We start from the raw sequence: 113,100 nt of genomic DNA, 5'->3' as shown, positions 1-113,100 counted from the left end.
GATCGCCTTGCGCAGGCGGGCCTGCGCGATGCTCCACGACTGGAGCTGGGCCGCGGCGGCGTGGGCCGACTGCTGGTAGCGGATGCCCATGGCGTACTCGCGCACGGGGCAGGTGTCGTCGGTCGCGCTCGTCGCGGCCGACGACCCGGTCGGCGAGAGCAGCGTCAGCGAGACGACGGCCGCGCCGGCGAGCAGGGCGGTGGTCAGGGATGCGATTCTCAAGGTTTCCTCCTGGTGGGTGCTCCGAGATGCGTTCGGGTACGCGACGGCCCGGCCACCGGTCGGTGGCCGGGCCGTCGTCGGGTGTTCCTTCGTGCGGGCGGCGGTCAGTCCTTCAGCCAGGCGTCGACCTTGTCCTGGTTGTCGTCGACCCACTTCTTGGCGGCCTCGTCGGGGTCCATCTGGTCCTCGGCGATGTACTTCGCGACGAGGTTCTGGTCCTCGTTGGTCCAGGTGAAGTTCTTGACCAGGTCGACCGCCGGGCTCTTGGAGTCGGCGAACTCCTTCGAGACGACCTTGTTCAGGTCGTAGACCGGGTAGTCGCAGGCGACCTTGGCGGCGTCGGCGTCGCAGCCGTCTTTGTACTCGGGCAGGTCGACCTTGACCAGCGGCACCTCGCTGAGGAACCACTGCGGCTCGTAGAAGTAGCCGAGCATCGGCTTCTTGTTCTTCTCCGCATCGCGGAACGCCTCGATGAGGGCGGTCTCGCTGCCGGCGTAGACGACCTTGTAGTCGAGCTTCAGGTTGCTCACCAGCGCCTCGTCGTTGGTGACGAAGCCCGGGTCGCCGTCGTAGAGCGTCCCCTTGTCACCGGACTCGGTGGTCTTGAACAGGGAGGCGTACTTGTTGAGGTTCTTCCAGTCGGTGATGTCGGGGTACTTCTCCGCCATCCACGGCGGTACGTACCAGCCGATGACACCCTCGTTGCCGGTCGACCCGAAGTCGACGGCCGAGCCGTCACCACCCTGGTCGGCCATGTACTTCTTCTGCAGCTCCGGGTGACCCCAGTTCTCCACGACGACGTCGACCTCGCCGCTGCCGAAGCCCTTCCAGGAGACCTGCTCGTCGAGATCCTTGTAGTTGACCTTGCAGCCCAGCCGGTTCTCGGCCACGTACCCGAGCACGTGGGCGTCGGCCTCGTAGCCGACCCAGGGGTTGATCGCGACGTTGAGGTCGTCGTCGCACTTGGTGTCGCTCTCGGAGGTGGCGTTCTGGATCGACCCGCCGCCACACCCGGTCAGGGTGACGGCCAGGCCGAGTCCGGCCAGGGCAGCCGCGACGGTGCGCGGGCGCTTGAGTTCCATGCTGTTGCCTCTCGGGATGGGGATGTGGAACATCGCCGGGTCTCAGGCCCGCGAATCTGGGGATGTGGCGGAGGCGCGCTGGGCGCCGTACGTCGTGATGCGGTCGAGCATGATGCCGATGAGCACGATGGTGATGCCCGCGGCGAGGCCGCGGCCGACGGCGCTGGACTGGCGGAAGCCGGTCACCACGTCGAAGCCGAGCGCGCCGGCGCCCGCCATGCCGCCGATGACGACCATCGACAGCACGTAGAGCAGGCCCTGGTTGGTGGCCAGCAGCACGGAGCTGCGGGCCATCGGCAGCTGGACCTTGGTGATCATCTGCCAGGTCGAGGAGCCCGCCATCTCGGCAGCCTCGATCGTGTTGGGGGAGACGGCGCGGATGCCGTCGGCGACCAGCTTGATCGCGACCGGCGCGGCGTAGACGACACCGGCGAGCATCGCGGTGAAGCGGTTGGGGCCGAACAGGATCAGGATCGGGACGAGGTAGACGAACGGCGGCAGCGTCTGGCCCATGTCGAGGATCGGCCGCAGGCCCACGTCGACCCGGTTGCTGCGGCCCATGAGCACGCCGAGCACCACCGCGAGCACCACCACGGCGACGGTCGCCACGATGCAGGCGGTCAGCGTCTCCATGGCGTGGTTCCACAGGCCGAGGCCGAGGATCATGCCGAGGCAGAGGACCGTGGCGACAGCGGCGCGCCGGCCACCGACCACCGCGGCGATCGCCAGGATGGCCGCTGCCGTCACGAACCAGGGGGAGTCCGCGAAGAGGCTCTGGATCGGGTTGAGCCCGTAGTCGGTGAACCCGCGCTGGATGCCGTCGGTCAGGTGCGACAGGTCGGTACGCAGCCACTCGCCGAACCGGTCGACCGCGTTGCGCAGCGGCGTCCCGAGGTCGGGCTGGGCGGGGAACTCGTTGGCCCAGATGTAGTTGTGGGACAGGTAGAGCGCGACCAGTGTGCCGACCGTCGCGACCGCCAGGCCGACGCGGCGGAACGGGCCACCCCGCTCGCCGGCACGGGCCGCGAGCTCGGCACGGAAGCCGGCCGCGGTCATCGACCGATCGAGCATGACCGCCATGATCACGATCGCGATGCCGGCCACGAACGAGGTGCCGAGCTGACCGCGCTTGAGGCCGTCGAGGACCGGCTGGCCCAGGCCCGGGCTGTCGATGTACGCCGCGATGGTCGCCATCGACAGCGCCGCCATCATGGTCTGGTTGATGCCGGCGATGATCGTGCGCTTGGCCATCGGCAGCTCGACGTTCCAGAGCCGCTGGAGGCCGGTCTGCCCGAGCGAGTCGGTCGCCTCGATCACCGGACCGGAGACCGACCGGATGCCGTGCGCGGTGATCCGGATGACCGGCGGCGCGGCGTAGATCAGCGTCATCATCACCGCGGCCGCGGGGCCGATCCCGAACAGGATGCTCATCGGCAGCAGGTAGACGAACGGCGGCATCGTCTGCATCACGTCGAGGATCGGCGTGACGAAGGCGGACACGCGCCGGCTGTGCGCCATCAGGACACCGATCGCGATGCCGACGAGGCACGAGACCACGACCGCGAAGAACGTCACGATCAGCAGGTCGACGGCGTCGTTCCAGTAGCCGAGCACGCCGAAGGCGAGGAAGCAGGGCACCACCAGCGCGAGCGTGCGCCAGCCCGCCGCGGCGTACGCCACCAGGGCGGCCACCGCGATGGTGCCGAGCCAGCCGATCTGCGGCAGCGGGCGGGGGAAGTGGGCGACGGTGAAGAGGCTTTGGAGCCACCCGAACACGCTGTCGACGAGATCGGCGATCGCACCCGCGAGGTTGATGAACGGGTTGCTGCCGTTCGACGCGGCCTGCTCGACCCACGCGCTGCGGTCACCGAGCCAGTCGAAGACCGGTGTGCGGGCGGAGCCCCCGATCACCAGCGTGTACTGGTCCTTGAAGATCGCCCAGGCCACCACCCACACCACGAGCACGCCGAGCAGCGAGGCCGCGCGCCAGTGGCGGCGCAGGGTCGCGAGCGCCGGTGACCCGGACAGCTCCGGGTCCCGGTGGGTCCCGCCGCCGGCGGCGGGACGTTCGAGCGTCGATGTGGACATGCCACTCACTCCCCAGTCTCCGTGCCGGGCTCTTCCTCGGCGACCACGACGCGCAGGATCGCCTCGTCGTCGACGATGCCGATCAGCTCGCCGTTCTCGACCACGCGCACGGGATGGGCGGAGGCCAGGGCCGCGCGGGCGGCCTTCCACACGACCGTGTCGGGATCCATGGCGGGTCCCTCGAGGGAGTCGCTGGGACGTACGGGCTGCATGACGTACCGCAGCGTCAGCACGTGCCCCTTCGGGACCTCGCTGACGAAGTCGCGGACGTAGTCGTCGGCCGGGTGGGCGACGATCTCGGCGGCGGTGCCGCACTGCACCATCTCGCCGTCGCGCATGATGAGGATCCGGTCGCCGAGCTTGATGGCTTCCTGGAGGTCGTGGGTGATGAAGACCATGGTCTTGCCGACCTCGTGGTGCAGCCGCACGATCTCGTCCTGCATGTCGCGCCGGATCAGCGGGTCGAGGGCCGAGAACGGCTCGTCGAAGAAGAGCACCTGCGGGTCGACCGCGAGCGCCCGGGCCAGCCCGACGCGCTGCTGCATGCCGCCGGAGAGCTGGTCGGGGAAGGAGTTCTCGTAGCCCGAGAGGCCGACCAGGTCGACCATCTCCTGGGCCCGGCGACGGCGCTCGGCCTTGCTCTCGCCGCGGACCTCGAGCCCGTACGCCACGTTGTCGATCACCTTGCGGTGCGGAAGCAGGCCGAAGTGCTGGAAGACCATCGCCATGTGCCGGCGCCGCATGTCGCGCAGCTTGCCGGACGAGACGGAGGTGATCTCCTCGCCGTTGATGACCACGCTGCCGTCGGTGGGCTCGATGAGCCGGTTGAGCAGCCGGACCAGCGTGGACTTTCCCGACCCCGACAGGCCCATGATCACGAAGACCTCGCCCGGCTGGACCTCGAAGGAGATGTCCTTGACCGCGGCGACGCAGCCGGTCTTGGCCTGCAGGTCCGTGCGGGACAGCTCCGCGTCGCCGGAGCCGATGATCTTGTCGGCCTTGGCGCCGAAGATCTTCCACAGGCCCTCGACCTTGAGGGCGGGCTGACTGCCGGCAGCCGCGTCGGGAGCTCCGGGGATGTCGGGGCTCTGGGTGTCCGTGGTCCGAATGGTCATGCCGGCTCACCTGTCCTGACCGCCGGCTCGGGGTCGAGCGGGCTGCCCTCGCGGTAGTTGTAGAAGGGAACCTCGGACGGGGGCAGCGGGGTCTTGCCGAGGATCAGGTCGGCGGTCTTCTCGGCCACCATCATCACCGGGGCGTAGATGTTGCCGTTGGTGACGTAGGGGAAGACGCTGGCGTCGCAGACCCGCAGGCCGTCGGTGCCGTGCACCTTCATGGTGAGCGGGTCGGTCACGGCCATCTCGCCGGTGCCCATGGCCGCGGTGCACGACGGGTGCAGTGCGGTCTCGGCGTCCTTGCGGACCCACTCGAGGATCTCCTCGTCGGTCTCCACGGACGGTCCGGGCGAGATCTCCCCGTCGTTGTACTTCGCGAAGGCCGGCTGGTTGAGGATGTTGCGGGCCACCCGGATCGCCTCCACCCACTCCTTGCGGTCGGTGGGCGTCGAGAGGTAGTTGAACTGCATCGAGGGGTGCACGCGCGGGTCCTTGGACCTGATCCGGACCCAGCCGCGGGTGTCGGCGTACATCGGGCCGATGTGGACCTGGTAGCCGTGACCCTCGGTCGGGCTGCTGCCGTCGTAGCGGATCGCGATCGGCAGGAAGTGGAACATCAGGTTGGGGTAGTCGACGTCCTCGTTGGAGCGACAGAAGCCGCCACCCTCGAAGTGGTTGGTCGCACCGAGGCCCTTGCGCTGGAAGAGCCACTGGAAGGCGATCTTCGGGCGCTGGTGCCAGGCGAGGCCGGGGGCGATCGAGACCGGCTCCTTCGAGGCGTACTGGATGTAGACCTCGAGGTGGTCCTGGAGGTTGGCGCCGACGCCGGGCAGGTGGTGGACCAGCGGGATGTCGTGCTCGGCGAGGAGCTCGCGGTCGCCGATGCCGCTGAGCTGGAGCAGCTGCGGGGTGTTGATCGCGCCGCCGCAGAGGATCACCTCACCGGCGTGGACGGTGTGCCGGCGGGCGGCGCGGCCCACGCCGCGGGTGTATTCGACACCGGTCGCGCGCGGGGTCTCGCCGGTGGTGTCGAAGAGGATCTTCTCGACGAAGGCGAAGGTCTGCACGGTGAGGTTCGGGCGCTTCTTCGCCGGGTGCAGGTACGCACGGGCGGCCGACCAGCGGCGGCCGCGCTTGACGTTGCGGTCGAAGGGAGCGAAGCCCTCCTGGCGGTAGCCGTTGACGTCGTCGGTCAGCGGGTAGCCGGCCTCCTGGACGGCCTCGAAGAACGCCCCGAAGAGCGGGTTCTCGCACTTGCCGCGCTCGAGGTGGAGCGGGCCGTCGCCGCCGCGCCAGTCGTCGGCGCCGGAGCTGCCGTCGGCCAGGTGCCGTGACTCCATCCGCTTGAAGTAGGGCAGACAGTGGGCGTAGTCCCAGGTCTCCATGCCCGGGTCCGAGGCCCAGCGCTCGTAGTCGAGCGGGTTGCCGCGCTGGAAGATCATCCCGTTGATCGAGCTGGAGCCACCGAGGACCTTGCCGCGGGCGTGGTAGACCTTGCGGCCGCCCATGTGCGGCTCGGGGTCCGTCTCGTACTTCCAGTCGTAGAGCTTGCTGCCGATCGGGAAGGGGAGGGCCGCCGGCATGTGCACGAACGGGTCGATCTTGTAGTCGCTGTGCCCGGCCTCGAGCACCAGGACGCGGTGAGCGGGATCCTCGCTGAGGCGCGCGGCCAGGGCGCTGCCCGCGGAACCACCGCCGACGATCACGTAGTCGTACTGCTTGTCCATCGAAGTAGCTCCTGCTCTCACGCGCCGAACCAACGGCTGGGCTCGGGGGTGGTGTTGTGCCAGATGTGCTTCGTCTCGCGATATTCGTCCAGGCCGGCCATGCCGAGCTCGCGGCCGACGCCGGACTGCTTGAATCCGCCCCACTCGGCCTGCGGCACGTAGGGGTGGAAGTCATTGATCCAGACCGTGCCGGCGCGCAGGCCCGCGGCGATGCGGCGCGCTCGGTCGGGGTCGGAGGTCCACACCCCGCCGGCCAGACCGAAGATCGTGTCGTTGGCCAGCGCCAGCGCCTCCTCCTCGGTGCGGAAGGTCTCCACCGTCAGCACGGGCCCGAAGGACTCCTCGCGCAGGACGGTCATCCCGGCGGTGCAACCGTCGAGCACCGTGGGAGGGAAGAAGTAGCCGTCGGCGTGCTCGGGATCGGTGAGGCGGGTGCCACCGCAGCGCAGCACGGCGCCCTCGCTGATGCCTGCCTCGACGTACGCCGCCACCTTCTCCAGGTGGGGCAGCGAGATGAGCGGACCGGTCTCCGCCTTGTCGTCGAAGGGGCCGCCGAGGCGGATGGCCGAGGCCCGCTCGACGAGGGCGTCGACGAACTCGTCGTGGATCGACTCCTCGATGAGGAGGCGGGCGCCGGCGGAGCAGACCTGCCCGGAGTGGAGGAAGACCGCGGTCAGCGCGTTGTCCAGGGCCGTCTCGCGATCGGCGTCCGCGAAGACGATGTTGGGGTTCTTGCCGCCGAGCTCGAGGGCGACCTTCTTGACCGTCGCGGCGGCGGTGGCCATCAGGTGCTTGCCGGTCTCGAGGCCGCCGGTGAAGGAGAGCAGGTCGACCCGCGGGTCCTCCGCGAGCGGAGCCCCCGCGACCGGGCCGGCGCCGAGGACGAGGTTGCCCACGCCCGCCGGGAGCCCGGCCTCGTCGAGCAGCCGCATCAGGTGGATCGCGGTGTGCGGGGTCAGCTCGCTCGGCTTGAGGACGAAGGTGTTGCCCGCGGCGAGGGCCGGGGCGACCTTCCAGGCGGTCTGGAGGAGCGGGTAGTTCCACGGCGTGATGAGGGCGCAGACGCCGACGGGCTCGTGGACGATCACCGACTCGACCTCGGGCCGGTCGGTCACGACCGGGCGGCTGTGGTCCTCGACGGCGAGGCGCGCGTAGTGGTCGAAGACGGAGACGACGTCGTCGACGTCGATCTCGCTCTCGACGAAGCGCTTGCCGGTGTCGAGCGACTCGGCCCGGGCCACCAGCTGCTTGTCGCGCTCGAGCAGACGGGCGACCCGCTCCAGCAGGGCACCGCGCTCGGCCGCCGAGGAGCGGGGCCAGGGGCCCTCGTCGAAGGCGCGGCGTGCCGCTGCGATCGCGGCGTGGGTGTCCTCCGCGCCGGCCTCCGCAACGGTTCCGACGACCGCGCCGTCGGCAGGACAGCGGATCTCCCGCTGCTCGCCCGACTGCGCGGGCGTCCAGCGCCCGTCGATGTAGATCTCGCTCATGCAACCTCCGGCGTCGGGTTGCGCACAAGGCAACCGCGGGTGAATTGCAGAAGATCCTGCGCGGACCCGAAGGGCCAGGTCAAGGGCTACACGGACAAAATTGTTGCAGGCGGTACAAAATTGTTGCAGCTGATACAAATCACTCCATCGGTTGTTACAGTCGCCGCATGACGAGCGTGAGCACCGCCCCGGCCAAGGACCCGCAGCGCCGTGCTGCCTGGGCCGAGCTGGCGACCGACTACGTCCACGAGCACGGCCTGATCGGCCTGAGCCTGCGCCCGCTGGCGGCCAAGCTGGGCACGAGCAACCGGGTCCTGCTCTACCACTTCGGCACCAAGGACCAGCTGGTCGCAGATGTGCTCCGCACGTCCAACGAGCGGTCGGTCGCCGAGGTCGCCTCGCTCGAGCCCTCCGAGGACCTGCGGAGCGCCGTCCACGACCTGTGGTCGGTGATGGAGGGCGACCGGTGCAGCTGGATCTATGTGGAGGCGGCCGCGCTCGGCCTCTTCGGCCGGGAGCCGTACGCCTCGGCGGTCCGTGAGGCCAACGCGGTGTGGATCGCCGGCCTGATCGCGCACCTGGAGAAGTCCGGAGTGGGTTCAGCGGTCGCGGAACGGGCAGCCCATGTCATCGACGCCGCCTTCCAGGGTCTCCAGCTCAGCCTGGGCCTCGACGGCAGCCTCCCCGAGCGCGCCCGCTCCGTCGACGATCTCGCTGACGCGGTCGCCGCTCTGGCCTGATCCCTCGTGGTCGCTCTGGCCGACAACCCGGTCTCGGAGGACGATGGGGCCATGAGCGTGGACGTGATGGTGGAGACGACGATCCGGCGTTCGCCGGCCGAGGTGTCCGCCTACGCCGGCGACCCGGGCAACGCCCCGACCTGGTACGCCAACATCCGCTCCGTCGAGTGGCGTACGCAGCCGCCGATGCGGGTCGGGTCGCGGATGGACTTCGTGGCCCAGTTCCTCGGGCGCCGGCTGGCCTACACCTACGAGGTGGTCGAGTGGGTGCCGGGGGAGCGGCTGGTGATGCGTACGGCGGACGGACCGTTCCCGATGGAGACGTCCTACACGTGGGAGCCGGCCGACGGCGGCGGCACCCGGATGACGCTGCGCAACCGCGGCAACCCGTCCGGGTTCGCCCGGATCGCCGGACCGGCGATGGAGCTGGCGATGCGGCGCGCCACGACGAAGGACCTGGCCAGGCTCAAGGAGATCCTGGAGACCTGAGGTGAGATCCTGACGGTCACGAGTCCGTGACCGGTTCGCCGGTCTGACCCCGAGAGAGGTGCCGTCATGGGAGTCCCTGCTGCCGAGCAGACCCTCGCCATCCTGCGCCACCTCGCGAGCCAGGCGAGCCCGCTCCAGGCGTCCGCGATCGCGCGCTCTCTGGAGCTGCCGCGCTCCACGACGTACCACCTGCTGAACACGCTCATCGAGTTCGGCTTCGTGGTCCACTACCCCGAGCAGCGGGTCTACGGGCTGGGCGTGGGGGCCTACGAGCTCGGCAGCGGCTACGCCCGTCAGGAGCCGTTGCAGCGGCTGGCGCGCCGGCCCGTCGCCGCGCTCGCCGACCGCTGCGGCAACAGCGCCCATCTCTCGGTGCTCCTCGGCCGCGACGTCGTGTACGTGATCGAGGAACGGGCTGCGGGCCGGCCGCTCCTGATCACCGAGGTCGGGGTGCGGTTGCCCGCGGCGACCACGGCCTCGGGCCGGGCGATGCTCGCGTCCCTTCCGCATCCCCAGGTCAGGGCGCTCTACGCCGACCGCGAGGCGTTCTCGCTCGAAGGTCCCGGGGCGCCGTCATCGCTGTCCCAGCTGCGCCGGATGCTCGTCGACGTCCGTGCGAACGGTTTCGCCGCCGAGCACGGGGAGGTCACCGAAGGCCTGGCCTCGGTCGCCATGCCCGTGCTCGACGGCACGGGCTATCCGGTCGCCTCGGTGGCGGTGACCTATCCGCAGGCGGAGCAGTCGCCCGAGCTCGTCGAGCGGCTGGTCGGCGAGGTGCGTACGACGACGCGGATGCTGTCGCGTCGGCTGGGCGGCTGACCGCCTCGCCAGGGGTCTGGTATCCCAGACCACGATCGGGGGAACGCCCTTCCTCTCGTGCCGGGCCGGGAGTGCAATGGCAGTGGGCCATGTGCCCTCATGATCGACGTGCACAACCGAACGAGGAGAAGTCCATGGAAGGCGCCCGCCCCGTCCGCTCACCCCGCGGCACCGAGCTGACCGCGCGCAGCTGGTCGACCGAGGCCCCGCTGCGGATGCTCATGAACAACCTGGATCCGGAGAACGCCGAGCGTCCCGACGACCTGGTGGTCTATGGCGGAACCGGCAAGGCAGCCCGCAGCTGGGAGGCGTACGACGCGCTCGTCCGCACCCTGACGACCCTGGGTGAGGACGAGACCATGCTGGTGCAGTCCGGCAAGCCGGTCGGCGTCATGCGCACCCACGAATGGGCACCGCGTGTGCTGATCGCCAACTCCAACCTGGTCGGCGACTGGGCCAACTGGGAGGAGTTCCGGCGGCTGGAGGACCTCGGGCTCACGATGTACGGCCAGATGACCGCCGGCTCGTGGATCTACATCGGCACCCAGGGCATCCTGCAGGGCACGTTCGAGACGTTCGCGGCCGTCGCCGACAAGCGCTTCAAGGGAACGCTCGCCGGCACCATCACGCTCACCGCCGGCCTCGGCGGCATGGGTGGCGCCCAGCCGCTCGCCGTGACCATGAACGACGGCGTCGCGATCTGCGTCGACGTGGACCAGAGCCGCATCGCCCGCCGCATCGAGCACCGCTACCTCGACGTCCAGGCCGACAGCCTGGAGCACGCCCTCGAGCTCGCGGTCGCGGCACGTGACGAGAAGCGCGGCCTCTCCATCGGCCTGCTCGGCAACGCCGCCGAGGTCTTCCCGCGGCTGCTCGAGATGAAGGCGCCGATCGACATCGTCACGGACCAGACCTCGGCCCACGACCCGCTGTCCTACCTGCCGGTGGGCGTCGCCTTCGAGGACTGGCACGCCGCCGCCGAGCGTGACCCGGAGGGCTTCACCAAGGACGCCCAGGCCTCGATGGCCGCGCATGTACGCGCGATGGTCGAGTTCCAGGACGCCGGCGCCGAGGTCTTCGACTACGGCAACTCGATCCGCGACGAGGCGCGCAAGGGTGGCTACGAGCGGGCCTTCGAGTTCCCGGGCTTCGTGCCGGCCTACATCCGTCCGCTCTTCTGCGAGGGCAAGGGCCCCTTCCGGTGGGCGGCGCTGTCGGGCGACCCCGAGGACATCCGCAAGACCGACGAGGCGATCCTGAAGCTCTTCCCCGAGAACGAGCGCCTGCACAAGTGGATCACCATGGCGCAGGAGCGGGTGCACTTCCAGGGGCTCCCGGCCCGCATCTGCTGGCTGGGCTACGGCGAGCGTCATCTGGCCGGCCTGAAGTTCAACGAGATGGTGGCCAGCGGCGAGCTGTCCGCGCCGATCGTGATCGGTCGCGACCACCTCGACTGCGGCTCGGTCGCCTCACCGTACCGCGAGACCGAGGCGATGAAGGACGGCTCCGATGCGATCGCCGACTGGGCCCTGCTCAACGCGCTGGTCAACACCGCCTCGGGTGCCTCCTGGGTTTCGATCCACCATGGCGGCGGCGTCGGCATGGGCCGTTCGATCCACGCCGGTCAGGTCTGCGTCGCCGACGGCACGGAGCTGGCGGCGCAGAAGCTCGAGCGGGTCCTGACCAACGACCCGGGCATGGGCGTCATCCGCCACGTCGACGCCGGCTACGAGGAGGCCGTCGCCGTCGCCGACGAGCGCGGGGTGCGCATTCCCATGCGGGAGCAGGCGTGACCGCCTACCTCGCCGACCACGCCTGGCTCGGCGGGGACCGGGTCGACGTCGACGTCCTCATCGAGGTCGACGGCGATCGGATCCGCGCCGTCACCCCGGGCGTCACCGGCTCGGCGGCCCCCGCAGGCGCGACGCGCCTGCGGGGGCTCACCCTCCCCGGTCTGGCCAATGCGCACTCGCACGCCTTCCACCGCGCGCTGCGCGGCCGCACCCACCGGGGCGGCGGCACCTTCTGGACCTGGCGCGAGGACATGTACGCCGTCGCCGGACGACTCACCCCCGACTCCTACTTCGCGCTGGCCCGGGCGACGTACGCCGAGATGGCGCTGGCCGGGATCACCGCGGTGGGGGAGTTCCACTACCTCCACCACGACCCCGACGGCCGTCCGTACGCCGAGGCGAATGCCATGGGCGAGGCCCTGATCGCGGCGGCCGCCGATGCCGGCATTCGGATCACGTTGCTCGACGCCTGCTACCTGACCGGAGCTCCGGGTCAGCCCCTCGAGGGCGCCCAGCTGCGCTTCGGGGACGGGGATGCGGCGGCCTGGGCGGACCGCGTCTCGGCGCTGTCCGGCGCCGGCCATGCCCGGATCGGTGCGGCCATCCACTCTGTGCGCGCCGTGCCCGCCGACCAGCTCGCGACGGTGGCCGGCTGGGCGACCGAGCAGGGTGCGCCGCTCCATTTCCACCTCTCCGAGCAGCGCGCCGAGAACCAGGCCTGCCAGGAGCGCTACGGCTGTACGCCGACCGAGCTGCTCGCCCGCCACGGGGCGCTCGGCGAGCTCTCGTCGGCGGTGCACGCGACGCACCTGACGTTTGCGGACGTCGCCGCGCTCGGTGACTCCCACACGACGATCTGCATGACCCCGACCACCGAGCGCGACCTCGCGGACGGCATCGGACGCGCACGCGACCTCGCCGACGCCGGCTCGGCGATCTCGCTCGGAAGCGACAGCAACGCGGTCATCGACCTGCTGGAGGAGACCCGGGCGCTCGAGCTCGACGAGCGGCTGCGTACCGAGCGCCGCGGCCACTGGTCCGCGGCCGACCTCCTGCGCGCGGCGACCGTCGACGGGCACGCCTCGCTGGGCTGGTCGGAGGCCGGCCGGATCGCGCCGGAGGGACTGGCCGACCTGACGACGATCTCGCTCGACTCCGTGCGCCTCGCCGGATGGGAGGCCGAGACACTTCTCGAGTCGACGGTCTTCGCCGGCGCCGCCCAGGACGTCACCGACGTCATCGTCGGTGGCAACGAGGTCGTCCGCGACCGCCGGCACCTGGCGGTCGGCGACGTGGCCGGTGAGCTCCACCGCGCCATCACCGGGATCTGAGGACGATGTTCGACCTTCGTCGCGCGGAGGAGCACGTCCGGCGCCGGTGGCGCAACGGCGGGGGCATGACCGCCGAGGTCGCCGCGTGGCCGCCGGGCACGGACGCCGGCTCCGACCTCGCCTGGCGGATCAGCTTCGCCGAGGTCGCCGAGTCGGGTGAGTTCTCGACGTTCCCCGGCGTGGACCGGGTGATCACGCTGATCGACGGACCGCCGATGACGCTCGAGCTGCCGGGGGAGACGACCGTGCTGCGGCCGTTCGTGCCGTACTCCTTCGACGGTGACGTGCCGGTGCGGTGCTCGGTGACGGCGCCCACCCGCGACCTCAACGTGATGACCCGGCGCGGGCAGGCGAGCGCCACGGTCGAGATGCTGGACGTGGGCAGTTCTGAAGAGCCTCTGCGCCAGGGGTCGCCGTTGCTGGTGGTGGGCCTCACGGGTGCGGTGTGCGCCCGTGCGGGCGACGACTCGGCCAGGCTCGGCCCGGGCGACGTGCTCATCACCGACCGGCCCGTGACCGTCGAGGGTGCTGGAGCGGTGGCGATCGTCCGCATCGCCCCCGCCCCCGGCTCGGCGTCACCGTCTGGGATCCAAGACTGAATCCGCTTGACGACGAGTGCGCCGCGGGATGCCCGAAGCGTTGAATTGAGCCCACGAAACCCCAAGGAGCTCACCATGTCGCGCGGCACACCTCACGTACTCATCGACGGCACCTCACTCGGCCGTGACGAGATCCTCCTGGTCGCTCGCGGCGGCGCCTCGGTCCGGCTCGACCCGGCCGCCCGCGAACGGGCGCAGGAGTCGTGGGAGACCGCGGAGACCGTCGCCCGCCGGCGTCACGTCTACGGACGTACGACCGGGGTGGGCGCCAACCGGCAGGAGGAGGTCGGTGGCGATGCGGCGCTGGGCCACGGACTCCGGTTGCTCCGCAGCCATGCGGGCGGGGTCGGCTTCGAGCTGGCCCCCGACGTGGTCCGCGCCACCATGGTCATCCGGCTCAACCAGCTGGCCGCAGGCGGTTCCGGGGTCCACGTACGCGTCCTGGACGCTCTCGAGCAGGCTCTCGACCTCGGCGCGCTGCCGAGGGGGCACCGGCTCGGGGCGATCGGCACCGGCGACCTGACCGTCCTCGCGGAGATCGCGCTCACCCTGGCCGGCGAGCGCCCGTGGGCGGTCGGCGAGGCGCCGCCGGTCGCGCTCGACACCGGGGACGCGCTCGCGTTCATGAGCAGCAACGCCGCGACGCTGGCCGAGGCGGTCATCGCCTGCGCCGACCTGCAGACGCTCCTGCGCGCCAGCCACACCGTCGCCGCCCTCTCCTTCCTGGCGCTGGGTGGCTCCGCCGAGGCCTATGCCGAGGTCGTGCACGAGGCCAGACCGCACCCGGGCCAGCAGCACTGTGCCGCCGAGATGCGTCGCTTGCTCGGGATGACCGGTCCTCCGGTGCCGGGCCGCCGGATCCAGGATCCGTTCGGCCTGCGGGCCTTCCCGCAGGTGCAGGGACCCGCGCTGGACAGCCTCGCCCAGCTCGAGCAGGTCCTCTCCGTCGAGGTCAACGCGCGTGCCGAGAACCCCCTCATCTCCGTGGAGGCCGACGACGTGTTCCACCACGCGCACTTCCACACCGCGTACGTCGCGGTGGCGCTGGACCAGGCGCGCGCCTCCGTCCACCAGGTGGCCGAGCTGTCCGCCGCCCGCCTCGGCGACCTGGTCGAGCCGACCATGACGGGCCTGACACCGTTCCTCGCCTCGGGGCCGGCGGGCAGCTCCGGCGTGATGATCCTCGAGTACGTCGCCCACGACGCCCTCGCCCAGATGCGGCACGCCGCGCTGCCGGTGACAATGGGCACCGCAGTGGTCTCCCGCGGTCTCGAGGACCACGCGAGCTTCTCGACGCAGGCCGCACGCCAGGCGATCGTGGTGGTCGAGGCGTACCGCCACGTCCTCGCCTGCGAGCTCGTGGCCGCGGTGCGCGCGCTGCGCGTCCAGCAGCCGGACCTCGGCGACATCCCCGCACGGGCCGCGCTGGAGCGAACCGCCCAGGTCCTGGACCCCAGCCTCGAGGACCGGTCGCTCGGCGACGACCTCGATCGCGCCGCCGATCTGCTCGATGAACTGGCCGCGCTCTGAGCTGAACGGTCAAGTCTCGGATCCCAGACAGTACCGGGCTGTGGCCCGTATCCCCGGCGGACGCCCGGGAGGTCCACTGGGACCACACCACATTCGATGACCCCAGCAGTGGAGGTGAGTGCCGGATGATCCGGTTCGACTCAGTGAGCAAGGAATACCCCGACGGCACCGTCGCCGTGGGTGGCCTGGAGATGACCGCCCCGACCGGCAAGATCACGGTGCTCGTCGGGCCCTCGGGCTGCGGCAAGACGACGTCGCTGCGGATGATCAACCGGATGATCGAGCCGACGAGCGGACGGATCTGGATCGACGACCGCGACACCACCACGATGGACGCGGCCGAGCTGCGTCGAGGGATCGGCTACGTGATCCAGCAGGCGGGCCTGTTCCCGCACCGCACGGTCGCCGCGAACATCGCGACCGTCCCGATGCTGCTCGGCTGGGACCGGAAGAAGGCGCGCGCTCGTGCCCTGGAGCTGCTGGAGCGCGTCGGTCTGCCGACCTCCTTCGCCGACCGCTACCCGAGCCAGCTCTCCGGCGGTCAGCAGCAGCGCGTCGGGGTGGCCCGTGCCCTGGCCGCCGACCCGCCCGTCATGCTGATGGATGAGCCGTTCAGCGCGGTCGACCCCGTCGTACGCGACCAGCTGCAGGACGAGTTCCTCCGGCTCCAGGGCGACCTCGGCAAGACCATCGTGTTCGTCACCCACGACATCGACGAGGCGATCAAGCTGGGTGACCAGGTCGCGGTGCTCCGGGTCGGCGGCAAGCTCGCCCAGATCGCCGAGCCCGCGCGGCTCCTGGGGCACCCCGTCGACGACTTCGTCGCCGACTTCGTGGGGCGCGACCGGGGATACCGCGGGCTGGGCTTCCAGAGGGCCCCGAAGCTGCCGCTCGCGGCGGAGACGACGGCGCGCCTCGGGGACAGCGCGGAGCAGGTGCGGGCCGCCGCGGGCACCGAGCCGTGGACGCTGGTCGTCGACGAGGGTCGGCGTCCGCTGGGCTGGGTCAACACGGAACAGGTCGCCGGCACCGTCTCCTCCGAGGTGCTGCACCGCGGCGGCACCGTCGCCTCCACGAACGGGACGCTGCGCAACCTGCTCGACGCCGCGCTGTCCTCGCCGGCTCGGCGCGGCGTGGTCGTGGACGAGGACGGTACGTTCGCCGGCACCGTCCTCGCCCACCAGGTGCTCGACGCCATCGAGAGCGAGCGCGCCGCCGCGGCCGCCGCGCAGCCGGCTGGGAGCGCGGCCCGATGAGCTGGTCCATCGACCACCTGCCCGCGGTCCTCTCCCTCATCGGCAGGCACGTCTACCTCGCCGGGCTCCCGCTCCTGCTGGGGCTGCTCATCGCGGTTCCGCTGGGTTGGCTGGCGCGCCGCTACCGGGTCCTCTACCCGCTGCTGATCGCCGGGACCGGTCTCCTCTACACGATCCCGTCGCTCGCCCTGTTCATCCTGATGCCGATCTTCATCGGCACCCGGATCCTCGACCCCGTCAACGTGGTCGTCGCGATGACGATCTACACCGTGGCGCTGCTGGTGCGTACGGTGGCCGACGGTCTCGGTGCCGTCCCCGACTCGGTCAACCAGGCGGCGACGGCGATGGGCTTCGGGCGGGTGCGGCGACTGTTCATGGTCGAGCTCCCGCTGGCCGTCCCGGTCATCTCGGCCGGCCTCCGGGTCGCCGCGGTGAGCAACGTCAGCATCGTCAGCGTCGCGGCGATCATCGGCGTACCGCAGCTGGGTTCGCTCTTCACCGACGGCTTCCGCCGCAACTTCATGGAGCCGATCCTCGTGGGCGTCATCGCGTGCGTGCTGCTGGCGCTCGTCTTCGACCTCGCGATCATCGCCGGAACCCGGCTCATCACTCCGTGGCAGCGCACGAGGAGGGCCGCCTGATGAATCTCGTCCTCACCTGGTTGACCGACCCCGCCCACTGGGCCGGCGAGGACGGTGTCCCGCACCGCATCCTCGAGCACCTGACCTACTCGGCCGTCGCTCTCGTGATAGCTGCCATCATTGCGATCCCGCTCGGCCTGTACGTCGGCCACACCGGCCGCGGGAAGTTCCTGGTCGTGAACGTCGCCGGCGCCGCCCGCGCCATCCCGAGCCTGGGCCTGCTCTTCATCATGGTCCTGCTCCTCGGCCCCCGGCTCTCGGGCGACGCGGCCTTCGTGGTCCCGTGCCTCGTCGTGCTGGCCGTGCTCGCCGTCCCGCCGATCCTGGCCGGTGCGTACGCGGGTGTCGAAGAGGTCGACGCGAGCGCCCGGGACGCTGCGAAGGGCATGGGCATGAGAGGCCTCCAGGTGCTTCTCGAGGTCGAGCTGCCGTGCGCGCTGCCCCTCATCTTCTCGGGCCTGCGCTCGGCGACGCTCCAGGTCGTCGCGACCGCCACCATCGCCGCGACCGTCGGCCTGGGCGGACTCGGGCGACTCCTGATCGACGGCCTCGCGGTACGCGACTTCGGCCAGATGGCCGCGGGCGCCGTCCTCGTGGCAGCACTCGCCCTCGCCGTCGATCTCATCTTCGCGCTGGTCCAGCGCTACGCGGTGTCCGCAGGCCTGACGGGCCGTCGCACCGCCTCCCGACGATCGCGGCCGAAGGCGTCCGCTGATTCCACCCTGATCACCATCAGCTGACCCGAGAGGAAGCACACCCATGCACAGAATGAAGATCTACCTCGCCGTCGCGGCCTCGGCCGCACTGCTCGCCGGATGCGGCAGCGGCGACCCGTTGGCGACCGATGCCGCCGGAGGCGACGAGAAGGGCACCATCACCGTCGGTTCCGCCGACTTCCCGGAGAGCGCCCTGATCGCCGAGATCTACGCGGGCGCGCTGGAGGCCAAGGGCGTCGAGGTCAAGAAGAACCTGAACATCGGCAGTCGCGAGGCGTACGTCCCGGCCCTCCAGGACGGCTCCATCGACCTGATCCCGGAGTACACGGGTGCGCTCCTGCACTACTTCGACGAGGACGCCACCGCCACCGACTCCGAGTCGGTCTACAAGGCGCTGACGGCCGCGGCGCCCAAGGACCTCTCGGTGCTGACGATGTCGTCGGCGGAGGACAAGGACGTCGTCGCGGTCACCAAGGCGACGGCGGACAAGTACTCCCTGAAGTCCATCGGCGACCTCGCCGACGTCGCTGACGAGCTGACCCTCGGCGGCCCGCCGGAGTGGAAGACGCGGCGCCAGGGGGTCAAGGGTCTGGCCGACGTCTACGGCGTCGAGTTCGGCACTTTCCGCGCACTCGACGCCGGCGGTCCGTTGACCGTTCAGGCCCTCAAGAACGGGCAGGTGGACGCGGCGGACCTGTTCACCACCGACCCGTCGATCCAGGAGAACGGGTTCGTCATGCTTGAGGACCCGGAGAGCCTCTTCCCGGCGGAGAACGTCGTTCCGCTGATCGCCGAGGCGAAGGCCGACGACAAGGTCTCCCAGGCGCTCGACGCGGTCTCGGCCGAGCTCGACACGGAGACGCTGGCAACGCTGGTCGCGCAGGTCATCGTGGACAAGAAGGACGCCGAGGACGTGGCGACCGCGTTCTTGTCGGAGCAGGGTCTGGCCTAGTCTCCGGCACGTCTCACAGCAGCGGCATCGCGGGTCCTCGGGGCCCGCGATGCCGCTGTCCGCATAGGCCGCTCCGACGGGATGTCTGGGATACCGGACAGTTCACCCGGTCCGAGCCCTTGCCTCGCGACCCGGATCCCGATGGACTCGGGTCATGACGTTCGAGCGCATGTGGGCCGACATCGCCCCGGTGGGCAGATCCGCCTCGTCCCAGGGTTACTTCCGTCAGCCCTACACCTCCGCCGAGATGGAGCTGCGCTCCTGGTTCGCCGAGGAGTGCGCCCGGCGGGGACTCGAGCTCGAGCGTGACGGCAACGGCAACCTGGTCGCCTGGTGGGGGAGCGGCGACGACGCCGTGCTCACCGGGTCGCATCTGGACAGCGTTCTCGACGGCGGGGCGTACGACGGACCGCTCGGGGTGGTCTCCTCCCTCGCGGCCGTCGACGTGCTGACGGAGCGAGGGTTCCACCCGCGCCGCCCGATCGCGATCGGCGTCTTCGCCGACGAGGAGGGCTCCCGCTACGGGCTCGGCTGCCTCGGCTCCCAGCTCGCGACCGGTCTGACGACGCCCGACCAGGCGCGGGCCCTGCGCGATCGTGGCGGACGACCGCTCGAGGAGGTCATGGCCGATGCGGGCCTCGAGCCGGCGCTCGGCCGGTCCGCCTGGCTGGACCGCGTCGGCTGCTACGTCGAGCTCCACGTCGAGCAGGGCCGCAACCTCATCGACCGCGACGCCGCGGTCGGCGTCGCCAGCGGGATCTGGCCGCACGGTCGCTGGCGCTTCGACTTCGACGGCGAGGCCAACCACGCCGGCGCCACCCGCATGGAGGACCGGCGCGACCCGATGCTGACGTTCGCGATGACCGCGCTCGCCGCGGACGAGGAGGCCCGCCGCACCGGGCAGCGCGCCACCTTCGGCCGGATCGAGGCCACCCCCAACGGCACCAACGCGGTGCCCTCACGTGTCGCCGCCTGGCTCGACGCCCGCTGCGAGAACGACGCGATGCTCGGCGATCTGGTCGCGACCCTCGAGAAGCGCGCCGGCGAGCGGGCCGGTCTCGACCGGACCAGCGTCACCGTGACCGCCGAGTCGCTGTCGGCCGCGGTCGACTTCGACCCCGACCTGGCGGCTCGGATCGCCGCGCCCGGTGGCTGGCCGATCATCCCGACCCAGGCAGGACACGACGCCGGCATCCTGTCGACCGCGGGCATCCCGACCGCGATGCTCTTCGTCCGCAACCCCACCGGCATCTCGCACTCACCCGAGGAGCACGCCGAGATGGCCGACTGCCTCGCCGGTGTCGAGGCCCTCGCTGACACGCTCGCGGAGCTGGCTCGATGAGCACGTTGGTCACCGGCATCGGCGAGCTCTTCGTCGGTGACGCCGCCGGAACGGTGATGGAGCAGGCCGCGTTCGTCGTCGAGGACGGCCGGGTGGCGTGGGTGGGGCCCGCCGCCGAGGCACCCGCCGCCGACGCGGCGTACGACGTGGGCGGGCGTGCCGTCATCCCCGGGTTCGTCGACTCCCACAGCCACCTCGTCTTCGCCGGCGACCGCTCGGCCGAGTTCGCCGCGCGCATGGCGGGGGAGAGCTACGCCGCCGGCGGCATCCGTACGACGGTGCGCGCGACCCGCGAGGCCGGCGATGCGGAGCTCACCGCCCACGTCGCACGGCTCGTGGCCGAGATGCGTCGGCAGGGCACCACGACCCTGGAGATCAAGAGCGGCTACGGCCTGAGCGTCGCCGACGAGGCACGCTCCCTGGCGGTGGCGCGGCAGTTCACCGAGGAGACGACGTTCCTCGGCGCCCACGTCGTGCCGGAGGGGATCAGTGCGGAGGACTACGTCGCGCTGGTCACCGGCCCGATGCTCGAGGCCGCGCGGCCGTACGCCAGCTGGATCGACGCCTTCTGCGAACGCGGTGCCTTCGACGTCGACCAGGCCAGGGCGGTCCTGGCGGCCGGGGCGGCCGTCGGCCTGAAGGGCCGGCTGCACGCCAACCAGCTCACCTACGGCGGCGGCGTCCAGCTGGCCTGCGAGCTCGGCCTGGTGGCGGTCGACCACTGCACCTATCTCAGCGACGCCGACGTCGACGCGCTCGCCCAGTCGGGCACCGTCGCCACCCTGCTGCCCGGCGTGGAGTTCTCGACCCGCCATCCGTACGTCGATGCCCGTCGTCTGATCGACGCCGGTGTCCGGGTGGCGCTGGCGTCGGACTGCAACCCGGGCTCGTGCTTCACCAGCTCGCTGCCGTTCTGCATCGCCCTCGCCGTACGCGACATGGGCATGACGCCGAGCGAGGCCGTGTCGGCCGCGACCGCCGGTGGTGCCGCCGCCCTCGACCGGACCGACGTCGGACACCTGAGCGCCGGCGCGGCCGCCGACTTCGCCGTTCTCGACGCTCCGTCCCACGTGCACCTGGCCTACCGGCCCGGCGTGCCCCTGGTCGCCGAGACCTGGCGGGCCGGGCAGCGTATCGACGGGCGCTGACCGCTCAGCCGGACGCCGTGCGACCGATCTGGTTGGCGAACCGCTCGAGGTAGCCGACCAGGATCTCGATGCCGTCGTCGACGACCCTCTGGTCGGCGGTGTAGCCCTCGCGGAAGGCCCACTCCAGCACCCGGTCGCCGATCTCGACCGCGAGCAGCCCTCGGGCGAGATCGGCCTCCTCGGACAGCAGACCAGCCTCGGTCATCACCGCGAACAGGGCCTCGGCGATCCGGACGTTGTGCTCGCGGCAGAACTCGATGACGGCGGGGTTGGTGCGTCCGCGGAAGTAGATGGCGACGAACTCCTTGCGCCGCGCGTAGACGTCGAGGAAGGCTTGCATGGTCGTCGTGACGACGGATCGGATGCTCAGCGTCTCGAGCGCGGCGACGGTCTCCGCGACGTGTGCGTCCATCTCCTCGGTGTCGCGCTTCACCAGCTCGAGGATGATCTCCTCCTTGTCGGCGAAGTACTGATAGATCGAGGCCACCGGGACCCCGGCAGCGTCAGAGATCCGGCGGGTGCTGAGCGTCGACCCCCTCCGACACGACCAGCCCGGCCGCCGCGTCCAGGATCTTCGCGACCCGTTCCCGGCTGCGCCGCTGTGCCGGCGCTCTGCGATCCGTCCGGCTCCCGGTGCTGGGGGTTGTGCTCGCTGCGGACATGCCACATAGTGTAACGAAAATATGACTCATGTTCAGGTTTGAGAGAGGCGTGGCATGTCGCACCAGGTCCCCACCACCTCCCCGGTCGCCGTCATCGGCGCCGGGCCCGCTGGACTGGCCGCCGCTGCGGCACTGCGCGCGAAGGGCGTGGACGCCGTCGTGCTCGAGCGCGCCGACGACGTCGCCTCCAGCTGGCGGAACCACTACGACAGGCTCCACCTGCACACGGTCCGGTGGCTGTCCGGGCTGCCGGGGATGCCGATGCCGCGCTCGGAGGGCAGCTGGGTGTCGCGCGACGGCGTCGTCCGCTACCTCGAGGCGTACGCCGCGCACCACGGCCTCGACATCCGCACCGGCGTCACCGTCGAGCGGGTCGAGCGCGACGAGCGGGGCTGGCTGCTGCGCTCGCCGCAGGGCGACGTGCACGCCGACGCGGTGGTGGTCGCCACCGGCTACAACCACACCCCGGTCATGCCCGACGTGCCCGGGGTCGACGATTTCACCGGCGAGCTGCTGCACGCGAGCCGCTACCGCAACGGCAGGCCGTACGCGGGCAAGGACGTGCTGGTGGTCGGTCCGGGCAACACCGGAGCCGAGATCGCGGTCGACCTGACCGAGCACGGTGCGGAGCGGGTGCGGCTCGCCGTCCGTACGCCGCCGCACATCATGCGTCGGGCCGTCGGCCCGATCCCGACGCAGGCGACCAGCGTGCTGTTGCGCCGGGTGCCGACGGTGGTCGGCGACGCTCTGGCGGAGGTGACCCGCAAGCTGCAGGTGCCGGACCTGTCGGCGTACGGCCTGGCCGACCCGGGCAAGGGCGTGATCACCCGGGCGCGACGGGGCGAGATCCCGATCCTCGACGTCGGCCTGGTCGACGCGGTCCTGGCGGGGAAGGTCGAACCGGTCGCCGCCCTGGCCGGCTTCGAGGGGGACAAGGTGCTGCTCGCCGACGGCACCGAGATCGCGCCCGACGCGGTCATCGTCGCCGCGGGCTACCGGCGTGGCCTCGAGCCGCTCGTCGGCCACCTCGGTGTGCTCGACGCGCCCGGCAACCCCGTCGTGTCCGGCACCGCGACCCCGGCCGGCGCGCCGAACCTCCACTTCATCGGCTACTCCAACCCGATCAGCGGGATGTTCCGCGAGATCGCCATCGATGCCAAGCGCATCGCCAAGGTGTTGAGCAAGCAGCTGACCGCGACGGCCTGAGCGAGAAGGGACGAGCAGATGAGGTCGAGTCTGAGCCGCCGCGGACTGCTGGGTGGCATCGCGGCAACGGGTGCACTGACCGCCACCGGAGCGAGCGCTGCCCGCCTCCGCCGCGCCCAAGGGCCGAGCCGGTGAGCTGCCGTCGGCGGTCGACGTGGTGGTCGTCGGCGGAGGCATCTCGGGACTGGTCGCCGCACGGGAGGTGGCCGCGAAGGGCCGCTCGGTGGTGGTGCTCGAGGCACGCGACCGGGTCGGTGGCCGGGTCCTCAACCATGAGCTCGCGGACGGGTCGGTCATCGAGGCGGGTGGCGCCTTCGTCGGCCCGACCCAGGACCACGTCCTGGGGCTCTGCGACGAGCTGGGCATCCGGACGTTCAAGGAGCACACCGCCGGCGACAGCGTCTACGTCTCCCGGGGCATCCGGCAGACCTACCAGGGCACCGTCCCGCCCGACCCGCTGATCCTGCCCGACGCCGGCCGCCTGCAGCTGCAGCTGGACCAGATGTCCAAGGACGTGCCGGTCGACGCGCCGTGGCTGGCGGCGAAGGCGGCCGAGTGGGACTCGACGTCACTGCACGACTGGGTGGGGCAGAACACGGTCAACCCCGACACCGCCAAGCTGCTCGAGGTCTACCTGCAGCCGCTGCTCGGCGCGGATGCCCGCGACGTCTCGCTGCTGTTCATGCTCTGGTACCTCGCCACCGCCGGCAACGAGCAGAACCCCGGCACCTTCGAGCGGTCCTCCGGCACCGAGAACGGGGCCCAGGACTCGCGCATCGTCGGTGGGTCCCAGCTCATCCCGCTGCGGCTGGCCGAGCGGCTCGGCGACATCGTGGCGCTTTCGGCGCCGGTCCGGCGCATCGAGCAGCTCGCCGACCGGGCGGTCGTCACCACCGACCGCGGGCAGGTCAGCGCGGCCCGGGTCATCGTGGCGGCGCCGCCGCCGCTGATCACCCAGATCGACTGGGCCCCGCTGCTGCCGCCCAAGCGGCTGCAGCTGCTGCAGCGACACTTCATGGGTGCGCTGATGAAGTGCGATGCGGTGTACGAGAAGCCGTTCTGGCGGGAGAAGGGCCTCAACGGTTTCGGCATCTCCGACGTCGCGCCGGTGCGGGTGGCCTTCGACAACTGCCCCGCCGACGGGAGTCCCGGCGTGCTGCTGGCCTTCGTCGGCGGCGCGACCTGGGCGGACTGGGGAAACCGGCCGTTCGAGGAGCGCAGGCGGGGCGTGCTGGAGGGGTTCGCGCGGCTGTTCGGCCCGGAAGCGCTCGAGCCGATCGACTACACCGAGCACGACTGGACGCACGAACGCTGGTCATACGGCGGCCCGGTGGCCAATCCCGGGCTCGGGGCGACGTACCGGTTCGGGGACCAGATCCGCACGCCGTTCGGCCGCGTCCACTGGGCGGGAACCGAGACATCGACCTACTGGTCCGGCTACATGGACGGTGCGGTCCGTGCGGGCGAGCGCGCCGCGGCCGAGGTGACCGCGCCGTAGGCGCTTCGTGTCTGTGTCCCTCATCGGCCGCATTTGATGACAGGGTTCGAGCATGAGCGAAGAGGCGGTCGACGAGAAGGCCACGACGCTGCGGGCCACCGGCGTACGTGCTCGGCAGGGAGTCCGGGATCTGCTGCCGGCGACGTCGCTGACGTTGCGCGAGGGAGAGGTCGCGGTGGCGATCGGTCCGCCGGGAGGCGGCCACACGTCGCTGGCGCTCGCGCTGGCGGGCCGGCTGCGGCTGGATGCCGGCAGGGTCGCGCTGGACGGGGACGCCTCGCCGCGGGTCCTGCAGGGCGCGGTCGCGCTCGTCGACGTGCCGGGAGTCTCCGAGCCGGACGAGATGGTGTCGTTCCGTACGATCCTCGGTGAGGAGCTCGCCATGGCGAGGCAGAAGCCGAGCGGGTCGGTCATCGACCACTGGCTCGGGAGGTACGACCTCGCGACCGACATCACCACCGAGGCCGTCGCGCCCGGACCGCGCCTGGAGATCCTCGGTCGGATGGCGGCGATGCGTCCCGGAACCCGGTTCCTCGTCCTCACCTATCCCGAGCGGCTCGGCCTGCCGGTCGGGGATTGGCTCGCCATCGCGGAGGATCTCGCCGGGGCAGCGCCCAAGCCCGGGGTCCTGGTCACCGCCAGTCCCGCCGCGGTGATCCCGGCCGGAGTGCGTACGTTCACCATCGGCCCGACGGAGGAAGCATGAACTCGCTGCGTATCGCTCTGACCGAGCTGCGCCGGATCACGGCCGGCCGCCTGGCCAAGATCGTCATCGTGGCGCTGATCGTCGTGCCCACGCTCTACGCCGGCCTCTACCTCTACGCCAACCACGATCCGTACGCCCACTTCGACGAGCTCCCCGCGGCGCTGATCGTGGAGGACACCGGTGCCACCACCACCGACGGCACCGAGATCGACGCCGGGCGCCAGGTCGCCGACAAGCTCCTGAAGTCGGGCGACTTCGACTGGACGGAGACCACCACGGCCACGGCGGAGAAGGACATCCGCGAGGGTGACTACTACTTCGCCCTGCGCATCCCGGAGGGCTTCTCCCGGACGCTGACCGGCGCGGAGCGGCTCGACCCGAAGCAGGCGCAGATCCAGGTCATCACCAACGACGCCAACTCCTACCTGTCCACCACGATCGCTACCAACGTCACCGACAAGGTCCGCGACGCCATCGCCAGCGAGGTCTCCGAGCAGGCCGCGGCCAACTTCCTGCTCGGCATCTCCGACCTCCGCTCGGGCCTCGTCAAGGCCGCCGACGGTGCCGCGAAGCTGGAGAAGGGCGCGGTCTCGCTCCGCGACGGTGCCGGGAAGCTGGCCACCGGAGCGGGCGACCTCGAGGACGGCCTCGACACCATCGAGGGCAAGGTCACCGACCTGCCCGCCAAGACGCGTGACCTCGCCACCGGCGCCCGCAAGGTCGCCGACGCGAACGGGGAGATCGCGGCCACCGGGCAGCGGGCCGCGACCGCCGTCGACGACGCCGTCGCCGCCTACGACGCGAACCGCGCCGACCTGGACGCCCGGCTCGAGGCGCAAGGGCTGGACGAGCAGCAGCGCGCCGAGGTGCTGGCCATCTACGACCGCGGGGCCGCCCCGCTCGATCGGGTCGACCAGCGCGTCGGCGACGTCTCCGGCCAGCTGAACGACCTCGCCACCGGCGCCGACCATGTCGCCGACGGCAACGAGCAGCTGGCCGCGGCGATGCCCGCTCTGGTGGCCGGGATCTCCCAGGCGGCCGACGGTGCCGGTGAGCTCAGCACCGGCGCGACCACGCTGCGCGACGGTGCCGCGAAGCTCGCCACCGGTGCCGGCGACCTGAAGAAGGGGCTGCAGGACGGCGTCGCCCAGGCGCCGGCCACCGACGAGGAGCTGCGCGACCAGATCGCCTCGACGATCGCCGACCCGGTCGCGATCGACTCGATCTCCGAGGCGAAGGCCTCGTCCTACGGGGCCGGGCTCGCGCCGTTCTTCCTCGCCCTGGGCGCCTGGATCGGTGGGTACGTCCTCTTCCTGCTCGTCCGGCCGATCTCGACCCGCGCGCTGGCCGCCAACCAGACCCCGCTCCGGGTCGCCCTGGGCGGGTGGATCACCCCCGCACTCATCGGCGCCGCGCAGATGGTGCTCGTGCTCGTGGTCGTCGGTCTCGCCGTCGACATCGCCCCGGTCAACTGGATCGGCACGCTCGGGTTCCTGCTGCTCACCTCTGCGACCTTCATCGCGATCGTGCACATGCTCAACGCGCTCCTCGGGGCGCCGGGCCAGTTCCTCGGCCTGGTCCTGATGGTGGTCCAGCTCGTCACCGCCGGCGGCACGTTCCCCTGGCAGACGATTCCCGAGCCGTTGCACCCGCTCCACCACGTACTGCCGATGAGCTATGCCGTCGACGGGCTGCGTCAGCTGATGTACGGCGGGCTCTCCGGGCGGGTCCTCTCCGACGTCCTGGTCCTGGCCGCGTTCCTCGTCGGCGCGCTGCTGCTGACCAGCTACGGCGCCCGGAGGCAACGGGTCTGGACGCCCAAACGAGTCAGACCCGAGATCGCCCTCTGACCTCAGTACGTCTCACCCAGCCGCGCCTCGCCGGCACGGCGGGCCTGCGCGGGGGAGACGTGCGTGACCGAGATCAGCTCCTCGCGACCGCCGGCCCCCTTGTCGATCGTGAGGACGAGCCCGACGCCTCGGGCGTAGTACTTGTGCTCCAGCACGTCGGGCTCGAGCGGGGTGGTGTCGGCGGTCTTGACCAGGCCGTCGTACTCGCCGGCCGGGACGCGGGCGTGCCGGCCGAGCGCGAGGACCTCGCCGTTGTCCTCGGCCTCGCCCTGGGCGTACTCCTGCCGGTAGGTCATCCCGACCTCGGGCGAGGCGGGCATGATCACTCCCGCCTGCGCTTTGTCGACGCCGGCCTCGAAGGAGCCTTCGCGGGTCGCGATCTCGCCGTCCTCGAACTCGGCGGTGTCCTCGCCGAGATACCAGACCGTGCCGTCCTCGTCCTGGGCGTACCAGTCGAAGGTGTCCTCGACGACCTCGCCGTCGAGGGTCACGGTGTCGCGTACGACCCGGGCGGTGACGCCGTTGGCGATCTCGCGGGTCACCGGGGTGGCGGTGACGACGACGTCGGCGGTCTCGCCGTCCTCGGTGGTCTCGCGGTAGGTCCAGCGGGTCCCGGGCTCGAGCGGGAACCAGGGGTTCGTGATCTCCGTGGTGAACTCGGCCGGGTCGAGGTCGACCCGCTCGCCGGACCGCGGGAGCGCGTCGCTCCGGGAGCCGCAGCCGGTGGCGACCAGGAGGCAGGCGAGGACGAGGGCGAGTCGAGGCACCGTACGGCCCGGGTCAGTCGTCGGAACCGTCGGAGCCGTCGTCGCCGTCGGTGCCGACGACCTGGAAGTCCTCGTCGAGCTGGACGTCGACCTGGTGGCCGTCGTCGAGGGTCACCTCGACCTCGTACTTGCTCTCCTCGTCGTCGATCTCGGTCCCGGTGACGGTGCCGCCGCCGGTCTCCTCCAGCGCGGCCTGCTCGGCGCGGTCGCGTTCGGAGGCCGGGATGGGGTGCTCGCGGGCGTCGTCGTCGCCGGACAGGGCCCGGGCCGCGCCGACCGTCCCGGCGGAGACCACGGCCGCGGCCGCGAGGACCACGGCGATGCGCTTGCGGGTGGGTTTCGGGTTCATGCCATCGACGCTACGACTGCCGGATGAGGAGTCGATGAGTCTCTCATCCGGCACTCATCCGGGTGCCTAGCATGAGGTTGTGCGGGTGCTGCTGGTCGAGGACGAGGAGAAGCTCGCCGCGCTGGTCGCGCGTGGGCTGACCGAGCGTGGCGGGGTGGTCGACTCGGTCACCACCGGCACGCAGGCGCTCGCCTCGGCACGTGGCGGCGAGTACGACGTGATGCTGCTCGACGTGATGCTGCCCGACATCGACGGGTTCGAGGTCTGCCGCCGGCTGCGCGCGGCGCGGGTGTGGACCCCGATCCTGATGCTGACCGCACGCACCGCGGTGGTGGATCGCATCACCGGCCTGGACAGCGGTGCCGACGACTACCTCGCCAAGCCGTTCGCCTTCCAGGAGCTGCTGGCCCGCATGCGCGCGCTCGCCCGCCGTGGGCCCGTGCCCCGGCCGGTGATGCTGGAGGTCGGCGACCTGCGGATGGACCCGGCGGCCAGGCGGGTCTGGCGGGGCTCGACCGAGCTGTCCCTCTCGACGCGGGAGCTGACCCTCCTGGAGGCCCTCATGCGCCGCTGCGACCAGGTGCTCACCCGCGAGCAGCTGCTCGCGCTCGCCTGGGGCGATCCTCGGGAGGTCACCTCCAACATCGTCGACGTCTACGTGCGCTACCTGCGCGCGAAGATCGACCGGCCCTTCGGGACGAGCACCCTGCAGACCGTACGCGGCGTGGGCTACCGACTCACCGCGGAGAGGTCGTGAGGGGCTGGCCGCCGTCACGGTGGCCGCTGCGTACCCGGGTCGCGCTCGCCTTCCTGGCCGCCACGGCGATCGCCGTCACCGGCCTCGGGGTCCTGGTCCAGCTGCGGGTGGGCGATGCGCTGGAGGACCGGCTGCGTGACTCGGTCGGGGCCGAGGCCGACCGGCTCGAGGCGCTGCGAGGGCGCGATCTGCTGCGCGCCGTCTCGGCCCTCGACGGCGAGGTGCATGCCCAGGTCCTCAGCCCGGGAGGCGAGGTCGAGGCATCCTCCGGGCTCGTCGCCGACCCTCTTCTCGATGCCACCGAGATGCGGGCGTCCGGCCGGAGCGGCTGGCTCGAGAAGACCGCCACCGTCCTCGACGACGACGCCGCGGCTCGCGGGAAGCCCGAGCCGGAGCGGGAGCGGCTCCTCCTCCTCGTCGAGCCGGTCGACGAGGGCTTCCTGGTCGTCGGTACGTCGCGCGAGGACGCCGACGAGGCGCTCGCCACGCTGTGCAACCAGCTGCTGATCGCCGGCCCGCTCGCCCTGGCCGTCGCCGGCGGGCTCGGCTATCTCGTCGCCGGCGCCGGGCTGCGCCCGATCGAGCGGATGCGCTCGCGAGCGGCGACGATCTCCGCGCGCAGCGCCGGCGAGCGCCTCCCGGTCCCGGAGGCCGAGGACGAGCTGCGCCGGCTCGCACTCACCCTCAACGCCATGATCGGCCGCCTCGACGACGCCCTGCAGCGGGAACGCCGGTTCGTCGCCGACGCCAGCCACGACCTGCGTACGCCGCTCGCGCTGATGCGCACCGAGATCGACCTCGCGCTGGCGGGGAAGCGGACCCCCGAGGAGCTGAGGCTGGCACTGCGCTCGGTCGACGACGAGGTGCGCCGCCTCATCGCCCTGGCCGAGGAACTCCTCGCCCGAGCCGGCTCCGGCGACTCGTTGCCGATCGAGCCCCGGCCGGTCGACCTGGTGGATCTGGCCGCCCGCGTCGTGGATCGGTTCCGCCCTGCTGTCGAGGACCGGCACATCGGGCTGTCGGCGCCGCGCCCCGTCGAGGTCCACGGTGACGCCACCCGCCTCGACCGCGCGCTGTCGAACCTCGTCGACAACGCGATCCGGCACGGCGGCGGCGACATCGAGGTCGCGGTCGTCGGCGATCCGGACCGTGCTGTCGTCACGGTCACCGACGCCGGCGACGGCTTCCCCGACCACGTCTGGCCGCGAGACCCGGGCCTCGGGCTGACGATCGTCCGCGAGATCGCCCGCGCCCACGGCGGCTCGATCGATGTCGAGCGTGTCGACGGCCGCACCTGCGTACGTCTGGTGGTTGCGTCGCCGCGACGCCCTTAGACGGCGTCGCTCTCGGCTTGCGCATGCTGGATGAACCAGGTCGCCACGGCGGCGGTCACGGAGCCGACGAGGGCGATCCCGACCACCATCAGAGCGACTGCCACCAGGCGCCCGTTGGTGGTGACCGGGTAGTGATCGCCGTAGCCGACGGTCGTGACGGTCGTGCATGCCCACCACACGGCATCGCCGAGCGTCTTGATGTTCCCGTCGGCGGCAGCTCGCTCCGCGTCGAGCACGGCGAGCGCCCCGAGGAAGACGGCGATGATCGTGAGGCCGACCACGTAGAGCGTCGTCTGACCGACGATCGTCCGTGCGGCCGAGCGGCTCAGCAGACGCGCGAAGGCCAGGACGCGGAGGATGCGCAGCGGCCGCAGCACCGGCAGGCCGATGAGGGCGACGTCGTACCAATGGTGGAGCAGATAGTGACCGCGTCGGTCGGCCAGCAGGACGCGGATGAGGAAGTCGAGACAGAACGCGCCCCACACGGTCCAGAAGACGACCGTGAGGGTTTCCTCCAGGGTGCGGTTCAGCCGGGGGTCGACGATCGGCCAGGCGTACGCGACGAGGAAGGCGATGGCGAGGAGCAGGAGTGGGATCTCCGTCCGGCGCTCCCACATCTGAACACGGGTCATCCGGCGAACGTAGGCCGGCTGGGCGGGGACATCCCGGCTCTGCGATCGACGGTGCTCCGAATCCGGTATGAGATGGCGATAAGTTCGCCTTATGAGCCTGCTGGCCGCGTACCGCCGAGCGCGACATGACGAAGAAGTCGCGCGGCTTCGGCGTGGGCTCGCGCTCCGGGCGATGGTGGCCTCGGGGATGAGTCAGCGAGAGATCTCCGCCGGGCTCGGGGTGAGTCAGCCGGCGGTCAGCCAGCAGCTGAAGGCGGCGCACGATCTTGCCGGAATTCACCCCGAAGCATTGGTCGAGGCTGCTGGACCGGTCCTCAGGAGCGTAGCTGAGGACGCGGGCTACCGGAGGCTCGCCGTCTTCGGTTCGGTGGCTCGGGGCGAGGCGCGGTCCGACTCCGACATCGACCTGATCGTCGAGGCGCCGGAGGGCACGTCGTCGTTCGGGTTCCTCCGGTTCAAGAACGTGCTCGAGCAGGTGCTCGGTCGCGAGATCGACCTGGTCGATTACGGCGGGCTGAAGCCGCGACTGGACGATGATGTTCGACGCGATGCCGTGTTGCTCTGATGGACCTCGAGGCGTCGCGCGACCTACCTCCTCATGAAGGGATCGGCGAAAGCGATGAGCATCAACGAGTCGGGTGTCGAGCTGAGCATCGACGGGGCGGTGGCGACGGTGCTGCTGGACCGTCCTGACGTACGCAACGCGCAGCATCCGGCGATGTGGGCGGCGATCGCGGGGTTCCTCGAGTCGCTTCCGGAGGAGGTGCGGGTCGTGGTGGTGCGTGGGGCCGGTGGGACGTTCTCGGCGGGGCTGGATCTGTCGCTGGTCGACCCGGGTCAGACCGAGGTGGAGGGCAGCCTGGTCGCGACGCTGGCGCGCAGCGACCAGGAGGTGATCGACCTGATCGGGGAGTATCAGCGGCCGTTCGTGGCGTTGGCCGACCCGGGGTTCATCTCGATCGCCGTGATCGACGGGTATGCCATCGGGGCCGGGTTCCAGATGGCGTTGGCGTGCGACCTGCGGATCATGGCCGAGGACGCCTGGGTCTGCATGAAGGAGCCGGCGCTGGGGCTGGTTCCGGACCTGGCCGGGACCAAGCCGCTGGTCGAGGCCGTGGGCTACTCGCGGGCGCTGGAGATCTGTGCCACTGCGCGCAAGGTGGGCGCGCACGAGGCCGAGCGGATCGGGCTGGCGCAGAGCGTGGTGCCGGCCGCCGAGTTGGATGCCACGCTGACCGGCTTGGTCGCCTCGCTCGTCGCCCATGATGCGACCGCGGTGCGGCGTACGCAGGAGCTCCTGGCTGCTGCGTCCAGCCGGAGCCTCGACGAGCAGCGTCTCGCCGAGCGCACCGCCCAGGTGGAACGGCTCCGCGCCGTGCTCGGCCGCTGAGCCGATCGACCTGCGGGGCACGTCAGGCGGTGAAGGGCGTGGTGCCGAAGCGGCCGACGACGATGAAGGTGGCCAGGGCCAGGTAGACGACGTTGACCAGGACGAGCTTCGCCTGACCGAGGCGGCCGTGGGTGATCATCGCGCCGATCATCAGGGCGATCCAGCAGGCGGCGGTGACGGGCACCATGACGGGCGCGATGTCGAGCACGGCGGGAAGGATGAGTCCGATCGCCGCCAGGATCTCGAGGATCCCGAGGGTCCTGACGAAGGCCGGGTTGGCGCCGCGGGTCCATGCGGCGCCGTCGTGCTGGGCGAGCTTGTCCAGCGGCACGAAGGTCTTGGTGATGCCTCCTGCCAGGGCGACGAGGGCCAGCAGTCCGGCGGTGATCCAAAGGATGATGTTCATCGTTCTCTCCTGTTCTGCGGGTTCACAGCTGGAGACGAGACGACACGACGCTCTGTGACATGACCCGGCGGGCCACCCTCCCCGAACAGGCCGGTCAGCGCGCCTGCGAGGTCATGGCGGCGAGGGCCGTCGCGCCGGCGGCGATGTCGTGGCCCAGGCGGGCGGCGGGCTCGGGAGCGTGGCCCTGCTGCGCTCCGCCGACGGCGACGACGAGATCGGGGCGGTGGTCGTGCAGCGCCGTGATCACCGCGGCGGTGGCGGGGATGTCGGCGGTGGTGGGGATCGCCAGCACGACGGCGGCGAGAGCGGGGTCGCCGGCGACGCCGAGCCAGTCGTCGACCGGAAGATCGGCTCCCAGGTAGTCGGTGTCCAAACCGCGTCGCCGGGCGGCGACGGCAAAGGCGAGGAGGCCGATCTCGTGGCGGGTGCCGGGTGCCAGGCCGAGGACGACACGGGGTCCGTGGCCATGGGCGGCCGCCGCCTCGTAGGCGACGGCGAGGCGGCGCATCACCGCGTTCGAGGCCAGGTGCTCGCCGGCGACGCTGACCCTGCCGTCCGCCCAGGCGTCACCGAGCTCCTCCAGCGCGGGAAAGACATGTTCGGTCATGACCGTCTCGAAGCTGCTGAGGGCGAACACCTCGTCCAGGGTGGCCGCCAGGTCGCCGGTGTCGAGGGCGGCTGCGGCGGCGGTCATCCTCCGGGCGAGGTCAGGGGACGGCCCGCTTCCGCCGTCCGGCGCCTCCGCGGTCGTGTCGTGGGTGGGTTGTGCGCGATCGAGCCGGATCGCCTCAGCAGCGGCCAGGCCGACCGCCCAGCCCTGATCCACCAGGTGCTTCATCGAGCGCAGCACGGCGACGTCGTGCTCCCCGTAGAGGCGGTAGCCGCTCTCGGACCGATCTGGGGCGATCACGCCGTATCGGCGCTCCCAGGCACGGAGTGTCGCGGTCGTGATGCCGACCCGCTGTGCTGCGTGCTTGATGGTGTACATCTGCTCCGCTACCGGCCCAGTCGGTCCAGGGTCGTGCGCATCTGGGCGGAGGCGTCGTCGCCGAGACGGGTGAACGCGGGGGTCAGCAGTGGGGCCACCATCCTGGCCAGGCCTTTCAGGTCGAACTCGGCCACATAGCGTACGGATGTCCCGCCCGTGGCTGTCGGTACGAAGGTCATCGTGTCATGCGCCACGACCGACTTGTTCTCGCCGCGGAGCACGACACGGGTGCCGGGCTCGTAGACCTCCACCACATAGGTGAGGTCGGTGGTGCGTCCGAGGAACCGAGAGGTGTTCGCGTACGCCGTCCCGACCCCGCCGTCCCCGGAGATGCGTTCGGTGCGCACGGTGCCCGGATCCCACTGCTCGGTGGTGGTGAAGTCGGCCAGGAAGTCGAACACCTCGGAGGTCGGCGCGGAGGTCGCCACGGTTCGATCGATCTTCATCATCGTGCCCCTTTCAAACCTTTGACATACCTTGTACAAAGATTGTACGTTCGATCACCGGAACTAGCCAGCGGCAACGCCGTTGCCTGACGAGGGAGCACCCATGAGCCGAACGGCCCAGACCCAGCGGCCGAGCGTCGCCGTGATCGGTGGCGGGGTCTCCGGTCTGACCGCGGCCCATCTCCTCGGGCGTACGCATGACGTCACCCTCTTCGAGGCGGAGCGGCGGCTCGGTGGCCATGCGCACACGCACGACGTCCCGGCCGCTTCCGGCGCCGACCTCCGCGTGGACAGCGGCTTCATCGTGATGAACGAGCGCACCTACCCGAACCTGCTCCGCCTGTTCGCGGAGCTGGGCGTCGAGACCCGGCCGACCGAGATGAGCATGAGCATCGTCTGCGACGACTGCGGCCTGTCCTATGCCGGCGGCCGCGGGCCGAGCGGCATCCTGGCCGACCCGAGTCGTCTCGGCGACCCGCGCTTCGTCCGCATGCTGGCGCAGGTGCCCCGCTTCCACCGCCGGGCGCGCCGCCTGCTCGGCACCGACAGCGACCTGACGTGGGGGCAGTTCCTCGCCGAGGGTGGCTTCAGCGACTACTTCGTCCAGCACTTCGCGGTGCCGCTCGTCTCGTGCGTCTGGTCGTGCGGCGACGAGGACGCGACCGCCTACCCGGCGAGGCACCTCTTCGCCTTCCTCGACCACCACGGCATGCTCCAGATCACTGGATCACCCACGTGGCGCACCGTCGTGGGCGGTTCCCGCACCTACGTGGACAGGATCGCGGAACGGCTGGGCGAGATCCGTGTGGGCGAGCCGGTGACCGCCGTGGAGCGGCACGCCGACGGCGTCGAGGTACGCACCCAGGCCGGGTCCCGGCACTTCGACCGCGTGGTGGTGGCGACCCACGCGGACCAGGCTCTGCGGCTGCTGGCCGACGCCACCCCCGAGGAGAAGTCGGACCTCGCCGCCATCCGGTACTCGCGCAACGAGACCTGGTTGCACCGCGACGCCACCCTGCTGCCCGCCCGGCCCCGTGCCCGGGCGTCGTGGAACTACCGCCTCGCCTCCTGCGACGGTGGCGCCGACAAGGTGGTCGTCAGCTACTGGATGAACCGGCTCCAGGGCCTCGAGGACCGCGACGAGCACGTGGTGACGCTCAACGCGACCGAGCATGTCGATCCGGCCACGGTCACCGCGCGGATGAGCTACGAGCACCCGGTCTTCACCACCGAGGCGGTCGCGGCGACCGCTCGGCTGCGTACGGCCGGTGGACCTCGGCTGGCCTTCGCCGGCGCCCATCTCGGCTGGGGATTCCACGAGGACGGCTGTCGCTCGGGCGTGGAGGCAGCCGAGTCGTTCGGGGTGACCTGGTGATCCCGTCACCGGTGTTTCCCGAGGTGCCGGCGCTGGTCGTCGGCCACGTCAGCCACACCCGGGAGCTGCCGTTGCGGCACGCGTTCCGCCACCGCAGCTACCACTGGCTCATCGACGTCGACGATCTGCCTCGGCTCCCGTTCTGGCTACGTCCCCTGGCCGGGTTCCGGGTCGAGGACCATCTCGACGGCGGCTCGTCGGGTGGTGGCGTACGTGGCGATCTCGGTGTCTTCCTCGCCGGCCGCGGCGTCGACCTGGCGCCGACCGACCGGGTGCTGATGCTGGCGAACGCCCGTGTCCTCGGCCATGTCTTCGACCCCCTCACCGTCTTCTGGGTGCAGTCGGACGACGGTGTGCTGCGTGCGGTCGTCTTCGAGGTGCACAACACCTACGGCGAACGTCACGCCTATCTGATCGACGTCGATCGCTTCGGGCGAGCCCACGCCGACAAGACCTTCTACGTCTCGCCGTTCAACGACATGGCCGGGACCTATGACATCCGGCTGCAGGTCGATCCGGGACAGGTCGCCGTGGCCGTCGGCCTCGACCGCGACGGCGCCCGCGTGCTGACGGCGACCACGCGCGGAACCCCGGAGCCGGCGACGCACCGTGCGCTGCTCCGGGTGAGCCTCTCCCATCTCCTGATGCCTCATCGGGTCAGCGCACTCATCCGGTTCCACGGGATCCGGCTGTGGCTGCGCAGGTTACCCCTCGTCCCACGTCCGGCCGCTCCGAAGGAGACCACATCATGACCGCAGAGCCTGTGACGCTCGGGCTGCCGGCGCACCGTGCGCCCGCCGCCCCCAGAAGCCTGCGAGCAGGCATCGCCAAGCAGATCCTGCGCCTGGCCACCCGGCAGGTCCCGGTCGACGTCGTGCTCCCGGACGGGCGTCTGCTCAACCATCGATCGCGTACCGCGGGATGGCCGGGCATCGTGCTGCACCGTCCGGAGTCGCTCTTCGGCCGGATCGCGGAGAACCCGAAGATCGGCCTCGGCGAGGGCTACACGGCGGGCGACTGGCACGCGGCCGAGGACACCGATCTCGCCGATGCGCTGACCCCGTACGCCGAACGCCTCTCCACGCTGGTTCCGGGCTGGATGCTGCGGCTGCGCCGTCTGGTCGACCAGCCCATCCCCGCCGACCAGCGCGGCGCGGTGGAGGACTCCCAGGAGAACATCTCCGCCCACTACGACCTGGGCAACGACATGTTCGCCGCCTTCCTCGACCCCAGCCTCAGCTACAGCTCGGCCCTCTTCGACCACACCCGTCCGCTCGCCGAGCAGGACCTCGAGGAGGCCCAGCTGCGCAAGGTCGACGCCGCCCTCGACCTGGCCGGCGTCGGTGCCGGTGACGAGCTGCTGGAGATCGGCACGGGGTGGGGGACGCTCGCGATCGAGGCGGCACGCCGCGGAGCCCGGGTCACCACCGTCACCCTGTCGGTCGAGCAGGCGGCGCTGGCCAGGGAGCGGATCGAGGCCGCGGGCTACACCGACCGGGTCGAGGTGCTGGTCCAGGACTACCGGCACGTCGTCGGCACCTTCGACGCCGTGGTCAGCGTGGAGATGATCGAGGCGGTCGGCGAGCGGTACTGGCCCGACTACTTCGCCGCCCTGTCCCGGCTGGTCCGCCCCGGCGGTGCCATCGCCCTGCAGGCGATCCTGATGCCGCACCAGCGCTACCTGGCGACCCGCAACTCCTACGGCTGGATCCAGAAGCACATCTTCCCGGGCGGTCTCATCCCGTCCGAGACCGTCATCTCCGAGCAAGCCGCCGACGTCGGTCTGAGCGTCACCCGCACCGACAGGTTCGGCGCCGACTACGCCGAGACGCTCCGCCGCTGGCGCGCCGCCTTCCTGGCCTCGTGGCCGGGGATACGGTCGGAGGAGTTCGACGAGGAGTTCCGGCGCACCTGGGAGTTCTACCTCGCCTATTGCGAGGCGGGCTTCCGGGCCGGGGCGATCGACGTCGCCCAGATCCGCCTGGAAGCCCACGAACGGAACCGTCCATGACGACCTCACTGATGTGGTTCCGACGCGACCTCCGGCTGGGGGACCATCCCGCGCTGCAGGCCGCCGCGGCCGAGGGGCAGGTGGTGCCGCTGTTCGTGCTCGACCCGCGCCTGGCCGGCTCCGGACGGAGGTGGGAGCGGCTGCTGGCCTCGCTCGCCGCGCTGCGCGAGGAGACGGACGGTGCGCTGGTCATCCGTCAGGGCGACCCGGCCGAGGTGGTGGCCGAGGTCGCCGCCGAGGCCGGCGCGAGTCAGGTGCACGTCTCGACCGAGACGAATCCCTACGGCCGGCGACGCGACGCCGCCGTGGAGCGGCGTCTGGCGGCCGCGGGCATCGGGCTGGTCGGCACGGGCAGCCCGTACGCGGTCACGCCGGGCAGGGTCCGGAACGCATCCGGGGACCCCTATCGCGTCTTCACCCCCTTCCTGCGCGCGTGGCGGGAACACGGCTGGCGGGCGCCCGCCGGCGATCCGCAGGTCGAGTGGATGACGAAGCTCGAGTCGGACCCGCTCCCGGCCCACTCCGACCAGGAGGCGGGTGAGCGCGCGGCGCTCCACCGCTGGGAGGACTTCCGTGCCGAGGACCTGGCCGGCTATGCCACGGCCCGGGACCGACCCGACCTCGACCGGACCAGCCGCCTCTCGGTTGCGCTGAAGTTCGGCGAGATCCACCCGCGTACGCTGCTCGCCGATCTGGACGCGCACGGCACCGGTGCCTCCGGCGAGGACGTCGAGCGCTTCGTCGCCGAGCTGGCGTGGCGCGAGTTCTACGCCGACGTGCTCTGGCACGACCCCGGGTCGGCCTGGCGTGACCTGCGGGACGGCCTGGACGGGATGCGCTACGACGAGGACCCCGAGCTGCTGGAGGCATGGAAGTCGGGCACCACGGGCTATCCGTTCGTCGACGCCGGCATGCGCCAGCTGCTCGGCGAGGGCTGGATGCACAACCGCGTACGCATGGTCGTCGCGAGCTTCCTGGTCAAGGATCTGCACCTGTGGTGGCCGGCCGGCGCCCGGCACTTCATGGACCATCTCCTCGACGGCGACATGGCCTCCAACAGCCACGGCTGGCAGTGGGCGGCCGGGACCGGCACCGACGCCGCGCCCTACTTCCGCATCTTCAACCCGGTCACCCAGGGCCTCCGGTTCGACCCGCAGGGCGACTACGTCCGGCGCTGGGTGCCCGAGCTGCGTCACCTCCCGGGGGCCGCGGCCCACGAGCCGTGGCGCCACCGCGAGGGGCTGGCGCAGGGCTATCCGGAACGCGTCGTTGACCATGCCGAGGAGCGTCGTGAGGCGCTGGACCGGCTCGCAGAGCTGAAGGAGTCCAGGAGATGACCACGCCGCGGCACATCGGCCGGACCTCAGCACCTGATCGCGGTCTCGACCGCCTGCTCGACCGCACGGTCCTGCTCGGCTACTCACGCCTCGGCTACGCGATCCGCCGCCGCCACTGGCCCGCGGGCGACCCGCGCCCCGGAGCGCTGGCAGGACGCACCGCCCTGGTCACCGGTGGTGGCAGCGGTCTCGGGGAGGCCACCGTGCTCGGGCTGGCCCGACTCGGGGCGCGCGTCCACGTCCTCGTACGCTCACCCGAGCGCGCCGCACCAGCGATCGCCCGGATCGAGCGGCTGCTGCGCGCCGAGGGGCGGGTGGCCGACCTTCGGATCGAGCGCTGCGACGTCTCCGACCCGGCCATGATCGACGCGTTCGCCGAGGACTTCTGTGCGCGTGCGGGCGGCAGCATCGGGCTCGACGTGCTCGTGCACAACGCGGGGGTCATGCCGCCCGAGCGGACCGAGTCGGTCGAGGGTCATGAGCTGTCCGTCGCCACGCACGTGCTCGGGCCGATCCGGCTGACCGAGCGCCTGCTCCCGGCCCTGCGCCGCTCGGAGTGCGGCGCCCGGGTCGTCCTCGTCGCCTCGGGCGGGATGTACACCCAGCCGCTTCCCGTGGACGACCCGGAGTTCGAGCACGGCAGCTACCGGGGTGCGGTCGCCTACGCGCGGTCCAAGCGCATGCAGGTGGAGCTGGCACCGATCCTGGACCGACGCTGGTCGCCGGACCGGATCGCGACCTTCGTCATGCACCCCGGCTGGGCGGACACCCCGGGCCTCGCCCGCTCGCTCCCCGCCTTCCGTACGTTGACCCGACCGTTGCTCCGCCCGGCCGAGGCGGGTGCGGACACGGCGGTGTGGCTCGCGGCCACCGAGCCGACCCCGCCCTCCGGCACCTTCTGGCACGACCGTCGCCGGCGTCCGACGAGCTATCGGTCCGCGACCCGTCCGGGTCGCGGCGAGACCGACGAGCTGTGGACATGGGCGGCAGCCGCCGCCGGCCTGGAGCGGCCCTAGCTCCGATGTCACCCCACAAATCCTCGACTCCACGGAAAGGCCCGACCATGCGGTCCGCCCTCGCACGTCTCGCGCACCTCACCACGAACAAGGCCACGGCCTGGGTGGTCCTGGCCATCACGGTCGTCCTGACCGGTGCGGTGATGGTCGTCGGATCGTCGCTGGGCTCCGCCAGCTCGGCGCCCGACCCGCTGCCCGCCGACGCCGAGTCCGCCCGGGTGGCGGAGCTGCAGCAGCGCTTCCCTGGCGGGGACGTGCTGCCCGCGGTCGCCGTGGTCGAGCGTGCTGGCGGGCTGAGCGCGGAGGACCGGGCGTGGGCCGCGGAGGCGTCGCAGCGCTGGGCCGAGATCACCGGCAACGAGGTCTCGCCGCCGATCCCGGCGTCCGACGGTGAGGCCCTGATCGTCGCCATCGACGTCGATGCCGAGGTGACCGGGCTCGATCTCACCGAGCTGGTCGGCGACCTGCGCGAGACGGTCGATGCGGACCGGCCCGACGGTCTCACGGTCCAGCTCACCGGGGGCGCCGCCTTCGCCGCCGACATCTCCTCGGCGTTCGAGGGCGCCGACCTGCGGCTGCTCCTCGTCACGGCCGCGGTCGTCGCTCTCCTGCTGATCCTGACCTATCGCTCGCCGGTGCTGTGGCTCGTGCCCCTGATCGTGGTCGCGGTGGCCGACCGCACCGCCGCGGTGGTGACCCAGATCGTCGCCGACCAGACGGGCAGCGGGCTCGACGGCTCGACGTCGGGGATCACCAGCGTGCTCGTCTTCGGCGCCGGCACCAACTACGCGCTCCTGCTGGTCTCGCGCTACCGCGAGGAGCTCCGGCGGCACCCGCATCACCGCGATGCCCTCGCTGCCGCGGTGCGTGGTTCCGGCGAGGCGATCGTGGCCAGCAACCTGACCGTCGTGCTCGCGCTGCTGGTGCTGGTCCTCAGCGTCGCACCCAACAGCCGGTCGCTGGGGGTCTCGGCCGCCATCGGCCTGCTGGTGGCGCTGCTGTTCGCGCTCTTCGCCCTGCCGGCCGCGCTGTCGCTGTTCGGCCGGGGCCTCTTCTGGCCGTTCGTCCCTCGCGACGGCGACGACGAGAAGTCCCGCGACGGCGTCTGGTTCCGGATCGCCCGCGCCGTCGTGAGCCGCCCGGGCGTGGTGCTGGCCGTGGCCGCGGTGATCCTCGGCGTACTCGCCTCCGGTCTTCTCGGCGTCAAGGTCGGGCTGTCGCAGACCGACCAGTTCCGCGTCCAGGCCGAGTCCGTCGACGGTCTGGAGACGCTCTCGAAGCACTTCCCGCCCGGTTCCTCCGACCCGGTGACGATCCTGGTCCCGGCCGACGAGGCCGACGCCGTCCTCGCGCAGGTCAACCGGACCGACGGGGTCGACAGCGCGCGCCCGTCGGGCGAGAGCGGTGACCTGACGAAGATCACCGCGACCCTGGACGCCGCGCCGGCGACGCCGGAGAGCATCGAGACCATCGAGACGCTGCGCAGCGAGCTGGCCGGGTCCGGAGCCCTGGTCGGCGGCAGCGTGGCCAAGGACCTCGACAGCCGCAACGGCGCGGAGCGAGATCTCATGGTCATCGTGCCGCTGATCCTGCTGGTGGTGCTGCTGGTGCTCTTCGTGGTGCTGCGGTCGATCGTGACGCCGCTGGTGCTCGTCACCATCAGCGTGATCGCCACCCTGGCGGCGCTCGGCCTGGGCACCTGGATGAGCGCCCATGTCTTCGGGTTCCCCGCCCTCGACGTGAGCACACCGATCTATGCCTTCCTGTTCCTGGTGGCGCTCGGCATCGACTACACGGTGTTCCTCGTCCTGCGCGCCCGGGAGGAGGCCGCCGAGCACGACACCGTCGATGCGATGGTCATGGCGGTCGGGCTGACCGGTGGGGTCATCACCAGCGCCGGCATCGTGCTGGCCGCGGTGTTCGCGGTCCTCGGCGTGCTGCCGCTGATCACGCTGACCCAGGTGGGACTGATCGTGGGCCTGGGCATCCTGCTGGACACGTTCCTGGTCCGCACCGTCGTCGTGCCCGCGGTCTTCGCGCTGGTCGGCGACCGGATCTGGTGGCCGGCGGGGATCGCCCGCCGGCACACAAAGAGAGCCGAGGAAGCGGTCAGCGACCCGCGGTGAGCACCCGGGCCGCCTCGCGGCCGGCGGCGGCGTTGAGCACCCCGGCGCGAGAGCCCGCCAGCTTGGCGGCGATGTGCTCGTCGACGGTGACGTCGCGGTAGAGACGGGGGTGCTCGTCGTCGACGAACGCCGGCAGCGGGCCGACCGTCGCCTCGGCGTCGCCGTCGAAGAAGTACGCAGCCGACCGGCGTCGCTGGATGGTGCCCTCGACGATCGGCGGCTTGACCCGGTGCAGGGTCGAGAGCCACTGCTCGTTGGTGAGCCGGGTGGTGAGGTCGCCGAGGTTGATCAGCAGCGCCCCCTCGGCCGGGCTGACGTCGTGCCACTCGCCCCCGTGCAGGACCTGCAGGCCCTTGACGCGGTCGGCCCACAGGATCGTGACGATGCCGTAGTCGGTGTGCTCGCCCATCCCGATCATGTCCTCGTCGACCTCGACACGGGTGCCCTCGGGCAGGGCGTAGTTGTTCATCCGGAGGACCTCGATCGGGTGCGTCGCGAGGCGCGAGATCGCGCCGCGCTCCAGGCCGAGCGCGTCCTCGAAGACGGTGACCATGGTGCGCGCGACCCGGGCGGCCTCGGCGCGCCAGGCGTCGATGCGCGCCTGGAAGTCCGGCACCTCCGGCCAGGTGTTCGCCGCGTAGTGCGCCTCGACGAGCTCGGCACCGGGGTGGTCGGAGACCGACGAGCCGACGTTGAAGGCCTCGAAGAAGTCCTTCATCCGGGTCTCGGACTGCACGCCGGCGCTGAGCGCCAACGTCTCCGACTTGGGCGGGGTGTAGCCGCGGTTCTCGGCGGCCGGGCGGCGCCACCGGCTCTTCTCCGCGGTCGGGAGCGCGAAGAAGTCGTCCATGGCGGAGGCCAGGCCGTCGGCCAGCTCCGGCGCGACGCCGTGGCCGAGGATCTGGATGAAGCCCACCTCACGGCAGGCGGTGTCGATCGCGGCCGCGACGGCTGCCTTCTCCTCGGGCGTTCCGCCCTGGACGTACGCAGAGATGTCGACGGCAGGGACATGAAAGGTGCTCACGGGTGCTCTCCTTGCAAGGCGCAGACGGTTGGTCGTGCCCGGAGGTGTCCGCTTTCCCGGCCTGGAGGCCTTGCTGTCCGTTGAACTCGGGCACCACCACAGTAGAGCGCCGACGTTTCGGAGCTATTTCGGGCTATTTCGGGCCGAGGTGCTCGTCGAAGAAGGCGAAGATGCGTCGCCAGGCGTCCTCGGCCTCGGGCTCGGAGTAGTTGTAGCCGACCACCCGTTCCAGCGTGGGCACCGGGCGAGGGAAGCCCCAGTCGTTCATGAAGCTGTGGCCGACCTCGGGGTACTCCTTGACGTCGCGGGGAACGTCGCCCTCGGCGAGTGCTGCCTCGACCTTCTCCGCCGCGCCCGGGAGGAGGTGGTCCTTGGCGCCGAGGCTCGCCACCATCGGGCATGAGGAGCGGAGCGCAGACAGGTGCTGGGACGCGTTCCGAGGCAGTACGCCGTAGTTGGGTGCGGCCGCGTCGAAGATGCCCCGCGGGGCCAGCAGGAGCGTGAAGCCGCCACCCATGCAGAAGCCGACGATGCCGACCTTGCCGGTGCAGCGGGGGTCGGCGACGAGGTGGTCGCGGGCCGCGATGATGTCGTCGACCGCGGTGCCCTTGCCGGTCATCAGCGACCGCATCGTGGTGACCACGCACCCGACCTTCGGGCCCCGCCCGTAGAGCGCCGGGGTCAGCGCCAGGTAGCCGTTGGCCGCGAAGCGGTCGCTGATCCGCCTGATGTCGGTGGTCATGCCCATGATGTCCTGCACGACCACCACCCCGGGCCAGGGGCCGTCGCCTTCGGGCACCGACAGGTAGCCGGACGCGGGCCCCGCGGGCGCCGCATAGTCGATCATCGACATCTCATCACCTCGGGCGCCCATCCTTGCAGGTCGAGCGCCCGAGGTGGGGTCAGTCCACCTCGGACGGGTGTTTCGCCAGCGGGGTGACCTGGACGTCCATGTAGGGGAACAGCGGCAGGCCGGAGAGGATCTGGTGCAGCTCGTCGTGGGACTCGACGTCGAAGACCGAGAAATTCGCGTACTCCCCGGCGATCCGCCACAGGTGGGGCCACTTCCCGGCGCGCTGGAGCTCCTGGGCGTAGGCCTTCTCGCGGGCGATCGTGTCGTCGCGGACGTCCGGATCCAGGTCGTGCGGGATCCGGACGTCCATGCGTACGTGATAAAGCATCAGCCGCGAACCGGGTCCAGGACGAAGCCGTAGTCGACGTTGACGGAGCCGTCCTCGTTGGCGACGGGCGCGAGCACCAGCTCGGGCTTGACCGCCGAGGCGATGTCGTCGTCGTTGTGCTCGTCACCGGGGAAGTAGAGCTGGGCGGTGAGGAGCTCGTGGCCCGGGGCCGACACCTTGACGTGCAGGTGGGCCGGACGCCAGGCGTGCCAGCCGGCGGCGGCGATGAGCTTGCCGCAGGAGCCGTCGGTCGGGATCTGGTAGGGCGCCGGCTGGATCGTGTGGATCTCGAAGGCGCCGTCGGCCCCGAGGGTGAAGCTGCCGCGCAGGTTCCACTCCGGGATACCGGGAGCGAACTGTGAGTAGAAGCCGTCGGCGTCGGCGTGCCACAGCTCGATCTTGGCGCCGTCGAGCGGGGTGCCGTCGGTCGAGGTGACCGTGCCGGTCCAGGTCAGCGGGGTGCCGGCCTCGCCCTCGCGCATCGGGATGGTGCCGTTCGCACCCTGCTCCGGGGCGCCGGGGACGTAGTAGGGGCCCTCGATGGTGCCCTTGTTGCCCTCGCGGTGCTCGGTGGCGACCTTCTCGACCTCGTGCTCGACCCAGACGTCGAGGAAGAGCGGCCACTCGCCGTCCTTGCCGACCTGGATCAGCCACGCCTTGAGCGCGTTGTACTCGTCGTAGGTGACCTTCTCCTCGCGGATCGTGTCGTAGACGGCGTTGAGCACGCGCTTGGCGAGCCGGTCGACGCGCTCCGGCGGGGTGTCCTTGACGGCCTCGAAGGGCGACTTGTCGGCGGCGAACCGCTCGGTGGCGGAGGCGCCCGAAGCGGCCGCGGTGGCTGCTTCGGTGGACTCGAGGGTCTGGTCGGTGGTCATGGTGTGTCCTCTCGTGTTGCGGTGTGGGGTCTGGTGTTCAGTTGTCGGTGCGGTAGTGATCGAGCTTGTCGGCATCGATCTCGACCCCGAGGCCGGCACCAGGACGTACGGCGAGCTCGCCGTCGCGGATCTCGAGCGGCTCGGTGAGCAGGTCATCGGCCATGTCGAGGAAGTTGGAGAGCTCACCGGCGCGGCGGGAGGTGAGCCGGTGGGCCGCGCCGAAGGCGATCGAGCAGGCGCTGCCGAGCTGGCCGTCGATCTGGTTGCCCATCACGACCTCCAGCCCGAGGCCCTCGGCGAGGTGGAGCACCTGCTGCGAGCCGGTGAAGCCGGTGCGCGCGGTCTTGATGCTGATCGCGGTCGCGGAGCCACCGAGCACCTCGCGGGTGACGTCTGCCGCCGTCGGGACCGACTCGTCGGCGATGAACGGCACGTCCACCTGGCTGACCAGCCAGCGGCGCCCGAGCACGTCGTCGGCCGGGTTGAGCTCCTCGGCGAAGAGCAGGTCCAGGTCGGCCATCTGCTTCATCGCCCGGGCGGACTCGGCCGCGGTCCAGCCGCGGTTGCCGTCGACGTACAGCTCGATCTCGGCGCCGAACCGCTCGCGCAGCGCACGGACGACGGCGGTGTCGAGCTCGATGGGGGAGCGGCCGACCTTCACCTTGAACGTCGAGATCCCGTACGTCTCCCGCATCCGCTCCGCCTCGGCGACCATCGCCTCGGGCCCGTCGAAGCCGAGCATGTGCGAGACGCGCATCCGGTCGGTGAAGGCACCGAGCAGGTCGACGACCCGCAGGTCGAGGGTCTTGCCGAGGGCGTCCCACATCGCCATGTCGACGGCGGCCTTGGCGGTCGGGTTGCCGACGGTGCGCTCCATGAGGGCGCGGGCGGTCTCGCGCTCGAGCAGCGTGAGCCCGGCGAGCTGCGGGGCGAAGAGCTGGTCGATCACGGCGATGATCCCGGCCTGGGTCTCGCCGTAGGTGAACGGCCGCGGCGGTGCCTCGGCGATGCCCACGACACCGTCGTCGGTGTGGACCCGGACGAGCACGTGCTGGGCGGTGTGGACCTCGCCGGAGGCGAAGCGCAGTGGTTTGCGGTAGGGGATGGCGAACGGGATCGCCTCGATCTTGGTGATCTTCATGATCGGGGAGCTTCCAGACGGGGTGCGGTGAACAGGTCTGCTGCCTCGAGGATCTCGATGACGGCGTCGACGACGGGGTTGTCGTCGTCGGTGCGGTAGGCGAGGGCGAGCTCGACGCTGCCCGCGTCGAGCAGGTCGCGGAAGACCACGCCCTCCAGCGGCAGGGCCCGGACCGAGGCGGGGACGATCGCGACGCCGAGGCCGGCGGCGACCAGCGCCAGCAGGACCGCGGTGCTCGGCGCCTCGTGCTCGCGGCGCGGCACGAACCCGGCCTCGCGGCAGCTGCGCAGGACGGCCTCGTTGACCGCCGAGTCGCGGGCGCTGTAGGCGATGAACGGCTCGGTGCGCAGGTCGGCCAGCGCCACGACCGGCTCGACCGCGAGCCGGTGGTCGACGGGGATGGCGAGCGCGAGCGGCTCGACCTCGAGGGTGCGCAGGGTCAGTCCCTCGCCGGTGGCGGGCGGCCGCAGGACGCCGAGGTCGAGCGCCCCGCTCTCCAGCCGCTCGCACTGGGCCGGGGTGAGCAGGTCGGCGTGGATCTCCAGCGCCACCTCGGGCAGCTCGCGCTTGACCACGCGGGCGATGCCGGGAAGGTGCGAGAAGGAGGCGGTGCCGGTCAGTCCCAGGCGGACCAGGCCGTGGCGGCCGGCCCCGATGCGGCGTACGCCTCGGACGCTGTCGTCGATGGCGGCGAGCACCCGGGTGGCCTCGGTGCGCAGGAACTCGCCGGCCGGGGTGAGGGAGACCTGGCGGGTCGTGCGGGTGAAGAGGGTGACGTCGAGCTCGGACTCGAGCTGACGGATCGCCTGGGAGAGCGCGGGCTGGGCGATGTGCAGCTGCGCCGCGGCCTGGCCGAAGTGGCAGGTCTCGGCGACCGCGGCGAAGTACCGCAGGTGGCGTAGCTCCATGAAGCGCTCCTCAGAAGGTGGTGACGACCGCCACAGTAGGCCTGCGATAGATAAACAACAAGGACGAAACTGGCGCTGATTGATTGATTCGAATGATCAATGGATGTCTAGGTCGGGACTGGGCATTCGCCTGGTGTGACCGTCGCCACGTCTTGCGAAGGTGTGGTGACCGTCACCCGTTGGAGGCATCACCATGACCGCACCGCTCACCGAGAGCCTTGGCCACCTCGAGAACGTCCTGTCGGACGCCGTGGTCGAGGACCGCGAGGCCGGGATCTACCGCGCCAACCGCCGGATCTTCACCGACGAGGAGATCTTCGAGCTGGAGATGAAGCACATCTTCGAGGGCAACTGGATCTATCTCGCCCACGAGAGCCAGGTGCCGAACCCCGGCGACTACCTCACCACCTACATCGGTCGGCAGCCGGTCGTGATCACCCGCGACAAGGACGGCGAGCTGCACTGCATGATCAACGCCTGCGCCCACCGCGGCGCGATGCTGTGCCGGCGCAAGACCGACAACCGGATGACGCTGACCTGCCCGTTCCACGGCTGGACGTTCCGCAACGACGGCACCCTGCTCAAGGTCAAGGACCCCGACGACGCCGGCTACCCGGAGAGCTTCAACACCGAGGGCTCCCACAACCTGACGCACGTGGCTCGCTTCGACAGCTACCGCGGCTTCCTGTTCGGCTCGCTCAACGAGGACGTGCTCCCGCTGGACGAGCACCTCGGCGACACCGTGAAGGTCATCGACATGCTGGTCGACCAGTCGCCCGACGGCCTGGAGGTGCTGCGCGGGTCCTCGACCTACACCTACGACGGCAACTGGAAGGTCCAGGCGGAGAACGGTGCCGACGGCTACCACGTCACCGCCACCCACTGGAACTACGCCGCCACCACCTCGCGACGCAACACCGGCGAGTCGAAGAACACCACCAAGACCGTCGACGCCGGCAGCTGGGGCAAGGCCGGCGGTGGCTACTGGTCCTACCCGAACGGCCACCTGTGCCTGTGGACCTGGGCCGCCAACCCCGCCGACCGCCCGCTGTGGGACCAGATGGACACGCTCAAGGAGAAGTTCGGCGACGCCAAGGGCGAGTTCATGGTCAAGGGCTCGCGCAACCTGCTGCTCTACCCGAACGTGTATCTGATGGACCAGTTCTCGACCCAGATCCGGCACTTCCGGCCGATCTCGGTCGACAGGACCGAGGTCACCATCTACTGCATCGCCCCCATGGGCGAGAGCCCGGAGTCGCGGGCCTGGCGGATCCGGCAGTACGAGGACTTCTTCAACGCCTCCGGCATGGCCACGCCCGACGACCTGGAGGAGTTCCGCTCCTGCTACCTGACCTACCAGGCCTCCGCCGCGCCGTGGAACGACATGAGCCGCGGTGCCGAGCACTGGCTCACCGGGCCCGACGAGGTCGCCGAGGCGCTGGAGATGCCGGGCGTGATCTCGGCCGGCGCGAAGAACGAGGACGAGGGTCTCTACCCGGTCATGCACGCGCAGTGGGCCGAGCAGATGCGTACGGCCATCGCGAACGAGAAGGGGAAGTGACGATGACGCTCACGCAGAACGCTCCGGCCGGGGCGAAGCTGATCACGCAGAACGCGATCGAGCAGTTCCTCTACCGCGAGGCGCGATTCCTCGACGACCGTGAGTTCGAGAAGTGGCTCGAGTGCTATGCCGACGACGTCGTCTACTGGATGCCCTGCTGGGACGACGCCGACCTCCTCACCGAGGACCCGCAGACCGAGATGTCGCTCATCTACTACCCCAACAAGGGTGGCCTGGAGGACCGCGTCTTCCGGATCCGCACGGAGCGGTCCTCGGCCACCTCGCTGCCGGAGCCGCGTACGTCCCACAACATCAGCAACGTCGAGGTCATCGAGCGCCGCGGCGACCTGGTCGACGTGCGCTTCAACTGGCACACCATGTACTTCCGCTACAAGACCGTCGACCCCTACTACGGCACGTCGTTCTACACGATCGACTTCGCAGGCGAGCAGCCGCTGATCCGCCGCAAGACCGTGGTGCTGAAGAACGACTACATCCACCACGTCGTCGACATCTACCACGTCTGAGGCGCCCGCGATGACTGCAATCGAGACCGAGCCGACCACCGGGGTCGCGACCCACCAGGTCGCACTGTCCTTCGAGGACGGGGTGACCCGGTTCATCACCGTCCGCGAGGACCAGACCGTCGCCGACGCGTCCTACCGGCAGCGGATCAACATCCCCCTGGACTGCCGCGACGGCGCCTGCGGGACGTGCAAGGCGCTGTGCGAGTCGGGGGAGTACGACGGCGGAACCTACATCGAGGACGCGCTGTCGGCGGCGGAGGCCGCCGAGGGGTACGCCCTGCCGTGCTCGATGAAGCCGCGCTCGGACCTCGCGCTGCAGATCGCCACCACCTCCGAGGTCGCGAAGACCGGCGCCGCGAGCTACACCGGCACGGTCGTCGGCCTGGACCGGCTGAGCCCGACCACGGTCGAGCTCTCCCTCGACATCCCCAACCGCGGCGAGCTCGCCTTCCTGCCGGGCCAGTACGTCAACATCGCCGTGCCCGGCACCGAGGTGACCCGGTCGTACTCCTTCGCCAACGCCCCGCACGAGGAGCGGCTCGTCTTCCTGGTCAAGCTGACCGAGGGCGGCGCGATGTCGACCTGGCTGACCGAACGCGCCGCCGTCGGCGACGAGGTCACCTTCACCGGCCCGAACGGCTCCTTCTTCCTCCGCGAGGCGCGCCGGCCGGTGCTGATGCTGGCCGGCGGCACCGGGCTGGCGCCGGTGCTCTCGATGCTGCGCCAGCTCGAGGTCGACGGCTGCGACCGCGGCGGCCGGCTGGTCTACGGCGTCAGCACCGACGACGACCTGGTCAAGCTCGACGAGGTCGGCGAGCTGGTCTCGCGGATCCCCGGGTTCACCTGGGACCACTGCGTCTCCGACCCCGCCTCGACCGCCGCCAACAAGGGCTACGTGATGAGCCTGATCCGCGAGCAGGACCTGCACGACGGCGACGTCGCGATCTACCTGTGCGGCCCGCCGCCGATGGTCGAGGCGGTGCGTACCCACGTCGCCGACGCCGGTCTCGAGCCCACCGGGTTCTACTACGAGAAGTTCGCCCTCGCCGTCCCCGCCGGCTCGGCCGAGGCGTCAGCCCCGTCGGCCGACGCGTCAGCCTCGTCGGCCGAGACGTCACCCGTACGTATCGATCTGGAGACGCACCCTGAGGCACGCGCCGTCGCGGGGCAGCAGATGCTCCCGGCAGTCGACCTCGGTCCCGCGGGATACGCCGCCCCCGCGCGGAACGACGGAGATGTCGTACGCCGCATCGCCGGTCAGCTGGTCGCGCCGGCCGCGCTCGACGGAGTCAGCGGTGCGGTGGTCGAGGACGACAACCTGACCGTGACCGGTGACGCCCGCCGGATCGGTGGCCAGGAGGTCTTCCCGCTCCGGGGTGACCTCTCGGCCGACGTACCTGACGCTTCGGCCGACGCGGCTGACGTCTCGACCACCGAGGACGGCTACACGATCGGTGAGGAGCACCCGGACATCTCCGCGTCGGACGCGATCTTCGAGGCCCGGGCGGCGCTGGAGGTGGGGGCCCTCGACCTGACGATCGGGCGGCTGGACTCCCAGCAGCTGGCCGGCTACCGGCTGCTCGCCGAGTCGACCGTCCTGTACGTCGACGGCGACCGCTTCCTCGACGCCCACGGCTACACCGAGTCGAACGCCGCCTTCCACGACTACCTGTTCACCCTCACCGGCAACGGCCACCTGCTGGCGGCCTACCAGGCGCTGGGGGTGAAGGGCCGGATGGAGGACGTGCTGCGCAACGCCACCTGGTGCCACCCGCGGTGCACGCAGGACCACCTCGACATCGTCGAGGCCTTCGAGCGCGGCGACCGGATCGCCGCCCGCGACCTGATCAAGGCCCACAGCGAGCGGTCCCAGGAGACGATGCGGCGTGCGATGGCCGAGTCGGCGGCCGCGACCAAGCCGCGGTTCGTCACCCCGGGGCGGTTCGCCGGCCAGGTCGTGGTGGTCACCGGCGCGGCCCAGGGCATCGGCGCCCAGGTCGCCCGCCGGGTGGCCGCCGAGGGCGGCAAGGTCGTCCTCGCCGACCGCTCGCCGCTGGTCGCCGAGGTCACCGACGAGCTCACCGGCCAGGGCGCGAGCGCCAGCGCGGTCGAGTGCGACCTCGAGCGCTACGAGGGCGCGGCTGCCCTCGTGGAGCGGGCAGTCGCGACGTACGGCCGGATCGACGTGCTGATCAACAACGTCGGCGGAGCGATCAACTTCAAGCCGTTCACCGAGTTCACCGCCGAGCAGATCGACGCCGAGATCACCCGGTCGCTGATGACGACCCTCTACGCGTGCCGGGCCGCCCTCCCGGGCATGGTCGAGCGCGGCCGTGGCGTGATCGTCAACGTCTCCTCGGCGGCGACCCGGGGCATCCACCGGATCCCGTACTCGGCCGCGAAGGGCGGGATCAACGCGATCACCGCCTCCCTCGCGCTGGAGTACGCCGACGCCGGTATCCGGGTCACCGCGACGGCCCCGGGAGGCACGCAGGCTCCGCCACGCCGGATCTCCCGGGGCACACCGACGCCGCGGACGGAGACCGAGAAGGCCTGGTTCCAGGCCCACATCGACCAGACCCTCGAGACCTCCCTGATGCACCGCTACGGCACGCTCGACGAGCAGGCCGCCGCGATCTGCTTCCTCGCCTCCGAGGAGGCCTCCTACATCACCGGCACGGTCCTTCCCGTCGCCGGCGGTGACCTCGGCTGAGCCACCAGGTTCCTCTCTCGGGGCCGACCCTCCCTTCGCGAGCACGCTCGCGTCACCGATGGAGATCACCCATGTCCGAATACACCGATGAAATCGCTCGGGCGAAGAACGGGCGCCAGCTCGCCTGGGTCGTCGCGCTCTCCGCGCTGGCCCTGATGTTCGACGGCTACGACCTCGTGGTCTACGGCACGGTGCTGCCGACCCTGATGGCTGACCCCGGGCAGATCGGGCAGCTCTCCGCGGGCCAGGCGGGCACGCTGGGCAGCTATGCCCTCGTCGGCGTGCTCGTCGGCGCCCTGAGCGCCGGCGCGGTCAGCGACCGGATCGGCCGCCGGAAGGTGGTGCTCGCCAGCATCACCTGGTTCTCGCTCGGGATGGCGGCGACCGCGTTCGCGCAGTCGATCGCCGTCTTCGGCATCCTCCGCTTCCTCACCGGTATCGGGCTGGGCGCGATCCTGGCCACCGTCGGCGCCCTGGTCGCCGAGTTCGCGCCGCCGGAGCGGAAGAACCGGCTCAACGCGATCGTCTACAGCGGCATCCCCGCCGGTGGCGTGAGCGCCTCGGTCATGGCCCTGATCATCGACCCGAGCGGCTCGCACTGGCGGATCCTGATGATGATCGGGGCCAGCCCGCTGATCCTGCTGCTCCCGTTCGCCATCGCCAAGCTGCCCGAGTCGCAGCTGTGGCTCGACTCCCGCGGCCGGGTCGCCGCGACCAGCACCGCCCCGGAGGCGGTCGGCTTCGGCGCCCTGGTCCGCCGCCCGCTCCTCCTCCCGACCCTCGTGCTCGGCCTGATGAGCTTCTCCGGCCTGCTGCTGACCTACGGCCTCAACACCTGGCTGCCGAAGATCATGGAGGACAACGGCTACGGCAAGGCGTACGCCCTCACCTTCCTGCTCGTGCTCAACGGCGGAGCCATCCTCGGTGGACTCCTCGCCTCGTACGTCGCCGACCGGACCGGCGCCAAGCCGGTGGTCGCGACCACCTTCGTGCTCGCCAGCCTGATGCTCGTGCTGCTGCCGCTCGGGCTGCCGGTCGGCATCCTGTTCGCGGCGGTGGCGATCGCCGGTGTCGGCACGATCGGCACCCAGGTGCTCATCTACGGGCTGGTGGCCAACTACTACCCGACCCGGGCCCGCGGTGCGGGCGTCGCCTGGTGTGCCGGTTTCGGCCGGCTGGGCGGGATCGTCGGGCCGATCATCGGCGGGGCCCTGGTCGCCGCCGGGGTCGGCGGCGCGACCGCCTTCCAGATCTTCGCCGGTGTCGCGCTGCTGGGTGCCGTGGTGGCCGTGGCGGTGCCTCGGTCCCCGCAGGAGCCCGTGGTGGACCTCGCGCTCGACGACGGCCTGACGGTCTGAGAGGGGCCTAGGGTGTGACCGTGCTCATAGAACGAGCTGGGTGTGTCGGTCGCGAGGACGAGCTCGTCGAGCTCACCTCGCGGCTGGCCCGCACCCCCGCCTCCGGGTCGGCCGCCGTCCTGGTCCTCGGGGACCCGGGGCTGGGCAAGACCGCGCTGCTCCGCGGCCTGGCTGACCGGGTCGCGCCTCCGGCGCTGACGGCTGGCGCGGGTGCGTGGGAGCAGGACTGCCCCGGCTCGGTGCTGCGCCAGCTGCTCGGGGAAGATCCGCCGGACGACCCGGTCGCCGCGGCCGACGTCCTGGTCGCGCGGGCCGCCGGGGAAGGCTCGGCCGACGAGCCCCGCCTGGTCCTGGTCGACGACGCCGACCTCGCCGACACCTTCTCGCTGCAGGCGATCGCCTCCGCGCTGCGCCGGCACCGCGAGGCACCGGTGCTGGTGGTGCTGGCGGCCACCCGCAGCACCCCGTTCCTGGGCGAGATCGCCGCCGACACCGTACGCATCGAGGGGCTGGATGTGGCCGCCGTCGGCGAGCTCGCGGTGCTGCGCGGACGGGTCCTGCACCCGGCGATGGCCGAGGTGCTCACCCGGCACACGGCCGGCAGCCCGCGTGACGCGGTCGCGCTGCTCGACGAGCTCCCGCCGGCCCGCTGGGCCCGGCCGGACACCCAGCTGCCCGCCCCTGCCCATGTACGCGACGAGGTCCAGCTCGCGCTCGCCGGATGCGGCCCGGAGGACCGTGCGCTGGCCGAGGCCCTCGCCGTCCTCGGGGACCACGCGTCCCTGGGACAGGCCGCCGCCCTGGCCGGCCTGGAGGACCCGCTCTCCGCGGTCGACGCCCTGGCAGCTGCCGGGCTGGTGGAGATCACCCGCGACCACCGCCCCCGCTGGCGTACGCCGCTGGTCGGCGTCGCCGTGCTGGCGACGATGGGCGCGCGCCGGGCCGCCGATGCGCACCAGCGCGCCGCCGCGGTCGTCGACGACGAGGTCAGCCGGGCCCGCCATCTGGTCGCCGCGACCCCGCTGCCCGACGCCGAGCTCGCCGACGAGGTCGCCCGGCTGGCGCAGCGGCGCGGCGACGAGGGCGCCTGGGCGGAGGCGGCCGCCCTCTACCGCGACTCCAGCCGCCTCACCGAGGACCCCGTGCGCCGCGACGACCGGCTGATCCGCTCCGTCGACGCCCTGGTCGCCGCCGGCGACGGCATGGGTGCCGCGGCGCTGGTGCCGGTCGTCGAGAGTCTGCGGGAGACACCGCTGCGCGACGCGGTGCTCGCCTATCTGGCGATCCTGCGTGGTCGCGCGAGCGAGGCCGAGGTGCGGCTCGAGCGGGCCTGGGACATCGTCAACGCCGACCGTGAGCCGGAGACCGCCGCCCTCATCGCGACCCGGCACGTGCTGCACTCGCTGGCGCTGTGCCGCGGCGACGAGCTGGTCACCTGGGCCGACCGGGCGATCTCCCTGGCGGGCCGCGACTCGGCCGCCGGCGTCGAGGCCGCCGCGATCCGCGGGCTCGGGCTGGCGATGGCCGGCCGGTTCGAGGAGGCCCACGACGCGTACGCCCTGGCCGCCCGCCGCGTCGGGCACAGCGCCCAGACCCAGCGGGTCACCATGGGCCGCGGCTGGCTCGACGTGCTCGCCGACGAGCCCGACGAGGCCCGCAGCCGCCTGGAGGGTGTCACCGACCCGCGGATCCTGGGCGGCTCGACGCGGATCGCGATGTGGGCGCTGGCCTGGCTGGCACGGGTGCAGTTCCTGACCGGCGAGGGAGAGGCTGCGCTGCAGACGGTCGCCGCCGGACGCGCGCTCGCGACGACGTCGGGCATCGCCCTGGTCACCCCGCTGCTGGAGTGGACCGCCACCGAGACCCACCTGCTGCGCGGCAGCTGGGAGGAGGCCACCCGCACCGCTCGCGCCGCCGAGGTCGGGGCGCAGGGCTACGAGATCATGCGCGTCCCCGCGCTCCTCGCCCGCGCCCACATCGCCGAGGCGCGCAGCGACTTCCGTGCCGTCCTGCGCATCCTCGAGCCGCTCACCCAGGCCCCGGCCGGCAGCGCGCTGAGCGAGCCGGCCATCTGGCCCTGGGCCGAGACGTACGCCGCCGCCCTCGTCGCGGAGGGCCGCCTGGAGGAGGCCGACGAGTTCCTGCGCCCGCACGAGACCCGCGCCCGCGAGGAGCAGCACCGCTCCGCCCAGGCCAGGCTGGCCACCGCCCGCGGCCGCTGGCACGGCGCCCGCGGAGACCTCGACGGGGTCCGCGACACCTTCGACCGCGCGCTCGAGCTGCTCGACGGGCTGCCGCTCCGCTACGACCGCGCCCGGGTCACCTTCGCCTACGGCCAGGCGCTGCGCCGTGCCGGCCGCCGCCGTGACGCCGAGGCGCTGCTCTCCTCCGCGCGCGACCTGTGGGACGGGCTGGGGGCGTCGATGTACGTCGACGCCGCCGAGCGCGAGCTGCGTGCCGGGGGAGTGCGGGCACCACGCGGCCACCGGGGCCCGGTGGACCTGACCCCGCAGGAGGAGACCGTCGCCGAGATGGTCGCCTCGGGCCTCTCCAACCGTGAGGTCGCCGCGCAGCTGTTCGTCTCGCCCAAGACCGTGCAGTACCACCTGACCCGCATCTACGCGAAGCTCGGCGTCCGCAGCCGGACCGAGCTCGCCGCGATGGCCGCCGAGCCGACGGAGGAACCATGAGCACGCTCGTCCGCGAGCCCCGCACCGGCCTGAGGGGCGACCTGGGCCGCCACGAGCTGGTCAACGGCTTCATCGGCTTCCTGTTCTCCTGCACCGGCCCGGTCGCGGTGATCCTGGCCGTCGGCCAGGGCGCCGGACTCTCCGCAGCGGTGGTCGCCTCCTGGGTGAGCGCGGTCTTCTGTCTCAACGGCGCCCTGACGATCATCGCCTCGCGCTGGAGCCGGCAGCCGCTGGTCTACTTCTGGACCATCCCCGGCACCGTGGTCGTCGGCCAGGCGATGGCCGCCGGCACCACCTGGCCGGAGGCGGTCGGCGGGTTCGTGATGGCGGCGGTCCTGCTGGTCGCGCTGGCCCTGACCCGGCAGGTCGACCGGGTGATGCACCTGCTGCCGATGCCGATCGTGATGGCGATGGTGGCCGGTGTCTTCCTCCGCTTCGGCACCGACCTGGTCCTGGCCGTCGACCGCGACCTGGCGATCGCCGGCCCGATGGTGGCCGCCTTCATCGCCGTCAGCGCGGTCCCGCGGCTGGTGCGCTGGCTCCCGTCGGTGCTGGTGGCGCTGGCCGTCGGAGCGGTCGCGGTGGGCCTGGCCGACCGCCCCGCCGTCGAGGTCTCCGGCCGCTGGATCATCGACCCGGTCTGGACGTCACCCGTCTTCACCGGCTCCGCCTTCGTCGAGCTCACCATCCCGCTGCTGATCACCGTGCTGGTCGTCCAGAATGGCCAGGGCATGGCCGTGCTGCGCGCCGCCGGCCACGACCCGCGGATGAACCAGGTGACCGGCTGGTGCGGCGTGACCTCGCTGGTCGCCGCGCCGTTCGGCGGGGTGTCCACCTGCCTGGCCGGGCCCACCAACGCGCTGGTCACCGCCTCGGGGGAGCGGCGCCGGCACTACGCCGCGGCGGTGTGGTGCGGCGTGCTCGCCATCGGGTTCGGGCTCCTCGCCCCCGGCATGGTCCGGGTCATCACCACCATGCCCGAGGCGTACGTCGCCGTCCTCGGCGGCCTCGCCATGCTCAAGCCGCTCCAGGGTGCCTTCCAGACCGCCTTCAGCGGCCCCCACGTCACCGGCGCGCTGGTCACCTTCCTGGTGACCGTCGCCGACATCACCGTCCTCAACATCGGCTCCGCCTTCTGGGGGCTGGTGATCGGTGTCGCGGTCAGCGTCCTGCTCGACCGCAACAGCAAGGAGAAGCCATGACCACGATCGACACCACCTACCCCGACGCGACGATGCGCTACGGCGCCACCGCCCGCCAGGTCGCCGACGTCTTCGAGCCGGCGGAGGCGACCGACTCGCTCGTCCTCCTGCTCCACGGCGGGATGTGGCGCGACTCCGACCGGATCCGCACGTGGTCGGCCGGCCGGGCGCTGGCCGAGGCGGGCCATCTGACCGCGACGGTGGAATACCGGCACGGCCCGGGCCAGTGGCGGCAGGCCTTCGAGGACGTGGAGACCGCGATCGAGTCGATCCAGCTCAGCGGCCGGGAGTGGACCGTCCACAACGACGCGCCCCGCCGGATCACCCTGGTCGGACACTCCTCCGGCGGCCAGCTCGCCCTCTGGGCGGCATCGCGGCCGGGCACCCTGGTCACCGGCGTCGTCGCCCTGGCCCCGGCGGCCGCCCTCGCCGCGATGAGCGAGGAAGGTCTCGGCGACGGGGCGGTCGAGGAGTTCCTCGGCGGCACCCCGGTCGAGACCCCCGAGGCGTACGCCGCCGCCGACCCGATCGGCCTCGCGCCCCGGGTCCCCGTGCGGCTCCTCCACGGCACCGCCGACACCGGGATCCCGATCGCGATCTCCGAGCGCTACGCGGCAGCACACCCCGGCGTACGTCTCGAGGTGGTCGACGGCGCCGACCACGCGGCGTGGGGCGACCCGGCCTCGCCGGCCTGGTCGCACCTGGTCGCCGCGGTCAGAGAGGGATGAGCGTCGAGGCCAGTCCGAGCAGCGCGCAGACGCCCAGGGTGCGCATCGTCGACCATCCGCGCCAGAACATGAGCGCGACCGCGACCGCGGTGATCGCGAACGCGACCGGGTCCCACGAGGACAGCACCGGGAGGTCGAGGTCGACCGGGCCCCACGCCAGCGTGCGGGAGCGGTCGAAGAGGGTGTGCAGCGCGAAGAACAGCGCGAGGTTGGCGATCACGCCGACCACCGCCGCGGTGATCCCGGTGAGCGCCGCGCTGAGGTGCTGGTTGTTCCGGAGCCGCTCGACGTAGGGCGCGCCGAGGAAGATGAACAGGAAGCAGGGCACGAAGGTCACCCAGGTCACCAGCAGTGAGGCGAGTACGGCGGCGACCCAGGGGTCGAGCGAGCCGGGGTTGCGGTAGGCGCCCACGAAGGCGACGAACTGCACGACCATGATCAGGGGTCCCGGGGTGGTCTCGGCCAGTGCGAGACCGCGGACCATCTCGCCGGCCTTCAACCAGCCGAAGACGTTGACGGCCTGATGGGCGACGTAGGCCAGCACCGCGTACGCCCCGCCGAAGGTGACCACGGCGGCCCCCGAGAAGAACAGGCCCATGTCCACGAACACGCTGTCGCGGCTGAACACGATCGCCGCCAGCGCCACCGGAGCGAACCAGAGCACCAGCCCGAGGACGAGGATCTTCAGGCCGCGCACCTTCGAGGGGGCGTCGTGGTGCAGGGCGTCGTCGCTGATCAGCGGCTCCGGGCCGTCGTCGGTGCCGCCGTGGCCCTTGCTCCGCGTGAAGGCGGGGACCCGCGTGCCGACCAGCCAGCCGATCAGACCGGCGCCGACGATCACCACGGGGAAGGGCACCTTGAAGACGGTCAGCGCGAGGAACGAGGCGACCGCCATCGCCACCAGGATCGGATGGTGCAGCGCCCGCTTGCCGACGCGCTGCACGGCCTGGACCACGATCGCGATGACCGCAGGGGCGAGACCGGCGAAGAGACCGGTCACGAGCGCGGTGGAGCCGGCACCGACGTACAGCGCCGAGAGGGCGAGGAGCGCGACGACGCCGGGAAGCACGAACAGGATCCCGGCGATCAGCCCGCCGAGGGTGCCGTTGAGCAGCCAGCCGACGTAGATGGCCAGCTGCTGGGCCTCGGGGCCGGGCAGCAGCATGCAGTAGTTCAGCGCGTGCAGGAAGCGCTGCTGGCCGATCCAGCGCTTCTCGTCCACCAGCTTGTGCTGCATCACCGCGATCTGGCCCGCGGGCCCGCCGAAGGTCTGCAGGGAGATCGCGAACCAGGCGCGCGTCGCCTCACGCAGCGGGATCACGTCGCGGGTGGCCTTCTCGGAGGTCATGGGGTGTCCGTTCCGGTGAGCAGGGTCCGTCGCAGGTAGGTCGTCGGATCGGCGATGACACAGTAACCGTGGTTGCATCGAACGGGCCGAAAGGGTGACCTCGCGGACGACTCGGAGCAGGCTGGCGGCAGATTGTTCGACTTACGAACAAAATACTGCCCGGTGGTAGTGTCGCTCCATGACGAGCCAGACGACGGAGGACCTGCGTCGGCGCAACCTCTCGCGGGTGTTGACGTTGCTTCATGAGGAGGGCGCGAGGTCGCGAGCCGAGCTGACCCGAGAGGTCGGTCTCAGCAGATCGACGATGGCCGGGGTCGTCGCGGAGCTGATCGGGCTGGGGCTGGTCACCGAATCGACGCCGGCCCTGACGGGTGGAGCGGGTCGCCCCAGTGGCGTCGTTCGGCTGGCTGAGGACGTCGTCGCGGTTGCGGTCAACCCGGAGGTCGACGCGGTTCATGTCGGCCTCGTCGGCCTGGGCGGTCGGGTCGTCAAGCACGTCCGCATCGAGACCCCGGACACCGAGGTGGCCACCGTCGTGGGGCTCGCGGCGGCGACGGTCCGGGGCATGCTGGCCGGCGACTCGGCGCGGGTGCTGGGCCTTGGGCTCGCGATCCCTGGTCAGGTGCGCATCGGCGATGGGGTCGTGCGCCAGGCCACCCATCTGGGTTGGAGTGAGGTGCCGATCGTCGACGAGGTCACCAAGGCCACGGGGCTGCGCTCCTGGGCGGCCAATGCGGCCACGCTCGCGATGCGTGCGGAGAGTCGGTTCGGCGCCGGCAAAGGCGTTGCTGACCTGGTCTATCTCATCGGTGGAGCAAGCGGTGTCGGCGGTGGCGCGGTGGTGGCGGGACAGCTCCTGACCGGTGCTGCCGGCTATGCCGGCGAGTTCGGGCACACCGTCGTGCGGCCAGGCGGAGCGCGGTGTCACTGTGGTGCCGCAGGCTGTCTCGAGGCCGAGGTCGACCAGGCCACTCTGCTCGCCGCGGTCGGCCTGGACGCGGCCGACGCCGGACGCCTCGGCCGCGAGCTGACCGAACGGTTGGCCGGGCGGGGGGACGAGGATCCTGACAGCGCCCTCGCGGGCCTGGTCGAGGAGCTGGCAGGCCTGCTCGCGGTCGCGGTGCGCAATGCCGTCAACGTGCTCAACCCGCAGGCCATCGTCCTCTCCGGCTTCCTCGCTGCGTTGCGTGATGCGGCGCCCGTCGACCTGGTCGGCGACGCGGTCGCCTCCATCCGCGAGGGCGTCGAGGTGCGCGACGCCGCGCTCGGGGAGGAGCAGCTGATGATCGGGGCCGCCGAGCTGGTCTGGGCGGAGCTGCTCGCCGACCCGGCCGGCTTTCTGCTGGGCGGCTGAGCGCCGCGTACAAAACCTCCGGGCGCGACGGAAATTTGGCCACGTTGTGCCTTGCGTCACACTGGGACCCACGTTATGTTCTGGTCTCGAACAAATATCGGCGGTGCGTTGGAGGACCGCCAGACGAGGAGGTACGCCATGCGCAGCACGAGATGTGCGCTCGGTGCCGTCATGCTCGCCGGAGCGCTGGCCATGAGCGCTTGCGGCGGCTCGAGCGCGAGCTCGGACAGTGGTGATGTCGACACGAACGTCGACGGAAAGGGTCGCACGCTCACGCTGTGGCACTACGAGGACGAGTCCAGCGCCATGGGCGTGGCCTGGGCCGCCGCGATCGAGGAGTTCGAGAAGGAGACCGGAGCGAAGGTCGAGTTCGAGGCCAAGTCCTTCGAGCAGATCCGCACCACTGCCAGCCAGGTGCTCAACTCCGACAAGGCGCCGGACCTGATGGAGTACAACAAGGGCAACGCCACCGCCGGCCTCCTCGCCAGTCAGGGTCTGCTGACCAATCTCGACGGTGCCGTCGAGGCCTACCAGTGGGACGACAAGCTGGCGCCGAGCCTGCAGACCACCGCGACGTACGACGACAAGGGTGTGATGGGGTCGGGCGGCTACTTCGGCATCCCGAACTACGGCGAGTACGTCGAGTTCTACTACAACGAGGATCTCTTCGAGAAGAACGGCGTCAAGGTGCCCACCACCTTCGCAGAGCTCGAGGAGGCGATGGCCGCGTTCGAGGCCAAGGGCATCACGCCGCTGGCCGAGTCGGCCGCCGAGTACCCGCTCGGCCAGCTCTGGTATCAGCTGGCGATGACGAAGGCCGACCGTGACTGGGTCACGGCCTACCAGACCTACACCGAGAAGGTCGATTTCAGCGGACCTGAGATCAGCTACGCGACCCAGACGATCAAGGACTGGGTCGACAAGGGCTACATCTCCAAGAGCGCGACCGGCCTGAAGGCCGAGGACGCCGGTGTCGACTTCATCAACGGTGAGGCGCCGATGTTCTTCTCCGGCAGCTGGTGGTACGGCCGGATCGTCGAGGGGGCGAAGTTCGACTGGAGCACCGGGCTGTTCCCGGGTGCCACGATGTCGCCCGGCTCCTCCGGCAACCTGTGGGTCGTGCCGACCAAGGCCGAGGAGAAGGACCTGGCCTACAAGTTCATCGACATCACCATGAGCCCGAAGATCCAGAACCTGATGGGCAACCACGGTGGGGTGCCGGTCGCCGCCGACGCCGAGGCGATCACGGACGAGAAGAGCAAGGAGCTCATCGCCAACTTCAACACCCTCACCGAGCAGGACGGTCTGGGCTTCTACCCCGACTGGCCGACCCCGACGTTCTACGACGAGCTCAACGCGGGTCTGCAGGAGGTCGTCAACGGCACCAAGACGCCCGAGGCGGTCGACGAGGAGCTCGGCGGGCTCTATCAGGACGGCGTCGACAGCGTCACCGGCGGCTCCTGACCCGATGAACTCCTCGAGGGCCCGCACGGGCTACTGGTGGTATCTCCTGCCGGGGATGCTGCTGGTGACAGCGATCGTGGTCGTCCCGCTGGCGATGAACATCTACTACAGCTTCACCTTCTACCGCGGCATCCTCCCGCCGCAGTGGATCGGACTGGAGAACTGGCAGCGGCTCTTCGCCGACGCCAAGTTCTGGACGTCGTTCCGCAACAGCATCGCCATGATCGTGGCGATGGTGATCGTGCCGACGCTGCTCGGGCTGGTCATCGCATCGATGCTGTTCGACCTGGTCGGGAAGCGGTTCGGTGGGAAGGTGGCCAGCTTCCTGCGGGCCACCTACTACATCCCGCAGATCATCCCGATCGTCGTCGCGGCCATCGTGATCGGCTGGATCGCGCGCCCCGACGACGGGGCCCTCAACTCGATCCTCGCCACGGTCGGCCTCGACGGGGCCCGGCAGAACTGGCTCGGCGATCCGACCTGGGCGCTACCGACCATCATGGTGGTGCTGATCTGGGTGCAGGTCGGCTATCCGGTGGTCGTCTTCATGGCCGCGCTCGCTCGGGTCGACCCCGAGCTCTACGAGGCGGCCGAGCTCGACGGCGCCAACTGGTGGCACCGGTTCCGGGCGATCACGATCGCCGTCATCCGCCCGGAGATCTTCGTGGTCGCCCTGACATGCACGATCGCCGCACTGAAGGTCTTCGCGCCGGTCTACGCCCTCACCCGAGGTGGGCCGGGCACCTCCACGACCGTGCCGAGCTACTACTCCTACAGCGAGTTCTTCCAACGTACGCAGGTGGGCTACGGCGCCACGATCTCGACCGCCTTGACCGTGGTGATCGTCGCTGTCTCGATGGTCTTCCTGGTCGCGCAGCGGCGGGCCGAGCAGGCCGAGGAGGTCCGATGAGCGGCCGAAGGACTGTCAGGAACACTGGTCGGAGGAACGCCCGCCGGCCGCTGGACTGGGTGCTGCTCGCGATCGCGGTGCTCGGCGCTCTGGTCGTGGTGGCTCCGCTCCTGCTGATCGTGCTCAACTCGTTCAAGTCGCCCGACGACTACAACCAAGGTGGCCCGCTGCAGCTGCCGTCGCACCTCTACTTCGACGGTCTGACCAGGTTCTGGGAGGCTTCCGACTTCCCGACGAAGCTGTGGAACAGCATCTTCATCTCCTCGATGGTCGCGGTGCTCGGGGTGCTGGTCTCGCTGTTCAACGCCTATGCCCTCGGTATCGGCCGGGCTCGGGGAAGGCTGCCGCTGCTGGTGGTGTTCCTGCTGGCCAACATGCTGCCGCAGGAGGCGCTGCTCTATCCGCTCTACACCATGTCCAAGGCGGTCGGGCTCTACGACAGCCAGTGGTCGGTGATCATCATCTTCACCGTCATCCAGAGTGCGTTCGGCACCTACCTGCTGACCAGCGTCTACAGCGGGTTCCCTCGCGAGCTGCTGGAGGCCGCCGAGATCGACGGCGCCGGCCGCTGGCGCTCGCTGTGGCAGGTGGTCGTCCCGGTCTCGTGGCAGACGCTCTCGGTGCTGCTGATCTTCTTCTTCATCTGGACCTGGAACGAGTTCTTGATCCCGACGACGTTCCTGGTCAGCAACGACAAGCAGACCGTGCCCCTCGCGGTGGCCGCGCTCCAGGGCGAGAAGCTGATGGACGTCACCACCACGAGCGCTTCGGCGTTGCTCGGCCTGATCCCCACGCTCGTCTTCTTCCTCGTCTTCCAGCGCACGCTCACTCGCGGCGTCACCGCCGGGGCGGTCAAGTGAGAAAGGCTCATCTGTGAAGTTCACCGACGGTTTCTGGCGCACCCTGCCCGGGGTCGAGATGCTCTACGCCAAGCAGGCCTACGACATCGAGGCGACGGACGACACCGTGGTCGTCACCGCGCCGACGAAGGTCATCGAGTCCCGCGGCGACACCCTCAACCGACCGACCCTGACGGTCACCCTCAGCTCGCCGCTGGACGGCATCATCGGTGTACGCATCGAGCATCTGCGCGGCGCCCGCAGACCCCGTGGGTTCGAGCTGACCGGGGCCGAGGAAGGCGCGGCGAAGGCGACCACGACCGAGACGGGCGGGGTGCTGCGCAGCGGGCAGCTGCAGGCAACCGTCGCTGCCGGAGCGCCCTGGGACCTCCGGTTCGAGGCCGACGGCACCGTGCTGACCCGCAGCAGCGAGCGGTCGGTCGGCTACGCCACCACCGCCGGGGAGACGTACGTCCACGAGCAGCTCACGCTCGGTGTCGGCGAGCTCGTCTACGGGCTCGGTGAGCGGTTCGGGCCGCTGGTGAAGAACGGACAGACGGTCGAGGTGTGGAACGCCGACGGCGGCACCTCCAGCGACCAGGCGTACAAGAACGTCCCGTTCTATCTCACCAACCGCGGCTACGGGGTGCTGGTCAACCATTCGGGGAAGGTCTCCTTCGAGGTCGGCAGCGAAGCGGTCGAGCGGGTGCAGTTCTCGGTGCCGGGGGAGAGCCTGGAGTACTTCGTCATCTACGGTCCGACCCCGGAGCAGATCCTGAAGCGCTACACCGCGCTCGTCGGGCGGCCGGCGCGGGTGCCGGCATGGAGCTATGGGCTGTGGCTCTCGACGAGCTTCACCACCGACTACGACGAGGACACCGTCAACGGGTTCCTGGACGCGATGGCCGAGCGTCGGCTGCCTCTGTCGGTGTTCCATTTCGACTGCTTCTGGATGCGCGAGTTCAACTGGTGCGACTTCGAGTGGGACCCCCGCACCTTCCCTGATCCCGACGGGATGCTCGAACGCCTGCATACGGAGCGTGACCTGCGGGTATGTGTCTGGATCAATCCCTACATCGCGCAGCGCTCACCGCTCTTCGACGAGGCTGCCGGCCTCGGCTACCTGGTACGTCGGGCCAACGGCGAGGTCTGGCAGTGGGACCTGTGGCAGGCCGGGATGGGGTTGGTCGACTTCACCAATCCCGGCGCCGTCGAGTGGTTCCAGGCGAAGCTGCGCCGGCTGATCGGGCAGGGGGTCGATTGCTTCAAGACCGATTTCGGCGAGCGGATCCCGACCGACGTCGTCTACCACGACGGGTCCGACCCGGTGCAGATGCACAACTGGTACACCCAGCTCTACAACCAGGCCGTGCACGACGTCCTGGTCGAGGAGCGCGGTGAGGGCGAGGCGGTCCTCTTCGCCCGTTCGGCCACCGTCGGTGGCCAGCGGCTGCCGGTGCACTGGGGTGGTGACAGCACGTCGTCCTACGAGTCGATGGCGGAGACGCTGCGCGGTGGGCTGTCGCTCGCGCTGAGCGGGTTCGGCTTCTGGAGCCACGACATCGGCGGGTTCGAGGGCACGCCCGATGCCGCGGTGTTCAAGCGCTGGACCGCGTTCGGGCTGCTCTCCAGCCACTCCCGGCTGCACGGCAGTGGCTCCTACCGGGTGCCGTGGACCTTCGATGTCGACCCGGTCACCGGTGTCGTCGACGAAGGACCGCAGAGCGCGGTCGCGGTGACCAGGCGGTTCACCGAGCTCAAGCTCTCGCTCATGCCCTACGTGTACGCTGCCGGGTTGGCCGCCAGCACCCGGGGTGTTCCGCTGATGCGTCCGCTGGCCCTGGCCTTTCCCGACGATCCCGGCAGTGCCTATGTCGACCGGCAGTATCTGCTCGGCCCGGACCTCCTGGTCGCGCCGGTGTTCTCGGCCGACGGGTCCGTCGATGTCTATCTGCCGCCGGGTATCTGGACCGACTGGTGGACCGGCCGGGTCGTCCCCGGCGGCGGATGGCGCCGGGAGCAGCACGACTTCTCCACGCTTCCGCTCTACGTGCGCTCCGGAGCTGTCATTCCTGTCGGTGCCCGCACCGATCGACCCGACTACGACTATCTGGACGACCTCGTGCTGCGGGTCTTTCCAGGGCTCGAGCCTGGGCAGCGACGCGTGGTCGAGGTGGTCACGCCGTCGGGTGCTGTCGGGGCGTACGAGGTGGTGATGGGGGCCGACGGGTGCCCGGTTGTGACCGCCACGTCGATCGCGCCGTGGCGGGTGGAGGTGGTCGGGCCGGACTCGGGGCAGACGCTCAGGAGTGCGGAATGACGACCTCGTCGGCGCGGTCTCCGGCGTCAGGATAGAGAACCAGGATCACGAGTACGCCGACGACGAGCCCGACGAGCTGGGCGAGGACGAACGGAGCGACGGACCCGGGCGCGATGCCGGCGAAGGTGTCGGAGAAGACCCGGCCGATCGTGACCGCCGGGTTGGCGAACGAGGTGGAGCTGGTGAACCAGTAGGCGGCGCCGATGTAGCCCCCGACCGCGGGCGCCGCGAGGGCGCCGCGGTCGCTGCGTACGAGGGCGAAGATCAGGGCCACCAGACCGGCCGTGGCGACGACCTCGGCCACGAGGTGGCCGCCGGTGGCACGGTCCTTGGTCGAGATCGCCTGGTCGACGTCGAACATGACGTTGGCCAGCGCGGCGCCGCCGACCGCACCGAAGATCTGGGCGACCGAGTAGGCCGCGACCTCGGCGAGCGACAGCCCTGCGCCCGAGCGACGGCCGAGGAACCAGTCGGCGAGCGAGACGACCGGGTTGAAGTGTGCTCCCGAGACCGGGCCGAGCATCAGGATCAGCGCGGCCAGTCCGAAGACGGTCGCCATCGAGTTCTCCAGCAGCTGCAGGCCGGTGTCGCCGGGGGAGAGCTGCTGGGCGGCGATGCCGGATCCGACGACCACGGCGACCAGCAGGGCGGTCCCGAGGAGTTCGGCCAGCAGGCGGCGGGGGAGGGAGGAGGTCACGTCGGCATTCTTGACTTGTCGGGATTGCTCAGTCAACATTGAGTCAATGGAGGTTGAGAGACAGGCCGAGCTAGAACGTCGGGCCAAGATTCATGCGGCGCTTGGCGATCCGGTGCGGCTGCGCATCGTCGACAGCCTCCAGATCAGTGATGCCTCCCCCACAGAGCTCGCCGGGATGCTGAATGTCCCGTCGAACTTGTTTGCCCACCACGTCCAGGCGCTGGTGAGCGCAGGCGTCGTGTCCCGTCACAGTTCCGAGGGCGACGGGAGACGCACGTACCTGCACCTCGAGCAGGACACGCTCGAGAGCCTGGGCACCGCATCCCCCGTGGCGGTGCCCAGGCGTGTCCTGTTCGTCTGCACGGGCAACTCGGCGCGGTCCCATCTGGCCGCCGCGCTCTGGCGCCAGGTCAGCGCGATCCCGGCCGCCTCGGCCGGCACCCATCCCGCCGATCGCATCAATCCGGGGACGATCGACGCCGCTGTCCGCCATCAGCTGAACCTTCCCATCGTCGCGCCCGCTCGGATGGATGACGTGCTCGATCCCGAGGACCTGGTGATCACCGTGTGCGACCGTGCCCACGAGACGCCGAAGGTCCCCGGCGAGCTGCACTGGTCGATCCCTGATCCTGTGGACAAGGGCCCCGAGGCCTTCGACGCCGCCTACCTCGAGCTGGAGCGCCGGGTCAGAGCCCTCGCCTCCCGTTTCGACTCCTGATCCCCGCACTCCCTCACACCCCCACTCCCAGGAGAAGGTTCGATGAACCCTGATCGATCGCCGGCCGACGACAAGCCGGCCGTCCTCTTCCTCTGTATCGAGAACGCCGGCCGTTCCCAGATGGCGCTCGGCTTCTTCCAGCACTACGCCGGCGACCAGGCGATCGGCTGGTCCGGTGGCTCGGCTCCGGCCGCATCGATCAACCCGGTCGCCGTCGAGGTGATGGCCGAGCTCGGCGTCGACATCTCCGGGGAGTTTCCCAAGCCCTGGACCGACGAGGTCGTACGCGGCGCCGACGTCGTCATCACCATGGGCTGTGGTGACTCCTGCCCGTTCTACCCCGGCAAGCGCTACGAGGACTGGAAGGTCACCGACCCCAAGGGCGGCGGCATCGAGCACGTACGCGGCATCCGCGACGAGATCGAGCAGCGGGTGCTCACCCTGCTCGGCGAGCTCGGCGTGACCCCGGCCCGCTCGATCACGAGAGAGTGATCGGCGCCCGGCTGATCGTGAACAGCTCCTCGCTCGGAGCTGCCGGGCCGCAGCAGCCGCCGCTCTTCGTGCTGTCCGGGTCGTCGAAGACGCCGGCGCCGCCGCAGACCCCCGTGTCCGGAAGCTCCAGCTCGACCCGGGCGGCCGCGTCGTGGTCGCCGGCGAGCTCGGCCACCACGCTGCGTACCTGCTCGTAGCCGGTCATCGCCAGGAACGTCGGCGCCCGGCCGTAGGACTTCATCCCCACCAGGTAGAGGTCCGGCTCGGGCTGGGCGAGGTCCTTGGCGCCCGTCGCGCTGACCGAGCCACACGAGTGGATGTTGGGGTCGATCTGGACGGCGATGTTGCGCGGCGCCTCCAGCGTCGGGTCGAGGTCGAGACGCATCTCGCTCAGGAAGCCGAGGTCGGGACGGTAGCCGGTCAGGACGACCACCTGGTCGGCCTCGATGGCGCGGCCGTCCTCGGCGATCACCGTGGCGCCGTCGATCCGCTCCGTGCGGAACCCGGTCACCAGCTCGACCGAGCCGTCCTGGACCGCCTTCTTCGCGCGTACGCCGAGGGCGCCCCGCTCCGGGAGCTCGTCGGCCTCGCCGCCCCCGAAGGTGTTGGTCGAGACCGCCCGGCGGATCGCCCAAGTGATCTTGGTTCCGGGGTGCTCCTTGGCGATCGCGGTGAGCTCGTTGACCGCGTTGAACGCCGAGTCACCTGCGCCGATCACCACGGTGTGCTTGCCGGCGTAGGTCGCGGCGTCGGCCCGGTCGGGCACCGCGTAGGTGACCGTGCCGGCCGCGTGGGCGGCACGCTCGCCGAGGGCGGGGAGCCCGTCGGCCCCGGCCGGGTTGGGGCGGCGCCAGGTGCCGGAGGCGTCGATGACCGCACGCGCCTCGATGCGCTCCTCGGAGCCGTCGGCGCCGGTCACGTGGAGGACGAACGGCTGCTCGGCGCGGCCCGCGTCGACCAGGCGGTCACGGCCCTTGCGGGAGACGCCGGTGACCGTGGCGCCGTAGCGGACGTGGTCGCCGAGGGCCTCGGCGAGCGGGACGAGGTAGTCCTCGCGCCACTGTGCGCCGGTCGGGTAGCCCTTCTCGGGGGCGACGTAGCCGGTCGGCTCGAGGAGCCGGGCGGCGGCCTTGTCGATCAGCTCGGGCCAGGCCGAGAAGAGGCGTACGTGACCCCAGTCGGCGACGGCCGCGGCGGGCTCGTGCCCCTGCTCGAGCACGAGCGGGGTGAGCCCGCGCTCGAGCAGGTGGGCGGCGGCCGCGAGGCCCTGGGGTCCGGCGCCGATGACGGCAACAGGCAGGTCGGTCATGATGCTCCTCAGATTCAAGAACGTCGATATGTCGGTGAGACTAGGTCACGTATCGACGTTCGTCAATATCATTCGGTAGACTGCACCTCATGACCGTTCTTCCCGTGCTTCCCTCCGCTGCTGCCGCGTGCTGCTCACCGGTGACCGCGGGCGTCCTCGACGACGACCAGGCCGAGGCGCTGGCGCGGACGTTCAAGGCGCTCGGTGACCCGAACCGGGTCAAGCTGCTCTCGATCATCGCGGCTTCCGAGGGTCGGGAGGCGTGCGTCTGCGACCTCACCGAGCCGGTCGGGCTGTCGCAGCCGACGGTCTCCCACCACATGAAGCTGCTCGTCGAGGCCGGATTGGTCGCCCGCGAGCAGCGCGGCCGGTGGGCCTACTTCTCGATCGTCCCCGGCGCGCTCGACTCGCTCGCGGGCGCGCTGGCGCCTCGTCCATAGGATCCGCGCGACGCGGGCGCCGGACAGGATCCACGGGTGTCACGGGCGGATCTGCACCACGTCGAAATCGGTGCCGGGAGGTGCTCCGGGACCGAACGGCGGCGGGAAGCCGAGGTCGAACCGGCCGTTGACCAGGGCGAGCGTGCTGCCGTGGAGGTCGACCGTGGTCGGCACCCGGAACAGGTCGGACTCGATCACCTCGACGACCTCGCCGCTGGTGAGGTCCGGCGAGAGCTCCACGCGGGCCACGGAGTTGGCGAAGTTCTGCACCACCCAGGCGGTACGGCCCTCGAGCTGCAGCCCGTCGAGCGTGCCCGGCACCAGAGGCGGGCCGGACAACGGGATCTGCTGGCTCTCGCCGGTCTCCGGGTCGACCAGCGCGAGGATTCCGAGCGCGGTGTGGTTGACGATCAGCCACCCTCGGTGGGTCGCGTCGATGCCGTTGAGCCCGAAGCCGCCGGTCTGAGCGGCAACGCCGGTCACCTCGATCGGTTCCGTCGCGCCGAACGATCCGTCCGGAAGGATCGGGACCCGGTAGATCAGGGCCGCGAACGTGTCGGTGAAGTACAGCGCGTCGCCGGTGATCGCGACGTCGTTGCTGAAGGTGGTCGCGGCCGGGCCGAGCTCGAGCTCGTCGACGGTCGACCCGTCCCGGGTGTCGTAGACCCAGGCGCGGCCGGTCGGGCCGCCGGCCACGACGAGCCAGTGGCGTGCCTTGTCGACCCGCATGCCGACCGCCACCCGGCCGTCCTCGGGGTCGAGGTCGACGAAGGTCGAGCCCTCACCGCTGCGGAGATCGCCGCGGTAGATGTCGCCGTCCAGCAGCGAGCCGACGTAGAAGGTGTTGCCCTCGCCGATCGCGATGCCCTCGGGCTGGAAGTCGTCGGGAAGCGGGATCGAGGACGGACGCGGCACCGCCATGGCGGGCGCGACGAGAAGCGGGACGAGTGCCACTGACAGCAGCGGGGCGAGGAGGCGCATGGTTGAGCTCCGATCGCAGGAAGACCTCTCCTTCACGATGCGCCCCGTGAGCGGTGATGTGAATCCCCTATTCGGGGCACCCGCGCGGGCGCGGACCGGGTTCACCGGGTCGCCGCGGCGATGACCTCCAGGAGCCGACGGTGGAGCTCCATGAGCTCGTCGACGCTCATGTCGAGGCGCTCGACGATCGCCGGCGGGATCTTCTCGGCGTCGTCGCGCAGCGCCCGGCCGCGTTCGGTCAGGACGACGGCGAGCGAGCGCTCGTCGAGCTTGTTGCGCTCGCGCCGGATGTAGCCCTGGGCCTCGAGCCGCTTGAGGAGCGGGGAGAGGGTGCCGGGGTCGAGCTGGACCTTCCGGCTCAGCTCCGAGACGCGCAGCGGCTCCTCCTCCCAGAGGGCGAGCATGACCAGATACTGCGGGTGGGTGAGTCCCATGGGCTCGAGCAGGGGCCGGTAGAGGGCGATCACGCTGCGGGCGGCGACGGCCAGGCCGAAGCAGACCTGTTGATCGAGGGCCAGCGGGTTCTCGATCCCCGAGAGCGGATCCTTCTTCGTCGGCATGTGAGTTAGCGTACCAATAGTTGGTGCACAAACAGTTTGCCTGGTAAATATGGGGGTGTGAACGAGCAACCGCGACGCCCGCGACACCTGATGGACCCGGACAACCCGATCCGGCCCGTCAACGACAAGTCGCTGACCCATGTGAAGCAGTGGGTCGCGTCCGTCCTCGTCGTCTTCACCGTCGCTCACCTGGTGGTCGGGCTGGTGATCGGCGCGGTGGCGATCGACCCGGTCTACCAGAGCTCACGCGTCGGGCTGTGCATCATCGCGGGAGGCTTCGGGCTGCTGGGCCTGGCCGGAGGGTTCCTCATCCACCGGCGCAGCCCGTTCACGCCGTGGCTCCTCCTCGGCCTGCTGCCCTCGGCGGTCGGGCTCTGGCTCGTGCTGCGCTGAGACGGCGCCCCCGGGAGAGAGAGGGGCGCCGTCCGGGCAGCGGTGGGGTCAGAACAGGTCCGGCACGGTCCAGCCGTCGAGGTCGTACTCGGCCAGGAACTCGTCGGCGAGACCCTTCATCGCGTCCGCCCCGCCACGGTTCTGGGCGGCGAAGAGGAGCTCGGCCTTCACGTTCTCGTGGTTCCCGGAGTAGTTGCGCTCGTAGAGCTCGTGCCGGCCGCCGAACTCGGAGCCGATCGAGTCCCACAGCGCCTTCATGACCTTGACCCGGTCGACGGCGGTGATGCCGTTGGAGCCACGGACGTACTTGTCCAGGTACGGCCGCACCTCCGGGCTCTTGAAGTCCGCGGCGCCCGAGGGCAGGTAGATCAGCCCGGAGGCGACGTCCTGCTCGATGATCTCCTTGACCCGCGGGTAGCCGTGGATCATGAACATCCGGTACGTCAGGCCGTACTCCAGCTTCGGGATCACCGCGTCGCCGATCCACGGCTCGGGGTCACGCGCCATCGACTCGGTCAGCGACCAGAACAGGTTGCGCCAGCCGATGACCTCGCCGACCCGCGTCTGGACGCCGCGGAAGCCGCCGGAGCCGGTGGCGTCGAGCGCCTTCATCAGCAGGCCGGCGATGAAGTCGAGCTTGACGGCCAGGCGGGTGCACCCCTGGAAGGTGAACCGGGGCAGGAAGCCGGACTGCGGGAAGAAGGCGTTGATCCGGTCGACGTCGCCGTACATGAAGACGTTCTCCCAGGGCACGAGCACCTTGTCGAAGATGAAGATGGTGTCGTTCTCGTCCATCCGGCTCGACAGCGGGTAGTCGAACGGCTCGCCGTTCTGGGCGGCCTGCTCGGTGTAGGACGAGCGGCAGATCAGCTTGATGCCGGGGGCGTCCATCGGGACGGTGCAGATCAGCGCGAACTGCTTCTTGCGGATCGGCAGGCCGTAGTGGGCGATGAAGTTGTAGTTGGTGATCGCGCTGCCGGTCGCCACGACCTTCGCGCCGGAGACGATCAGGCCGGCGTCGGTCTCCTTCTCGACCTTCATGTAGACGTCGCCGACCTCGTCCGGGGGCAGCTGGCGGTCGACCGGCGGGTTGATGATCGCGTGGTTCCAGTAGAGGACCTTCTCCTGGGACTCGCGATACCAGCGCTCGGCGTTGGCCTGGAACGGGGCGTACAGCTCCTTGTTGGCGTGCAGCGTGCCGAGGAAGCTGGCCTTGTAGTCGGGGGAGCGGCCCATCCAGCCGTACGTCATCCGGGCCCAGCGCGCGATCGCGTCACGCTCCTTGAGCAGGTCGGCCGAGGAGGTCGGGGTCTTGAAGAAGGGCATCGTGACGCCGCCGTTGCCGGTGTCGGTCGGCACGGTGAGCTCGTCGACGTGCGGGCCGGTGTGCAGGGCGTCGTAGAGGCGCGCGGTCATCCGCACCGGGTTGCGGAACGCCGGGTGCGTGGTGACGTCCTCGACCCGCTCGCCGTGCAGGTAGATCTCGCGGCCGTCGCGCAGGCTCTCGATGTACTCGTCGCCGGTCATCGGCCGCGAGGCGAAGTTGGTCTGCTTGTTGGCGGGCGAGTCGGCGGCCGGGTTGATGGTCGGCGGGCCGTCGGTCTGGGACTCGGGGGCGAGGGTGTCGGTCATGGTTCTCTCCTTGGTCTGGGCTTGGTTCTGGCCGGTGTCAGTAGTGGGTGGATCGCGGGATCGCGGGGGTCTCGATGGCGGTGAAGGACGTGGTGGCGTCGAACCACCCGGTGCTCGGGTCGTCCTGGCAGCCGAGCCAGACGACCTCGGACGAGGGGTTGCCGATGTGGTGGAAGGCGCTGTCGTGGAAGAGCAGCGGCTTGCGGTCGGTGGTGATCACCTCGACGACCTCTCCGAGGAAGAGCAGATGGTCCCCGCCGTCGTCGGTACGCCACGGGCGGCACACCAGGGTCGCGGCCGTCCCGCCGAGCCGGGGCGCCGTCGCGCCCTCGCGCCAGGGGAGCGGGTCGCTGCAGGGGCGGCCGGCGAAGTGCATGGCGATGTCGCTCTGGTCGGCGGCGAGGACGTTGACCGCGAACGCGGCGCCCTCGAGGTAGGCGGCCGCCTTGGACGTACGCGTCATGGCGACCTGCACCAGCGGCGGGTCGAGCGAGATCGGGGTGAAGGCCGTGACGGTGGCCCCGTGGTGGGCGCCGTCGGGGGTGTGGCAGGTGATCACGGTGACGCCGGTCGCGAAGCGGCCGAAGGTCGACCGCAGGGTGCGTGGGTCCATGGAGCTCCTCCTTCGTCGGGCCGCAGGATGTGTGGCGGCGGTCACGTTGGAGGACGACGCTAGATCCGGATCGCGAGGGCGGCGATCCGCTGGGCGAAGGGGTTGTCCGGATTGCGCACCGGGTTTCCGGACGCTCTCGGCGGAAGCTCGATGCGCTGTTAATGTGAAGGACGTCACTAAGGGGGTGACAGATGAGCGTGACCGGCACTCTCACCGCGTCGTCCGGGTCGTCCGGCGACATGGAGACCTTCTCCGACGAGGTCTCCCGGGCCTACTTCCCGCATGCCCTGACCATGCGCGGCCGGCCGGCCCGCCCTGCCGAGCTGCGTGCGGTCGACCTCGGGCCGGTGCGGCTGACCCGGATCGGCTGGGGCGCGGAGGTGTCGGTGGAGTCGGACCACCCGGGTGCCTGGGCGGTCAACGTCCCGCGCAGCGGGGTGCTCGAGGCCAACGTCGGTGGCGCCCATGTGCTCTCGCTCGACGGTCAGGCGACCGTCTGTCCTCCCGACCGGCCGACCAAGATGACGCGGTGGTCGGCCGACTGCTCGATCGTCGGGATGCGGGTCGAGCGCGACTACCTCGTCGACGAGGTGGCGGCCCTGGTCGGCCTGCACACCGACCGGCTGCCCGCCCAGCTCGACCTGCGCGCCGACGGCGCCCGCGCCTGGATCGGCCTGCTCGGCTCGCTCGGAACCGAGGCGATGCGCAACCCGGCCCTGGTGGGTGACGAGCGGGTCCGTCGCCGGTTGGCGGGGACGTTGACCGCGGCCTTCGTCGCCGCCTGCTTTCCCGAGGAGCCCGCCGTCGGCTCCGTCCAGCCCCGCATCGTCTCCCGCGTCGTGGAGGCCATGGAGGCCGACCCGGCCAGGGAGTGGACCGTCTCCGACCTGGCCCGCGAGGCCGACGTCGGCATCCGCCGGCTCCAGCAGGGCTTCCAGCGCTACCTCGGCCGCACGCCCACCCAGCGGCTGCAGGAGATCCGCCTCGAACGCGTCCACGCCGACCTCATCGCCAGTCGTGGCGACACGGTCGCCGAGGTCGCCTACCGGTGGGGCTTCACCCACCTCGGCCGCTTCGCCGCCGCCTACCGGCAGGCCTACGGCGTCGCCCCGTCGCAGACGCTGCGCTGCCGCTGACCCGACTCGGCTAGTTGGCGCTGAGGCCGGCCAGGATGGCGAGTGCGCGGGTGAGCAGCGGGCTCTCGTCGCCAGCCCGGGTGGCGGCGACGAGCTCGACGCCGGGGGTGCCGGTCAGGGGGACGTAGACGACGTTGGGTACGGCCAGGGCGGCGGTCGGCTCGGGGACGATGGCGACCCCGAGGCCGGCGGCCACGAAGGTGACCAGGGTGGAGGTCTCGGCGACCTCGTGGGCGATGTGGGTGCTGATCCCGGCCTCGTCGAAGAGGTGCTGGATCATCGCGTTCATCGCCGAGCGGCCGCTGCCGGCGTGGATGACGAGGCCCTCGCCGTCGAGGTCGGCGACACGTACCCGACGGCGGGCGGCGAACCGGTGATCCTTCGGCATCGCCACCAGCAGGTCCTCCTGGCGCAGGTGGGTGATCGCGAGGGCGGGGCCCTCGGAGCTGCCCGCGGGGAGGGGGCGGAGCAGGCCGAGGTCGAGGGTGCCGTCGGCGAGCGCCGCCGCCTGGTCCGGCGAGAGCATCTCGCCCCGGAACCCGAACTCCACCTCCGGCAGCTCGGCCCGCAGGGTGCGGGCGAGCTCGGGGAGCAGGGAGTAGGTGGCCGACCCGACGCACCCGATCAGCAGTCGCCCCCGCCGCCCCGAGGCGATGCTCGCGGCCTCGTGGGCGGCGGCGTCCACGGCACCGAGGATCTCCCGCGCCCGTTCCAGGTACGCAGCACCGGCCGGCGTCAGGTCGACCCGTCTCGTTGTCCTGGTGAGCAGGGTGAGCCCCAGCTCGGCCTCGAGCTGGCGGATCTGCTGCGACAGCGGCGGCTGCGCCATGTGGAGCCGCTGCGCCGCCCGCCCGAAGTGGCGCTCCTCGGCGACCGCGACGAAGTAGCGAAGATGGCGCAGCTCCATGCACTCATACTCGCAGAGTCTCAGTCCGCCCGTGACAACCCTGCCGAGGCGTCACGTACGTCGGCCGAGGCGTCAGGTACGTCGGCCGAGACGTCACGTACGTCGGCCGAGACGGCAGAGTGCTGCCATCTCGGCCGACCGGGCTGACGCCTCGGCCGACGGGGCTGACGCCTCGGCCGACGGGGCTGACGCTTCGGCTCAGGCTGGGAGCGAGTCGCCCTGGACGGCCTGGATGTCCAGCTCGACCTTGAGGGTCGTGCCGATGGCGGCGATGCCGGCGGCGACGGCCTGGTTGTAGTTCATCGCGAAGTCGTCGCGGCGCAGCTGGGCGGTGGCGCGGAAGGCGGCACGGGTGCCGCCCCAGGCGTCCGGGCCGGTGCCGAGATAGGCGACGTCGAGATCGACGGAGCGGGTCTGGCCGTGCATGGAGAGCTCCCCGTGGACGGTCCAGCGGTCGGCTCCGGCGGGGGTGAGCCCGGTGGAGCGGTAGACGATCTCGGGGTACGCCTCGACGTCGAGGAAGTCGCCGCTGCGCAGGTGGTCGTCGCGCATCCGGTTGCCGGTGTCGATCGACTCGGCACGGATGACGGCTTCGACGCGCGACTTCTCCAGGTGGTCGGGAGCGATCTCGACGACACCGGCAAAGTCGGTGAACCGGCCGCGCACGCTGGAGATACCCAGGTGCTGCGCGACCGCGCCGACGGTGGAGTGCGCCGGATCGATGGTCCACGGACCGGGCGCCGGGAGTGACGTGTCGCCCTGACGGGTCAGCGTGACGGTCCCCAGCGAAGCGCGCCCGGAGCCGGTCACGATCGCCGTCGCCGCGGTGGGGGACCACCCGATCGCGGTGATGATCGCGACGTACGGCCCGGGGGCGAGGACGGTGTCGTCGGTGACGACACCGTCCTCGTCGGCCTCGGCGCGCAGCACCTGACCGCCGGCCGTGTCGGTGAGGGTGACGACCGCGTGCGCGACGGCCCAGCCGTCGCGGGTGCGGATCTGTGCGGTCAGTGCCATCGCGGATCAGTCCTCGGGGTGGGAGAGGACGATCTCGTGGCCGTCCACGCCGTGGCCGGTGAGGCTCACGGTGCTGGCCGCGGGCGGGTAGCTGGTCGCCAGGACGGTGTAGTCGCCGCCGTCGAGATCGGCGAAGGCGTACGCCCCGTCCGCACCCGTCGTCGCGGTGCCGGCCACGTTGCCGGCCGCGTCGACCAGCGTCACCCGGGCGTCGGCGAGGGGCCCGAAGGCCGCCTTGACGACGCCGGTCAGGCGGGCGCCGGTGACCATGTCGACCTCGATCCGGGTCACGCCGGTGGCGCCGATCTCGATCGGCACGGCGTGCGGGCGGAAGCCCGCGGCGTTGACCGCGACCGTGGCCGGTCCCGGGACCAGCTCGTCGATGAAGAACGTACCGTCCGCGACGGTCGTGCCGGTGGAGAGCAGGTCGCCGCGTACGTCGGTCACGATCACCATCGCGTCCTTGATCGGCGCGCCGTCCTCGCCGCCGCGCACGATGCCCTTGAGGCCCGTGGTGCCGCTGAGCAGGAGATCGTACGCCACCGGCTCACCGCCCACGACCACCGTGGAGGCCTGCGGCTGGAAGCCGTCGGCCGACGCGATCAGGACGTAGGTCCCCGAGCCGGGCGCGTCCACCGAGTAGGAGCCGTCGGCGTGGGCGACCGAGCGGCCGAGCTGGCGCCCGGACAGCGAGATCAGCGTGACCGCGGCGTGCGGGACCGGGACGTTCCCGGAGCCGCGGACGAACCCGTGCAGCGGGGTGCCGGGGGAGGCGGGGGCAGGGTGCTGCTCCGCCACTCCGGCGACGCCCTCGGCGACCGCGGCCGGCCCGTCGATCGCGGCTGCCTCCTCGGCAGCCTGGGCGAGCCCGCCCCTGGTCTTCAGCGGAACCTCCTTGATGAACACCACGAACAGCAGCGCGAGGACGGCGGCACCGGCGGCGATCAGGAAGATGTCGGCGATGCCGTGGCCGTAGGCGCTCTCCAGCACCGACCGCAGCGGCTCGGGCACCTTGTCCATGTCGGGGATCTCGCCCGAGGTGCCCTGAGCAAGGGCGGCGTACTTCGGGCCGAGGTCCTCGAGACCGTCCTTGACGTAGTCGGTGACCCGGTGGGCCATCAGCGCGCCGAGCGCGGAGACGCCCATCGCGCCGCCGAGGCTGCGGAAGAAGGTGACCGTGGAGCTGGCCGCACCGAGATCGGCGGGCGCGACCTGGTTCTGCGTGGAGAGGACCAGGTTCTGCATCGTCATGCCGACGCCGAGGCCGAGGACCGCCATGAAGATCGCGACGTGCCAGTACTCGGTGTCGTAGCGGATCGTGCCGAGCAGGCCGAGCCCACCGACGATGAGGAGGGCGCCGACGACCAGCCAGGCCTTCCACTTGCCGGTGCGGGTGATGACCTGGCCGGAGACGGTCGAGGAGAGGAACAGTCCGGCGATCATCGGGATCGTCATCACGCCGGCCATCGTCGGCGACTTGTCGCGGGCGAGCTGGAAGTACTGGCTGAAGAAGATCGTGCCGGAGAACATCGCCACGCCGACGAAGAGCGAGGCGAGCGAGGAGAGCGTGATCGTGCGGTTGGCGAAGAGCCGCAGCGGGATGATCGGCTCCTTGGCCCGAGACTCGACCAGGACGAAGATCAGCAGGAGCAGCACGGCGCCTCCGACCATGGCCGCGGTCTCCCAGGAGGCCCAGTCGTACTTGTCGCCGGCGAAGGTCACCCAGATCAGCAGCAGCGAGACGCCGGCCGCCACGAAGAACGCGCCGGCCCAGTCGACCTTGACGCCCTCGCGCTTGATGACGGGCAGGTGGAGGGTCTTCTGCAGGACGATGAACGCGATCACCGCGAACGGGATGCCGACGTAGAAGCACCAGCGCCAGCCGAGGGAGTCGGCGTCGGTGATGACCCCGCCGAGCAGCGGGCCGCCGACGGTGGCGACCGCGAAGACGGCGCCGAGGTAGCCCGAGTAGCGGCCACGCTCACGCGGCGCGATCATCGCCGCCATGATGACCTGGGCCAGGGCGGTCAGACCGCCCATGCCGATGCCCTGGACCGCGCGCGCGGCGATCAGCTGGCCCGGGTTCTGGGCCAGACCCGCGACGGCCGAGGCCGCCACGAACAGGACCAGCGCGAGCTGCATCAGCACCTTCTTGCTGAACAGGTCGGCCATCTTGCCCCACAGCGGGGTCGTGGCCGTCATGGTCAGCAGCGAGGCCGTGACCACCCAGGTGTAGGCCGACTGCCCGCCGCCGATGTCGGCGATGATCTCGGGCAGGGCGTTGGAGACGATCGTGGAGGAGATCATCGCCACGAACATGCCGAGCAGCAGGCCCGAGAGCGCCTCCATGATCTCGCGGTGAGACATGTGGAAGCCGTCGTCGGACGCGCCTCCGGGCGGTCCGGCGTGAGTCCGTTCGGCTGTCGTCGTTGCCATGGACTTCCCTTCTGTAGTGAGCTCAGCGGGGGTTGAGCGAAGCGTCAGTTGCGTACGTGGGTGAGCGAGTGCGCGGGGCAGGCGAGGCTGTCGTGCAGCTTGGCCATGAGCCGGATCAGCTCGTGCACCTCCTGGTCGCTCCAGTCGCTGAGCCGCTCGGCGAGCAGCTCGGCGATGTGGTCGGCGAACCCGTCGAGCAGGTCGCGCCCGGAGTCGGTGAGACGCAGCAGGCGCGAGCGCCCGTCCGCCGGGTTGGGGGAGCGCTCGAGCCAGCCCTGATCGGCGAGGTACGAGACATGGCGACTGGTGACCGAGATGTCGATGGCGAGCAGATCGGTGAGCTCGCTGATGGTCATCTCGCCGTGCTGGGACAGCAGACCCAGCACGCCCGCGGACCCGGCCGGCAGGTCGGGCGGGAGGTTGCGGGCAAGGCCCTTCTTGACGGCCCCGACCTCGCTGAGTCGATGCATCAGGTCGCGGTAGGTCGCCTGCTCCATCATCGCCCCTCTGGTTGGTTGACTTTTACAACCTTATGGAGGATAGGGGAGCGATGCAAATTGCCACGCGGATCGAGACCGAAGTCACGCCGTGGATCAGGCGACGGTGCCGCGGGCCGCCCACGCGGTCGCGGTCACCGTGAAGGGGCCGTTGCCGAGCCGTCGCCGCGCGACGTCCTCGAGCGCCTTGCGGCCGGCGTCGTCGAGGGAGCTCACGTAGTCACCGGCGGGGCCTACGCCGAGCGTGTAGGGGTCCCACCAGTCCTCGAAGGTCGGGTGGGTGACGCGGATGACCAGGCCGCTGGGCTCGACCTTGCGGAGGCCGGCCTTCTTGAACATCTGCTCGAGGTCACCCATCCGGGCGCCGGCGAGAAAGGCCTCGTCCTGGGCCTCCGGGTCGATCTCGTGCACGCAGGCCCAGAACGGTGCGACGGCACCGGTGTCGGCGTCCCAGACGCACGCCGCGACGGTGCCGCCGGGCCGGGTGACCCGGATCATCTCCTGGATGCCCGCCTCCGGGTCGGTCATGAAGTGCACGACCAGCTGGGCCAGCGAGACGTCGAACCAGTGGTCGGCGAAGGGGAGCGCCTCGGCCACGCCGGTGTGCACGTCCACCCTCGCCAGCTTCCTGGCAACCGCCTCGATGAAGGGCGGCGACGGGTCGATGGCGGCCACCAGGTGGGCTTCGGTCAGGGTCACCAGGACCCGGGTGAGCGTGCCCGGCCCGCAGCCGACGTCGAGCACCCGCTGGCCCATGCTGACCCGGGCGAAGTCGGCGAAGTGGGGAGCGAGGGGTTCGGCGTAGCGCCCCATGAAGCGGGCATACCTCTCCGCCGCGACGTCGAACCCCATGCTCCAAAGTAGGACTGCCGCCGGCTGGGCCGACAGCCCCAAGTTCGGTATCTCTAGTGCGTCGAGGGTGTCGTCGCGATCTCCGAGCGGTCGTCGGACCAGAGCGTGTGGAAGGTGCCGTCCTTGTCGACGCGCTTGTAGGTGTGGGCGCCGAAGAAGTCCCGCTGGCCCTGGATGAGCGCGGCCGGGAGCCGGTCGGCGGCGAGCGAGTCGAAGTAGGCGAGCGCCGAGGAGAACCCGGGTGCGGGTACGCCCGAGGCCGCCGCGATGCCGACGACGCGCCGCCACGCCTCCTCGCCGGAGGCGACCGCGTCGGCGAAGTAGGGGTCGACCAGCAGCGTCTCCAGGTCGGGCTCGGTGGCGTAGGCGTCCACGATCCGGTTGAGGAAGCGGGCCCGGATGATGCAGCCGGCCCGCCAGATCTTGGCGAGCGCGCCGAGGTCGATGTCCCAGCCGTACTCCTTCGCGCCGGCCACGATCAGGTCGAACCCCTGCGCATAGGCGACCACCTTCGAGGCGTAGAGCGCAGCGCGTACGTCATCGACGAACGTGTCAGGGACCTCCGGCGGCTTCGGGCGGTTGGTCACCGAGGCCCGCATCGCCCCGCGCTGGGCGGGCTTGGAGGAGACCGCCCGGGCGAAGACCGCCTCGCCGATGCCGGAGACCGGGATGCCCAGGCCGAGCGCGTTCTGCACCGTCCAGACACCGGTGCCCTTGGAACCGGCCTCGTCGAGGATGACGTCCACGAGCGGGGAGCCGGTCTCGGCGTCCTTCTGGGCGAGCACCTCGGCGGTGATCTCGATCAGGTAGGACTCCAGGTCGCCGGTGTTCCAGTCCTTGAAGACGTCGACCAGCTGCTCCACCGAGAGCCCGCCCACCCGCCGGAGGAGGTCGTAGGCCTCCGCGATCAGCTGCATGTCGGCGTACTCGATGCCGTTGTGGACCATCTTCACGAAGTGGCCGGCGCCGTCGGTGCCGACATGGGTCACGCACGGCTCGCCCTCGGCCACGGCGGCGATCGACTTCAGGATCGGGCCGAGCGTCTCCCAGGCCTCGGCGGAGCCGCCGGGCATGATCGAGGGGCCGTTGAGCGCGCCCTCCTCGCCGCCGGAGATGCCGGTGCCGACGAAGTTCAGGCCCCGCTCGCGCAGCTCACGCTCGCGGCGGATGGTGTCGTTGAAGTTGGCGTTGCCGCCGTCGACGATGATGTCGCCGGGCTCGAATCGCTCGGCCAGCTGCTCGATCACCGCGTCGGTGCCCTTGCCCGCCTGGACCATGATGATCGCCGTGCGCGGCTTGGTCAGCGTCGCCACGAAGTCGTCGATCGTCTCGGAGGCGAGGAATCCGGCCTCGGGGTGCTCGGTGACGAGCTCCTCGGTGCGGGCGTAGGTGCGGTTGTAGACCGCCACGGTGTTGCCCTCGCGGGACGCGAGGTTTCGGGCCAGGTTGGACCCCATGACGGCCAGGCCCACCACGCCGATGTTCGCGCGGCCATTGTCGTTGTTCGGCATCGTGCTCCTCGGTTGAGTCGGTGATGCCATTCAACTCCGCTCGTCAAGCAGCGACGGTCGGTGGCTCGGCGCGAAAACGCGCCGGCCGGCCGTCGACGCCGAGCACCCGCCAGGACCACCGGGTCAGCGGCGTACGCAGTCCGAGGTTGTCGAAGAGCATCCGGACGTCGGCGAAGAGATGACGACGGAACGCGGCGGCCTCGGGGCCGGTGCCCCAGACCTCGCGGACAACCTCGTCCGGGAGGCCCATGAGCTCCCGGTCGGCACGCGACGGGATGATGATCGCGTCGGATCCCAGGCGCATCGCGAGCGGCGTGAGGATGCCGAGGGCCAGGCGCGAGACCGGGTTGAGCGACGGTGCGTGCTCCTCGAGCCAGGCGTGCGCGAAGCCGATGTGGCGGGCCTCCTCGGCGATGTGGATGGCCATGATCTGGTCCAGGAGCGGGTGGGTGCCGCCGGCGCGCATGGCCTCCTTCTGCACATGGTCGATCGGCTCCTCGCCGGCCAGGATGATCGCGAAGAAGAGCGCCGGGTAGAGCGCGCCGAGATGTCCCACGAGCGGGATGGAGCGCATCAGCCAGCCAGGTGCGCCGACGACGTCGGGGCAGACCCGGTTGGTGAACTCCTGGAACATCTGGATGTGGTGGGTCTCCTCGGTGAGCTCGTGCATGAAGTAGCGGAACTCGGGGTCGCCGTTCTCGACGCCCATCAGGAACTGGGTGCCGCCGAGGAGGAGCAGCTGCTCGAACTGGGAGCCGGTCTTCACCATCGCGGTGAGCCGGTGCCGGCCGACCTCGATCTGCCGCGCCCGGGGCAGCGACTGGTACCACGGGTGGGCGCCGAGCAGGTCGAGCGTCGGCAGGATCCAACGCTCGTCGTCCTCGTCGGTCGCCATCTCCGGAGCGTCCCAGTCGACGTCCTTGAACGCGTTGAAGTACTTCTCGACCGACGCCTCGGACAGCGTACGCAGCGTCTCGTCATACGCCCGGCGGGGCGCAGGCCGGGTCGGTGTGATCATCCGGACCGGGGAGCCGGCGACGGCACCCACGTAGCCACCGATCGAGCGAAGTGTCTGCACAACCATCCGAGCCTCCTTGCACGACGTTGATACGTCACCAAGGTACATGGGATTTGTGTACCAGGAAACAGGTTCGTCGCGTGTGTCCCGCTCAGCAGATCTCGGCGGCGAGCGCCTTCCGGACCCCGGCGACGAGGTCCTCCGGCGTCCGAGCCGGCCGGTCGAACGTCGTCCGCGCGCTGTGAGCGCCGTGCTCGTCGACCCACTGGAAATCGAACCCGTCCGCACAGAGGCCGGTGATCTGAGCGGCGAGGATGCTCTCGACCGGGATGTAGGAACGGGTCGCGACCGCCTCGCGGAGCTCGTTGCCGTGGTGGTTGTTGAGGTGGTCCTGGTTGCGGTGGATCACGCCGTCGTTGAGGTCGAGGTCGCGGTCGGTGAAGGCGTCGAGCGGGATCGGCACCGCCTCGCCCGTGGGGCGGACCAGCATCACGTGGGAGACGTCCATGACGACCTCCTCCCATTCCGTCTCGCAGCACGTGCAGGCATCCGTACGCAGCCACCGCAGCGTGCCGGTGAGCCGGACCGCCTCGCGGTCGCCGAGCGCGCCCTGGAGGACCAGCACGACGTGGCTGCCCCGACGGCCGGCGTACGCCATCCGCTGCTCGGGCGGGCACAGGAACGTCGGGCGTCCGCCGTCGTCGGCGAAGCCCTGCATCTCGAGCTCCTCCATCGAGTAGGGGATGCCGTCGATGACCACGTTGCCCCCGCGGGGGCAGGACAGGATGCTGCGGGCAATGCGGGGAGTCGACTCCATGACACCTCCATGTTTAGGTAAGGCTTACCTAAACATGGAGGTACCTGAAGAGGCAAGGGGTGCCGCTACCCGCCGACGTGCACCTGGGGCCGCCGCTCCTCGCGCGGCTCGGCCTTGCGGAGGATCTCGTGGGTCAGCGGCGGGATGTCACCCTCACCGGCCAGCCAGAACCGCAGCGCGTTGTCGGCGGGGGCCCGCTCCGACCACTCGAAGTAGACGTGCGGGACCTGGTCGTCGAGGTCGCGGACGTGGAGCAGGAAGGCCGCGATGGCGTTCGGCACGCTGGAGCCGGTGGCGCGCAGGATGCGGTGCTTGCCGACCTGGACGCTGGTGACCTCGACGAGCGTCTCGAACTCGCTCGCATCGGTGATCTCGACCTCGAGGAAGATCCGGTCCTCGTGGTCGCCGAGGTGGTTGTCGAGCTGGACCTCGGCCATCTTCTCGTCGTACTCGTCGCTGTCGCCGGCCTGCAGCTTGTTGGCGATGAACCGGATCGGGCGCGGGTCGGCGATGGAGACGTCGAGCACCTTCTGGGCACCCTTGTCGATGACCACGCGGTTGACCCGCAGCTCGGTGCTGCGCATGATCCGCGAGTAGACGCTGACCACCAGGATCATCACCACGAAGATCAGCGCGATGAACAGGCCCTCGGGCCGTTCGATGATCGTGACGCCGATCGTGTAGACGAAGATCGCGCTCACCAGCCCGAAGAACAGGCCCCGACCCCGTCGACCCCGGCGCCACTCGGTCAGGCTCACGGCCACCGCGGCGGAGGTCATCAGCGCGAGCACGCCGGTGGCGTACGCCCCGGCCTGGGCGTTGACGTCGGCGCGGAAGAGGAGGGTGACGACCGCCGCGATGACGGTGAAGACCAGGGTCAGCGGCCGGGTCAGCCGGGCCCAGTCGGGCGCCATCCCGTAGCGGGGCAGGTAACGCGGCACGATGTTGAGCAGCCCGGCCATCGCGCTGGCGCCGGCGAACCACAGGATGCCGATCGTGGCGGCGTCGTAGGCGGTCCCGAAGGCGTCGCCGAACCGCTCGTGTGCCAGATAGGCCAGCGCACGCCCGTTGGCCTCGCCACCCTCCTCGAACTGCTCGGCGGGGATGAGCAGGGTGGTGACCAGCGTCGAGCTGAGCAGCATGACGCTCATGATCAGCGCGGCTCCCGTGAGCAGCTTCTTGGCGTTGCGGATCCGCCCGAGGGGAGCCTCCTGGGTGTCGCCGGGGTCGCCCTTGACCAGGGGCATCACCACCACGCCGGTCTCGAACCCGGACAGGCCGAGCGCGAGGGCCGGGAAGACGAGGAGGGCCGCGCCGATGACTCCGAGCGGGACGGCGTGCTCGGCGGAGATGGCGTCGGTCCAGTCGGAGAAGACCTCCGGATGGGTCAGCGCCTCGATGAGACCCTCGACGGTGACGACCGCGCTCAGCCCGATGAAGGCGACGACCAGCACCACGGCGATGCCGATCGCCTCCTTGAAGCCCTTGAGGAACACCCCGCCGAGCAGGGCCAGCAGGAACAGGGTGACCAGCACCTGCTGGCCGCTGAGCGCGTCGTGGAGGAAGGGGTTCTCGATCATGTGCGCCGCGGCGTCGGCGGCCGAGAGCGTCATGGTGATGACGAACCCGGTGGCCACGAACCCGAGCAGGGCCAGCACCAGCAGCTTGCTCGACCAGTACGACAGCAGCCGCTCCAGCATCGAGAGGCTGCCGTCACCGTGCGGGCTCTCCTCGGCCACCCGGCGATACATCGGCAGCGCGGCGAAGAGGGTGATGAGCACCAGCACGAGCGTCGCGAACGGTGCGATCGCGCCGGCCGCCAGCGCGGCGATCGCCGGCTGGTAGCCGAGCGTGGAGAAGTAGTCCACACCCGTCAGGCACATCACCTTCCACCAGGGCTGGGTCTGATGGTTGGCGGAGACGTTCGACTCGCTCTCGTAGAAGCCTTCCGGCTCCGGCTCGTCGGAGGTCAGGAGCCACTGCCCCAACCGTGATGCGGCCATGTCGCGCAACTTTCTCGTCTCAGGTCCAGAACGACGCGCGAGCCTACTCGAACGGGGTTGCGCGACGCGCTTCCGACGGCGCGTCGCGCAGCTACCTGATCAACCTGCCCCAGCTCAGGACCGATGAGTCAGCGTCACCGGGATGTTCCCCGCCACAGCCCTCGAGTACGGGCACTTGCGGTGGGCGGCCTCGAGCAGCTCCTGACCGGTCTCGGGCGGGACGTCGGGCATGAGGACGACCAGCTCCACGGCCAGGTCGAAGCCGGCACCGCCCCCGCTGATCGTCACCTTCGCCTGCACCTGCGCGTCGCGCAGCTTGACGCGTTGTACGCGGGCGACCGAGTGCAGCGCCGAGAGGAAGCACGCCGAGTAGCCGGCTGCGAACAGCTGCTCGGGGTTGCTGACGTGCCCGCCCGCACCGCCCAGATCCTGCGGGATGCCCAGGTCCAGGTCGACGAGGGCGTCGCCGGTGCGTACGTGCCCGTTGCGGCCGTCACCGGTCGCCACGGCGTCGGCGGTGTAGCTGAGTGTCTTCATCATCGAGTTCCTTTGACGAGGGTGAGGAGTTCGTCCACTGCTTGCTGAGTTGCTCGCGCGAAGGTGCCTCCGCGCGAGACCGGAGTTCCCATGGCGCGTGAGATCGCGACGGACGCCTCGGCCTGGCGTACGGCGAGGAGCGTCGGGTTCGCCACCAGGGCGCCCGGCACCTCGACGTGGTCGTCGGCGCTGAGGAGGGCGAACAGGCCTCCGGCCGACATCACCACGTCGACCCCGCTCTCCTGGACCATGGTGCTGGCCAGCGAGACGAAGGTGTCCTTGATCGACTGGTAGGCCGACTCGTCGTCGTACGCCGAGACCGCCTGGTCCGGGGTCAGCCGGAAGGCGCGGACGTCGACCACCCGGGAGGACAGGCCGTAGCGGGCGATCTGCTCGCGGTGCCAGGGGAGGTAGACGGGATCGAGCGTCACCAGGCCGATGCGGCCACCCAGCATGCAGGCCTGCAGCATGCTGGCTTCGCCGTGGCCGATGACGGGGATGTCCACGGCGGTTCGCGCCTCGTAGAGGCAGGCGTCCTGGAAGTGGCCGACGAGGACGGCGTCGAAGCCTTCGGCCTCCGCCGCGACGATCCCTTCGACCGACTGGACGCCGCAGCGGAGCTCGCTGAGCCTGCCCAGCTGGGTGTCGGCGGGGCTGATGCCTCGGACCTCGTAGACGACCCCGGGGGCCGCGATCTCGGCGAGGTAGGCCTCCAGCCGCTTCAGGTAGGGCTGGTGGACCGCGGGGTCGGTGAAGCTCTGGTAGAGGATCCGGGTGGGAGGGGTGTTCATGCGTACCTATCGGGTGTCGGGGGCAGGTCCGGGTCTGCGAGGAGCAGGACCTTGCCGCGGTGATGGGAGCGTTCGAGCAGGAGATGTGCCTCGGCAGCCCGCTCGAACGGGAACGCTGCGTGGGTGGTGGGGACGACGGCGCCGCGTTCGTACAGCGGCCAGGCGTTCCGGACGAGATCGTCGATGATCTGGTCCTTCTCGTGGTCGGGGCGCATCCGCAGGCCACTGCCCGTCACGGTCAGGTTGCCCAGAAGGAGACGGGTGAGATCGATCTGGGGGGACGAGCCGCTCTGGTGCCCGATGATCACCAGACGTCCTCCCCGGCCGAGCACCTTCAGGTTCCGCTCCAGGTAGTCCGCGCCGATGATGTCGAGCACGGTCGCGGGCCTGATGCCCCGGTCGAGCAGCTCCTCGGCGAAGTCCTGCCGGCGATGATCGATCACCACCTGCGCGCCCAGCTTCTCGGCGAACACGGCCTTCTCGGGCGAGCCGACCGTGGTCGCCACCCGCACGCCGTACGCGACGGCGAGCTGCACGGCGAGCGAGCCGATGCCGCTGGCGCCACCGTGCACGAGCATCCAGGATCCCGGCTCGGGCGGCTTCGGCATGAACAGGTTCGACCACACGGTCGCGGCGGCCTCCATCAGACCGCCGGCATCGACGGTGGAGACGGGAGCAGGCACGGGTGCGAGGTGGGTCGCTCGCACGGCGACGTACTCGGCGTAGCCGCCTCCGGGGAGCAGCGCACACACCTCGCGGCCGATCAGGTCGTCCGGTACGTCGGCACCGGTGGCGACCACGACGCCGGAGACCTCCAGGCCGAGGATCGGGTCCGCCGCCGTCCCGGGATACGTGCCGGCCCGCTGCATCAGGTCGGCGCGGTTGACCCCGGCGGCGACGACGCGGACCAGCGCCTCACCGGCTCCGGGCTGCGGGACGGCTCGCCGGGTCACCTCGAGGACCTCCGGGCCTCCTGGCCGGCTCGCGACCACGGCCCGCATGTGGCCGGGGAGCGGATCGGCGGTCACGACGCCGGGACCATCCGGTCGGCTCCCAGCCAGGTGGCCGCGTTCCCGCGCAGCAGGAGCTCCCGGTCGCCGTCGCTGAGGAAGCTCGCCCTGCGTACGACGTTGCCGACCGGACGTTCCCCCAGCGGGTAGGGGTAGTCGCTGCCGACCATCACGTGATCGGCGCCCAGGGTGTCGACCAGCAGCCGCAGCGGCTCCTCCTCGAAGACCACGGTGTCGACGGAGAACCGGTCGCGGTAGTGCGAAGGCGGGTGCTCGGAGGTGCCGATGACGTCATGCCGGTGGTGCCAGGCGTTGTCCATCCGGCCCAGCCAGTAGGGGAAGGACCCGCCACCGTGCGCGAAGCAGATCCGCAGGTCGCTCGACACCCGGTCGAAGACCCCGCCCAGCACCATCGCCAGGATCGAGAGGTGCGTCTCGGCGGGCATCCCGGTGAGCCACTGCGCCATCCACCGGTCGAGCCGTGGTGAGTTGGGCAGGTCCCAGGGGTGCACGAAGACCGGCACGCCGAGACTCGCGCAGTGCTGGAGGAAGGTCACCACGCCGGCGTCGTCGAGGTCGCGGTCGCCGACATGGTTCCCGATCTCCACCCCGACGTGGCCGTTGGCCAGGGAGCGCTCCAGCTCGGCGCACGCGAGGTCGGCGTCCTGCAGAGGGACCTGGCAGAACGGGAGCAGCCGGGGCGACTCGGCGGTGATCTCGAGCGCGAGGTCGTTGAAGATGCGGGCGATCGCGGCCGCGTCGGACGGGGCGGCGTCGTAGCTGAAGAACACCGGGGTCGGGGAGACCACCTGCGTCTCCACGTCGTCGGCGTCCATGGCGGCGAGACGGACGTCGGCGGCCCAGGCCGACGAGTCGATCCGCCGGAACTCACGTGAGCCGATCATCATGACCGCTTCGGTCTCGCTCGTGACGTCGAGCCACAGCCGCGGCTCCGGGCCGGGGAGCTGCGGCCAGCCGGGCGGCACGAAATGCGTGTGTACGTCGATGGCCGAGGTCACGCGCCTCAGCCCTTCCCGGGGTGGAGAGCGTTGCACCGGCCGCACGTACGGGCCGCCTCGTCCTCGTAGAACGAGGTGAACACCGGAGGCAGGTCGGCCACGATGTCGCGCACCTGGAGCTCGACCTCGTGCACGAGCGCCGAGCACTCGAGGCAGTACCACTGGAACTTCTCCAGGGTTCCCTCCTCGCGGATCCGCTCGATGACCACACCGATCGACCCGGCCTCCGGCCGCTGGGGCGAGTGGGGGAGGTTGCCGGGCAGGAGCCAGGTCTCACCCTCCTTGATCTCGACGGTGACCTTGCCGTCCTCGGTCATCACGTCGACGTGCATGGAGCCCTTGATCTGGTGGAACCACTCCTCGTAGGGGTCGACGTGGAAGTCGGTCCGCTGGTTCGGGCCGCCGACCACCTGCACGATGAAGTCGTCGCCGGTGAAGATCGCCTTGTTGTTGACCGGAGGCTTGAGGTCCTGCTCGTGGTCGCTGATCCACTTCGCGAAGTTGAGCACCGGGGGGACGCTGGTGGTCGACTGAGTCATTTCGTTTCCTCCTGAGGGGTGGGGCCGGGCAGGTGGGCCACGGCCTGGATCTCGATGAGCAGGTGCGGGTGGGGGAGCTGGTGGACCGCGACGGTGGTCCGCGTCGGCCCGGACTCGTCGAAGTAGGAGCCGTAGACGTCGTTGTAGCCGCCGAAGTCGTTCATGTTGACGAGGTAGGAGGTCACCTGGACGAGGTCGTCGAGGTCGCCGCCGGCGGCTCGCAGGATGTCGCGGATGTTCTCGATCACGGCGGCCGTCTGGGCGCGGATGTCCAGGCGGGTGGTCCCGAGCTCGTCGACCTCGACACCGACGAAGGTGTTGTCGGGCCGGCGGCTGCTGGTGCCGGAGACGAAGAGCAGGTCGCCGGCTCGACGGGCGTGCGGGAACCGGCCACGGGGCCGAGCCTTGCTCTCGACCAGGAAGGCGTCGCTCATCGCCCACCTCCGTCGCCGAGCGGGCCGGCGCTGTCCGAGACGGCCACGGCCCGAACCGAACCGAGTCCGGGGATCTCGGCGCTGACGGCTCCCGGCCCAAGCGCGACGGCCTCGGTCGCGGCGCCCGCGAGCACCACGGAGCCCGCGGGCAGCCGTAGTCCCAGGCGCCGCCCGAGGGCGACCAGGCGAGGCAGGGTCCGCAGCGGGTGGCCGAGGATGGCCGCGGTCGTTCCTTCGGCGACCACCTCGTCCCGGGCCCGCAGGGTGACGGGGACGTCGTCCAGGTCCACCTCGTCCAGGGCACGCCACGGCCCGAGGACGAACATCGCGGCCGAGGTGTTGTCGGCGACCACGCGCGGCAGGTCGAACCGGAACCCGTCGTAGCGGGAGTCGATGATCTCGAGCCCTGCCGCCACTCCCGTCAGCGCCGCTTCCAGATCGACGTCCGGGTCGGCGAGGTCGACATCGGCCCCGACCAGGAAGGCGACCTCGGGCTCGACCCGCGGGTGGATGAGCGCGTCCATGTCGATCGTGCCGCCGTCGGCGGCCTGCATGCCGTCGGTCAGCTGTCCGACGATGACCTCGTCCACGCCCATCTGGCGCATCTTGGCCTCGCTGGTGAACCCGAGCTTGAGGCCGACGCCGTGCTCGCCGCGTGCGTGCCGTCGTGCGATCAGGGCCGCCTGGGTCGCGTACGCCTCGTCGAGGTCGAGGTCCGGCCACGGCGTCGCCGTGCCCACCGGGGTGACGGCCTGCTGCGCGGTGTCGAGGAGCTCGGCGGCCTGGGAGACCACGGGGGATGGAGTCGTCATGTCACGCCCTTCTGCCGCGCTCACAGCGCCACGCACACATTCGTGGTCTCGGTGTAGAAGTCGAGCGAGTGACGGCCGCCCTCACGGCCGATGCCGGACAGCCCCATGCCGCCGAACGGCGACCGCAGCTCGCGCAGGAACCAGGTGTTGACCCAGGAGATCCCGGTCTGCATCCGACCCGCGACCCGGTGTGCGCGACCGAGATCCGTCGTCCAGACAGCAGCGGCGAGCCCGTAGTCGGTGTCGTTCGCGAGGCTGATCGCCTCGTCCTCGGTGTCGAACGGCATCAGGGCGGCGACGGGCCCGAAGATCTCCTCACGGACCGGGCGGTCGTTGTTGGTCAGTCCTGTCCACAAGGTCGGCTCGATCCAGAACCCGCCGTTCAGGGGTCCCTCCAGGTCGGCGGCCCGCCCTCCGGTCAGCACCTTGGCGCCCGCCTGCTCGGCGAGATCGAGGTAGTCGAGGACCTTCTTCTGGTGGGCTCGGGAGATCACCGGGCCGGTCGTCGTCGTGGGATCCGACGGGGCGCCGAGGCGAAGCGCCTCGGCAGCCGCGACGAGCCGCTCGGTCACCTCGTCGAAGACCGACCGCTCGATGTAGACGCGCTCCGTGCACAGGCAGACCTGACCGGTGTTGGCGAACACGGAGCGCGTCAGGCCGGCGATGGTGGCGTCGAGGTCGGCGTCGGCGAAGACGAGAGCGGCGTTCTTGCCGCCCAGCTCGAAGGAGACCGGCCGGATGCGGGGCGCGACGGTCTTCATGATGCCGGCGCCGGTGGCGGTCGAGCCGGTGAAGGTGACGCCGTCGACGTCGGGGTGGCTGGTGAGGTGCTCACCGGCCGATCCGGACCCGAACCCGTGGACGACGTTGTAGACACCCTCCGGCACGCCGGCCGCGGCGAGCACCTCGGCCAGCACGGTCGCCGAGCCGGGCGTCTCCTCGGACGGCTTGACCACGAGCGTGTTGCCGCACGCCAGGGCCGGCGCCAGCTTCCAGGTCAGCAGCAGGAGCGGCAGGTTCCACGGCACGATCGCGGCCACCACACCCAGCGGCTTGCGGACGGCGTAGTTCAGCGCCTGTCGGCCCTCGCCCAGGTCCTGGAGGTAGGACTCCACCCCTTCGGCGCCCATGACGTCGGCGAAGGCGCGGAAGTTGGCGGCCGCCCGGGCGATGTCGAGGGCTCGGGCGCCGGCCTCCGGCTTGCCGGTGTCGGCGACCTCCGCGGCCAGCAGGTCGTCGGCTCGCCGGTCGATCTCGTCCGCGATGCGACGGAGCAGGGTGCACCGCTCCTGCACCGACGTACGTCCCCAGGGCCCGTCCAGGGCTGCCCGGGCTGCCCGGACGGCCTGGTCGACGAGTCCGGCATCCGCCTCGTGCACCCAGGCGACCTGCTGCCCGGTGGCCGGGTCGACGTCGGCGAACGCCTCGGCGCCGTCGGTGAACCGGCCGTCGATGAAGTTCTTGTACTCACGCATGTGCTGTCCGTTCTGTTGGTGCCGAAGCAGGAGCGGTCGGGCGCGGGCGCGGCGGCTGCCGGTCCCACGCGCCGTCGGTCCCACGGCTGCGAAGCTCTGGCTTGCGGACCTTGCCGTTCTCGGTCAGCGGGAGCGCATCGAGCCGAAGCATGAATCTGGGGATGGCGTACGCGGCGAGGCGTGGGCCGCAGAACTCGACGAGATCCTCGAAGTCCAGGTCCAGCGCCTCCTTGGCGACGACCGCCGCCATGACCTCGTCCTCCCCGAGCTCGGAGTCGACGGCGTAGACCGCCACGTCGGCGACCGCAGGATGCGCGCGAAGCACGTCCTCGACCTCGACCGACGAGATGTTCTCGCCACGCCGGCGGATCACGTCCTTGATCCGGTCGACGAAGCGCATCGACCCGTCCGCCTCCACGGCGATCCGGTCGCCGGTGTGGAACCACAGGTCCTGCCAGGCTGCGGTGGTGGCCTCCGGCATGCCGAAGTAGCCGGAGGCGAAGGCGAAGGGCTGGTCGCTGCGCAGCAGCAGCTCCCCGGGGGTCCCTGGTGGGACGTCGGCGCCGTCGGCATCGACCACCCGCATGTGGAAGCCCGGCTGCAGCCTGCCGATGTAGCCCGGTCGCTCCTCGCCGGGACGGGTGGCGACGACCGCGTTGGTCTCGGTCGATCCGTAGCCGTCGAGCAGCGCGACGCCGAAGCGCTCGCGGAACGGTGCCAGCAGCCGGCCGGGGGTCGCCGGCGACAGGGCCATCCGCACCCGGTGAGCACGATCGAGGTCCGACGGTGGCCGGCTGTCGAGGATGCCCACCATGGCGCCGAGCAGGTAGGTCACGGTGGCGCCGCTCTCCACCATCTGCGACCAGAACCGCGATGCCGAGAAGCGGCCCCCGAGGACGTACGTCGCACCGCTGACCAACGCCTGGCTGAACGCGTTGAGGGCGTTGGTGTGGAACAGCGGGAGACAGGTGTGGAGCACGTCGTCGGACCGGATGCCGATCTGCTCGCTGACGTTGCAGCCCCACCACCAGAACTGCGCCTGGGGGCAGACGACGCCCTTGGAGACGCCCGTCGTCCCGGAGGTGTAGAGGATCGCGGCGGGGTCACCGGGCGCGACCGCGGCGGGCGGCACCGGAGCGCCCATCGCGGCGGTCTGCTCGCCCAGGACCCACCTCGCCTGCAGGTCCGGGAGCGCCGGGAGGTCGTTGACGTGAGGTTCGATCTCGGCCTCGACGACGAGCAGTCGCGCCCCGGAGTTGGCCAGGATGTGGTGCAGCTGGCTTCCGCGGGCGGCGGTGTTGACGGGGACCGCGACGGCTCCCAGCCACGCCGCACCGAGCACCAGATCGAGAAGCTCCACCCGGTTGGAGGCGAGGAAGGCGACCCGCTCCCCGGCGATGACGCCGCGCTCTGCGAGCGCTCCCGCGGCGCGTGCCACCGCCTCGACCATCTCGGCCGCGGTGCGGCGTACGTCGCCGCACACGAGCAGGGGCGCCTCCGGCGTCAGGGACGCGCGGGCCAGCAGCATGCCTGGGATCGTGCATTCACGCAGCGGCATGTCGCTCGGTAGCCGGCGCGGGTCGTCCTCGGCCCTGGCAGGGGTCGGGACGTACGCCGCAGGTCCGGGTGTGAGGAGCGACGTGGTGAGGGGAAGCTCCTGGCCGGACTCGAGGTCGCCGTCCCCGACCAGACGGGCGACGACCTGCAGGTCGGGCGCGCACTCGACGGTGAGCAGCGTCGATCCGTCGCTCGTGCGTGTGCTGGCCACGACGCGGCCTCGCTCGAGGGGCCGTTCCTCGAGATCGGCGGTGCCGCACGTCGGGCACAGGATCCGGTGAGGGAAGTAGTCCCTGCCGCAACCACCACAGTGTTGGACGACGAGGCTCATGCCACCGCCTCCAGCACCGCGACGTTCCCGCAGGACCCGTGCCGGTAGAGCACCATGCCGTAGCCGGTCACGACCCCGATCCGGGCCTCGACCTGCCGGCCGGAGGCTCGCCCGCGCAGCTGCTGCACGACTTCGACCATCCCGTGCATGCCTCCGCCGGCGCCGGCCTGGCCGGCGGAGAGCTGACCGCCGGAGGTGTTGACCGGAAGACGCCGGGTGGCGATCTGTTCGGCGACGACAGCCTGGACCGACCCGGGATCGGTCACCCCGAGGTCGACGAGCTGCGAGAGCACCATCGCCGGGTAGTCGTCGTACACGCTGATCACGTCGGTATCGGTCGGCGCGACGCCCGCGCGCTCCCATGCCGCGGGGGCGCACGCGGCGACCGCCGTCCGGATCCCGTCGCCGACCTGGTCGTCGCCGTTGTAGGCGGCGGTGACCGCCAGCACTCGTGCGCGGCGACCCGTCGCCCGCTCCTCGGCGGTGACCACGATGGCGTCGGCGCCGGTGACCGGCGGGACGCAGTCGAAACGGCCCAGCGGCGCCGCGACCAGGGGCGCGTCCAGGTATTCGTCGATCGTCATGGGAGCGCGGTACACGGCTCCGGGGTTCAGCCCGGCCCAGGCGCGCTGGGCCGTCACGAGGCTGCCGTAGTCCTTCCGGTCCAGCTGCCACGCGGCCATCTGCCGCTGCGTCAGCATCGCGAACAGCGCGTTCGGCCCGGTCATCGGAAGCCCGGCCAGATGGTCGACGGTCGCCTGGTTGTACGCCTTGACGAGCCGCTCGTGCGCCGCGTTGTCCATGGCGTCGCCGGCGACGAGCACGATCACCGAGGCATCACCGGCCTCGACGGCCCGCACCGCATGCTGGAGCATCCCGCCGGCACTCGCGCCACCGTTCGTGTCCTGCATGATCCAGCGCAGGTGGAGGCCCAGCCGCCAGGCGAGGTCGATCGCGTGGTCGGGACCGAGCGTGAAGCTGGCGAAACCCAGCCCGTCGACGTCGCCGGGCTCGAGGCCGGCATCGCGCAGAGCACGGATGACGGCGTCACCCAGCACTCCGGCGGTGGTGGTGCCGGCGGCGGGATGGCGGGTGTAGGGCGACTCTCCGGCGCCGACGATGGCGACGTGGTCGCGGGTGTGGTGGGACATGGATCTCCTCCGGCGGGCCGCACCGATGGCGGCACGGCCCGCGTTGGTGGTCGGGTCGTTCGTGGTCAGCTGAGCCGAGGGATGATGCTCAGCTGGCGTCCTGGTAGAGCTCACTCGCGTCGAAGGAGTCCTTGAGCAGACCCACCTCGACCATCAGGTCGATGACCTTCTGGACGCCGTCGGCGTCGTAGTCGACCTGGTACTCGGGGAGGCGCATCTTGGCGGCGACCTCCGGAGTCATCTCGGTGTGCTCGGGCATCATCGCCTCGGCGACTCCCTGCGGATCGTCCTCGATGTCGGTGACGGCCTTGGCGAGAGCCGCTCGGAACTTCGTCACGACCTCAGGCCGTTCCTTCATCAGCTTGTCGGACGTCGCGAAGAGGCCCTGGGGTCCGTTCTGGAAGCCGATCGGCCGGACGTCCAGGTTCGCCTCGGTCGCGCTGAGGGTCGGCTCGGTCTGGAAGATGCCGTCCACGTCGCCGGCTTCGAGCGCGGCGGCCATGTTGGCCTGCGGGATCTCGATGTAGGTGACGCTGTCGGGGTCGAGGCCCTCCTGGAGCAGCACCCCTCGGAACCAGATGTCGCCCACGGAGCCCAGGGACGGCGTCGCCATCTTCTTGCCGACCATGTCGGCCGGCTCCTTGATCTCGGAGTCCTCCAGCACGTACAGACCGGAGGCGTACGTGTCGGTTCCCGCGATCGCCGGTGCGGCGATGGTGACCGGCAGGTCGGAGGAGTAGGCGGTGATCAGGGACGGGTAGGAGACCAGGGCCAGGTCGGTGCTGCCCGAGACCAGGGCATTGATCGTGGTGGCGCCGTTCGCGGCCGGGGTGAGCTCGACGTCGAGACCCTCGTCGGCGAAGTAGCCCTTGCTGATCGCGTCGTACACCGGCAGGGAGTCGCCGACCGGGGGGATCGACAGCGTCACCTTCCCGCCGTCGCCGGCCGACGCCGACTGTGCATCGTCGCTGCCGCAGGCACCGGTGGCGCTGACGAGCAGGACCGTGAGCACGAACGCGCCGAGTCGTCGTGGGGTACGCAGGTTCATCTGTGTTCTCCTTGGAGTTGCTTCATCGCTCGCGGTGGAGACGGACATGTCCGGAGGTCGGGCGCGGTGGGGGTGGGCCCGACGTCCCTCAGTGAGCGCCGGCCGCAGCGGCCAGCCCACCGGGGCTCGCCTGCCGGATCAGACGGGCCACCTCGCTCCTGGTCTCGACGAACGACGGGTTTTCTCGGGTGTGGATCTGGTCCCGCGGGAAGGTGAGCGGGACCGGGACGTCGGCCGTCTTGACGGTCGGCGCCTTGCTGAGCGACAGCACCCGAGTGCTGAGGTAGACGCTTTCGTCTACGTCGTGGGTGACGAAGAGGATCGTCATGTCGAACTGCTCGCGGACGCGGAGCAGGAGGTCTTCGAGATCGGAGCGGGTCTGGGCGTCGACGGAGGCGAACGGCTCGTCCATCAGGAGGAGCTCGGGCCGCATGGCGAGCGCTCGGGCGATCGCGACACGCTGCTGCATGCCACCGGAGAGCTGCCAGGCGTACTTGTCGGCCGCGTCCGCCAGACCGACCGCGCTCAGCGACTCGAGTGTCCGCGCCCGGCGCTCGGCCTTGGACACCCGTCCCAGCAGCGGGAACTCCACGTTCGCGCCGACGCGTCGCCACGGGAAGAGCGACGCCCGGTAGTCCTGGAAGACCATCGCGAGCCCCTTGGGCACGCCGGTGATGACGTTCCCGGACAGCGTGATCGTTCCGCCGGTGGGGCGGAGCAGGCCCGACAGCGTACGCAGCAGCGTGGTCTTGCCGCAGCCGGAAGGACCCACGATCGAGACGAACTCGCCGCGCTGGACGTCGAAGTTGATGCCGTCGAGGACCGTCTGGTCGCCCTGGCGGGTGCGGTAGGTGTGTCGGAGGTCGTCGACCTCCAGAAGCGTGGTTGTCATCTGCATCCTTTCGGGGTGGTCAGTCCTGGACTGCCATCAGGAGCCGGTGCCAGCGCAGAACGCCGGACTCGATCCCGCTCAAGACGAGGTTGGACAGGTAGCCGAGCAGCGACAGAGCGACGATGAACGACCATGGGAAGCAGCTGGAAGGACCGTTGGGCCTGCGTCAGGCCGAACCCGATGCCGTCCGAGGCGGCCACCAGCTCTGAGGCGATGAGCAAGATGATGCCGAGCGAGGTGGAGACCCGGATGCCGGCGAAGATGCCCGTGCTGGCGGCCGGCAGGATCACCTGGAACAAGGTCCGCAGCCGCGAGACCTTCGCCGTGCGGGCGGTCTCCAGATAGCCCTCCGGCACCCGGCGTACGGCACTGTAGGTGTTGAACAGGACCGGCCAGACCGCGCCGAACGCGATCAGCGAGACCCGCATCGTCGTTCCGGTCCCCACCAGGACCAGCGCCAGCGGGAGCAGCACCGGGCCGGGCAGCGCCCGCATGAAGTGCAGGATCGGCTCGACGGTGTGCGCGACGGCGGGGATCCGGCCGAGGAGCACTCCGAGCGAGATCCCCACCGACCAGGCGACCAGCAGCCCGATCAGGAGCCGCCTCAGGCTCGGTGTGACGTCGACGAAGAACGCATCGGTCAGGAACCCGCCGGCGAGCCCGTCGGAGAACCACCTCTCCCGGAGGTCGTCGAAGATCTCCAGCGGGGTGGGGAAGAACATCGAGCCGGAGTTCGCGGTCGCCAGCTGCCAGGCGACCAGCAGCAGGAGCGCGCCGCACCAGCCCACGGCGATCCGCAGCATGCGTTCGTTCGGTTGCACGGTGCTGCTCATGAGTCCTCCCGATGTGCCCAGGCCGCGAAGCGGCGCTCGAGTGCGGTGACGGCACCGTTGACGAGGAGACCGAGGGCGCCCGCCACGACCACGCCGGCGCAGACCGTGTCGATGCCGCCGGGGAGCATGCTCTGCTGGAGCAGCCAGCTCCCGAGGCCGTCGCGGCTGCCGCCGATGAACTCGGCACCGACGCAGAGGATGAGCGCGACGGAGACGGTGATCCTGACGCCGGTGAGCACCGACGGCACCGCCGACGGCCAGACGACCCGGATGGCGACCGTCCCGCGCGACCAGCCGAACGAGCGTGCCGTGGCCTTCGCGGTGCCGTCGGTGGAGTGCACCCCGTGGATCGTGTTGATCAGCAGCGGCCAGACGCAGCCGAGGGCGACGACCGCTGCCTTCATCTCGATCCCCTGGCCGACCACCAGGACCAGGAGGGGGACCAGGCCGACCGGCGGGAGCGGCCGGATCAGCTCGACCACGGTGGCGGTGGCCGCGTGCAGCCGGTCGGACAGGCCCAGGACGAGCCCGGCCGGTACCGCGATCGCCAGGGCCAGGACGTACCCGAGCAGGGCAGCCCACAGGGTCGAGCCGATCTGTCCGAGGAACGATCGGTCACCGAGGAGCTGGGCAGCGTGCACCAGCGTGGTGGACGCCGGTGGCAGTACGTCACGGGGGAGCAGGTCGTAGCGTGCCACCACCTCCCACAGGGCGAGGAAACAGAGCACACCCGCCACGCCGCGCGCGGCGACGACGGTGCGTTCGTTCGCCCGGGCACCTCGGGTCGACTCGATCCGGCTCCCGGTCTCGCCAGGGGGCGATATCGGGCCGATGCTCTTGCTCGCGGTCAGCACCGCGGGCCTACTGCTCTCCATGTGTCCTCCAGACCTCGCGTCCGGCTCAGTGGCCGAACGCCTCCTGCAACCACCACGAGCCCTCACGCGAGAGCACCTTGGCGTCGATGACCATCGGCCGGGTCGACTCTGACGACAGCCAGTCCTTGACCGGTGCGAGGTCCGCGGTCTCCCGGACCGTGATGGCCTCGCACCCGTAGCCGCGCGCGATCTGGGCGAGGTCGCTGTCGGGGAAGACGACGGTGTCCAGGGAGGGGCCGTCGAACCCGAAGTGATGCACCTCGGCGCCGTACATCGCGTCGTTGTAGACGACGACGAGAAGGGGGATCTCGAGCCGGACGGCCGTCTCGAGCTCGGTGATGCCCATCAGGAACCCGCCGTCACCGACACCCACGATCGGGAGCCGGCCGGGTTGCGCGAGCGCCGCTCCCAGGCCCGTCGCCAGGCCCAGCCCGACGGACTGGAACGCCTGGGTGAAGCAGAAGCCGAACTCGTCCGGTACGTCGAGATACATGCTGGGATAGCCCACGAAGTTCCCGGAGTCGACCGAGACGATCCGTTCGCCCGGGAGGAGCCGGTTGAGCTCCAGCGACAGGGTCCGCGGGTCGATCCGACCATCGCCCGACTGATCGTCGAAGTCGACCTGGGTCCAGCGCAGGGACGAGCGGATGCGGTCGCCGACCGCCGGCGTCCGGTAGCCGGTGCGATCGCCGGGCTGTGTCGCACGAAGGGCCGCGGTGGTCGCGCGAGCCGTCTCGGCGACGCCGCCCCACAGGCCCAGGTCCACGTCGCGGTTCCGGCCGATCGCCTGCGGGTCGACGTCGACCTGGACGACCTTGGCCTGATCACCGATGAGCCTCCCGTGCCTCATCGTCCACATGTTCAACGCGCAGCCGAACCCGACCACGAGGTCGGCCTCGGCGATGAGCTCGGCCGAGAGCGGCGAGCTGAACCCCCCGGAGACGTCGATGCCCCACGGATCCTCGTTGAACAGGCCGCGGGCGACCGCGGAGGTGGCCAGCAGGGCCCCCGACGCGGTCGCGAGCTCACGGAGCGCTTCCTTCGCGCCCTCGGCCCGGCCACCGCGCCCGGCCACGAACACCGGCCGCTGCGCCGACCGGATCAGCTCGACGAACCGGGCCACGTCCTCGGGCGCCGGCTGCGGCAGTCCCACGGCGTCGTACGTGCGTCGCGCCGCGTCCGCGGGCAGCTCCATGTCCTGCACATCGATCGGTACGTTCAGTACGACGGTCCGCTGCTGGTGCAGACAGGCCGCGAAGGCACGGGCGACGTCGACCAGGGCGGTCTGCGGCGACCGGACGCGCATGGCGAGGGCACCGGCGCCTTCGGCCATGCCGGCCTGGTCGATGAAGAAGTTCGAGGTGGGCTCGGTCGCCTCCGCGGTCAGCACGAGCAACGGCGTGCGGCTCTTCGCCGCCTCGACGATCCCGGTGAGCGCGTTGGTGTAGCCGCACCCCTGGTGCAGCGACAGCACCGCGACCTCGCCGGACATCCGGGCGTAGGCGTCCGCCATGGTGGCGGCGCCGCCCTCGTGCCGGGCCGGGACGAACCGTGCCCCACGCTCCACGAGTGCGTTGGTGAAGTGGAAGTTTCCGCTGCCGACCACGCCGAACACGGTCCGGACACCGAGATCCGCGAGCACCTCGCCGATCGCATCACGTACCAGCATCAGTCCACCTCCTGGCCTGCAGCCGGGACCATCGCCAGGACGCGTGCGGGGCTGCCCGAACCGCCCACGATGGGGAGGGGCGCGACCACGATCAGGGCGCCTGTGGGCGGGATCAGCGCCAGGTTCTGCAGCTGCGTGATGCCGTACTTGCCGGCACCGAGAAGGTAGCTGTGCACGGGGAAGGCCGGCTCGAAGCCGAACGCCTGCCCGGCGTCGGTGCCCACCGTCTCGACACCGAACCCGATGATGTCGGTCTCCTCGGCGAGCCACTTCGCGCATTCGGGGGTCACGCCCGGTGTGTGCGGGCCCTCGCCGTCAGCGTTGAGGAACAGCTCCTGGTCGTGGGACCGGGCGCCCCAGCCGGTGCGGTAGAGGAGCCAGCCCTTCGGGAGCGGTCCGTGCTCCCGCTGCCACGCCTGGACGTCCTCGATGGTGAGCAGGTAGTCCGCGTTCTCCGCGACCTCGGCCGTCTTGTCGATGACCACGGCGGGCCCGACGAGCCGCTCCGGCGGCACCTGCGACACGTCGCCGTGCTCGACGCCGGTGACCCAATGGCAGGGGGCGTCGAAGTGCGTGCCGACGTGCTCGCCGGTGTGGATGCCGTTCTGGTAGGACGTCTCGCCCCGTTCGTCGTACTTCGCCAGCTCCTCCAGCTCGAAGCGGGGGATCGGGGCCATCCCCTCGGGCAGGGGCAACACGGGTGTGGAGGCCGAGAGCTTTGCGGTCAGATCCACGACCGTGACGGCGCCCGAGGCGACGGCAACGGCCAGATCCGACGGCGTACGGGCCGGGGTAGACGAGAGGTGCATGCCAGAATCGTGCTGCCGCCGAGAGGAACACCACCAATGCCAATCCGAGGCCAGGTATTGCGAAAAAGATATATCTAGGCAATCCGGTATAAGCGATCTACGATGGCCGCCCGTCGTCGGCGAGAGGTTCCATCGTGCAGACCCAGCAACTGTTCGGCGGCAAGCTGAAGCTGCGCCATCTCGTCCTGCTCACCACGATCGCCGACGAGGGGTCGTTCGTCGGCGCCGCCGAGAACCTCTACGTCTCCCAGCCGGCCGTGACCCGAAGCGTCCGGGAGCTCGAAGATCTCGTCGGTGCCGAGCTCTTCGTGCGCGGACCTCGAGGCGTATCGCCCACGCCGGCCGGGGAGATCCTGATCGAGCAGGCACGGTCCGCGCTCGGCAACCTCCGTCGGGCCTCCGAGCAGATCGAGGAGGTGCTCCAGGGTGGCGCGCGGCCGCTCCGGGTCGGCACCAACCTGGCCGGCGCCTACGCCCTGCTCCCTCGTGCGGTGGTCGCGCTGAAACGGTCCCACCCCGACATCACGGTCTCGGTCGTCGAGGGCACCGCGGAGCAGCTGACCACAAGCCTCCATCGCAGCGAGGTCGATCTGCTCGTCGGACGCTTGGATCCCGGCACCTACCGCGGCGCGCTCCATCACATCCGGCTCTACGACGAAGCGGTGCGGGCGGTCGTACGTCGTGGCCACCCGGCACTCGTCTCAGCGCCGCAGCGGCTCGCCGACCTGCAGTCCTACCCGTGGATCCTGCCGCTGCAGCCCAGCACGTTGCGGGCCGAGCTCGACGACATGTTCGCGCGGGAGGGCCTCGGCCCGCCGCGCGACATCACCGAGTGCTCCACCCTCCTCACCACCCGGGCGATGCTCCTGGAGACGGAGGCGATCGCTCCGCTGCCGATGCTGATCGGCGTACGCGACGAGCTTCTCGAGATGCTGCCTCTCCGGCTCGACACGGTCCCCCGCGCCATCGGCGTCACGCTGCCCGCGGACCGATCGGTCAGCCGGGAAGCACGCCTGTTGGTCGACGCGCTCACCGCCACCGCGGGGATCATCGCCACGGAGCTCGAGGGCGCCGCGCAGACGGCGCTGCCTGGCGTGGATCCCCTTACCGGCGGGACATATTGACAACCTCCCCCATGCGTAGGCGCACATATCGCACACCGCTTTGGCATTGGTGACCCGGATCACCTCCTCCGCAAGATCTGATGCATGAACATTCCGAAGAGGCCGGCCGGATCGACGCCCGGCTCCGGCGTTTCCCGGCGGCTGCTGCTCGCCGGCGCCGGTGCCACCGGGGTCCTCGCGGGGACGGGCACACTGCCCGCCTCCGCCACAGGTGCCACTCCTGCCGCGCGAAAGTTCGGGGCGGGCCGGCGCACCCGGCTCATCCTCCTGGGCACATCCGGAGGTCCGCCCTGGTGGCCGGGAACCGACCGGGCGGGCGTGGCGTCGGCGGTGGCCGTCGGCGACCGCTACTACATCGTGGACGCCGGGCACGGTGTGGGCCGTCAGGCGCGGGACGCCGAGCTCGGCAACTGGAGCCATGACACGGACGGTCCGCTGGATGCCCTGCGCGCGATCTTCCTGACCCACCTGCACTCCGACCACACCATCGACCTGAACAACCTGCTCATCGAGGGGCTGTCCAACGGTCTGGCGCGGGTGACGTCACCGGTGCAGGTGTGGGGGCCCGGAGACCGGGGCACGCTTCCTCCCCGTTTCGGCCCGCCACCGGACCCGCCGGTGACGGCGCCGGACAACCCGACGCCGGGAACGGCCGAGATGGTCGACCTCATGATGAGGGCCTACGCGACCGACATCAACGATCGGGTCTTCGACACCCGCAAACCACCCCCGTCCACCCTGGTCTCCGGGCATGACGTCCCCATCCCTGAGCGCTACCTCGCTGATCCCAACGGGAACCCGCATCCCCGGATGAGTCCGGTGCCGTTCTACGAGGACGATCGTGTCCGGGTCTCGGCCACGCTGGTTCAGCACGCTCCGGTGTTCCCTGCGCTCGCGTTCCGCTTCGAGACCGACGACGGGACGATCGTGTTCTCCGGCGACACCTCGCCGAGCGAGAACCTCGTCGAGATGGCACAGGGCGCCGACATCCTCGTGCACGAGGTCATGGACCGGGACTGGGCGGAAGAGATCTTCCCCGAGCCTCGGGACACCTCGGCCGAGGGCCGCTTCCAGCACCTGATCAGCGCTCACACCACCATCGACGAGGTGGGACCGATCGCGGAGGCGGCCGGCGTGCGCACGCTCGTGCTGAACCACCTGGTGCCCGCCAACTGGCCGGAGCACAAGTTCCACCGGGCTCAGAAGAACTTCTCCGGCCTGGTCGTGGTCGGCCGGGATCTCGATGAGTTCGGCGTGGGCGCGGTGCTCGGCTGACCGCGCCCACGGGGCCGCCGTTCAGAAGCCGATCGGCAGCCCGGCGTAGTTCTCCGCGAGCCCGGCGGCAGCGTGCTCGCTGGACGTCACCCAGCGCAGCTGGGAGAGCTGGAGCTGGGTGTCGAACGGGTCCTCGGCGGTGTGCAGCATCGTGGTCATCCACCAGGAGAAGTGGGTGCAGCGCCAGACGCGGCGCAGCGCGGTGTCGGAGTAGTCGTCGGCCAGCCGCGGGTCGCCCTTGAGCAGCGCGGTGAGTGCCGGCGCCAGCAGCGCGACGTCGGCGACCGCGAGGTTGAGCCCCTTGGCGCCGGTCGGCGGCACGATGTGTGCGGCGTCGCCGGCCAGGAAGAGGCGGCCGTGACGCATCGGGGTGGAGACATGGGACCGCATCGGCAGGACGCTGCGGTCGGTGATCTGCCCGGGCTGCAGCGTCCAGCCGTTCTGGCCGTGGCCGAGCCGGGTGGCGAGCGCGTCCCAGATCTGGTCGTCGGACCAGGTCGCCGGGTCGGTGCCGTTCGGCACCTGCAGGTAGAACCGGGAGACGCTCTCCGAGCGCATCGAGTGCAGCGCGAAGCCGTCGGGGTGCCAGGCGTAGATCAGCTCGTCGGTCGAGGGCGCGACGTCGGCGAGGATGCCGAACCAGCTGTAGGGGTAGGTGCGGTCCCAGCTCTCCCGGGCCGGGATCGCGGCGCGGCTGGGACCGAAGGAGCCGTCGCAGCCGACGATCACGTCCGCCCGGATCCGCCGGGCGACCCCGTCGGCGTCGGTGAAGGTGACCGAGGGCCGGTCGGACTCGATGTCGTGGAGGGCGGTGTCGCTGACCTCGTAGTGGACGACCTGCCCGGCGGCACGCCGGGTGTCGATCAGGTCCTTCTGCACCTCGGTCTGCCCGTAGACGTAGACCGCCCGGCCGACCAGGTCGACGAAGTCGAGGTGGTGGCGCTCCTCGGGCCACTGAAGATAGATGCCCCTGTGCTTGTCGGCGTCGCGGACGAGCCGGTCACCGAGGCCGACCTCGGTGAGCAGGTCGACGCTCGACTGCTCCAGGATGCCGGCGCGGATCCGGGCCGCGACGTACTCCTCGGACCGGGTCTCCACCACGACCGAGTCGACCCCGTCGGCGGCGAGGAGATGGCTCAGCAGCATCCCCGCGGGGCCGGCGCCGACGATCACAACCTGCGTACGTTCTTCTGCCATGGAGCGAGTCAACTCCTGTTCCGGCGGCCGCCGCCAGCGCGGTCTTCCGATGAGTGGAAAGACCTGCGGAGTGGAACCTGTTGCCGAATAGCGCGGACGGGCTCTTGTGTCGGCTGCGACACCTCCCTACGGTCGAGGCACATACTTGTGACCCGAGTCACAGACCAACGAAGGAGCGCCCCGATGCCCGACGTCCCTGCCGACCGCGCCGCCCTCGAGTCCCAGATCGGCGACCAGACCATGGTCGACGTATTCGCGAAGGTGGTCGCCGAACGCGGCGCCGAGCCGGCCTTCTCCGACCGGCACACCGCCGACGGTACGGGCTGGCGCACGCTGACCTGGGCCGAGCTGTACCAGCGCGCCCGTGAGCTCGCCGCCGCCTACATCGCCGCAGGTCTCCAGCCGGGGGAGTCGGTCGCGATCATGGCCGCCAACCGCATCGAGCACATCCTCGCCGACCTGGCCGCGGTGCTCGCCGGCGGTGTGCCGATCAGTATCTACAACACCCTCGCGCCCGACCAGGTGGGCTACGTCGCCGAGCACGCGAACCCGCGGATCGTGGTGCTGGAGACCGACGACCACGTCGCCCGCTGGGCGCTCGGGCTGAAGCGGGAGGAGATCCTCCGGGTCGTCACCATCGACACCGCGGTGGCCGACGACCCGCGGGCGGTCGCATGGGACGACTTCATCGCCTCGGGTGCGGCGGCGCTCGCCGGGGTCGGCGAGGAGTTGGCCGCCCGCAGCGCGGCGGTGACCCCGGACGACACCGTCACGATGCTCTACACCTCGGGCACCACCGGGCAGCCCAAGGGCGTGGTTCTCACCCATCGCAACATCGTCTTCGAGACCACCAGCTCGCTGTCGACCTCGGGGATCGAGGAGCCGGGCGTGCTGGTCTCCTACCTGCCGTTCGCCCACATCGCCGAGCGGGTGCTCAGCCTCTACATCCCGCAGTTCAACGGTGGCCACGTCTACCTCATCCAGGACCCGTCACTGCTGCTCGGCACGCTCCAGGAGGTGCACCCGACCAGCTTCTTCGGGGTGCCGCGGGTATGGGAGAAGATCCGCACCGGCGTCACCGCGCTGCTCGCCGCCGAGACCGACGAGGCCAAGCGTGAGGCCGTGGAGAAGGCGATGGCGGTCGGCCTCGCCTACGTCGAGTCGCAACAGACCGGACAGACGACCTCGCCCGAGCTGCAGGCGCAGTACGAGCAGGCCGACGCGGCCGTCCTCTCGACGATGCGCGCCCTGCTCGGCCTCGACCGCGTCGAGTGGGCGGCCAGTGCGGCCGCGCCGATGCCGATCGAGGTGGCCCGCTTCTTCGCCGGGCTCGGGATCAAGGTCTACGACGTCTACGGGATGACCGAGACCACCGGCGCCGCGACCGCCAACGGGCCCGAGGGCTTCCGCCTCGGCACGGTCGGCCGGCCCCATCCCGGGATCGAGGTGCGCATCGCGGATGACGGCGAGATCCTGTTCCGCGGGCCGATCACGACGCCTGGCTACGTACGCCGGCCGGAGGCGACCGCGGCGCTCCTCGACGCCGACGGCTGGCTGCACACCGGCGACATCGGCTCGCTCGACGAGGACGGCTTCCTCAGCGTCGTCGACCGCAAGAAGGAGATGATCATCAACTCCGCGGGCAAGAACATCGCCCCGTCCAACATCGAGAACCTCCTCAAGGAGAGCCCGCTCGTCGGCCACGCGATGGTGGTCGGTGACGGTCGTTCGTACGTCGTCGCCGTGCTCACCCTGGATGGCGAGATCGCTCCCGTGGTCGCCCAGAAGCTCGGCGTCGAGGCCGGCTCGCTCGCCGAGCTGGCTCAGCACCCGGTCATCCGGGGTGCGGTGGGCCAGGCCGTCGAGGCGGCCAACGCCCGGCTCTCGCGCCCCGAGCAGGTCAAGGCCTTCGAGCTGCTCGGCGAGGAGTGGACCGCCGAGTCCGAGGAGCTCACCCCCACCCTGAAGCTCAAGCGGCGCGTGGTGAGCAAGAAGTACGCCGACGTCATCGACGGTCTCTACGCCGGCGGGGAGTGAGCCCGGCCGTCGAGCAGCAGGGGTCGTGAAGCCGAGAGTGGTCCATAGGTCACTCTCGGCTTCACGACCCGACTGGGCTCGGTGTCCGGATCCTGACGCCGCAGGCTCCTTCTCAGGCACCGCCGGGTAACGTCGAGACCGACTTGTTCGGGCGGGTCAGGAGGTCTGCAATGCGTTGCTTCATCGTGGTCAAGGAGCGCAGCGACGCCGAGAGCTGGGACTGGGTCCTGGTCGGTCCCGAGGTGTCGTCGGCGGGGTCGCTGGGCGCCCGCGGGACCGAGGACGCCATCATCGCGGCGGTCGGGGCGGCGTACGACTCGCTCGTCGAGATCGCTCCGGTGCAGATCGTGGTCGCGCTGCCGTCCAATTCGCGGTTCTGGATGCTGACCGACGAGATCGCGGACGCCTATCCCGGGGTCACCGTGGTGCCGTTCGTCGAGGAGGACGCCGACATCCGTGCGGCGGCGGTCGAGGCGATGGCGCTTCACCGGGCCGGCCCGCTGCCACCGCTGGTGGTGGCGACCGACGGCTCGGCGCACCGCGGCTTCATCGGCTGGGGCTGGCTCGCCGGCGACGGCCAGCACGGTTTCGGCCGGCAGGTGCCCAACGCCCGCATCCGGGACCCGCATTCGCTGGTGGTCCTGGCCGAGCTGCAGGCGATCGCGGAGGCGGTGCGCGCGCTGCCGCGTCGCACGCTGACCATCCGGACCGACTCGCGGGTCGCGCTCGCGCTGATCGAGGACTGGCTCCGCGGAGAGGAGTCGATGCCGAAGGGCTACGAGACCGAGCACCGGGCCGAGCTCGCCGGCCTGACCCGCATGCACGACGACCTGTGCCGCGAGTCCGAGCGACTCTCGTTCGAGTGGGTGCGCGGCCACGTCGGCGAGGCGCTCAACGAAGGCGCCGACTCGCTGGCGAAGCTCGCCCGGCGCTTCGCCGAGGGCACCTGGGGGCTCACCGCGGACGAGATCCCTGGGAGGGCTCAGGCGATCGCCGAGACGTTCGCCGCACCGATGGCCTCGGGAACTGCGTCCGCCGGGTAGGTTCGGCTGTCGTGAATCATCCGACGGTCACCATCGCCCCGGACGAGCCCGCGCAGATCCGCGCGCGGCTCGACGCGCTGGGTCTGGACGGCATCTTCGACGTACACACCCACTTCCTGCCCGAGCGGATGCTCGACAAGGTGTGGGCCTACTTCGACTCGGCCGGGCCGCTGACCGGCCGGGCGTGGCCGATCGCCTACCGGCACTCCGAGGAGGAGCGGCTCCGGGTGCTGCGGGATCTCGGCGTACGTCGCTTCTCGGCCCTCACCTATCCGCACAAGCCCGGGATGGCGGCGTGGCTGAACGAGTGGGGCGCGGAGTTCGCGGCGGACAAGCCGGACTGCCTGCAGTCGGCGACGTTCTACCCGGAGCCCGGTGCGGGCGACTACGTGCGCGAGGCGGTCGAGGCGGGGGCGCGGATCTTCAAGGCGCACGTCCAGGTCGGTGACTACGACCCCAACTCGCCGCTGCTGGACCCGGTCTGGGAGGTGCTGTCGGAGTCGCGTACGCCGCTGGTGATCCACTCCGGCCACGGGCCGGCGCCGGGGCGGTTCACCGGGCCGGCCGGGATGGAGGCGCTGCTCGGGCGCTATCCCGATCTGGTGCTGATCGTGGCCCACATGGGGCTGCCGGACTACGCGCGCTTCCTCGACCTGGTGGAGAAGTACGACAACGTGCACCTGGACACCACCATGGCCTTCACCGCCTTCACCGAGGCGTCCACGCCGTTCCCGGCCGAGGAGCTGCCGCGGCTGAAGGTGCTGGGGGAGCGGGTGCTGTTCGGGAGCGACTTCCCGAACATCCCCTACCCCTACCTCGAGGCGGTCGACGGGGTCCTGGGGCTCGGGCTCGGTGACGACTGGGCCCGCGGCGTGCTCCACGAGAACGCCGCGAGGCTCTTCGGGCTGTCCTCGGGCCGCTGAACCGGCTGGGTCTCCTCATGGCTGCCGGTGAGGAGCTGGACGATGTCGGGGACCCCGAGCGCGAGTCGGTTGAACCGGGGCGACTCCGCGGCGACGACCAGGTGCTTGGCGAGCTCGATCTCGTCACGTGCCCACGGGATCAGGCCGGCGCGGTCCAGGTTGGCCGAGTTGGCGGCGCCGTGGCCGGAGATCGAGCGGTAGGTGATCACCGGGGTGCCGGAGGCCAGCGCCTCCAGGGAGGTGAAGCCGCCGGCGTTCTGGACGACGCAGTCGCTGGTCGCCATCAGGGCACGTACGTCGGTGCGCCAGCCGAGCGCCACCACACCGGGGATGCGCTCCAGGCGACGCTTGAGGCAGGGGTCGGTCGCGCAGAGGACGATCGGGGTCATGTCGCTGTGCTCGAGGATGTCGAGGGCGGTCTGCTCGAGGGCGCCGGCGCCCAGCGATCCGCCGGTGACGAGCGCCCGCGGGCCCTTCAGGTCGAGGTCGGCCAGGGGGTCGGGGAAGACCTCGCCGGGGACGTACGCCGCACCCGGCGGGACCAGCGGCTGGACCACGGCCGCCTTGCCGCCGAGGATGCGCGCCTCGCGGGCCGCGACCTCGTGGATGGCGAGGTTGAGGTCGATGCCGGGGTTGATCCACAGCGCCGGGACGGCGGCATCGGTGAGGTAGGTGACGGCGGGCACGCTCAGCTGCCCGGTGGTGCGCAGGTGACCGATCACCTGGGAGCAGAACGGGTGGGTGGAGATGACCAGATCGGCGCCGTGCATGGCGTCGGTGAGGTTGCGGATGGAGAGGCGGAGGACCCGGTTGAAGAGCCTGTGGAGCGGGCGCCCCGGCATGACCAGGCTCATCGTGGTGCCCCAGGAGTCGGGACTGACCTGGAGCTGCATCTTGTAGCCGGCCTTCAGGCCGTGCCCGAGGCGCCAGGGCATCAGATCGACGAAGTCGAAGATCTCGACGTCACATCCGGCCTCCCCGAGTGCTCGGGCGATCTCCCGGGAGGCCGAGTTGTGGCCAGCGCCGTAGCTCGCCGAGATGATCGCCACGCGAGGTGTCGTGCCGGGCCGGATGTGGAGGAGGGGCGCGAGCCGCTCCGAGTCGTTGGACATGCGGCGGATTCTGTACGTGCGGTGTGACGTTGTGGTGAACGGGGGCACCCCGGGCCGCCACTCTTCATCATCGGTTCGTCTCCTCGAACCTGCGGGCGTTCTATGGTTCATCCTGTGATCACCGCCCGGGCACTGCGCAGTCGAGCGCGGTCGGCGGTCGCCGAGCTGGGCGGCGGCCCCTCGGCGGTGGCTGTGGTGATGCGCCGGGTGGTGGCGGCTTTCGCGGAGGCCCGCGGCATGGCGGTCACCGAGGAGGCCTTGGACGCGGCGGGGCTGTTGCCCTGTGCCGACGACCGTTCATCGTCGGATCGTCTGCTGTCGGACTATCTGTTCCAGGACAAGGTCGAAGTGGACGACCTGGTCCTGGAGGAGATCGGCTACGTCTACGAGGCGCTGCTCGAGGACTCCTCGCGGCGCGACAACGGCGCCCACTACACCCCGCCCGAGCTGGCGGACGAGGTCGTCGCCCATGCCTTGGCGCCGGTGGCGTCCGCGGACGCCACCGTGGTCGACATCGCGGCCGGGACCGGGGTCTTTCTCCTCGCCTCTGCGCGCTATCTGGCGTCGTCGTGCCGGCTGCCGGTGGCCGAGGTCGTCACCCGGTGCCTCTACGGCGCCGACATCGACCCGGTCGCGGTCGACATCGCGAAGCTGTCGCTCTGGCTGCTCTGCGAGGACCCCTCGCTCCCGTTGACCTTCCTCGACGACCGGATCCTGTGCGGCAACTCGCTGGTCGGGATCGTCGACGCGGACGAGCTTCCCGCCGGCGTGGCCGACCCGACGGCGTACGCCGATGCCATGGTCGCGGTCGCGCTGCCGCTGGGCGGTCGGCCGGGGAAACGGCTCGAGGAGGCGTACGCGGCGCTCAGCCGCGCCCGGCGACTGCCCGTTCCCTCGGTCCGGCCGATCCACTGGGCGCTGGCCGCGCCCGAGGTGATGGCGCGCGGAGGCTTCGACGCGGTCGTCGGCAACCCGCCCTACCTCGGGGTCAAGCGGGTGCGGGACGCGATCGGTCGGGAGCTGCGCGACTACCTCGCGCACACGCTCGCCGCGGGCACGACGAGGCGGGCCGACTACGTTATCTACTTCCTGCTCCGGGCCGCCGCCCTCAGCCGCGGGGAGATCGGGCTGATCACCACCGACTCGATCAGCGAGGGCGACACCGCACGGTTCGGCCTCGGTGCGCTCCTGGACCGCGGCTGGCAGGTGGCCCGGGCGGAGCGGTCGGCCCCGTGGCCGACGGCGGGGGTGCGGTTCGCGAAGATCTGGCTCACCACCCGGCCGCTCGACAGCGCCTGGCTCGACGGCCGCTCGGTGCCTGCGATCACCGGGACGCTCGAGGACGGGTTCTCGCTCCCGGAGCCGGCGCGACTGGCTCTCGATGTCCCGCTGCCGCACGGCTACCAGGGCACGATCGTGCTCGGCCGCTCGCTCGTCCTGACACCGGCCGAGGCGGAGGCCCTCTGCCGCGGGCCGCTCGGGCACACGGTGCGGCCCTATCTGAGCGGCGAGGACCTGGTGACCCCGTGCGGATCGACCGCCTCCCGCTTCGTGATCGACGTCGGCAAGCTCGGGCTCGAGGAGCTCGCCGAGGACCGCCCGCTCGCCCGGCGGGTGCGGTCCAAGGTACGCGCCGAGCGCCGCCGGCAGTTCGTGAAGTATCCCCAGCTCAAGGAGCGCTGGTGGGGCTTCCTCAGCCCGGTCGACGAGCTCTACCGCGACGCCGCCGAGCTCTCGCACGTCATCGCGTTCAGCAAGCACAGCAAGCACCTGTGGCCGGTCCTGGTCGGTGCAGACCACGTCTTCTCCAACGGGCTCGTCGTCTACCCGACGCAGGATGCGGCTGCGTACGCGTTCCTCGCCTCCGACCTCCATCGCGTCTGGGCGATGCGCGCCGGCGGCACCATGCTCAACACCGCCTACCGCTACAACCCCTCGCGCCTGCGCGCCACCTACCCGTTCCCGGCCGACCTGGGGCCGCTCCGCCCGGTAGGCGCTGCCCTGCTCGCAGCCCTGGACCGGGTCGGCGACGAGCGCCGCATCGGCATCACCGGCGTACTCAATCTCGTCGGTGACCCCACCGTCCACGACCCCGCGACCGCCGACCTCCGCCAGGCCATCGCCGACGTCAACCACGCCACCGCCCGCCTCCACGGGATCGACGAGTCCCTGGCCACCCCCGACCTGACCCCCTCCGGCTTCGGTCTCACCCCCGCCCGCCAGCGAGCCCTCATGGCCGCCCTGATCGCCCAGAACCTCACCCTCGCCGAGGCGTCACAAGCGTCGGCCGAGACGTCAGGTACGTCGGCCGAGGCGTCAGGTACGTCGGCCGAGGCGTCACTCCCGTCGGGCGAGGCGTCAGGTACGTCGGCCGAGGCGTCAGGTACGTCGGCCGAGACGTCACTACGGTGACGCCTCGCCCGACGGGAGTGACGCCTCGCCCGACGGGAGTGACGCCTCGCCCGACGGGAGTGACGCCTCGCCCGACGGGAGTGACGCCTC

At 70.8% G+C, this 113,100-nt stretch carries 104 protein-coding genes and 1 pseudogene (1 of these 105 only partly in view); 50 read left to right on the top strand and 55 right to left on the bottom strand.

Annotated elements, in window-relative coordinates; all coding sequences use genetic code 11:
* The 6 genes from UG56_RS11155 to UG56_RS11130 form a co-directional block, all read right to left on the bottom strand.
* On the bottom strand, nt 1-222 hold the 5' portion of the coding sequence (locus tag UG56_RS11155; protein WP_052693554.1) for a 5'-nucleotidase, lipoprotein e(P4) family. The gene continues 555 nt to the left of window position 1, outside the view; the window shows 222 of its 777 coding nt (coding positions 1-222); the start codon lies at nt 220-222; the stop codon falls past the left edge of the window.
* Between the two features lie 104 nt (nt 223-326).
* Complete coding sequence (locus UG56_RS11150) at nt 327-1,304, bottom strand: ABC transporter substrate-binding protein (protein WP_045548906.1); 978 nt, start codon at nt 1,302-1,304, stop codon at nt 327-329.
* Nucleotides 1,305-1,346: 42 nt separating this feature from the next.
* The gene (locus UG56_RS11145; protein ID WP_052693552.1) at nt 1,347-3,392 is read right to left on the bottom strand and encodes an ABC transporter permease; all 2,046 of its coding nucleotides are present in this window, start codon (nt 3,390-3,392) and stop codon (nt 1,347-1,349) included.
* Nucleotides 3,393-3,397: 5 nt separating this feature from the next.
* Nucleotides 3,398-4,507, bottom strand: coding sequence for a quaternary amine ABC transporter ATP-binding protein (locus UG56_RS11140; RefSeq protein WP_045548898.1), 1,110 nt, complete (start codon nt 4,505-4,507; stop codon nt 3,398-3,400).
* A complete protein-coding gene (betA, locus tag UG56_RS11135; protein ID WP_045548897.1) occupies nt 4,504-6,234 on the bottom strand; it encodes a choline dehydrogenase in 1,731 nt (576 codons plus the stop codon). The genes UG56_RS11140 and betA overlap by 4 nt, the downstream gene beginning before the upstream one ends.
* Before the next feature lie 17 nt (nt 6,235-6,251).
* Nucleotides 6,252-7,721, bottom strand: coding sequence for an aldehyde dehydrogenase family protein (locus tag UG56_RS11130; RefSeq protein WP_045548896.1), 1,470 nt, complete (start codon nt 7,719-7,721; stop codon nt 6,252-6,254).
* A gap of 167 nt (nt 7,722-7,888) precedes the next feature.
* Here UG56_RS11130 and UG56_RS11125 point away from each other — a divergent pair, with 167 nt between their 5' ends.
* The 13 genes from UG56_RS11125 to hutI all read left to right on the top strand — a co-directional run bounded on the left by UG56_RS11125 (nt 7,889) and on the right by hutI (nt 21,077).
* Complete coding sequence (locus UG56_RS11125; protein WP_052693550.1) at nt 7,889-8,461, top strand: TetR/AcrR family transcriptional regulator; 573 nt, start codon at nt 7,889-7,891, stop codon at nt 8,459-8,461.
* Nucleotides 8,462-8,512: 51 nt separating this feature from the next.
* Nucleotides 8,513-8,950: an SRPBCC family protein gene (locus UG56_RS11120; RefSeq protein WP_045548903.1), complete on the top strand. Its 438-nt coding sequence runs from the start codon at nt 8,513-8,515 to the stop codon at nt 8,948-8,950.
* Nucleotides 8,951-9,016: 66 nt separating this feature from the next.
* Nucleotides 9,017-9,769 (top strand): IclR family transcriptional regulator, encoded by a 753-nt coding sequence (locus UG56_RS11115; RefSeq protein WP_045548895.1) that lies wholly within the window; start codon nt 9,017-9,019, stop codon nt 9,767-9,769.
* Nucleotides 9,770-9,903: 134 nt separating this feature from the next.
* Entirely contained in the window at nt 9,904-11,562 is a 1,659-nt protein-coding gene (gene hutU, locus UG56_RS11110; RefSeq protein WP_045548894.1) for a urocanate hydratase, read from the top strand.
* Entirely contained in the window at nt 11,559-12,893 is a 1,335-nt protein-coding gene (locus UG56_RS11105) for a formimidoylglutamate deiminase (protein ID WP_045548893.1), read from the top strand. The genes hutU and UG56_RS11105 overlap by 4 nt, the downstream gene beginning before the upstream one ends.
* A 5-nt stretch (nt 12,894-12,898) precedes the next feature.
* On the top strand, nt 12,899-13,492 hold the full coding sequence (locus tag UG56_RS11100; RefSeq protein ID WP_052693548.1) for a HutD/Ves family protein: 594 nt from the start codon (nt 12,899-12,901) through the stop codon (nt 13,490-13,492).
* Between the two features lie 75 nt (nt 13,493-13,567).
* Nucleotides 13,568-15,022, top strand: coding sequence for an aromatic amino acid ammonia-lyase (locus tag UG56_RS11095; protein WP_071327027.1), 1,455 nt, complete (start codon nt 13,568-13,570; stop codon nt 15,020-15,022).
* 125 nt (nt 15,023-15,147) lie between these two features.
* Nucleotides 15,148-16,278, top strand: coding sequence for an ABC transporter ATP-binding protein (locus UG56_RS11090; RefSeq protein ID WP_045548891.1), 1,131 nt, complete (start codon nt 15,148-15,150; stop codon nt 16,276-16,278).
* The gene (locus UG56_RS11085; RefSeq protein WP_045548890.1) at nt 16,275-16,919 is read left to right on the top strand and encodes an ABC transporter permease; all 645 of its coding nucleotides are present in this window, start codon (nt 16,275-16,277) and stop codon (nt 16,917-16,919) included. Before UG56_RS11090 ends, UG56_RS11085 begins: the two co-directional genes overlap by 4 nt.
* Nucleotides 16,919-17,659: an ABC transporter permease gene (locus UG56_RS11080; protein WP_045548901.1), complete on the top strand. Its 741-nt coding sequence runs from the start codon at nt 16,919-16,921 to the stop codon at nt 17,657-17,659. Before UG56_RS11085 ends, UG56_RS11080 begins: the two co-directional genes overlap by 1 nt.
* A 19-nt stretch (nt 17,660-17,678) precedes the next feature.
* Complete coding sequence (locus UG56_RS11075) at nt 17,679-18,587, top strand: ABC transporter substrate-binding protein (RefSeq protein ID WP_143054997.1); 909 nt, start codon at nt 17,679-17,681, stop codon at nt 18,585-18,587.
* A 154-nt stretch (nt 18,588-18,741) separates the two neighbouring features.
* Nucleotides 18,742-19,929, top strand: a complete 1,188-nt coding sequence (locus UG56_RS11070) for an allantoate amidohydrolase (RefSeq protein WP_045548888.1) — start codon at nt 18,742-18,744, stop codon at nt 19,927-19,929.
* Nucleotides 19,926-21,077 carry an imidazolonepropionase gene (gene hutI, locus UG56_RS11065; RefSeq protein ID WP_045548887.1) on the top strand — a complete coding sequence of 384 codons (1,152 nt, stop codon included), beginning with the start codon at nt 19,926-19,928 and terminating at the stop codon, nt 21,075-21,077. The genes UG56_RS11070 and hutI overlap by 4 nt, the downstream gene beginning before the upstream one ends.
* Before the next feature lie 4 nt (nt 21,078-21,081).
* On the opposite strand, the gene UG56_RS28680 is transcribed toward hutI, so the two are convergent.
* Entirely contained in the window at nt 21,082-21,564 is a 483-nt protein-coding gene (locus tag UG56_RS28680; RefSeq protein ID WP_071327026.1) for a TetR/AcrR family transcriptional regulator, read from the bottom strand.
* 16 nt (nt 21,565-21,580) lie between these two features.
* Nucleotides 21,581-21,739, bottom strand: a complete 159-nt coding sequence (locus UG56_RS28675; protein WP_218145193.1) for a hypothetical protein — start codon at nt 21,737-21,739, stop codon at nt 21,581-21,583.
* Between the two features lie 54 nt (nt 21,740-21,793).
* Here UG56_RS28675 and UG56_RS11055 point away from each other — a divergent pair, with 54 nt between their 5' ends.
* The 4 genes from UG56_RS11055 to UG56_RS11040 all read left to right on the top strand — a co-directional run bounded on the left by UG56_RS11055 (nt 21,794) and on the right by UG56_RS11040 (nt 26,999).
* On the top strand, nt 21,794-22,945 hold the full coding sequence (locus tag UG56_RS11055) for a flavin-containing monooxygenase (RefSeq protein WP_045548885.1): 1,152 nt from the start codon (nt 21,794-21,796) through the stop codon (nt 22,943-22,945).
* 154 nt (nt 22,946-23,099) lie between these two features.
* Complete coding sequence (locus tag UG56_RS11050; protein ID WP_305728735.1) at nt 23,100-24,443, top strand: flavin monoamine oxidase family protein; 1,344 nt, start codon at nt 23,100-23,102, stop codon at nt 24,441-24,443.
* Between the two features lie 52 nt (nt 24,444-24,495).
* On the top strand, nt 24,496-25,149 hold the full coding sequence (locus UG56_RS11045; RefSeq protein ID WP_052693546.1) for an ATP-binding cassette domain-containing protein: 654 nt from the start codon (nt 24,496-24,498) through the stop codon (nt 25,147-25,149).
* Nucleotides 25,146-26,999: a YhgE/Pip domain-containing protein gene (locus UG56_RS11040; RefSeq protein ID WP_071327025.1), complete on the top strand. Its 1,854-nt coding sequence runs from the start codon at nt 25,146-25,148 to the stop codon at nt 26,997-26,999. The genes UG56_RS11045 and UG56_RS11040 overlap by 4 nt, the downstream gene beginning before the upstream one ends.
* 2 nt (nt 27,000-27,001) lie before the next feature.
* Here UG56_RS11040 and UG56_RS11035 read toward each other — a convergent pair whose 3' ends face one another.
* Together UG56_RS11035 and UG56_RS11030 are read right to left on the bottom strand one after the other, a co-directional pair.
* Nucleotides 27,002-27,766: a hypothetical protein gene (locus UG56_RS11035; RefSeq protein WP_045551970.1), complete on the bottom strand. Its 765-nt coding sequence runs from the start codon at nt 27,764-27,766 to the stop codon at nt 27,002-27,004.
* A gap of 13 nt (nt 27,767-27,779) precedes the next feature.
* A complete protein-coding gene (locus tag UG56_RS11030) occupies nt 27,780-28,115 on the bottom strand; it encodes a PepSY domain-containing protein (protein WP_045551969.1) in 336 nt (111 codons plus the stop codon).
* A 79-nt stretch (nt 28,116-28,194) separates the two neighbouring features.
* Here UG56_RS11030 and UG56_RS11025 point away from each other — a divergent pair, with 79 nt between their 5' ends.
* On the top strand, nt 28,195-28,872 hold the full coding sequence (locus UG56_RS11025; RefSeq protein WP_045551968.1) for a response regulator transcription factor: 678 nt from the start codon (nt 28,195-28,197) through the stop codon (nt 28,870-28,872).
* Nucleotides 28,869-30,206, top strand: coding sequence for an ATP-binding protein (locus UG56_RS11020; protein WP_071327024.1), 1,338 nt, complete (start codon nt 28,869-28,871; stop codon nt 30,204-30,206). The genes UG56_RS11025 and UG56_RS11020 overlap by 4 nt, the downstream gene beginning before the upstream one ends.
* On the opposite strand, the gene UG56_RS11015 is transcribed toward UG56_RS11020, so the two are convergent.
* The gene (locus tag UG56_RS11015; RefSeq protein WP_045549480.1) at nt 30,203-30,838 is read right to left on the bottom strand and encodes a potassium channel family protein; all 636 of its coding nucleotides are present in this window, start codon (nt 30,836-30,838) and stop codon (nt 30,203-30,205) included. The two genes, UG56_RS11020 and UG56_RS11015, sit on opposite strands and share 4 nt — an antisense overlap.
* 91 nt (nt 30,839-30,929) lie before the next feature.
* On the opposite strand from UG56_RS11015, the gene UG56_RS11010 reads away from it, so the two are divergent.
* Nucleotides 30,930-31,403: a nucleotidyltransferase domain-containing protein gene (locus tag UG56_RS11010; protein WP_052693698.1), complete on the top strand. Its 474-nt coding sequence runs from the start codon at nt 30,930-30,932 to the stop codon at nt 31,401-31,403.
* 54 nt (nt 31,404-31,457) lie between these two features.
* Nucleotides 31,458-32,228: an enoyl-CoA hydratase/isomerase family protein gene (locus tag UG56_RS11005; RefSeq protein WP_045549478.1), complete on the top strand. Its 771-nt coding sequence runs from the start codon at nt 31,458-31,460 to the stop codon at nt 32,226-32,228.
* Between the two features lie 22 nt (nt 32,229-32,250).
* On the opposite strand, the gene UG56_RS11000 is transcribed toward UG56_RS11005, so the two are convergent.
* The 3 genes from UG56_RS11000 to UG56_RS10990 all read right to left on the bottom strand — a co-directional run bounded on the left by UG56_RS11000 (nt 32,251) and on the right by UG56_RS10990 (nt 34,068).
* Nucleotides 32,251-32,634: a DoxX family protein gene (locus UG56_RS11000; RefSeq protein WP_045549475.1), complete on the bottom strand. Its 384-nt coding sequence runs from the start codon at nt 32,632-32,634 to the stop codon at nt 32,251-32,253.
* A 94-nt stretch (nt 32,635-32,728) separates the two neighbouring features.
* Nucleotides 32,729-33,622 carry a MerR family transcriptional regulator gene (locus UG56_RS10995; protein WP_045549474.1) on the bottom strand — a complete coding sequence of 298 codons (894 nt, stop codon included), beginning with the start codon at nt 33,620-33,622 and terminating at the stop codon, nt 32,729-32,731.
* 8 nt (nt 33,623-33,630) lie between these two features.
* On the bottom strand, nt 33,631-34,068 hold the full coding sequence (locus UG56_RS10990) for an SRPBCC family protein (RefSeq protein WP_052693702.1): 438 nt from the start codon (nt 34,066-34,068) through the stop codon (nt 33,631-33,633).
* A gap of 103 nt (nt 34,069-34,171) precedes the next feature.
* Between UG56_RS10990 and UG56_RS10985 the strand changes: the two genes are divergently transcribed.
* From UG56_RS10985 to UG56_RS10960, 6 genes are read left to right on the top strand one after another with little or no spacing between them, the layout of a single operon-like run.
* Nucleotides 34,172-35,443: an NAD(P)/FAD-dependent oxidoreductase gene (locus UG56_RS10985; RefSeq protein ID WP_045549472.1), complete on the top strand. Its 1,272-nt coding sequence runs from the start codon at nt 34,172-34,174 to the stop codon at nt 35,441-35,443.
* Entirely contained in the window at nt 35,440-36,195 is a 756-nt protein-coding gene (locus UG56_RS10980) for a DUF1365 domain-containing protein (RefSeq protein ID WP_256206556.1), read from the top strand. Before UG56_RS10985 ends, UG56_RS10980 begins: the two co-directional genes overlap by 4 nt.
* Nucleotides 36,192-37,454 (top strand): SAM-dependent methyltransferase, encoded by a 1,263-nt coding sequence (locus UG56_RS10975; RefSeq protein ID WP_045549471.1) that lies wholly within the window; start codon nt 36,192-36,194, stop codon nt 37,452-37,454. The genes UG56_RS10980 and UG56_RS10975 overlap by 4 nt, the downstream gene beginning before the upstream one ends.
* Nucleotides 37,451-38,791: a cryptochrome/photolyase family protein gene (locus tag UG56_RS10970; RefSeq protein WP_045549470.1), complete on the top strand. Its 1,341-nt coding sequence runs from the start codon at nt 37,451-37,453 to the stop codon at nt 38,789-38,791. Before UG56_RS10975 ends, UG56_RS10970 begins: the two co-directional genes overlap by 4 nt.
* Nucleotides 38,788-39,807 carry an SDR family NAD(P)-dependent oxidoreductase gene (locus tag UG56_RS10965; RefSeq protein WP_045549469.1) on the top strand — a complete coding sequence of 340 codons (1,020 nt, stop codon included), beginning with the start codon at nt 38,788-38,790 and terminating at the stop codon, nt 39,805-39,807. The genes UG56_RS10970 and UG56_RS10965 overlap by 4 nt, the downstream gene beginning before the upstream one ends.
* 47 nt (nt 39,808-39,854) lie before the next feature.
* On the top strand, nt 39,855-41,933 hold the full coding sequence (locus UG56_RS10960) for an MMPL family transporter (RefSeq protein ID WP_045549468.1): 2,079 nt from the start codon (nt 39,855-39,857) through the stop codon (nt 41,931-41,933).
* Here the strand turns inward: UG56_RS10960 and UG56_RS10955 are convergent.
* The 6 genes from UG56_RS10955 to UG56_RS10930 all read right to left on the bottom strand — a co-directional run bounded on the left by UG56_RS10955 (nt 41,917) and on the right by UG56_RS10930 (nt 47,062).
* A complete protein-coding gene (locus UG56_RS10955; RefSeq protein ID WP_045549467.1) occupies nt 41,917-42,957 on the bottom strand; it encodes an isopenicillin N synthase family dioxygenase in 1,041 nt (346 codons plus the stop codon). The genes UG56_RS10960 and UG56_RS10955 overlap by 17 nt on opposite strands.
* Nucleotides 42,958-43,090: 133 nt before the next feature.
* The gene (locus UG56_RS10950; protein ID WP_045549466.1) at nt 43,091-43,810 is read right to left on the bottom strand and encodes a dienelactone hydrolase family protein; all 720 of its coding nucleotides are present in this window, start codon (nt 43,808-43,810) and stop codon (nt 43,091-43,093) included.
* Between the two features lie 49 nt (nt 43,811-43,859).
* Nucleotides 43,860-44,138, bottom strand: a complete 279-nt coding sequence (gene catC, locus UG56_RS10945) for a muconolactone Delta-isomerase (protein ID WP_045549465.1) — start codon at nt 44,136-44,138, stop codon at nt 43,860-43,862.
* Nucleotides 44,138-45,013: a catechol 1,2-dioxygenase gene (gene catA / locus UG56_RS10940; RefSeq protein WP_045549464.1), complete on the bottom strand. Its 876-nt coding sequence runs from the start codon at nt 45,011-45,013 to the stop codon at nt 44,138-44,140. Before catA ends, catC begins: the two co-directional genes overlap by 1 nt.
* Nucleotides 45,014-45,050: 37 nt before the next feature.
* On the bottom strand, nt 45,051-46,154 hold the full coding sequence (locus UG56_RS10935) for a mandelate racemase/muconate lactonizing enzyme family protein (protein ID WP_045549463.1): 1,104 nt from the start codon (nt 46,152-46,154) through the stop codon (nt 45,051-45,053).
* A complete protein-coding gene (locus tag UG56_RS10930) occupies nt 46,151-47,062 on the bottom strand; it encodes a LysR substrate-binding domain-containing protein (protein WP_045549462.1) in 912 nt (303 codons plus the stop codon). Before UG56_RS10930 ends, UG56_RS10935 begins: the two co-directional genes overlap by 4 nt.
* A gap of 193 nt (nt 47,063-47,255) precedes the next feature.
* On the opposite strand from UG56_RS10930, the gene benA reads away from it, so the two are divergent.
* The 7 genes from benA to UG56_RS10895 all read left to right on the top strand — a co-directional run bounded on the left by benA (nt 47,256) and on the right by UG56_RS10895 (nt 57,841).
* Nucleotides 47,256-48,623 carry a benzoate 1,2-dioxygenase large subunit gene (gene benA, locus UG56_RS10925; protein ID WP_045549461.1) on the top strand — a complete coding sequence of 456 codons (1,368 nt, stop codon included), beginning with the start codon at nt 47,256-47,258 and terminating at the stop codon, nt 48,621-48,623.
* A gap of 2 nt (nt 48,624-48,625) precedes the next feature.
* A complete protein-coding gene (gene benB, locus UG56_RS10920; RefSeq protein ID WP_045549460.1) occupies nt 48,626-49,150 on the top strand; it encodes a benzoate 1,2-dioxygenase small subunit in 525 nt (174 codons plus the stop codon).
* A gap of 10 nt (nt 49,151-49,160) precedes the next feature.
* A complete protein-coding gene (gene benC / locus UG56_RS10915; RefSeq protein ID WP_045549459.1) occupies nt 49,161-51,863 on the top strand; it encodes a benzoate 1,2-dioxygenase electron transfer component BenC in 2,703 nt (900 codons plus the stop codon).
* A 71-nt stretch (nt 51,864-51,934) separates the two neighbouring features.
* Nucleotides 51,935-53,221, top strand: coding sequence for an MFS transporter (locus UG56_RS10910; RefSeq protein WP_045549458.1), 1,287 nt, complete (start codon nt 51,935-51,937; stop codon nt 53,219-53,221).
* Between the two features lie 20 nt (nt 53,222-53,241).
* Nucleotides 53,242-55,911, top strand: a complete 2,670-nt coding sequence (locus tag UG56_RS10905; protein WP_218145192.1) for a helix-turn-helix transcriptional regulator — start codon at nt 53,242-53,244, stop codon at nt 55,909-55,911.
* Entirely contained in the window at nt 55,908-57,113 is a 1,206-nt protein-coding gene (locus UG56_RS10900) for a benzoate/H(+) symporter BenE family transporter (protein WP_045549589.1), read from the top strand. The genes UG56_RS10905 and UG56_RS10900 overlap by 4 nt, the downstream gene beginning before the upstream one ends.
* Nucleotides 57,110-57,841 (top strand): alpha/beta hydrolase family protein, encoded by a 732-nt coding sequence (locus tag UG56_RS10895; protein WP_045549588.1) that lies wholly within the window; start codon nt 57,110-57,112, stop codon nt 57,839-57,841. The genes UG56_RS10900 and UG56_RS10895 overlap by 4 nt, the downstream gene beginning before the upstream one ends.
* Here the strand turns inward: UG56_RS10895 and chrA are convergent.
* Nucleotides 57,828-59,189 carry a chromate efflux transporter gene (chrA, locus tag UG56_RS10890; RefSeq protein WP_045549587.1) on the bottom strand — a complete coding sequence of 454 codons (1,362 nt, stop codon included), beginning with the start codon at nt 59,187-59,189 and terminating at the stop codon, nt 57,828-57,830. The two genes, UG56_RS10895 and chrA, sit on opposite strands and share 14 nt — an antisense overlap.
* A 178-nt stretch (nt 59,190-59,367) precedes the next feature.
* Here chrA and UG56_RS10885 point away from each other — a divergent pair, with 178 nt between their 5' ends.
* The 5 genes from UG56_RS10885 to yicI all read left to right on the top strand — a co-directional run bounded on the left by UG56_RS10885 (nt 59,368) and on the right by yicI (nt 66,076).
* The gene (locus UG56_RS10885) at nt 59,368-60,543 is read left to right on the top strand and encodes an ROK family transcriptional regulator (protein WP_045549586.1); all 1,176 of its coding nucleotides are present in this window, start codon (nt 59,368-59,370) and stop codon (nt 60,541-60,543) included.
* A 138-nt stretch (nt 60,544-60,681) separates the two neighbouring features.
* Nucleotides 60,682-62,007, top strand: a complete 1,326-nt coding sequence (locus UG56_RS10880; protein ID WP_045549585.1) for an ABC transporter substrate-binding protein — start codon at nt 60,682-60,684, stop codon at nt 62,005-62,007.
* A 4-nt stretch (nt 62,008-62,011) separates the two neighbouring features.
* Nucleotides 62,012-62,917 carry a carbohydrate ABC transporter permease gene (locus UG56_RS10875; protein ID WP_052693736.1) on the top strand — a complete coding sequence of 302 codons (906 nt, stop codon included), beginning with the start codon at nt 62,012-62,014 and terminating at the stop codon, nt 62,915-62,917.
* Entirely contained in the window at nt 62,914-63,777 is an 864-nt protein-coding gene (locus UG56_RS10870) for a carbohydrate ABC transporter permease (RefSeq protein WP_045549584.1), read from the top strand. Before UG56_RS10875 ends, UG56_RS10870 begins: the two co-directional genes overlap by 4 nt.
* 13 nt (nt 63,778-63,790) lie before the next feature.
* Nucleotides 63,791-66,076 carry an alpha-xylosidase gene (yicI, locus tag UG56_RS10865; protein ID WP_045549583.1) on the top strand — a complete coding sequence of 762 codons (2,286 nt, stop codon included), beginning with the start codon at nt 63,791-63,793 and terminating at the stop codon, nt 66,074-66,076.
* On the opposite strand, the gene UG56_RS10860 is transcribed toward yicI, so the two are convergent.
* Entirely contained in the window at nt 66,060-66,773 is a 714-nt protein-coding gene (locus tag UG56_RS10860) for an aquaporin (RefSeq protein WP_305728734.1), read from the bottom strand. The genes yicI and UG56_RS10860 overlap by 17 nt on opposite strands.
* 46 nt (nt 66,774-66,819) lie before the next feature.
* Between UG56_RS10860 and UG56_RS10855 the strand changes: the two genes are divergently transcribed.
* Both UG56_RS10855 and UG56_RS10850 read left to right on the top strand, forming a co-directional pair.
* Complete coding sequence (locus UG56_RS10855) at nt 66,820-67,491, top strand: arsenate reductase/protein-tyrosine-phosphatase family protein (protein ID WP_045549581.1); 672 nt, start codon at nt 66,820-66,822, stop codon at nt 67,489-67,491.
* Between the two features lie 42 nt (nt 67,492-67,533).
* Nucleotides 67,534-67,983 carry an arsenate reductase ArsC gene (locus UG56_RS10850; protein WP_045549580.1) on the top strand — a complete coding sequence of 150 codons (450 nt, stop codon included), beginning with the start codon at nt 67,534-67,536 and terminating at the stop codon, nt 67,981-67,983.
* On the opposite strand, the gene UG56_RS10845 is transcribed toward UG56_RS10850, so the two are convergent.
* Complete coding sequence (locus UG56_RS10845) at nt 67,970-69,292, bottom strand: NAD(P)-binding domain-containing protein (protein ID WP_045549579.1); 1,323 nt, start codon at nt 69,290-69,292, stop codon at nt 67,970-67,972. The two genes, UG56_RS10850 and UG56_RS10845, sit on opposite strands and share 14 nt — an antisense overlap.
* An 89-nt stretch (nt 69,293-69,381) precedes the next feature.
* On the opposite strand from UG56_RS10845, the gene UG56_RS10840 reads away from it, so the two are divergent.
* Nucleotides 69,382-69,732, top strand: a complete 351-nt coding sequence (locus tag UG56_RS10840; RefSeq protein WP_045549578.1) for an ArsR/SmtB family transcription factor — start codon at nt 69,382-69,384, stop codon at nt 69,730-69,732.
* Nucleotides 69,733-69,771: 39 nt separating this feature from the next.
* Here the strand turns inward: UG56_RS10840 and UG56_RS10835 are convergent, their stop codons facing one another.
* The gene (locus tag UG56_RS10835; protein WP_052693735.1) at nt 69,772-70,713 is read right to left on the bottom strand and encodes a hypothetical protein; all 942 of its coding nucleotides are present in this window, start codon (nt 70,711-70,713) and stop codon (nt 69,772-69,774) included.
* Nucleotides 70,714-70,814: 101 nt separating this feature from the next.
* A complete protein-coding gene (locus UG56_RS10830; RefSeq protein WP_045549577.1) occupies nt 70,815-71,273 on the bottom strand; it encodes a MarR family winged helix-turn-helix transcriptional regulator in 459 nt (152 codons plus the stop codon).
* Between the two features lie 57 nt (nt 71,274-71,330).
* Between UG56_RS10830 and UG56_RS10825 the strand changes: the two genes are divergently transcribed.
* Nucleotides 71,331-71,666 (top strand): hypothetical protein, encoded by a 336-nt coding sequence (locus UG56_RS10825; protein WP_045549576.1) that lies wholly within the window; start codon nt 71,331-71,333, stop codon nt 71,664-71,666.
* Nucleotides 71,667-71,714: 48 nt separating this feature from the next.
* Here the strand turns inward: UG56_RS10825 and UG56_RS10820 are convergent, their stop codons facing one another.
* Entirely contained in the window at nt 71,715-73,298 is a 1,584-nt protein-coding gene (locus UG56_RS10820) for a 4-hydroxyphenylacetate 3-hydroxylase family protein (protein ID WP_045549575.1), read from the bottom strand.
* A 37-nt stretch (nt 73,299-73,335) separates the two neighbouring features.
* The gene (locus UG56_RS10815) at nt 73,336-73,911 is read right to left on the bottom strand and encodes a flavin reductase family protein (protein WP_045549574.1); all 576 of its coding nucleotides are present in this window, start codon (nt 73,909-73,911) and stop codon (nt 73,336-73,338) included.
* Nucleotides 73,912-74,102: 191 nt separating this feature from the next.
* Here UG56_RS10815 and UG56_RS10810 point away from each other — a divergent pair, with 191 nt between their 5' ends.
* Entirely contained in the window at nt 74,103-75,047 is a 945-nt protein-coding gene (locus UG56_RS10810) for an AraC family transcriptional regulator (RefSeq protein ID WP_084100906.1), read from the top strand.
* 10 nt (nt 75,048-75,057) lie between these two features.
* Here the strand turns inward: UG56_RS10810 and UG56_RS10805 are convergent, their stop codons facing one another.
* From UG56_RS10805 to UG56_RS10685, 26 genes and pseudogenes are all read right to left on the bottom strand, one after another.
* Nucleotides 75,058-75,954 carry a LysR family transcriptional regulator gene (locus UG56_RS10805; RefSeq protein WP_045549573.1) on the bottom strand — a complete coding sequence of 299 codons (897 nt, stop codon included), beginning with the start codon at nt 75,952-75,954 and terminating at the stop codon, nt 75,058-75,060.
* A gap of 198 nt (nt 75,955-76,152) precedes the next feature.
* Nucleotides 76,153-76,971, bottom strand: coding sequence for a YceI family protein (locus tag UG56_RS10800; protein WP_045549572.1), 819 nt, complete (start codon nt 76,969-76,971; stop codon nt 76,153-76,155).
* A gap of 6 nt (nt 76,972-76,977) precedes the next feature.
* Nucleotides 76,978-79,407, bottom strand: a complete 2,430-nt coding sequence (locus UG56_RS10795) for an MFS transporter (protein ID WP_177191459.1) — start codon at nt 79,405-79,407, stop codon at nt 76,978-76,980.
* A gap of 44 nt (nt 79,408-79,451) precedes the next feature.
* Complete coding sequence (locus UG56_RS10790; RefSeq protein WP_256206553.1) at nt 79,452-79,904, bottom strand: MarR family winged helix-turn-helix transcriptional regulator; 453 nt, start codon at nt 79,902-79,904, stop codon at nt 79,452-79,454.
* Nucleotides 79,905-80,000: 96 nt separating this feature from the next.
* A complete protein-coding gene (locus tag UG56_RS10785) occupies nt 80,001-80,756 on the bottom strand; it encodes a class I SAM-dependent methyltransferase (protein ID WP_045548317.1) in 756 nt (251 codons plus the stop codon).
* Nucleotides 80,757-80,809: 53 nt separating this feature from the next.
* Nucleotides 80,810-82,267 (bottom strand): NADP-dependent phosphogluconate dehydrogenase, encoded by a 1,458-nt coding sequence (gndA, locus tag UG56_RS10780; protein WP_045548318.1) that lies wholly within the window; start codon nt 82,265-82,267, stop codon nt 80,810-80,812.
* Between the two features lie 43 nt (nt 82,268-82,310).
* Entirely contained in the window at nt 82,311-83,351 is a 1,041-nt protein-coding gene (locus tag UG56_RS10775) for an AurF N-oxygenase family protein (RefSeq protein ID WP_052693443.1), read from the bottom strand.
* An 85-nt stretch (nt 83,352-83,436) separates the two neighbouring features.
* A complete protein-coding gene (locus UG56_RS10770) occupies nt 83,437-84,102 on the bottom strand; it encodes a DUF2470 domain-containing protein (RefSeq protein WP_045548319.1) in 666 nt (221 codons plus the stop codon).
* A gap of 65 nt (nt 84,103-84,167) precedes the next feature.
* Nucleotides 84,168-86,105: an APC family permease gene (locus tag UG56_RS10765; RefSeq protein ID WP_045548320.1), complete on the bottom strand. Its 1,938-nt coding sequence runs from the start codon at nt 86,103-86,105 to the stop codon at nt 84,168-84,170.
* Nucleotides 86,106-86,219: 114 nt separating this feature from the next.
* Nucleotides 86,220-86,645, bottom strand: a complete 426-nt coding sequence (locus UG56_RS10760) for an Ohr family peroxiredoxin (protein ID WP_218145191.1) — start codon at nt 86,643-86,645, stop codon at nt 86,220-86,222.
* The gene (locus UG56_RS10755; RefSeq protein ID WP_045548322.1) at nt 86,642-87,433 is read right to left on the bottom strand and encodes an aspartate/glutamate racemase family protein; all 792 of its coding nucleotides are present in this window, start codon (nt 87,431-87,433) and stop codon (nt 86,642-86,644) included. The genes UG56_RS10760 and UG56_RS10755 overlap by 4 nt, the downstream gene beginning before the upstream one ends.
* Nucleotides 87,430-88,461 carry an NAD(P)H-quinone oxidoreductase gene (locus UG56_RS10750; protein WP_256206552.1) on the bottom strand — a complete coding sequence of 344 codons (1,032 nt, stop codon included), beginning with the start codon at nt 88,459-88,461 and terminating at the stop codon, nt 87,430-87,432. The genes UG56_RS10755 and UG56_RS10750 overlap by 4 nt, the downstream gene beginning before the upstream one ends.
* Complete coding sequence (locus UG56_RS10745) at nt 88,458-89,462, bottom strand: amidohydrolase family protein (protein WP_045548323.1); 1,005 nt, start codon at nt 89,460-89,462, stop codon at nt 88,458-88,460. The genes UG56_RS10750 and UG56_RS10745 overlap by 4 nt, the downstream gene beginning before the upstream one ends.
* Nucleotides 89,463-89,467: 5 nt before the next feature.
* Nucleotides 89,468-90,001: a 3-hydroxyanthranilate 3,4-dioxygenase gene (locus tag UG56_RS10740; RefSeq protein ID WP_045548324.1), complete on the bottom strand. Its 534-nt coding sequence runs from the start codon at nt 89,999-90,001 to the stop codon at nt 89,468-89,470.
* On the bottom strand, nt 89,998-90,435 hold the full coding sequence (locus tag UG56_RS10735; RefSeq protein WP_045548325.1) for a RidA family protein: 438 nt from the start codon (nt 90,433-90,435) through the stop codon (nt 89,998-90,000). Before UG56_RS10735 ends, UG56_RS10740 begins: the two co-directional genes overlap by 4 nt.
* Nucleotides 90,432-91,247: a 2-keto-4-pentenoate hydratase gene (locus UG56_RS10730; RefSeq protein WP_045548326.1), complete on the bottom strand. Its 816-nt coding sequence runs from the start codon at nt 91,245-91,247 to the stop codon at nt 90,432-90,434. Before UG56_RS10730 ends, UG56_RS10735 begins: the two co-directional genes overlap by 4 nt.
* Before the next feature lie 20 nt (nt 91,248-91,267).
* The gene (locus UG56_RS10725) at nt 91,268-92,722 is read right to left on the bottom strand and encodes a 2-hydroxymuconic semialdehyde dehydrogenase (protein ID WP_045548327.1); all 1,455 of its coding nucleotides are present in this window, start codon (nt 92,720-92,722) and stop codon (nt 91,268-91,270) included.
* A complete protein-coding gene (locus tag UG56_RS10720) occupies nt 92,715-94,490 on the bottom strand; it encodes an ATP-dependent acyl-CoA ligase (protein WP_256206551.1) in 1,776 nt (591 codons plus the stop codon). Before UG56_RS10720 ends, UG56_RS10725 begins: the two co-directional genes overlap by 8 nt.
* Before the next feature lie 39 nt (nt 94,491-94,529).
* Nucleotides 94,530-94,610, bottom strand: a pseudogene (locus UG56_RS29115) (zinc ribbon domain-containing protein); the annotation flags it as partial.
* Nucleotides 94,607-95,761: a thiolase family protein gene (locus UG56_RS10715; protein WP_045548328.1), complete on the bottom strand. Its 1,155-nt coding sequence runs from the start codon at nt 95,759-95,761 to the stop codon at nt 94,607-94,609. The pseudogene UG56_RS29115 and the gene UG56_RS10715, both read right to left, overlap by 4 nt.
* Nucleotides 95,762-95,849: 88 nt before the next feature.
* A complete protein-coding gene (locus UG56_RS10710) occupies nt 95,850-96,809 on the bottom strand; it encodes an ABC transporter substrate-binding protein (RefSeq protein WP_045548329.1) in 960 nt (319 codons plus the stop codon).
* 88 nt (nt 96,810-96,897) lie between these two features.
* Nucleotides 96,898-97,701: an ABC transporter ATP-binding protein gene (locus UG56_RS10705; RefSeq protein WP_045548330.1), complete on the bottom strand. Its 804-nt coding sequence runs from the start codon at nt 97,699-97,701 to the stop codon at nt 96,898-96,900.
* Complete coding sequence (locus UG56_RS10700) at nt 97,698-98,534, bottom strand: ABC transporter permease (RefSeq protein WP_084100896.1); 837 nt, start codon at nt 98,532-98,534, stop codon at nt 97,698-97,700. The genes UG56_RS10705 and UG56_RS10700 overlap by 4 nt, the downstream gene beginning before the upstream one ends.
* Complete coding sequence (locus tag UG56_RS10695; RefSeq protein ID WP_084100893.1) at nt 98,531-99,409, bottom strand: ABC transporter permease; 879 nt, start codon at nt 99,407-99,409, stop codon at nt 98,531-98,533. Before UG56_RS10695 ends, UG56_RS10700 begins: the two co-directional genes overlap by 4 nt.
* A gap of 25 nt (nt 99,410-99,434) precedes the next feature.
* Nucleotides 99,435-101,078, bottom strand: coding sequence for a thiamine pyrophosphate-binding protein (locus UG56_RS10690; RefSeq protein WP_045548331.1), 1,644 nt, complete (start codon nt 101,076-101,078; stop codon nt 99,435-99,437).
* Nucleotides 101,078-101,887 (bottom strand): cyclase family protein, encoded by an 810-nt coding sequence (locus UG56_RS10685; protein WP_045548332.1) that lies wholly within the window; start codon nt 101,885-101,887, stop codon nt 101,078-101,080. The genes UG56_RS10690 and UG56_RS10685 overlap by 1 nt, the downstream gene beginning before the upstream one ends.
* Before the next feature lie 134 nt (nt 101,888-102,021).
* Between UG56_RS10685 and UG56_RS10680 the strand changes: the two genes are divergently transcribed.
* Complete coding sequence (locus UG56_RS10680; RefSeq protein WP_045548333.1) at nt 102,022-103,011, top strand: LysR family transcriptional regulator; 990 nt, start codon at nt 102,022-102,024, stop codon at nt 103,009-103,011.
* 84 nt (nt 103,012-103,095) lie between these two features.
* Nucleotides 103,096-104,286: an MBL fold metallo-hydrolase gene (locus UG56_RS10675; RefSeq protein WP_218145190.1), complete on the top strand. Its 1,191-nt coding sequence runs from the start codon at nt 103,096-103,098 to the stop codon at nt 104,284-104,286.
* A 21-nt stretch (nt 104,287-104,307) separates the two neighbouring features.
* Here UG56_RS10675 and UG56_RS10670 read toward each other — a convergent pair whose 3' ends face one another.
* Entirely contained in the window at nt 104,308-105,483 is a 1,176-nt protein-coding gene (locus UG56_RS10670; RefSeq protein ID WP_045548334.1) for a 4-hydroxybenzoate 3-monooxygenase, read from the bottom strand.
* Between the two features lie 183 nt (nt 105,484-105,666).
* Here UG56_RS10670 and UG56_RS10665 point away from each other — a divergent pair, with 183 nt between their 5' ends.
* From UG56_RS10665 to UG56_RS10655, 3 genes are all read left to right on the top strand, one after another.
* Nucleotides 105,667-107,520, top strand: coding sequence for an AMP-dependent synthetase/ligase (locus UG56_RS10665; RefSeq protein WP_045548335.1), 1,854 nt, complete (start codon nt 105,667-105,669; stop codon nt 107,518-107,520).
* A 170-nt stretch (nt 107,521-107,690) separates the two neighbouring features.
* Entirely contained in the window at nt 107,691-108,563 is an 873-nt protein-coding gene (locus tag UG56_RS10660) for an RNase H family protein (protein ID WP_052693448.1), read from the top strand.
* An 11-nt stretch (nt 108,564-108,574) separates the two neighbouring features.
* Nucleotides 108,575-109,486 (top strand): amidohydrolase family protein, encoded by a 912-nt coding sequence (locus tag UG56_RS10655; protein WP_218145189.1) that lies wholly within the window; start codon nt 108,575-108,577, stop codon nt 109,484-109,486.
* Here the strand turns inward: UG56_RS10655 and UG56_RS10650 are convergent.
* On the bottom strand, nt 109,375-110,598 hold the full coding sequence (locus tag UG56_RS10650) for an MGDG synthase family glycosyltransferase (RefSeq protein ID WP_256206548.1): 1,224 nt from the start codon (nt 110,596-110,598) through the stop codon (nt 109,375-109,377). The genes UG56_RS10655 and UG56_RS10650 overlap by 112 nt on opposite strands.
* Nucleotides 110,599-110,712: 114 nt before the next feature.
* Here UG56_RS10650 and UG56_RS10645 point away from each other — a divergent pair, with 114 nt between their 5' ends.
* A complete protein-coding gene (locus UG56_RS10645; protein WP_052693449.1) occupies nt 110,713-113,010 on the top strand; it encodes an Eco57I restriction-modification methylase domain-containing protein in 2,298 nt (765 codons plus the stop codon).
* The last annotated feature ends 90 nt before the right edge of the window (nt 113,011-113,100 follow it).

This window comes from Nocardioides luteus, from assembly GCF_000960475.2.
In the GTDB taxonomy this organism is placed as follows: Bacteria; Actinomycetota; Actinomycetes; order Propionibacteriales; family Nocardioidaceae; genus Nocardioides; species Nocardioides luteus_A.
The sequence above is the reverse complement of the archived record's forward strand: the minus strand, read 5'-3'. Positions and strand labels throughout refer to the sequence as shown.

Excerpts from the sequence above, each read along its gene's own strand:
- UG56_RS11150 (WP_045548906.1), bottom strand. The coding sequence starts at position 1,304 with ATGGAACTCAAGCGCCCGCGCACCGTCGCGGCTGCCCTGGCCGGACTC.
- UG56_RS11145 (WP_052693552.1), bottom strand. The coding sequence starts at position 3,392 with ATGTCCACATCGACGCTCGAACGTCCCGCCGCCGGCGGCGGGACCCAC.
- UG56_RS11140 (WP_045548898.1), bottom strand. The coding sequence starts at position 4,507 with ATGACCATTCGGACCACGGACACCCAGAGCCCCGACATCCCCGGAGCT.
- betA (WP_045548897.1), bottom strand. The coding sequence starts at position 6,234 with ATGGACAAGCAGTACGACTACGTGATCGTCGGCGGTGGTTCCGCGGGC.
- UG56_RS11130 (WP_045548896.1), bottom strand. The coding sequence starts at position 7,721 with ATGAGCGAGATCTACATCGACGGGCGCTGGACGCCCGCGCAGTCGGGC.
- UG56_RS11125 (WP_052693550.1), top strand. The coding sequence starts at position 7,889 with ATGACGAGCGTGAGCACCGCCCCGGCCAAGGACCCGCAGCGCCGTGCT.
- UG56_RS11120 (WP_045548903.1), top strand. The coding sequence starts at position 8,513 with ATGAGCGTGGACGTGATGGTGGAGACGACGATCCGGCGTTCGCCGGCC.
- UG56_RS11115 (WP_045548895.1), top strand. The coding sequence starts at position 9,017 with ATGGGAGTCCCTGCTGCCGAGCAGACCCTCGCCATCCTGCGCCACCTC.
- hutU (WP_045548894.1), top strand. The coding sequence starts at position 9,904 with ATGGAAGGCGCCCGCCCCGTCCGCTCACCCCGCGGCACCGAGCTGACC.
- UG56_RS11100 (WP_052693548.1), top strand. The coding sequence starts at position 12,899 with ATGTTCGACCTTCGTCGCGCGGAGGAGCACGTCCGGCGCCGGTGGCGC.
- UG56_RS11095 (WP_071327027.1), top strand. The coding sequence starts at position 13,568 with ATGTCGCGCGGCACACCTCACGTACTCATCGACGGCACCTCACTCGGC.
- UG56_RS11090 (WP_045548891.1), top strand. The coding sequence starts at position 15,148 with ATGATCCGGTTCGACTCAGTGAGCAAGGAATACCCCGACGGCACCGTC.
- UG56_RS11085 (WP_045548890.1), top strand. The coding sequence starts at position 16,275 with ATGAGCTGGTCCATCGACCACCTGCCCGCGGTCCTCTCCCTCATCGGC.
- UG56_RS11080 (WP_045548901.1), top strand. The coding sequence starts at position 16,919 with ATGAATCTCGTCCTCACCTGGTTGACCGACCCCGCCCACTGGGCCGGC.
- UG56_RS11075 (WP_143054997.1), top strand. The coding sequence starts at position 17,679 with ATGCACAGAATGAAGATCTACCTCGCCGTCGCGGCCTCGGCCGCACTG.
- UG56_RS11070 (WP_045548888.1), top strand. The coding sequence starts at position 18,742 with ATGACGTTCGAGCGCATGTGGGCCGACATCGCCCCGGTGGGCAGATCC.
- hutI (WP_045548887.1), top strand. The coding sequence starts at position 19,926 with ATGAGCACGTTGGTCACCGGCATCGGCGAGCTCTTCGTCGGTGACGCC.
- UG56_RS28675 (WP_218145193.1), bottom strand. The coding sequence starts at position 21,739 with ATGTCCGCAGCGAGCACAACCCCCAGCACCGGGAGCCGGACGGATCGC.
- UG56_RS11055 (WP_045548885.1), top strand. The coding sequence starts at position 21,794 with ATGTCGCACCAGGTCCCCACCACCTCCCCGGTCGCCGTCATCGGCGCC.
- UG56_RS11045 (WP_052693546.1), top strand. The coding sequence starts at position 24,496 with ATGAGCGAAGAGGCGGTCGACGAGAAGGCCACGACGCTGCGGGCCACC.
- UG56_RS11040 (WP_071327025.1), top strand. The coding sequence starts at position 25,146 with ATGAACTCGCTGCGTATCGCTCTGACCGAGCTGCGCCGGATCACGGCC.
- UG56_RS11030 (WP_045551969.1), bottom strand. The coding sequence starts at position 28,115 with ATGAACCCGAAACCCACCCGCAAGCGCATCGCCGTGGTCCTCGCGGCC.
- UG56_RS11015 (WP_045549480.1), bottom strand. The coding sequence starts at position 30,838 with ATGACCCGTGTTCAGATGTGGGAGCGCCGGACGGAGATCCCACTCCTG.
- UG56_RS11010 (WP_052693698.1), top strand. The coding sequence starts at position 30,930 with ATGAGCCTGCTGGCCGCGTACCGCCGAGCGCGACATGACGAAGAAGTC.
- UG56_RS11005 (WP_045549478.1), top strand. The coding sequence starts at position 31,458 with ATGAGCATCAACGAGTCGGGTGTCGAGCTGAGCATCGACGGGGCGGTG.
- UG56_RS11000 (WP_045549475.1), bottom strand. The coding sequence starts at position 32,634 with ATGAACATCATCCTTTGGATCACCGCCGGACTGCTGGCCCTCGTCGCC.
- UG56_RS10995 (WP_045549474.1), bottom strand. The coding sequence starts at position 33,622 with ATGTACACCATCAAGCACGCAGCACAGCGGGTCGGCATCACGACCGCG.
- UG56_RS10990 (WP_052693702.1), bottom strand. The coding sequence starts at position 34,068 with ATGAAGATCGATCGAACCGTGGCGACCTCCGCGCCGACCTCCGAGGTG.
- UG56_RS10985 (WP_045549472.1), top strand. The coding sequence starts at position 34,172 with ATGAGCCGAACGGCCCAGACCCAGCGGCCGAGCGTCGCCGTGATCGGT.
- UG56_RS10975 (WP_045549471.1), top strand. The coding sequence starts at position 36,192 with ATGACCGCAGAGCCTGTGACGCTCGGGCTGCCGGCGCACCGTGCGCCC.
- UG56_RS10970 (WP_045549470.1), top strand. The coding sequence starts at position 37,451 with ATGACGACCTCACTGATGTGGTTCCGACGCGACCTCCGGCTGGGGGAC.
- UG56_RS10965 (WP_045549469.1), top strand. The coding sequence starts at position 38,788 with ATGACCACGCCGCGGCACATCGGCCGGACCTCAGCACCTGATCGCGGT.
- UG56_RS10960 (WP_045549468.1), top strand. The coding sequence starts at position 39,855 with ATGCGGTCCGCCCTCGCACGTCTCGCGCACCTCACCACGAACAAGGCC.
- UG56_RS10950 (WP_045549466.1), bottom strand. The coding sequence starts at position 43,810 with ATGTCGATGATCGACTATGCGGCGCCCGCGGGGCCCGCGTCCGGCTAC.
- catC (WP_045549465.1), bottom strand. The coding sequence starts at position 44,138 with ATGCTTTATCACGTACGCATGGACGTCCGGATCCCGCACGACCTGGAT.
- catA (WP_045549464.1), bottom strand. The coding sequence starts at position 45,013 with ATGACCACCGACCAGACCCTCGAGTCCACCGAAGCAGCCACCGCGGCC.
- UG56_RS10935 (WP_045549463.1), bottom strand. The coding sequence starts at position 46,154 with ATGAAGATCACCAAGATCGAGGCGATCCCGTTCGCCATCCCCTACCGC.
- UG56_RS10930 (WP_045549462.1), bottom strand. The coding sequence starts at position 47,062 with ATGGAGCTACGCCACCTGCGGTACTTCGCCGCGGTCGCCGAGACCTGC.
- benA (WP_045549461.1), top strand. The coding sequence starts at position 47,256 with ATGACCGCACCGCTCACCGAGAGCCTTGGCCACCTCGAGAACGTCCTG.
- benB (WP_045549460.1), top strand. The coding sequence starts at position 48,626 with ATGACGCTCACGCAGAACGCTCCGGCCGGGGCGAAGCTGATCACGCAG.
- benC (WP_045549459.1), top strand. The coding sequence starts at position 49,161 with ATGACTGCAATCGAGACCGAGCCGACCACCGGGGTCGCGACCCACCAG.
- UG56_RS10910 (WP_045549458.1), top strand. The coding sequence starts at position 51,935 with ATGTCCGAATACACCGATGAAATCGCTCGGGCGAAGAACGGGCGCCAG.
- UG56_RS10900 (WP_045549589.1), top strand. The coding sequence starts at position 55,908 with ATGAGCACGCTCGTCCGCGAGCCCCGCACCGGCCTGAGGGGCGACCTG.
- UG56_RS10895 (WP_045549588.1), top strand. The coding sequence starts at position 57,110 with ATGACCACGATCGACACCACCTACCCCGACGCGACGATGCGCTACGGC.
- chrA (WP_045549587.1), bottom strand. The coding sequence starts at position 59,189 with ATGACCTCCGAGAAGGCCACCCGCGACGTGATCCCGCTGCGTGAGGCG.
- UG56_RS10885 (WP_045549586.1), top strand. The coding sequence starts at position 59,368 with ATGACGAGCCAGACGACGGAGGACCTGCGTCGGCGCAACCTCTCGCGG.
- UG56_RS10880 (WP_045549585.1), top strand. The coding sequence starts at position 60,682 with ATGCGCAGCACGAGATGTGCGCTCGGTGCCGTCATGCTCGCCGGAGCG.
- UG56_RS10875 (WP_052693736.1), top strand. The coding sequence starts at position 62,012 with ATGAACTCCTCGAGGGCCCGCACGGGCTACTGGTGGTATCTCCTGCCG.
- UG56_RS10870 (WP_045549584.1), top strand. The coding sequence starts at position 62,914 with ATGAGCGGCCGAAGGACTGTCAGGAACACTGGTCGGAGGAACGCCCGC.
- UG56_RS10855 (WP_045549581.1), top strand. The coding sequence starts at position 66,820 with ATGGAGGTTGAGAGACAGGCCGAGCTAGAACGTCGGGCCAAGATTCAT.
- UG56_RS10850 (WP_045549580.1), top strand. The coding sequence starts at position 67,534 with ATGAACCCTGATCGATCGCCGGCCGACGACAAGCCGGCCGTCCTCTTC.
- UG56_RS10845 (WP_045549579.1), bottom strand. The coding sequence starts at position 69,292 with ATGACCGACCTGCCTGTTGCCGTCATCGGCGCCGGACCCCAGGGCCTC.
- UG56_RS10840 (WP_045549578.1), top strand. The coding sequence starts at position 69,382 with ATGACCGTTCTTCCCGTGCTTCCCTCCGCTGCTGCCGCGTGCTGCTCA.
- UG56_RS10835 (WP_052693735.1), bottom strand. The coding sequence starts at position 70,713 with ATGCGCCTCCTCGCCCCGCTGCTGTCAGTGGCACTCGTCCCGCTTCTC.
- UG56_RS10830 (WP_045549577.1), bottom strand. The coding sequence starts at position 71,273 with ATGCCGACGAAGAAGGATCCGCTCTCGGGGATCGAGAACCCGCTGGCC.
- UG56_RS10820 (WP_045549575.1), bottom strand. The coding sequence starts at position 73,298 with ATGACCGACACCCTCGCCCCCGAGTCCCAGACCGACGGCCCGCCGACC.
- UG56_RS10815 (WP_045549574.1), bottom strand. The coding sequence starts at position 73,911 with ATGGACCCACGCACCCTGCGGTCGACCTTCGGCCGCTTCGCGACCGGC.
- UG56_RS10810 (WP_084100906.1), top strand. The coding sequence starts at position 74,103 with ATGAGCGTGACCGGCACTCTCACCGCGTCGTCCGGGTCGTCCGGCGAC.
- UG56_RS10805 (WP_045549573.1), bottom strand. The coding sequence starts at position 75,954 with ATGGAGCTGCGCCATCTTCGCTACTTCGTCGCGGTCGCCGAGGAGCGC.
- UG56_RS10800 (WP_045549572.1), bottom strand. The coding sequence starts at position 76,971 with ATGGCACTGACCGCACAGATCCGCACCCGCGACGGCTGGGCCGTCGCG.
- UG56_RS10795 (WP_177191459.1), bottom strand. The coding sequence starts at position 79,407 with ATGGCAACGACGACAGCCGAACGGACTCACGCCGGACCGCCCGGAGGC.
- UG56_RS10790 (WP_256206553.1), bottom strand. The coding sequence starts at position 79,904 with ATGGAGCAGGCGACCTACCGCGACCTGATGCATCGACTCAGCGAGGTC.
- UG56_RS10785 (WP_045548317.1), bottom strand. The coding sequence starts at position 80,756 with ATGGGGTTCGACGTCGCGGCGGAGAGGTATGCCCGCTTCATGGGGCGC.
- gndA (WP_045548318.1), bottom strand. The coding sequence starts at position 82,267 with ATGCCGAACAACGACAATGGCCGCGCGAACATCGGCGTGGTGGGCCTG.
- UG56_RS10775 (WP_052693443.1), bottom strand. The coding sequence starts at position 83,351 with ATGGTTGTGCAGACACTTCGCTCGATCGGTGGCTACGTGGGTGCCGTC.
- UG56_RS10770 (WP_045548319.1), bottom strand. The coding sequence starts at position 84,102 with ATGGAGTCGACTCCCCGCATTGCCCGCAGCATCCTGTCCTGCCCCCGC.
- UG56_RS10765 (WP_045548320.1), bottom strand. The coding sequence starts at position 86,105 with ATGGCCGCATCACGGTTGGGGCAGTGGCTCCTGACCTCCGACGAGCCG.
- UG56_RS10760 (WP_218145191.1), bottom strand. The coding sequence starts at position 86,645 with ATGATGAAGACACTCAGCTACACCGCCGACGCCGTGGCGACCGGTGAC.
- UG56_RS10755 (WP_045548322.1), bottom strand. The coding sequence starts at position 87,433 with ATGAACACCCCTCCCACCCGGATCCTCTACCAGAGCTTCACCGACCCC.
- UG56_RS10740 (WP_045548324.1), bottom strand. The coding sequence starts at position 90,001 with ATGACTCAGTCGACCACCAGCGTCCCCCCGGTGCTCAACTTCGCGAAG.
- UG56_RS10735 (WP_045548325.1), bottom strand. The coding sequence starts at position 90,435 with ATGAGCGACGCCTTCCTGGTCGAGAGCAAGGCTCGGCCCCGTGGCCGG.
- UG56_RS10730 (WP_045548326.1), bottom strand. The coding sequence starts at position 91,247 with ATGACGACTCCATCCCCCGTGGTCTCCCAGGCCGCCGAGCTCCTCGAC.
- UG56_RS10725 (WP_045548327.1), bottom strand. The coding sequence starts at position 92,722 with ATGCGTGAGTACAAGAACTTCATCGACGGCCGGTTCACCGACGGCGCC.
- UG56_RS10715 (WP_045548328.1), bottom strand. The coding sequence starts at position 95,761 with ATGTCCCACCACACCCGCGACCACGTCGCCATCGTCGGCGCCGGAGAG.
- UG56_RS10710 (WP_045548329.1), bottom strand. The coding sequence starts at position 96,809 with ATGAACCTGCGTACCCCACGACGACTCGGCGCGTTCGTGCTCACGGTC.
- UG56_RS10705 (WP_045548330.1), bottom strand. The coding sequence starts at position 97,701 with ATGACAACCACGCTTCTGGAGGTCGACGACCTCCGACACACCTACCGC.
- UG56_RS10700 (WP_084100896.1), bottom strand. The coding sequence starts at position 98,534 with ATGAGCAGCACCGTGCAACCGAACGAACGCATGCTGCGGATCGCCGTG.
- UG56_RS10695 (WP_084100893.1), bottom strand. The coding sequence starts at position 99,409 with ATGGAGAGCAGTAGGCCCGCGGTGCTGACCGCGAGCAAGAGCATCGGC.
- UG56_RS10690 (WP_045548331.1), bottom strand. The coding sequence starts at position 101,078 with ATGCTGGTACGTGATGCGATCGGCGAGGTGCTCGCGGATCTCGGTGTC.
- UG56_RS10685 (WP_045548332.1), bottom strand. The coding sequence starts at position 101,887 with ATGCACCTCTCGTCTACCCCGGCCCGTACGCCGTCGGATCTGGCCGTT.
- UG56_RS10675 (WP_218145190.1), top strand. The coding sequence starts at position 103,096 with ATGAACATTCCGAAGAGGCCGGCCGGATCGACGCCCGGCTCCGGCGTT.
- UG56_RS10670 (WP_045548334.1), bottom strand. The coding sequence starts at position 105,483 with ATGGCAGAAGAACGTACGCAGGTTGTGATCGTCGGCGCCGGCCCCGCG.
- UG56_RS10665 (WP_045548335.1), top strand. The coding sequence starts at position 105,667 with ATGCCCGACGTCCCTGCCGACCGCGCCGCCCTCGAGTCCCAGATCGGC.
- UG56_RS10660 (WP_052693448.1), top strand. The coding sequence starts at position 107,691 with ATGCGTTGCTTCATCGTGGTCAAGGAGCGCAGCGACGCCGAGAGCTGG.
- UG56_RS10650 (WP_256206548.1), bottom strand. The coding sequence starts at position 110,598 with ATGTCCAACGACTCGGAGCGGCTCGCGCCCCTCCTCCACATCCGGCCC.